General features: G+C 45.5%; 103 protein-coding genes (2 of these 103 cut by a window edge). 54 read left to right on the top strand and 49 right to left on the bottom strand.

Annotation, left to right across the window (positions count from 1 at the left end; all coding sequences use genetic code 11):
• The 3 genes from ahpC to IEY18_RS08770 all read right to left on the bottom strand — a co-directional run.
• Positions 1-532, bottom strand: partial view of an alkyl hydroperoxide reductase subunit C gene (ahpC, locus tag IEY18_RS08780; RefSeq protein ID WP_188919850.1) — the 5' portion only. It extends 38 nt beyond the left edge of the window; 532 of the gene's 570 nt are visible here — the first part of the coding sequence; it begins with the start codon at positions 530-532; the stop codon falls past the left edge of the window.
• 393 nt (positions 533-925) lie between these two features.
• Positions 926-2950: a TonB-dependent receptor gene (locus tag IEY18_RS08775; protein ID WP_188919848.1), complete on the bottom strand. Its 2025-nt coding sequence runs from the start codon at positions 2948-2950 to the stop codon at positions 926-928.
• A 153-nt stretch (positions 2951-3103) separates the two neighbouring features.
• Positions 3104-3709: a response regulator transcription factor gene (locus IEY18_RS08770; RefSeq protein WP_188919846.1), complete on the bottom strand. Its 606-nt coding sequence runs from the start codon at positions 3707-3709 to the stop codon at positions 3104-3106.
• Positions 3710-3898: 189 nt separating this feature from the next.
• Here IEY18_RS08770 and IEY18_RS08765 point away from each other — a divergent pair, with 189 nt between their 5' ends.
• A complete protein-coding gene (locus IEY18_RS08765; RefSeq protein WP_229779793.1) occupies positions 3899-5848 on the top strand; it encodes a sensor histidine kinase in 1950 nt (649 codons plus the stop codon).
• Positions 5849-5891: 43 nt separating this feature from the next.
• Here IEY18_RS08765 and IEY18_RS08760 read toward each other — a convergent pair whose 3' ends face one another.
• From IEY18_RS08760 to IEY18_RS08745, 4 genes are all read right to left on the bottom strand, one after another.
• Entirely contained in the window at positions 5892-7031 is a 1140-nt protein-coding gene (locus IEY18_RS08760) for a molybdate transporter family protein (protein ID WP_188919844.1), read from the bottom strand.
• A gap of 328 nt (positions 7032-7359) precedes the next feature.
• Entirely contained in the window at positions 7360-8748 is a 1389-nt protein-coding gene (locus IEY18_RS08755; RefSeq protein ID WP_188919842.1) for a tetrathionate reductase family octaheme c-type cytochrome, read from the bottom strand.
• A gap of 45 nt (positions 8749-8793) precedes the next feature.
• Entirely contained in the window at positions 8794-10506 is a 1713-nt protein-coding gene (locus IEY18_RS08750; protein ID WP_188919839.1) for a DUF3373 domain-containing protein, read from the bottom strand.
• A 144-nt stretch (positions 10507-10650) separates the two neighbouring features.
• A complete protein-coding gene (locus IEY18_RS08745) occupies positions 10651-10977 on the bottom strand; it encodes a c-type cytochrome (protein ID WP_188919837.1) in 327 nt (108 codons plus the stop codon).
• 590 nt (positions 10978-11567) lie between these two features.
• Here IEY18_RS08745 and IEY18_RS08740 point away from each other — a divergent pair.
• The 11 genes from IEY18_RS08740 to IEY18_RS08690 all read left to right on the top strand — a co-directional run bounded on the left by IEY18_RS08740 (position 11568) and on the right by IEY18_RS08690 (position 21913).
• Complete coding sequence (locus tag IEY18_RS08740) at positions 11568-11852, top strand: DUF134 domain-containing protein (RefSeq protein ID WP_188919835.1); 285 nt, start codon at positions 11568-11570, stop codon at positions 11850-11852.
• A gap of 36 nt (positions 11853-11888) precedes the next feature.
• Positions 11889-12362 carry a ferric iron uptake transcriptional regulator gene (gene fur, locus IEY18_RS08735; protein WP_188919833.1) on the top strand — a complete coding sequence of 158 codons (474 nt, stop codon included), beginning with the start codon at positions 11889-11891 and terminating at the stop codon, positions 12360-12362.
• Positions 12363-12432: 70 nt separating this feature from the next.
• Positions 12433-14142, top strand: a complete 1710-nt coding sequence (locus tag IEY18_RS08730) for an FAD-dependent oxidoreductase (RefSeq protein ID WP_188919831.1) — start codon at positions 12433-12435, stop codon at positions 14140-14142.
• Positions 14143-14155: 13 nt separating this feature from the next.
• Positions 14156-14608 (top strand): PaaI family thioesterase, encoded by a 453-nt coding sequence (locus IEY18_RS08725; protein WP_229779792.1) that lies wholly within the window; start codon positions 14156-14158, stop codon positions 14606-14608.
• A gap of 302 nt (positions 14609-14910) precedes the next feature.
• On the top strand, positions 14911-15471 hold the full coding sequence (locus IEY18_RS08720) for a hypothetical protein (protein WP_188919828.1): 561 nt from the start codon (positions 14911-14913) through the stop codon (positions 15469-15471).
• Positions 15472-15606: 135 nt separating this feature from the next.
• Positions 15607-16017: a hypothetical protein gene (locus IEY18_RS08715; RefSeq protein ID WP_188919826.1), complete on the top strand. Its 411-nt coding sequence runs from the start codon at positions 15607-15609 to the stop codon at positions 16015-16017.
• Positions 16018-16118: 101 nt separating this feature from the next.
• The gene (locus IEY18_RS08710) at positions 16119-16433 is read left to right on the top strand and encodes a YciI family protein (protein ID WP_188919825.1); all 315 of its coding nucleotides are present in this window, start codon (positions 16119-16121) and stop codon (positions 16431-16433) included.
• Between the two features lie 312 nt (positions 16434-16745).
• Positions 16746-19028: a thiosulfate reductase PhsA gene (gene phsA / locus IEY18_RS08705; protein WP_188919823.1), complete on the top strand. Its 2283-nt coding sequence runs from the start codon at positions 16746-16748 to the stop codon at positions 19026-19028.
• A 12-nt stretch (positions 19029-19040) separates the two neighbouring features.
• On the top strand, positions 19041-19613 hold the full coding sequence (locus tag IEY18_RS08700) for a 4Fe-4S dicluster domain-containing protein (protein ID WP_188919821.1): 573 nt from the start codon (positions 19041-19043) through the stop codon (positions 19611-19613).
• Positions 19610-20557, top strand: a complete 948-nt coding sequence (nrfD, locus tag IEY18_RS08695) for an NrfD/PsrC family molybdoenzyme membrane anchor subunit (protein ID WP_188919820.1) — start codon at positions 19610-19612, stop codon at positions 20555-20557. The genes IEY18_RS08700 and nrfD overlap by 4 nt, the downstream gene beginning before the upstream one ends.
• Positions 20558-20719: 162 nt before the next feature.
• Entirely contained in the window at positions 20720-21913 is a 1194-nt protein-coding gene (locus IEY18_RS08690; RefSeq protein ID WP_188920042.1) for a conjugal transfer protein TraF, read from the top strand.
• A 20-nt stretch (positions 21914-21933) separates the two neighbouring features.
• Here the strand turns inward: IEY18_RS08690 and IEY18_RS08685 are convergent, their stop codons facing one another.
• Both IEY18_RS08685 and metJ read right to left on the bottom strand, forming a co-directional pair.
• Positions 21934-22665: a sulfite exporter TauE/SafE family protein gene (locus IEY18_RS08685; RefSeq protein ID WP_188920040.1), complete on the bottom strand. Its 732-nt coding sequence runs from the start codon at positions 22663-22665 to the stop codon at positions 21934-21936.
• 97 nt (positions 22666-22762) lie between these two features.
• On the bottom strand, positions 22763-23077 hold the full coding sequence (metJ, locus tag IEY18_RS08680; RefSeq protein ID WP_188919818.1) for a met regulon transcriptional regulator MetJ: 315 nt from the start codon (positions 23075-23077) through the stop codon (positions 22763-22765).
• Positions 23078-23548: 471 nt separating this feature from the next.
• Here metJ and metB point away from each other — a divergent pair, with 471 nt between their 5' ends.
• The 7 genes from metB to IEY18_RS08645 all read left to right on the top strand — a co-directional run bounded on the left by metB (position 23549) and on the right by IEY18_RS08645 (position 31951).
• Positions 23549-24709, top strand: a complete 1161-nt coding sequence (gene metB, locus IEY18_RS08675; protein ID WP_188919816.1) for a cystathionine gamma-synthase — start codon at positions 23549-23551, stop codon at positions 24707-24709.
• 91 nt (positions 24710-24800) lie between these two features.
• Positions 24801-27194, top strand: a complete 2394-nt coding sequence (locus IEY18_RS08670; RefSeq protein WP_188919815.1) for a bifunctional aspartate kinase/homoserine dehydrogenase II — start codon at positions 24801-24803, stop codon at positions 27192-27194.
• A gap of 225 nt (positions 27195-27419) precedes the next feature.
• Positions 27420-28313: a methylenetetrahydrofolate reductase gene (gene metF / locus IEY18_RS08665; RefSeq protein WP_188919813.1), complete on the top strand. Its 894-nt coding sequence runs from the start codon at positions 27420-27422 to the stop codon at positions 28311-28313.
• A 273-nt stretch (positions 28314-28586) separates the two neighbouring features.
• The gene (locus tag IEY18_RS08660) at positions 28587-29906 is read left to right on the top strand and encodes a sensor domain-containing diguanylate cyclase (RefSeq protein WP_188919811.1); all 1320 of its coding nucleotides are present in this window, start codon (positions 28587-28589) and stop codon (positions 29904-29906) included.
• 8 nt (positions 29907-29914) lie between these two features.
• On the top strand, positions 29915-30148 hold the full coding sequence (locus IEY18_RS17510; RefSeq protein WP_188919809.1) for a cysteine-rich CWC family protein: 234 nt from the start codon (positions 29915-29917) through the stop codon (positions 30146-30148).
• A gap of 100 nt (positions 30149-30248) precedes the next feature.
• Positions 30249-30923, top strand: coding sequence for an LOG family protein (locus IEY18_RS08650; protein ID WP_188919807.1), 675 nt, complete (start codon positions 30249-30251; stop codon positions 30921-30923).
• A 161-nt stretch (positions 30924-31084) separates the two neighbouring features.
• The gene (locus IEY18_RS08645; RefSeq protein ID WP_188919805.1) at positions 31085-31951 is read left to right on the top strand and encodes an RluA family pseudouridine synthase; all 867 of its coding nucleotides are present in this window, start codon (positions 31085-31087) and stop codon (positions 31949-31951) included.
• Between the two features lie 88 nt (positions 31952-32039).
• Here IEY18_RS08645 and IEY18_RS08640 read toward each other — a convergent pair whose 3' ends face one another.
• The 4 genes from IEY18_RS08640 to uvrA form a co-directional block, all read right to left on the bottom strand.
• Positions 32040-33827, bottom strand: coding sequence for a DEAD/DEAH box helicase (locus IEY18_RS08640; RefSeq protein WP_188919804.1), 1788 nt, complete (start codon positions 33825-33827; stop codon positions 32040-32042).
• 234 nt (positions 33828-34061) lie between these two features.
• Entirely contained in the window at positions 34062-35003 is a 942-nt protein-coding gene (locus IEY18_RS08635; protein WP_229779790.1) for a M28 family peptidase, read from the bottom strand.
• A 106-nt stretch (positions 35004-35109) separates the two neighbouring features.
• Positions 35110-35340 carry a hypothetical protein gene (locus IEY18_RS08630; RefSeq protein ID WP_194468928.1) on the bottom strand — a complete coding sequence of 77 codons (231 nt, stop codon included), beginning with the start codon at positions 35338-35340 and terminating at the stop codon, positions 35110-35112.
• Positions 35341-35471: 131 nt separating this feature from the next.
• Entirely contained in the window at positions 35472-38300 is a 2829-nt protein-coding gene (gene uvrA, locus IEY18_RS08625) for an excinuclease ABC subunit UvrA (protein WP_188919800.1), read from the bottom strand.
• A 249-nt stretch (positions 38301-38549) separates the two neighbouring features.
• On the opposite strand from uvrA, the gene IEY18_RS08620 reads away from it, so the two are divergent.
• The 6 genes from IEY18_RS08620 (at position 38550) to IEY18_RS08590 (ending at position 45889) form a co-directional block, all read left to right on the top strand.
• The gene (locus IEY18_RS08620; protein WP_188919799.1) at positions 38550-39917 is read left to right on the top strand and encodes an MFS transporter; all 1368 of its coding nucleotides are present in this window, start codon (positions 38550-38552) and stop codon (positions 39915-39917) included.
• A 77-nt stretch (positions 39918-39994) separates the two neighbouring features.
• Entirely contained in the window at positions 39995-40675 is a 681-nt protein-coding gene (locus tag IEY18_RS08615; RefSeq protein ID WP_188919797.1) for a single-stranded DNA-binding protein, read from the top strand.
• Between the two features lie 452 nt (positions 40676-41127).
• Complete coding sequence (locus tag IEY18_RS08610; protein ID WP_188919795.1) at positions 41128-41580, top strand: hypothetical protein; 453 nt, start codon at positions 41128-41130, stop codon at positions 41578-41580.
• A gap of 423 nt (positions 41581-42003) precedes the next feature.
• The gene (locus IEY18_RS08600; protein WP_188919791.1) at positions 42004-43860 is read left to right on the top strand and encodes a multiheme c-type cytochrome; all 1857 of its coding nucleotides are present in this window, start codon (positions 42004-42006) and stop codon (positions 43858-43860) included.
• 207 nt (positions 43861-44067) lie between these two features.
• The gene (locus IEY18_RS08595) at positions 44068-45081 is read left to right on the top strand and encodes an NAD(P)H-quinone oxidoreductase (RefSeq protein ID WP_188919790.1); all 1014 of its coding nucleotides are present in this window, start codon (positions 44068-44070) and stop codon (positions 45079-45081) included.
• A 397-nt stretch (positions 45082-45478) separates the two neighbouring features.
• Positions 45479-45889, top strand: a complete 411-nt coding sequence (locus IEY18_RS08590; protein WP_188919788.1) for a hypothetical protein — start codon at positions 45479-45481, stop codon at positions 45887-45889.
• A 118-nt stretch (positions 45890-46007) separates the two neighbouring features.
• Here IEY18_RS08590 and IEY18_RS08585 read toward each other — a convergent pair whose 3' ends face one another.
• From IEY18_RS08585 to cutA, 4 genes are all read right to left on the bottom strand, one after another.
• Positions 46008-47039 carry an aldose epimerase family protein gene (locus IEY18_RS08585; RefSeq protein WP_188919786.1) on the bottom strand — a complete coding sequence of 344 codons (1032 nt, stop codon included), beginning with the start codon at positions 47037-47039 and terminating at the stop codon, positions 46008-46010.
• Between the two features lie 26 nt (positions 47040-47065).
• Entirely contained in the window at positions 47066-48232 is a 1167-nt protein-coding gene (galK, locus tag IEY18_RS08580) for a galactokinase (protein ID WP_188919784.1), read from the bottom strand.
• 480 nt (positions 48233-48712) lie between these two features.
• Positions 48713-50536: a protein-disulfide reductase DsbD gene (locus IEY18_RS08575; RefSeq protein ID WP_188919782.1), complete on the bottom strand. Its 1824-nt coding sequence runs from the start codon at positions 50534-50536 to the stop codon at positions 48713-48715.
• Positions 50533-50856: a divalent-cation tolerance protein CutA gene (cutA, locus tag IEY18_RS08570; protein WP_188919780.1), complete on the bottom strand. Its 324-nt coding sequence runs from the start codon at positions 50854-50856 to the stop codon at positions 50533-50535. Before cutA ends, IEY18_RS08575 begins: the two co-directional genes overlap by 4 nt.
• 226 nt (positions 50857-51082) lie before the next feature.
• Between cutA and IEY18_RS08565 the strand changes: the two genes are divergently transcribed.
• Positions 51083-51754, top strand: a complete 672-nt coding sequence (locus tag IEY18_RS08565; RefSeq protein WP_188919779.1) for an FxsA family protein — start codon at positions 51083-51085, stop codon at positions 51752-51754.
• 348 nt (positions 51755-52102) lie between these two features.
• On the opposite strand, the gene IEY18_RS08560 is transcribed toward IEY18_RS08565, so the two are convergent.
• Positions 52103-53470, bottom strand: coding sequence for an MATE family efflux transporter (locus IEY18_RS08560; RefSeq protein WP_188919777.1), 1368 nt, complete (start codon positions 53468-53470; stop codon positions 52103-52105).
• Positions 53471-53727: 257 nt separating this feature from the next.
• Here IEY18_RS08560 and IEY18_RS08555 point away from each other — a divergent pair, with 257 nt between their 5' ends.
• From IEY18_RS08555 to IEY18_RS08545, 3 genes are all read left to right on the top strand, one after another.
• The gene (locus IEY18_RS08555) at positions 53728-54018 is read left to right on the top strand and encodes a co-chaperone GroES (protein ID WP_188919774.1); all 291 of its coding nucleotides are present in this window, start codon (positions 53728-53730) and stop codon (positions 54016-54018) included.
• 58 nt (positions 54019-54076) lie between these two features.
• Complete coding sequence (gene groL / locus IEY18_RS08550) at positions 54077-55723, top strand: chaperonin GroEL (RefSeq protein WP_188919772.1); 1647 nt, start codon at positions 54077-54079, stop codon at positions 55721-55723.
• A 356-nt stretch (positions 55724-56079) separates the two neighbouring features.
• Entirely contained in the window at positions 56080-56964 is an 885-nt protein-coding gene (locus IEY18_RS08545) for a hypothetical protein (RefSeq protein ID WP_188919770.1), read from the top strand.
• Between the two features lie 326 nt (positions 56965-57290).
• Here IEY18_RS08545 and IEY18_RS08540 read toward each other — a convergent pair whose 3' ends face one another.
• The 4 genes from IEY18_RS08540 to IEY18_RS08525 all read right to left on the bottom strand — a co-directional run bounded on the left by IEY18_RS08540 (position 57291) and on the right by IEY18_RS08525 (position 62919).
• Positions 57291-57614: a hypothetical protein gene (locus IEY18_RS08540; RefSeq protein WP_188919768.1), complete on the bottom strand. Its 324-nt coding sequence runs from the start codon at positions 57612-57614 to the stop codon at positions 57291-57293.
• A gap of 310 nt (positions 57615-57924) precedes the next feature.
• Positions 57925-59109 (bottom strand): acetyltransferase domain-containing protein, encoded by a 1185-nt coding sequence (locus IEY18_RS08535; RefSeq protein ID WP_188919766.1) that lies wholly within the window; start codon positions 59107-59109, stop codon positions 57925-57927.
• 280 nt (positions 59110-59389) lie between these two features.
• Positions 59390-60589 carry an acetyltransferase domain-containing protein gene (locus IEY18_RS08530; protein ID WP_229779789.1) on the bottom strand — a complete coding sequence of 400 codons (1200 nt, stop codon included), beginning with the start codon at positions 60587-60589 and terminating at the stop codon, positions 59390-59392.
• A 194-nt stretch (positions 60590-60783) separates the two neighbouring features.
• Complete coding sequence (locus IEY18_RS08525; protein WP_188919764.1) at positions 60784-62919, bottom strand: TonB-dependent siderophore receptor; 2136 nt, start codon at positions 62917-62919, stop codon at positions 60784-60786.
• Between the two features lie 499 nt (positions 62920-63418).
• On the opposite strand from IEY18_RS08525, the gene IEY18_RS08520 reads away from it, so the two are divergent.
• The 3 genes from IEY18_RS08520 (at position 63419) to IEY18_RS08510 (ending at position 67510) form a co-directional block, all read left to right on the top strand.
• Positions 63419-63889 carry a Fur family transcriptional regulator gene (locus IEY18_RS08520; protein WP_188919762.1) on the top strand — a complete coding sequence of 157 codons (471 nt, stop codon included), beginning with the start codon at positions 63419-63421 and terminating at the stop codon, positions 63887-63889.
• 358 nt (positions 63890-64247) lie between these two features.
• The gene (locus IEY18_RS08515) at positions 64248-66323 is read left to right on the top strand and encodes a TonB-dependent receptor (protein ID WP_188919760.1); all 2076 of its coding nucleotides are present in this window, start codon (positions 64248-64250) and stop codon (positions 66321-66323) included.
• A 92-nt stretch (positions 66324-66415) separates the two neighbouring features.
• Positions 66416-67510, top strand: a complete 1095-nt coding sequence (locus tag IEY18_RS08510; RefSeq protein ID WP_188919758.1) for a PepSY-associated TM helix domain-containing protein — start codon at positions 66416-66418, stop codon at positions 67508-67510.
• Between the two features lie 139 nt (positions 67511-67649).
• Here IEY18_RS08510 and IEY18_RS08505 read toward each other — a convergent pair whose 3' ends face one another.
• Positions 67650-67901, bottom strand: coding sequence for a DUF2999 family protein (locus tag IEY18_RS08505; RefSeq protein WP_188919756.1), 252 nt, complete (start codon positions 67899-67901; stop codon positions 67650-67652).
• Positions 67902-68114: 213 nt separating this feature from the next.
• Between IEY18_RS08505 and IEY18_RS08500 the strand changes: the two genes are divergently transcribed.
• Complete coding sequence (locus IEY18_RS08500; protein ID WP_229779788.1) at positions 68115-68573, top strand: hypothetical protein; 459 nt, start codon at positions 68115-68117, stop codon at positions 68571-68573.
• 368 nt (positions 68574-68941) lie between these two features.
• Here IEY18_RS08500 and IEY18_RS08495 read toward each other — a convergent pair whose 3' ends face one another.
• The 3 genes from IEY18_RS08495 to IEY18_RS08485 are packed head-to-tail and all read right to left on the bottom strand — an operon-like array spanning position 68942 to position 71506.
• Complete coding sequence (locus IEY18_RS08495; RefSeq protein ID WP_188919754.1) at positions 68942-69634, bottom strand: response regulator; 693 nt, start codon at positions 69632-69634, stop codon at positions 68942-68944.
• The gene (locus IEY18_RS08490; RefSeq protein WP_188919751.1) at positions 69631-71031 is read right to left on the bottom strand and encodes an ATP-binding protein; all 1401 of its coding nucleotides are present in this window, start codon (positions 71029-71031) and stop codon (positions 69631-69633) included. The genes IEY18_RS08495 and IEY18_RS08490 overlap by 4 nt, the downstream gene beginning before the upstream one ends.
• A 19-nt stretch (positions 71032-71050) precedes the next feature.
• Positions 71051-71506 carry a hypothetical protein gene (locus IEY18_RS08485; RefSeq protein ID WP_188919748.1) on the bottom strand — a complete coding sequence of 152 codons (456 nt, stop codon included), beginning with the start codon at positions 71504-71506 and terminating at the stop codon, positions 71051-71053.
• 264 nt (positions 71507-71770) lie between these two features.
• Between IEY18_RS08485 and IEY18_RS08480 the strand changes: the two genes are divergently transcribed.
• From IEY18_RS08480 to IEY18_RS08470, 3 genes are all read left to right on the top strand, one after another.
• Positions 71771-73015, top strand: coding sequence for an NADH:flavin oxidoreductase/NADH oxidase family protein (locus IEY18_RS08480; protein ID WP_188919747.1), 1245 nt, complete (start codon positions 71771-71773; stop codon positions 73013-73015).
• A gap of 210 nt (positions 73016-73225) precedes the next feature.
• The gene (locus IEY18_RS08475) at positions 73226-75256 is read left to right on the top strand and encodes a S9 family peptidase (protein WP_188919745.1); all 2031 of its coding nucleotides are present in this window, start codon (positions 73226-73228) and stop codon (positions 75254-75256) included.
• A gap of 163 nt (positions 75257-75419) precedes the next feature.
• Entirely contained in the window at positions 75420-76202 is a 783-nt protein-coding gene (locus IEY18_RS08470; RefSeq protein WP_229779787.1) for an arginine N-succinyltransferase, read from the top strand.
• Positions 76203-76445: 243 nt separating this feature from the next.
• Here the strand turns inward: IEY18_RS08470 and IEY18_RS08465 are convergent, their stop codons facing one another.
• Positions 76446-76739, bottom strand: coding sequence for a hypothetical protein (locus IEY18_RS08465; RefSeq protein ID WP_188919743.1), 294 nt, complete (start codon positions 76737-76739; stop codon positions 76446-76448).
• Between the two features lie 345 nt (positions 76740-77084).
• Between IEY18_RS08465 and IEY18_RS08460 the strand changes: the two genes are divergently transcribed.
• Positions 77085-78170, top strand: coding sequence for an HD domain-containing phosphohydrolase (locus IEY18_RS08460; protein ID WP_188919741.1), 1086 nt, complete (start codon positions 77085-77087; stop codon positions 78168-78170).
• Between the two features lie 133 nt (positions 78171-78303).
• Here the strand turns inward: IEY18_RS08460 and IEY18_RS08455 are convergent, their stop codons facing one another.
• The 3 genes from IEY18_RS08455 to IEY18_RS08445 all read right to left on the bottom strand — a co-directional run bounded on the left by IEY18_RS08455 (position 78304) and on the right by IEY18_RS08445 (position 82387).
• The gene (locus tag IEY18_RS08455; protein ID WP_188919740.1) at positions 78304-80172 is read right to left on the bottom strand and encodes a choice-of-anchor I family protein; all 1869 of its coding nucleotides are present in this window, start codon (positions 80170-80172) and stop codon (positions 78304-78306) included.
• A gap of 205 nt (positions 80173-80377) precedes the next feature.
• The gene (locus IEY18_RS08450; protein WP_188919738.1) at positions 80378-81373 is read right to left on the bottom strand and encodes a DUF3187 family protein; all 996 of its coding nucleotides are present in this window, start codon (positions 81371-81373) and stop codon (positions 80378-80380) included.
• 120 nt (positions 81374-81493) lie between these two features.
• Positions 81494-82387 carry an SdiA-regulated domain-containing protein gene (locus IEY18_RS08445; RefSeq protein ID WP_188919736.1) on the bottom strand — a complete coding sequence of 298 codons (894 nt, stop codon included), beginning with the start codon at positions 82385-82387 and terminating at the stop codon, positions 81494-81496.
• A gap of 494 nt (positions 82388-82881) precedes the next feature.
• Between IEY18_RS08445 and IEY18_RS08440 the strand changes: the two genes are divergently transcribed.
• The gene (locus IEY18_RS08440) at positions 82882-83283 is read left to right on the top strand and encodes a YajG family lipoprotein (RefSeq protein ID WP_188919735.1); all 402 of its coding nucleotides are present in this window, start codon (positions 82882-82884) and stop codon (positions 83281-83283) included.
• A gap of 190 nt (positions 83284-83473) precedes the next feature.
• Positions 83474-84013: a lipocalin family protein gene (locus tag IEY18_RS08435; RefSeq protein ID WP_188919733.1), complete on the top strand. Its 540-nt coding sequence runs from the start codon at positions 83474-83476 to the stop codon at positions 84011-84013.
• 89 nt (positions 84014-84102) lie between these two features.
• Here IEY18_RS08435 and IEY18_RS08430 read toward each other — a convergent pair whose 3' ends face one another.
• Both IEY18_RS08430 and priA read right to left on the bottom strand, forming a co-directional pair.
• Positions 84103-84270 carry a CCGSCS motif protein gene (locus tag IEY18_RS08430; protein WP_188919732.1) on the bottom strand — a complete coding sequence of 56 codons (168 nt, stop codon included), beginning with the start codon at positions 84268-84270 and terminating at the stop codon, positions 84103-84105.
• A gap of 166 nt (positions 84271-84436) precedes the next feature.
• On the bottom strand, positions 84437-86662 hold the full coding sequence (priA, locus tag IEY18_RS08425; protein WP_188919730.1) for a primosomal protein N': 2226 nt from the start codon (positions 86660-86662) through the stop codon (positions 84437-84439).
• A gap of 121 nt (positions 86663-86783) precedes the next feature.
• On the opposite strand from priA, the gene IEY18_RS08420 reads away from it, so the two are divergent.
• From IEY18_RS08420 to IEY18_RS08410, 3 genes are all read left to right on the top strand, one after another.
• Positions 86784-87551: a FimV/HubP family polar landmark protein gene (locus IEY18_RS08420; RefSeq protein ID WP_188919728.1), complete on the top strand. Its 768-nt coding sequence runs from the start codon at positions 86784-86786 to the stop codon at positions 87549-87551.
• 133 nt (positions 87552-87684) lie between these two features.
• Positions 87685-87897, top strand: coding sequence for a 50S ribosomal protein L31 (rpmE, locus tag IEY18_RS08415; RefSeq protein WP_188919726.1), 213 nt, complete (start codon positions 87685-87687; stop codon positions 87895-87897).
• A 253-nt stretch (positions 87898-88150) separates the two neighbouring features.
• Entirely contained in the window at positions 88151-88573 is a 423-nt protein-coding gene (locus IEY18_RS08410) for a hypothetical protein (protein WP_188919722.1), read from the top strand.
• Between the two features lie 282 nt (positions 88574-88855).
• Here IEY18_RS08410 and IEY18_RS08405 read toward each other — a convergent pair whose 3' ends face one another.
• From IEY18_RS08405 to argS, 5 genes are all read right to left on the bottom strand, one after another.
• Entirely contained in the window at positions 88856-89260 is a 405-nt protein-coding gene (locus IEY18_RS08405) for a gamma-butyrobetaine hydroxylase family protein (RefSeq protein ID WP_188919720.1), read from the bottom strand.
• A gap of 73 nt (positions 89261-89333) precedes the next feature.
• Complete coding sequence (gene hslU / locus IEY18_RS08400; RefSeq protein WP_188919718.1) at positions 89334-90659, bottom strand: ATP-dependent protease ATPase subunit HslU; 1326 nt, start codon at positions 90657-90659, stop codon at positions 89334-89336.
• A gap of 23 nt (positions 90660-90682) precedes the next feature.
• Positions 90683-91207: an ATP-dependent protease subunit HslV gene (gene hslV / locus IEY18_RS08395; protein WP_188919716.1), complete on the bottom strand. Its 525-nt coding sequence runs from the start codon at positions 91205-91207 to the stop codon at positions 90683-90685.
• Positions 91208-91391: 184 nt separating this feature from the next.
• Complete coding sequence (locus IEY18_RS08390; RefSeq protein ID WP_188919714.1) at positions 91392-91988, bottom strand: SPOR domain-containing protein; 597 nt, start codon at positions 91986-91988, stop codon at positions 91392-91394.
• A 15-nt stretch (positions 91989-92003) separates the two neighbouring features.
• Entirely contained in the window at positions 92004-93749 is a 1746-nt protein-coding gene (gene argS, locus IEY18_RS08385) for an arginine--tRNA ligase (RefSeq protein WP_188919712.1), read from the bottom strand.
• Between the two features lie 351 nt (positions 93750-94100).
• Between argS and IEY18_RS08380 the strand changes: the two genes are divergently transcribed.
• From IEY18_RS08380 to mnmC2, 6 genes are all read left to right on the top strand, one after another.
• Positions 94101-95552 carry an MBL fold metallo-hydrolase RNA specificity domain-containing protein gene (locus IEY18_RS08380; protein WP_188919710.1) on the top strand — a complete coding sequence of 484 codons (1452 nt, stop codon included), beginning with the start codon at positions 94101-94103 and terminating at the stop codon, positions 95550-95552.
• A 343-nt stretch (positions 95553-95895) separates the two neighbouring features.
• Positions 95896-96177, top strand: a complete 282-nt coding sequence (ppnP, locus tag IEY18_RS08375) for a pyrimidine/purine nucleoside phosphorylase (RefSeq protein ID WP_188919708.1) — start codon at positions 95896-95898, stop codon at positions 96175-96177.
• Positions 96178-96714: 537 nt separating this feature from the next.
• Positions 96715-97926 carry an NnrS family protein gene (locus IEY18_RS08370; RefSeq protein WP_188919706.1) on the top strand — a complete coding sequence of 404 codons (1212 nt, stop codon included), beginning with the start codon at positions 96715-96717 and terminating at the stop codon, positions 97924-97926.
• A gap of 158 nt (positions 97927-98084) precedes the next feature.
• Complete coding sequence (locus tag IEY18_RS08365) at positions 98085-99476, top strand: ammonia-forming cytochrome c nitrite reductase subunit c552 (RefSeq protein WP_188919704.1); 1392 nt, start codon at positions 98085-98087, stop codon at positions 99474-99476.
• 338 nt (positions 99477-99814) lie between these two features.
• On the top strand, positions 99815-101341 hold the full coding sequence (locus IEY18_RS08360; RefSeq protein ID WP_188919702.1) for an FG-GAP repeat domain-containing protein: 1527 nt from the start codon (positions 99815-99817) through the stop codon (positions 101339-101341).
• A 190-nt stretch (positions 101342-101531) separates the two neighbouring features.
• The gene (mnmC2, locus tag IEY18_RS08355; RefSeq protein WP_188919701.1) at positions 101532-102308 is read left to right on the top strand and encodes a tRNA (5-methylaminomethyl-2-thiouridine)(34)-methyltransferase MnmC2; all 777 of its coding nucleotides are present in this window, start codon (positions 101532-101534) and stop codon (positions 102306-102308) included.
• A gap of 72 nt (positions 102309-102380) precedes the next feature.
• Here mnmC2 and mgtE read toward each other — a convergent pair whose 3' ends face one another.
• The 12 genes from mgtE to IEY18_RS08295 form a co-directional block, all read right to left on the bottom strand.
• Entirely contained in the window at positions 102381-103745 is a 1365-nt protein-coding gene (mgtE, locus tag IEY18_RS08350) for a magnesium transporter (protein WP_188919699.1), read from the bottom strand.
• A gap of 250 nt (positions 103746-103995) precedes the next feature.
• Positions 103996-104271: an HPr family phosphocarrier protein gene (locus IEY18_RS08345; protein ID WP_188919697.1), complete on the bottom strand. Its 276-nt coding sequence runs from the start codon at positions 104269-104271 to the stop codon at positions 103996-103998.
• On the bottom strand, positions 104258-105112 hold the full coding sequence (gene rapZ / locus IEY18_RS08340; protein ID WP_188919696.1) for an RNase adapter RapZ: 855 nt from the start codon (positions 105110-105112) through the stop codon (positions 104258-104260). Before rapZ ends, IEY18_RS08345 begins: the two co-directional genes overlap by 14 nt.
• On the bottom strand, positions 105109-105552 hold the full coding sequence (gene ptsN, locus IEY18_RS08335) for a PTS IIA-like nitrogen regulatory protein PtsN (RefSeq protein WP_188919694.1): 444 nt from the start codon (positions 105550-105552) through the stop codon (positions 105109-105111). Before ptsN ends, rapZ begins: the two co-directional genes overlap by 4 nt.
• A gap of 2 nt (positions 105553-105554) precedes the next feature.
• Positions 105555-105842: a ribosome hibernation promoting factor gene (hpf, locus tag IEY18_RS08330; protein ID WP_188919692.1), complete on the bottom strand. Its 288-nt coding sequence runs from the start codon at positions 105840-105842 to the stop codon at positions 105555-105557.
• Between the two features lie 29 nt (positions 105843-105871).
• Positions 105872-107398, bottom strand: coding sequence for an RNA polymerase factor sigma-54 (locus tag IEY18_RS08325; RefSeq protein ID WP_188919690.1), 1527 nt, complete (start codon positions 107396-107398; stop codon positions 105872-105874).
• Between the two features lie 126 nt (positions 107399-107524).
• Positions 107525-108256, bottom strand: coding sequence for an LPS export ABC transporter ATP-binding protein (lptB, locus tag IEY18_RS08320; RefSeq protein WP_188919688.1), 732 nt, complete (start codon positions 108254-108256; stop codon positions 107525-107527).
• Complete coding sequence (lptA, locus tag IEY18_RS08315) at positions 108253-108840, bottom strand: lipopolysaccharide transport periplasmic protein LptA (RefSeq protein ID WP_188919686.1); 588 nt, start codon at positions 108838-108840, stop codon at positions 108253-108255. Before lptA ends, lptB begins: the two co-directional genes overlap by 4 nt.
• On the bottom strand, positions 108827-109387 hold the full coding sequence (gene lptC / locus IEY18_RS08310) for an LPS export ABC transporter periplasmic protein LptC (RefSeq protein ID WP_188919684.1): 561 nt from the start codon (positions 109385-109387) through the stop codon (positions 108827-108829). Before lptC ends, lptA begins: the two co-directional genes overlap by 14 nt.
• A complete protein-coding gene (gene kdsC, locus IEY18_RS08305; RefSeq protein ID WP_188919682.1) occupies positions 109384-109935 on the bottom strand; it encodes a 3-deoxy-manno-octulosonate-8-phosphatase KdsC in 552 nt (183 codons plus the stop codon). Before kdsC ends, lptC begins: the two co-directional genes overlap by 4 nt.
• A gap of 3 nt (positions 109936-109938) precedes the next feature.
• A complete protein-coding gene (locus tag IEY18_RS08300; RefSeq protein WP_188919680.1) occupies positions 109939-110916 on the bottom strand; it encodes a KpsF/GutQ family sugar-phosphate isomerase in 978 nt (325 codons plus the stop codon).
• Between the two features lie 53 nt (positions 110917-110969).
• Entirely contained in the window at positions 110970-111932 is a 963-nt protein-coding gene (locus IEY18_RS08295) for a calcium/sodium antiporter (protein ID WP_188919678.1), read from the bottom strand.
• A gap of 199 nt (positions 111933-112131) precedes the next feature.
• On the opposite strand from IEY18_RS08295, the gene IEY18_RS08290 reads away from it, so the two are divergent.
• From IEY18_RS08290 to IEY18_RS08265, 6 genes are all read left to right on the top strand, one after another.
• Positions 112132-112944, top strand: coding sequence for an ATP-binding cassette domain-containing protein (locus IEY18_RS08290; protein WP_188919676.1), 813 nt, complete (start codon positions 112132-112134; stop codon positions 112942-112944).
• Positions 112931-113716, top strand: a complete 786-nt coding sequence (gene mlaE / locus IEY18_RS08285) for a lipid asymmetry maintenance ABC transporter permease subunit MlaE (protein ID WP_188919675.1) — start codon at positions 112931-112933, stop codon at positions 113714-113716. Before IEY18_RS08290 ends, mlaE begins: the two co-directional genes overlap by 14 nt.
• Before the next feature lie 45 nt (positions 113717-113761).
• Positions 113762-114232 carry an outer membrane lipid asymmetry maintenance protein MlaD gene (gene mlaD / locus IEY18_RS08280; protein WP_188919673.1) on the top strand — a complete coding sequence of 157 codons (471 nt, stop codon included), beginning with the start codon at positions 113762-113764 and terminating at the stop codon, positions 114230-114232.
• Positions 114233-114295: 63 nt separating this feature from the next.
• Complete coding sequence (locus tag IEY18_RS08275; RefSeq protein WP_229779801.1) at positions 114296-114928, top strand: MlaC/ttg2D family ABC transporter substrate-binding protein; 633 nt, start codon at positions 114296-114298, stop codon at positions 114926-114928.
• Positions 114928-115224, top strand: a complete 297-nt coding sequence (locus IEY18_RS08270) for an STAS domain-containing protein (RefSeq protein ID WP_188919671.1) — start codon at positions 114928-114930, stop codon at positions 115222-115224. Before IEY18_RS08275 ends, IEY18_RS08270 begins: the two co-directional genes overlap by 1 nt.
• A gap of 23 nt (positions 115225-115247) precedes the next feature.
• A protein-coding gene (locus IEY18_RS08265; protein ID WP_188919669.1) for a BolA family protein crosses the window boundary here: on the top strand, positions 115248-115343 show its 5' portion. The gene runs 180 nt beyond the window's last position; only the first 96 of its 276 coding nucleotides appear in the window; it begins with the start codon at positions 115248-115250; its stop codon lies off the right edge, out of view.

Below are 115343 nucleotides of genomic sequence, written 5' to 3'. Positions count from 1 at the left end.
TTTCTTCACCTGGTTGCCATGCCGCTGGGCAAACCTCACCATCGTGTTCTGCAACATACTGTGCAGCTTGAATTTTACGGACGAGCTCTGATGCACTTCGTCCAATGCCTAGGTCATGGACCTCAGCTACTTTGATTTGCCCCTCTGGATTAATGACAAAGGTTCCACGCAAGGCTAAGCCGTCTTCTTCAATCATGACCCCAAAGTTACGAGAAATCACGCCGGTTGGGTCACCCACCATCGGGAATTGAAGTTTGCGAATCGTGTCAGAACTATCATGCCAAGCTTTGTGGGTAAAGTGAGTGTCGGTTGAAACCGAGTAGACTTCGACGCCCATTGCTTGCAGCTTCTCATAATGGTCAGCCATATCACCAAGCTCTGTTGGGCAAACAAAGGTGAAATCAGCAGGGTAGAAGAAAACGACAGACCATTTGCCGAGTAAATCTTGCTCTGAAACGGAGACGAAATCTCCTTTGTGGTATGCCGTTGCTGAAAATGGTTTGATTTCGGTATTGATGATGGACTGAGTCATAATGTGCTCCAATTAAAATGTCATGAGATTTAAAAATTTTCGCTTCAGCGCATGCTTGTGCGTTGTTGATGTGAAGATAATAGAGCAGGTTGTGATTTTGATATAGCGGATAAAAGCTATCATGCTAATCGGATTTTTAGAGGGTGATGCTGAGGCTTGTCGTGAACGCGTTGTGACAGCATTTAGATCGTGGAGCAGTGACGTATGGATATCCACCTCAGTGGCATGTTGCTATCAAAAAATATTGGATAGATTTAACGTGTACCTAAAAAAATCCCGAGATAGAAAGGCTATCTCGGGAGTGGTTAAGCTGTAGTTTTAACCTAAGCGCTATTTTCGCAGTGTCACGAAACTTGTTTGCATCGAACGTATATGTATCAATGCTTCCTTGATTTAAAAGCGATATTCACCACTCAGCCATGCTGAAAGGCCTAAGCCTGACATACGCTCTCCCGGTGCTAAATCAGACATCATGACGCGGTTGTAGGCGCCCATATGGTCTTGGTATTCACGATCAAGGAGGTTGTCGATGCCGGCTTTAATTTGCCAATTTTGGGTGTCGTAGCCCGCAGAGACATGAATCAAGCCATAGCCTGCCGTTGCTTGTTCGCGTGAGGCTTGTGAAACCTTGTTCTGCCCCTTGACTGCAACTCCTTCTAGGCGTGCAAACCAAGCATTGTTTTGATAGTTAACACCCATCACTATATTGGGTGGTGCAATGCGATATAGATGATCATCAACATCAGTGCGCTCGCCAGTGGTGTACGAGGCGAGCATATCAAGATGCCACTGCTGACTGATGAGATAACTGGCTTGAATGTCCATGCCAAACAGGCGTGCATCGGTATTTTCAAACATCAATGGGAATGGGTCACCCATCATCGTTGCGGCCATGATGACAGCGGGATCTGTGGCCTGCACGCCTTGGACATAGTCGTCAATTTGATGAAAGAAGACGCGGGGCGTTAACGTGAGTTGGTTGGCTTGGTAGTTTAAGCCCAGTTCAAGTTGATAAGCCGTTTCCAAGTCAAGATCCATCTTGCCAACATAAGTGCGTCCATCGGCCATGCCGCCAGTGGATTGCATGGGAACCCAAAGATAACGTTGTTGATAGCTTGCGGCGGCTTGTTTACGCGCAAAACCAATGACAGTACTGAGCTGTGGGCTCACTTGGTATTGACCATTGATGACGAAATCGAAGCCAGTTTGGGCTTGACTCCGGTCAGCGTTGTTAAAGCGCTCCATTAGCATACGAATTGCAGCAGAGTTCGCCGCCATGGCATGACTCACTTCGTCGGCGTCGGTTCGATAGTGTTTGAGCCGTGCGCCGATTTGCCAATGCCATTGGTCGATGTCCTGTTGCCACTCGACAAATGCACTGTAACTTTCATCTGTAACATTGTTGAAGTTATCGACTTTGAACATGGGCTTGGTGAAGTCAGTAATGACGGAGTTATGGTCATCAAGTTGGAATTCCGCGCCGATGAACCAAGCATCTTTTTCAAAGTCAATGCCGCCGCTCAGAGCTGTACTATCAGCGGTGTTATATCGATGTGGCTTTAGATCGGGCTTAAAGCGTAAGCTGTAGTTATCCATGCCGTGGCGGGCATCGCTATAAGCAAGATTCCAATCCATGAGCCAGCTGGACAAGTCGTGTTGACCTTCGAGCTTAATACGATCGGTGCGGATATAGTTAATATCCATAGGCAGTGCAGGGGTTCCCGCATCCAACGTTTCTAAATGCTGGTAGTTGAGGGCGATGGACTCGTCACCCGTTTCGTCAAGCGCAAAGCGGTACTGACCGCCGGCAACAAATTTATCATAATCGCCGGGTGAGATTTCTCGGCCATCGCCAGTTTCTGGATTATCTGTCCCTTGCATTAAATCGACATATACAAGCAATGCATGATCTTGATTGGCAAGATTCGCCTTGCCGCCAATATAGCTGCGTTGACCATTGTCTTGGTATTGTCCACGCACGAGGCCGCTATCTTCTTGAAAGCGAGCTTGTGACTCGATTACGCGAATACTTCCTCCAATGGTGTCCGTTCCGCTTGATACCGGCGCTATGCCGCGGCTCATGTCGACAGACTCGGTTAAGATTAAGCTGGCATAGCTTAAAGGTGTATCCATGGCATTCGGGCCCGCGCCTGAAACCGATAGGCCGTTGACTTTGGTGCTGACGCGATCACCATATAAGCCGCGGTATTGAGCAATGCCTGTAAGTGGACCATTGCTGTTAACGGCTGCACCGGGAAGTGTTTTTAGGAGTTGACTGATATCAATTGCACTGGGGGCAGCGTCTAAATTGGTCGAGGCATTTTTTGCTTCAAGGTGGCCTTTTACCTCAATGACTTCCATTGCGTCGTCTTGAGCTAGAGTTGGGGTCGAAAGGCTAAGGCCAAGCATTGGGAGCATGGCGCAATTCACGAGGGAGCGTTTAGAAGGCATGGATTTATTAGTGATTTGTTGTTGATGACAAAATTGTCTCAACAACCTTGGAAACCACCAACGGCTATTGGGCAAACTGCGACAAGTCGTCGCAGATATTTTTCGGCATGTGGCGCGTGTCTACGAAGATTCGATATGAGCCAGTTTGGTGTACTTTGCTAGCTCCGCGAGGTTATGTACACCGAGCTTTTTCATCATTCTTGCGCGATGGACTTCTACGGTGCGCAATGACACAAATAAAGCTTGGGAGATTTGCTTGTTGGTGAGCCCTTGAATCGCCTGTTCCATAACATCTTGTTCGCGTGGCGTGAGGGTTTCGAATCGTTGCTGCAAGATCATTTGCTCAAAGGTATTCCTGCTATACGCGTGCGCTTTTTTAATCGCATCCGCTAAGGCCTGTCCGGCAACAGGTTTTTGAAAAAAGTCACAGGCACCTTTGCGAAATGCACTCACTGCCATGGGTAAATCCCCATGGCCTGTTAGGAAAATGATGCCCAGAGGACTGTCGCACTCAAGCAGTTTTTGCTGAATTTCTTGACCGGTAATTTCTGGCATGCGGCTGTCTAAAATAACGCAACCGGGTTCAGAGATATTCACTTGCGTTAAGAAATCTTGTCCTTGCTGAAACGTTTGTGCTGTATAGCCATATTGAGTGAGAAGGAAACTCAATGAATCTAAAATAGCGGCATCGTCGTCAACAAGGTACAGCGGTAAGCTGTCAGGCATGACATGACTCTCTCTTCATTTGGTCGCTCCGTCAGTAAGGTTTAGATTAACTGTCTCTCTTTTATAACCCCACCCTAGGGGTTAAAGATTGTTAGATTGATCACGGAGTGACACTTCATGAAGCTGGGCTTAGATCTTTACGCTTTGATTCACAGTATTCTAAAAAAAAACGGCATAGGTTAAGGAGATATGTTCGCGGTTAAGGTTGGTGATTTGTCTCAATTCAAGTTGATTATTTTGTGTTGGATTATGGTGATGAGCTTCAGTGCAACAAGCGTTGCCAATGTGCATGAGGCGCGTCCGCTTGCTGGTGACTTGGTAACTCCAACCGAAGGGGGGGCTTTAGCCAAAGATCAAGATATTCGAGTATTGAAGGTCGGTGTGCTGGCAAACCATGGCGTACAAGCGGGCATTTTAAGGTGGCAACCCATGATGGATTACCTTACCGAAAATGTGCCGAATCGCCGTTTTGAAGTTGTGCCACTTGATTTCGATGAAATGAGTCGTCAATTACTCGCCAATGAAATTCAATTTATTGTGACCAATCCTGGCCAGTACCTCAATCTGAGCAATACGTTTCCTTTGTCATGGCTGGCGACCATGAAGAGCCGCAAGCATTTAGGGACTACGTTTGCTATCGGTTCGACCATCATTGTGCCGGCATCTAGCTCAATCCAAACCCTTGCCGATCTCGAGGGCGTGAGTATTGTTGCCAGTGATCCGCAAGCCCTGGGTGGATATCAGGCGGTGCGTGGCTTGTTGTTAAAATCAGGATATGTACCTGAACAGTTTTTTGAAAATGTTCGCTTCCTTGGATTCCCGCTTGAACCCATTGTTTACCAAGTTCGAGATGGTACCGCAGATGCTGCAATTACACCGTTTTGTACGCTTGAAGAAATGGTGGAAGAAGGTTTAGTGCAAAGAAAAGATTTCCGAGTGATCCACGAAGTGACACCAGAAGGCTATGATTGCGCAGTCAGTACAGCCTTATATCCAAATTGGTCTTTTGCTGCTGCAGAGTCAGTTTCTCCTGAAACGAGGACGGATACCACGCTCGCCTTATTTGATTTGCAAGCGGACCACCCAGCAGCTATCACGGCTCGTACTTTGGGTTGGACAGCACCAATTAGTCAGTTAAAAGTCATTAAGCTATTTCAAGATTTACATATTCAAACCACAAAGATCCCGGCTCATAAAGCGGTCTGGCAGTGGATGGTTAAGAATAAGGAATGGGGCGCAGGTCTGCTTGGCTTGTTCGTCTTAGCCACGCTTTATCATTTATGGCTGGAGTATAAATTTAGGCAAAAGAGTGAGTTTTTGTTAGCGACAGAGCGTGAATTGCAAGATAAGGCGCTACAGGTGGAAAAACTACAAAGCGCAGCCATTTTAGGTGAGATTGGCGCGGGCTTGGCCCACGAGTTAAACCAGCCCATTGCTGCGATTAACCAGTATAGCGAGGGGGCGATGATGCAAATTCGCTCCCCTGAACGTGGTGCTCATTTATCTGGGGAGGGCGCGGATACCGAAGCACTTTATGAGGTACTGCAAAAAATCAATAGTCAGTCGATGCGCGCAGGTGCCGTGGTACACAGGATCCGTGGTTTATTAAAGCGTCGTCGTGCCAGTGTCGAGGCGCTCGATTTACAAGCGGTGATCCAAGAGTCGATCGTGTTGCTTGAGCATGAATTCAAACGGGCTGATGTTACGGCAACCGTCAGTATTCAAGGACAAGCATTTCGAGTGTTTGCCGACGAAGTTGGGCTTAGTCAGCTAATGGTGAATCTATTTAAAAATAGCCTTGATGCGCTGCAAGATATTCGTCAGCAACGGCCAGGAAAAATTCAAGTCCAAGTATGGTATGAGAGCGATAAGCTCCACATTCTAGTCGTGGATAATGGGTCGGGCTTAAAAGAAGAGGCAAAGGCTTTGGTGACTTCGTTTCGTTCGACGAAAGAGCAAGGGTTAGGGTTAGGGCTGGCAATTTGTAAAGATGTGGTCACTCAACACCATGGTACGTTTACGATTGAAAACTGCAGTCAAAGTCAGCATGACAAATTGCCTTGGCCGCAAGGTTGCGTCGTCACGGTGACACTGCCGCGAGACTACGCGCCAAACCGTCAACCTGCCAAAGTGAGTTAGGCCGAGATTACATGGGCTTGAAACTTGATGAGGTGCGGCAATTTTATCGATTGATGAAGTGTTTATGAAGTGTTTCAATAGCGACGCCAATAATCAACCCTGCCGCCGTGTTGATGAACAAACACCCCAGAGTGGTGATAATAATAACAAAGGTACAAAACGGCTTACCGTCAAATAAGCGCTTTGAGTATGCAAGCTGTAACCCCGCAATGGACAACAAACTGCCCAAAATAGCGACGGGAATGAGTCCTAAAAAGCTGGCCATTTGCTGATCCCAAAAGAGGGCGACCAACAGACAGCTGCCGCCAAAGATTATAGGCGTCCAGAGTCGTCTTGCACCGAAGTGATACTGTACGGCTAAGCCTCCGGCACCATGGCACATAGCTGCAGCTCCAAAGGGAGCTAGGAGTAAATTGCTAAATCCGGAACTTAGTGCAAAATGCTTGGGCGTCATACGCGCCGCATCCTCAGGAAACTTCTCTTTTGCAATCGCTGAGGTCGCAATCACTGCATTCGTCAATGTCAGCGCTAATTGTGGCAGAACTAATAGCAAAGCGGCATCGTGCCAGTCGTTTAGGGTCGGCCAGGTCAGCTGCCAAGGGGGGAGTTGTGTTTCAGTCAAAATGGCACTTCCCCCCATTTGCGCTTGCCAAATCACGCCCAAAACAATGATGAATGGCATCGCCAAATAGCGCAGTGGAAAGAATCGGCTGATGAACAGGACGATAAAAGCGCCATAACCCATCCAGGCTTGGTCAAGCATCATGTCGTGACCCATCAAGAGTAATTGCAAGCCTATGGCTAGCTGGATCCCGACGCTTACGGCTTGAGAAAGTTGTTTGGCCAGCCAATTCAAAGCGCCAGAGTAGGCCAGTACAATCAGGATCAGCCCCATAAGCATACCGCTAGCTTGTAGAAGCTGTGGGCTGAGTCCTTGCGCAATCACTAATGCGGAAATGACTTTCATCGGCTGAACGGGGATAGGACGTCGGTAAAGCAGGCCACTGGCGATAGCAAATACACCAAATCCACTAAATATTGCCTGTGGGGAAAATTGATTGAGTGCAATCATGCCAAGGACGAGAGGCAAGAAGGTGCCTAAGTCAGCGAATGCACCGCTGCACTCCCCCATAAACTGGTTGAGTTGTTGCTGTTTGCTGGGTAGCTCGGTACTAATTGCCATGCTTCTCACTAATGATGGGAGACGTCCTTTGAGGTTGCGCCACACTGCTATGTGCAATTTAGCAAATTAAGTGCCAATAATTTATTGATTTTCTTTCATAAAGAGTATGAAAAAGCACCTAGAATGGCAATGAGACGGACAATATGACGCGTTATGCGAGATATACTGGGTCTATGTGTCACAACGGTTTGATTGAGTGCCAAGTGAAAATATTCGATGTACAGCGGATAGTGAAAAGTAGCCAACGGGGTTTACCTTTATCGGGGCATATGTTCCCCGTTGGCTAAAGGATGCCTGAGATGGTGCAAAGGCATCAGTGAGGAAAGGGTTATTGGGTTTGGTGACGTTTGCCTTTTACTTTCATCGGGTCGCCATCATAACCAAGAGCTGACCAGTCCATGCGCTCTCCTTTACCATGGCAATCATTGCATTTTAGCGCCGCTTCTTTTGGAGAGACCATATGGTTAATGCGCCACCACATTTCGGTGGGGGCAAATCCATACTCGCCGCTGTATTTAAGCCCTTTGTCAATCATGGTTTGGTTTGCTTCCATGCCAAGTTTTGCTGCTAGATCCCAGTCAAACGTCTTCCAATAGCCACCTTCACCAAACGTTTTTGCTGTGATGATGATATTCTGCTTTTTGTCGAAAATTTGCTTACCCGTATGTACTTTGAATGGATAAATCTTGGCTTGCTTGTCATCAATGCTTCCCAATGGATAACTTAACTTGGTGACTTGATTCGGGTCCATTTTATCGCCTGCCATATAGGCATCGGCTTTACCGTTATACCAAGCATATGTTGGCTGCACCATTTTGCCCCAAACAAAGCTGCCTTTTTTCTTCTGGAAGGTTTTCTTACCGTACTCGTCACGTGTTTCTGGGCGATCGTCGCCTGCGGTTGACCAGTCCCAACTTAGCTTTGTCGGCTCATGTTTTGAGAAAAACGGAATATGGCAAGTTTGGCAGGCAACAGATGCTGAATGACTATTGAGTCGCGCTTTTTCATGTGGGGCTTTGTCATGGCAATTTTCACAACCAATATGGTCGATCCCGCCAGGAGACACACCCATCGCATTACCTGTGATTTGATGGTCTTGCGTGGTATGGCAATCCTGACACTGGAAGTCGTTGCCATCGGTATCCATGTGCACATCGGTTGCACGATCTGGGTATGACATTGAAGAATCAAGATCACCGTGTTTGACTGCGTCACCGCCGCCGCCATAGAAATGGCAAGTACCACAGTTGTCGCGTACCGGTGTGCCGACGTTTTTGGCGACTCGTTCTAGGTTAACTTTGGCGAGCGCTTCTCCTGCACCAACAGGGTCTTTCACATAGGTGCCTGTTGTGTCATGGCAAATGAGACAATCCACTTTTGTCATATCTGTGAAATCAAAGCTATTGTCTTTCCAGCCGTATCCAGCATGACAGCTTGTGCAACGGGGTTCATTGCCTGAAATAGATGTGCAGAAGTTATTTATACTGTTCTTTTTGCCACGTTTGACGGTGCGTCCGGGGAGCTCTTGTTCAAGACTCCAAGTCCAGTGGGAAGATTTCATAAAATCTTTGGCATGATCTTCATGACATTCGACGCATTGGGTTGTGACTTCCGTGCCTTTGCTAAATGGTCCTTCAACATAGTCCTGATGTGGGTTTTCAGCATGAGCTGACCATGCCATCCCCATGAGTATGAAGGCGATGAGTATGTTTTTCATTGTGCTGCTCCTGCCCCTAACCTTGGTTAGGGGCCGTCAGATGGTTTAGAAGTTCACAGTTAAAGAAGCATTGATGTCATAAGCGGTATCGACCACAGGTAGCATAGAGAATGCGGTACCTGCTTTTACGTCATCAATTTTTTGAGGTGCGCCAACTGGGGTGCCACTACCGGTATATTCGTAGTCGTAGTATATGCCTGACAATTTGATGAACATTTTCGGGTTGATATCGAAAATGTAATACGCTTCAGCAACATGTCCACGTGTGGCAAGTTTGCTACCGATAGGGTCGTCTTGAGCTTGGGTAAATGGCGTCCAGTATTCAGAACCATAGTTATATTCAAGACCGAATTTGCCGTAGGGTGCAGGCATTTGTATGCCAACATAGGCGCCGTAGCCATCTTGTGTACCCGCATCTTCAGCTGCACTAGGCATCATGATGATTTCGGTGCCATCGGCATTCAGCTGTGCATTGAATACTGCGTCAGTATTCATTCCACCAAACATGCCTGCATTTCCATTTGAGTCTGTACGTGTCCAGCCTGCATTGACGAACCACTTCACATCATTTTCTTCTTCTCTAGAGAAGCCGATACCGCCGAGCATCATGTCGCCGATTACGCCACTGGGTTGTACTCGAGTGACAAAATTGAAGTTGTCGAATTTCTGCAAATCTTGGTACATATTCGGTGCGAAAATACCCGCGAGCTGATTGGGGAATGCCATGGTTCCTTTAAAACCGTCATTCACATCTAAGGCAGCGAATAAAGTAAATTGCAGGAAGTTGGTACCATCATTGATGTAGTCGATATTAAAGCCACCAAGATGCGTATCTTTGGTGATGATGTCGCCATACAATTCGCCGTTGCCCCATTGGGATTCAAAACCTTGGCCGTAGCAGAAGCGGGCAACCTGTCCTTCAATACCGGTAATGTCTTCTAATCGATAACCTATGGTGGCGCCATCAAAGTTGAAGTTTACGAGGTGGCCAGAAGGTGTTCCGCCTCGCATTTCATTTTCACGGAACTGGGTTCCCGGACCATAGGTTGATGGTCGGCGGCCGATCGAAAGATAGAAGTTTGAATCGTTGATGTTTTTCCAATCAAAATAGGCGCGATCTACACGGAGCCAATCGCCACTTGGGTTTCCGCCATTGGTGCCATCCATTGTGAATGAGCGCCATGAGTCGAAAACTTGCACACCCGTTGAGTCACCCCAGTTTTTGAACATACTGAGACGACCAGCAAAGCTGACGTTGTCCCAAACTTTTGCTTTCAAATTCAGACGGAGGCGAGTGGTGTAGTAGATATCATTATCAATGTCGTAGGTTTTGCGTGGTGAAAGTACATATGGCATGACCCCTTGAAGCATGCCACTTTGAAAGGCCGTGGCTAAATCAGGATTTGCCGACATCATTTGTCCTAATGGAGAATTTGGATCCATAGGATCACCAAAAGCGCCGCTCATCGCCTTCGCACCAAAGTCGTTGAAATCAACTTTAATGGCAGGGTTCCAAGTCACATCTCGGTAGTGGAGCGAATGTGCCTTTGTACGGAAGTTTCCGGTAATCTCTACGCGGTCGACCGAAGTGTGGCGTTCGTTCTTGTCGACTCTGCTATTGAGGTAGTCTAATTCTTCCGTTATTTCACTAAGCTGTTCTTTGAGCTCTGCAATTTTTTGGGCGTCGGTATCATCAGCTAGTGCTGAACCGGAAATGGCAAGTGCATTTGCGACGAGGATAGAGATTAAAGTACGCATAAATGTCTTCCTTATTATCAACAGTAGAGTGGCCTTAAATGACTAAACTCTTGCTGTTTCGCAGGGGCAGAAGCATTGAATGATGGTGTCAGTTGTGACTGCTTCGGCCCTAAAATGAATGTTAAAATCGATATTCTTCCCAGCTTAACCACAGGTTTGCGGCTGGTCAGAATCTGCCGCGTGGTCGTACAGAAACTGTTGAATATCTTTGAGTTTTTGTTCAGATATATTGTCAAAAACATCAGGTTTAACTTTGTGTTTATTGCGAATAAAGAAGCGATCCCATTGCCCCATAGTCTTGCTCATTGGGGTAAGCTCTCCGGCTGCTTGCCCTTTGCTATGGCAGCTTTTGCAGAGCTTTTTGTAGAAATGTTTCCCTTTTTTGGGGTTGCCACCGTCGGCTGCATAAGTCGGTGCACCTATGGCCAATACCAATGCGATCCCCATACCTACTTTGGCTAATGTTTTCATCGTTAATGTCCTCACCTTTTTCCGCTTTGTAGTCAAATGTCGTCACAACTCAGTCACTGGTGTGATGCATTTGTTATTGTTGTAATTAACATTAGCAAAATTCGATGGATGTAAATTTGACCGAGATCACTTTCATTAAATTTATCTAATTGATAAAAAAATCATTGAATTAAATCTAATGAAAGGGGCAGTATGAATAGATGTTAATAAAAATCTTCGGAATACAGTTATTTACATAAGAAAATTTTCATATAGTTAAAATAGCAGATTTGATATGCCCTGAATTTGGTGTCGTTCGACTTCACACTTTTGATTTTTAGATATCACTAAGGAGGTAGTGTTCGGCCTGCTGATGTAGTTCTCCGTGTATATCGTTGTCTTTCAAAAATTGGGATAGAACCCAAAGATTAACTTTTAGTAATGTTTGTCTTTCTCATGTCTGTTGTTGATGGAGTGCGTTAATAAATAGTTATTGATGAAGTGCTTAGCTTGCGCGGTTTGGCAAATTCAGGTTGAATGGATACAAATCTAAACTTGCATATGCCATTTAAATCAAATATACATGGCATATGCTACAAATGAGGTGTTTTATGGGCCGGCCTAAGATCCCAAGAACCATTTGTGGTAAGCCTGCAAATAGCTGTTTTAAGCCCAATGGTATTCCAATGCATCGACTTGAGAATGTGCCATTGGCTGACGATGAATTTGAGGCGTTACGTTTAGTCGACTTACAGGGAATGCAGCAGCAGCAAGCCGCCGTAGAAATGGGAGTGTCGCGACAGACTCTGGCCAATTTAGTGAAAGCAGCGCGTTTTAAGGTTGTTGACTGTCTTGTAAATGGTAAAGCATTAATGATGCAACCCGACTCAGACTAAATCGACTTGTAGTGCCGGTATTGAATAGGAACCAAGATGAATACGCGGCGAATCAAACGAGCAGGGTTAAAAGTCACCAATCAACGGGTGACGTTACTAGAATTCCTTCGGAAACCGGAGAATCAACATCTCTGTGCAGAGCAAGTGTACTTGGGGTTACGTCAACAAGGTGAAGACTTGGGGATCAATACCGTGTATCGAGTGCTGAACCACTTTCTGCAAGTTGGAATTATTGTGCGTCATTACTTTGAGACTGACAAAGCGGTTTACGAACTTAATCGCGAGAAGCAACATGATCATTTAGTGTGTCTAGCGTGTGGGAAAGTGATGGAGTTCCATGATGAGATTATTGAGCAACGCCAAAAAATGGTGGCGCATCACCTGGGGATGGACTTTGAACGCCATAACTTGATTCTGTATGGCTATTGCGCTGATGGCTGCCAAGCAAACCCGCAACAAGTTTCGCAAGACATACAAGCTGCAAAATCTGGACAGATTTGTAAGCCCTAAGCTTATTGTGGGCTTGAAACGGATGAATGAGTGATTGCGTTTGAGTATTACAAATTACTAGGAGTGAGTTATGAGTAAAATCGTGATAGTTGGTGGTGTTGCTGGTGGTGCCTCGGCAGCAGCGCGAGCGAGACGAGTCTCTGAAACTGCCGAGATCATTATGTTTGAACGTGGTGAATTTATCTCGTTTGCCAATTGTGGTTTGCCTTACCACATCGGGGGAGAAATTGAGTCTCGCGATGCATTGTTGCTGCAAACCCCTGAAAGTTTTGATGCCCGCTTTAAAGTGGATGTTCGGATACAGCAAGAGGTCGTTGCCGTTGATCGCCATGCCAAAGTCGTTACCGTGCGCCATTCTCAAAGTGGAGAAACCTATCAAGAGTCTTACGATAAGCTGCTACTCAGCCCAGGTGCGGCTCCGATTGTGCCACCAATATCTGGGATGGATAACCACCATGTTTATAGTTTGCGCAATATTCCGGATATGGACAAAATCCTTTCAACCTTAGCTTTACATGAGCCTAGACACGCCACGGTTGTAGGGGGAGGGTTTATTGGGCTGGAAATGGTTGAGGCACTGCGACATCGAGGGGTTCACGTGACCTTGCTTGAACTCGCCGATCAAGTCATGACGCCTGTTGATCACGAAATGGCCAATATGGTGCACCAAAAGCTGGTGGACAATGGTGTTGATCTTCGCCTGAGCACTGGGCTTATCGCAATAAATGAAATTAATATTGCTCCACTTGAGCCTGAAGCAACAGATAGTTACGACAAGCCGATCGCACATCACAACACTTTGAATTTAACGTTAAGTAATGGCACCGAGCTCAATACGGGGCTTGTCATTATGGCGATTGGCGTTAAGCCTGAAACAACACTTGCCGTTGACGCTGGACTCGCGCTTGGACAGCTTGGTGGCATACAGGTGAACGCTGCAATGCAAACCTCAGACCCTGACATTTTCGCCGTGGGCGATGCCGTTGAAACACCGGAGTTTGTTTCCGGTGAATCCAGTTTAATTCCGCTTGCCGGTCCAGCTAATCGTCAGGGGCGAATCGCTGCTGACAATATGCTCGGTGGAGATCGGGTGTATCGCCGAACTCAGGGCACTGCGATTTGCAAAATTTTTGATATGGCCATTGCGAGTACCGGTCTCAATGAAAAGCGTCTGAAGCGTGACCAAGTGGCCTATGAAAAGGTGTACGTTCATACGGCGAGTCATGCAAGTTACTATCCTGGTGCTCATCCGGTGAGTTTAAAACTTTTATTTTCGCCTGATGATGGCAAAATTCTAGGGGCGCAGGCCGCAGGTCTTGATGGTATTGATAAACGTATTGATGTTATCGCTGTCGCGCAACGTGCAGGCTTAACCGTTCAGGATTTGGAAGACTTAGAATTGACCTATGCCCCACCGTTTGGTTCGGCTCGGGACGTGGTAAACCAAGCCGGTATGGTCGCGAGTAATGTGCTAAGTGGTGATGAGAAAATTTGTCATACAGAAGATCTGTTCTCCTCTGCTTCTGACCGTATGGTATTGGACGTTCGTAATCCTGGAGAGCTTGAAAAGTCGGGTGCGATACCAAATGCGGTGAACATTCCATTGCATCAACTACGTGCGCGTCTTGCTGAATTACCCAGAGATAAGCAAATCATGATTGCGTGCCAAGTGGGGTTACGCGGTCATGTCGCTTATCGAATTTTGGTGCAGCATGGTTTTGAGGCTCGCAATTTAACGGGCGGCTTTAAAACATTCCAGCTGATGAATGCGAGCTTTTAAAAGACCCATGGCTGTGCGTGATCATCATGAGTATCTCACCCAGAAGCAAAGTCATTGCAATTGTGTCGTTTGCAGCGATAAAGCAAATAACCCTGCGTCGTTACAGTGCAAATTCTTTGCTGATGGGGAAGGTCAAGTTGTCGGCTACTATAAAGTTGCTGAACAGGTGCAAGGCTACAATCAATTACTTCATGGTGGGGTCGCAAGCACGCTTGTTGATGCAGCGATGACCCATTGTCTATTCATGCAAGGGATACAGGCGCTCACAGCGGAATTGAATGTGCGTTTTGTGGCACCAATCGCCGTTGGTGATGCAATCAAAATCAGTGCTCGCTTGGTTGAGCAGCGATGGGGACTGTATCAGCTTGAAGCCAGCCTTTGTGTTGATGGCAAAGCGTGTGTAACAGCAACAGCCAAGTTTTTACAACCTAAAGCGGGCGTCATTGGCGTACAACCTAGTCTGTGAATCAAAATCAACTTGCACGATGAGCACCAACTCCCTCCAAGATGGACACTAAAGTCAGGCAAATAAAGCAAATTAAACCCATTGGATCTTGTTGGATAATTTGAAAAACGACGAACATAAAGCAGAGCAAGATGCTGATGATATATTTGTTTAAATTATTCAGTTTCATTTCTCCCGCATCTCATTGTCTTGACTTCAATAGTTTTCGATATAGATCCTAGATTAACATGGGGACTTTGGTATTATCTGTCGTACTTTTGTATGTTACCCATGACGCTGTGCGCAACAGTATAAGGTTTGTTTTGAAGCGTTTTGTCTTTTGTTTGATGGGTTTTCTCTGTTTGCCGGTGAAGGCGGAGCTTTGCAGTGAAGCTTACTTCACGATGGCCCGTGAAAATACCTGGCGTGTGAATGAAGTACTCGATGGCACAGGGAGTCATGTTGAGCATTTGGCTGCTGAGATCAAAGGTAAAATCTTTGTCTTAAATACTCGAAACGCGGAGCAATGGGCGAAAGAGTTGAAAAATGAAGTGGGTGCGATGCGCTTTGGTTTCTGGGGAATTGAAAGTGCAATGCCAGATATTAAAAAGCAACTTGCTGACATCGATGCAAGAATTGCTCAGTTTGTGGAAGAGCGACACATTGGTGCCGATCTTTGGCGGCCAGCAGTAAAGCGCTGCTTGGAAGTTAAAAACTATGAGCAGTTAGAAATTGCCGAGAAGTTTTTGCAGAAAGAAAACGATTATGAATTCGATATTCTCGTTTTTAGTGAGCCAGTGCTAAACGGTATTCGCAAAGATATTCAGCATGCAACTGAGGTCATTCAGTCTGTTCGTCAACTGGTGCCGAAAGAGACAAATTAATGCTCAATGGGGGCCATTCATCATGAATGATAACGTGGCTGCCCAATGGTAAAAATAAAATAGTTAGGTAAAACATGACAGATGTTTGGTGAATACACCAATTTATAACTCTGGACAATATCAGGGAAGACGTGAATGAAAAAACTCATTTTTGTGCTGCTTTTAGGGCTTGGATACTACTATTACGATACGCAGCTGGTACTTGGTCATGACAAGGTTTATCACGTTGCGAATAATCCAATGACTACCTACGACTATATTGAGTTATGGCAGCAACAAGCGGTTGATTTATGTAAAGAGAAAGCAGGTGATTACCACATCGAAGCTGCGAATTGCTCGGTTTATATTAGCCAGAAGTTCCCCGCTTGCCATATCGAGTTACCCGTCGACTTGCCGCCCATGATCGATAGTCTTGCATTGGGAGAGCAAGTGATAGGTGATTATTATCGCTGTATTTCGCCTCAACCTCATTGCCAAGGACAAGAGATTACCAGTGATGCCGCCTATGAACGGTATTGCGTTGCTCGCAACAGTGTCCGTTTATAACTGCGTGCGGAACGTGTTGGTATTGAAGGTTTAATCTTGAATCTCATTTCCTGTGCTACGCTTTATGTACCGTGGCAAGAAGAAAGTACAGGGAGTGTTATATGCCTCAGTTCATGATTAGCTACCTTGGTGGCCAGCAACCTGCATCATCAGAAGAAAGCCAACAAAGATATCTCGAGTATAAACAGTGGTTATCATCACTTGGTGATACTGCCGTCAGCCCTGCTAACCCCCTTAAGTCCACGACAACAATCCATGCCGATGGTAGCGTCGTCAATTCGAGCGCTACCTCTATGTCTGGCTTTACCATCATTGAAGTTGACTCTATGAATGCGGCACTCGTCGTTGCCAGAGCTTGCCCTTTCTTGCAAATCGGCGGGTCACTGGAGGTTTCTGAGCTTATCCCGATGTCGTAAATTCCCATCATTCCTTAACCTATCTCTGGGCGCTCACATATGCAAATTTGCGTAATTTGCGTAATGAGCGCCTCATTTTTTGTATATCCATGATTTAATTCACGCTTTATTCAGGTGTAAAGATTAAAAAATATTCATAGATCACACTCCCCTTGTCCATGTGGTTTACCACAATACCCCCAATTCTGCTGTGGATTAATACTCAACCCAAGCTTTGATTTTTAACAGGCCGCATCAATGGCCGAGTGAAAAGTCATTTAAAAATATCCAATGGGTGGAACCGTTTCCGGTGCGGAAATGATGGAGGTAGATATGATAGAGCTTGATCGACGAAGCTTTTTGAAAGGTGCAGGAGCAGGGGGCGCAACCTGTGCGCTCGCAAGTATTCTGCCAGGGTCTCTGGCAGCTTTAGAGAAAGAACCGTTAAAGGCATTAGGCGAGGAAGTCGCAAGTATTTGCGAAATGTGTTCAACGCGCTGCCCGATAAAGGCACGTGTTATAAATGGAAAAAATGTATATATCAGTGGCAATAAGGAAGCTAAATCATTTGGTGGCAAAGTGTGCGCACGCGGTGGGGCGGGACACGATTTGCTATACGATCCGCAACGGATCGTGAAACCATTGAAACGAGTTGGCAAGCGTGGTGACGGTCAGTGGGCAGAAGTCTCTTGGCAAGAAGCCTACGAACTGATGGCAGATAAACTCAATACAATTAAAAAAGAGTTTGGTGCTGAAACGGTTGCATTCTCATCCAAAAAAGGATCTTTATCAGGGCATTTTTTCCACTTTGCAAAGGCTTTCGGCTCGCCTAATACCTTTACCCATGGCTCGCTTTGTCCAGGTGCTTATGTCATGGCTTCAAAGGCAATGTTTGGTACTAAGCTCAAGCGCGATTTAAGTAACGCTAAGTATATTATTAACTTCGGTCATAACCTGTATGAAGGGATCAATATGTCCGAAACGCGTAACTTGATGAAAGCGCAAGCTGACAGAGGCGCTAAGTTGGTGGTCTTTGAACCGAGATTTTCAATTGTGGCTGACAAAGCCGACGAATGGCATCCAATTCGACCAGGAACAGACGTTGCGATTGCTTTGGCGATTTGTCACGTGCTGATCAGTGATGATTTACATGATAAAGCGTTTATTGATCAATATGTGGAAGGGTTTGATGAGTTTGCTAAAGAAGTGCAGCACTATACGCCTGAATGGGCTGAACCCATTACCGATATTAAAGCAACGGATATTCGCCGTATAGCTCGGGAAATTGCAGCCGAAGCACCCCATGCACTGGTTGATTATGGTCATCGAGCGACCTTCACCACTGAAGAGTTTGAAATGCGTCGAGCAATTTTTGCCATCAATGTACTTTTAGGAAACATTGAGCGCAAAGGTGGATTGTATTTAGGCAAAAAGGCTAAAACTTACAACAAGTTTGCGGGTGAAAAAGTTGCACCAACATTGGCAAAGCTGACCGTTGAAGGTATGCCGAAGCCAAGTGCTAAACGCATTGACCAAAGCGACAAGCAATACACAATGACGTGGAAGAATGGCGGGATTTATCAGAGCGTATTGGAAGCCGCGCTGAATGATAAACCCTACGGCCTAAAAGCATGGGTTATGGCACGCACCAACCCAATGCAAACCATGAATGACCGTGCGAAAGTGCTCGCAGCCATGAAAAAAATGGAATTCATTGTGGTATGCGATGTTTACATCAGCGAAACCGCGGCATATGCGGATCTGATTCTACCGGAATCAACTTACCTCGAGCGGGATGAAGATGTAGCGGACAAGTCGGGCAAAAATCCAGCTTATTACGTTCGCCAGCGTGTCGTAGAAACTATCGGTGATACCAAACCATCATGGCAGATATTTAAAGAAGCGGCAGATGCAATGGGCATTGGCAATTTGTTCCCGTGGCAGGATATGGAAACGCGCCAGTTTGCGCAATTAAACGGTGATGCGCAGGAGCTTAAGCGTCTGAAAGAAAAGGGCTACCTTAGCTACGGTAAGCCTTTGTTGCTAAGAGAGCCCAGCCTAGTGCAAGCATTTGTTGAGCAATACCCTCAGGCGAAAGCCACCGATGCAGATGGAACCTATAGCAGTCAGCTTAAATTTAAAACCCCAAGTGGCAAAATCGAACTGAGTTCGACTCAGGTTGAATCATTCGCGCCTGGGCGGGGGGTGATCCGTTATCGTCCTGTTGAGTTGAAGCAAGCAGATGAACTCTATTTCATTCAAGGTAAAGTCGCAGTGCATACCAATGGTGCCACGCATAATGTGCCAATGCTTGCCAACCTGATGTCTGATAATGGCTTATGGATCCATCCGGTGACCGCCGGAAAGCTAGGCATTCAAACTGGAGATCGCATTCGGGTCACGAGCTCAGTCGGCAGTGAAGAAGGGAGTGCGCTGGTTACGCCGGGTATACGTCAAGACACCGTGTTTGCCTATATGGGCTTTGGCTCGAAAACAAAAGAGCTGGTGCGAGCAACCGGTAAGGGAATTCATTGTGGGAACTTGCTCCCTGATAGAACTGCGCCCGTCGTCGGAATGAATTTACATACCACTGGCGTCAAGCTGGCCAAGGTTTAAAGGGGAGCCATTATGAAAAAACGTTATGTGATGATACACGACGAAAACAGATGTATCGGTTGTCAGGCATGCAACGTGGCTTGCCGAAGTGAAAATAGTGTTCCAGAAGGCGTGACTCGCTTACAGGTTCGAGTCGAAGGTCCTTTTGGTGAGGCGCCCGACTTACACTTCAAGTATCACCGTGTGTCATGCCAACAATGTGAAAATGCACCCTGTGTCACCGTGTGTCCTACAGGTGCCGCCTATTTTGATGACAATGGCATTGTCACCATTAACAAAGACAAATGTGTTGGCTGTATGTATTGCGTCGCCGCCTGTCCTTATAAAGTTCGATTTATGAACCCTGAAACCAAGGCCGCAGATAAGTGTAATTTCTGTAAAGACACGCGCCTTGCCCGTGGTGAAGATCCTGCTTGCGTTAGTGTTTGCCCAACGGATGCACTGACCTTTGGCGATGCCAATGACGTAAATAGCGAGGTTAGCAAGTTATTGAACACCAAGATTAGCTATCAGGATAAATCCCACCTTGGCACTCAGCCAAGAATCTATCGGATCCCGACTAAGCGTGGAGGTATACAGTCATGAACAATATTTGGGGAGATATGACTCAATATGAGCCAGTCACATGGCACTGGGTAATAGCGGTTTATTTGTTTTTAGCCGGGTTATCGGCTGGTAGTTTGCTGATTGGTATCGGGCTGCGCTGGGCAAAGTCGGAAATTAACTCTGCCCAAGAGGTCGCGACCCTAAAAGCAGCGGCGGTGATCGGCCCTGTTGCGATCTGTTTGGGGTTGGCTTGTTTGATTTTTGACTTAACCAAGCCATTTGATTTTTGGCTCATTTTAGTCAATTACAACTTTGAATCCGTGATGGCTATTGGGGTGCTTGCGCTCTTGCTTTACACGCCACTTGCTTTTGCATATGCCATGATCGTATTGCGAGACGATTTGCCGAAATGGGGGATGGCTTTCTTATCACCCATAGCAATGGCGTTATTGCCGATGCGAAAACTGATAGAGGGGTTGCTCTTTGTGTTGGCAATCGGTGTTGGTGCCTACACTGGGTTCCTGATTTCAGCGATGAATGCCTATCCAATGTTGAATACTGCTGTTTTGCCTGCACTGTTCCTTGTGTCAGGACTCTCCGCGGGTGCTGCTGCAAACTCAGTCCTTGCGCTCTTGATGTTCAATAGTGATGTGCATGACTTTGAACTTGGGCGGATGCATCGACTTGAAGTGCCTGTCATGGCGGTAGAAATCCTCTTTTTGCTGATGCTATTTAGTGCGCTTTACTTTAAAGGTGGCGCAGCCGCAGCCGCACTGGCCTCATTGAGCACGGGTCTGTGGGCGAATGTATTCTGGATTGGGGTTGTCGGTATCGGTTTTGGTGTACCGCTTCTATTTATGCTACTCCCTGCGGCCACACGACATAGTAAGGGGGCAATGCTTACTGTTGCCTGTGCGAGCTTAACTGGTGTCTTAGCGTTACGACATTTTATTGTGTATGCCGGTCAGTCTTATATCAGCTAGGCGGCTAACATACTGATAAATAATTACCTTGGTGGTTTCGGGTTTAATACTTTGGTATTAAACCCGTTTTTTTGTGCTATTTATTCATTTTTGATCAAGGAAAACTCTACGTACGTAAACTATCTTTAATGGGCTAGCGAATAAGAATCAGGGAGAGGGATGATGAAACTCAGCCAATTGGCGATCTGCATGGCTTTGTTGCCAAGCTCTGCTGTATTAGCAGGACAGCAATATTACGAGGCACGTAGTGATGCCATGGGTGGTGCCTCTGTCGCTTCATCTAACCGAGAAGGTGCAGCGATGGCAAATCCAGCCTTGCTTGCATTGCACGCAAATCAAACCGATGACTATGCACTGTTGTTGCCGAGCTTTGGGTTAGATGGTGCTGATAAAGATGAGATGGTAGATAAGTTTGATTCTCTGCAGGATTCTTATGATGCATTAGAAAGTGCGATTGACGCCAGTGATGTTTCTGGCATTGATCAGTCCCGACTCGCATTGATAGACGATTTGCAAGCGTTACAAGGTAATTCCGCGTATATGAGTGCAGGCCTTGGGTTTGCCATTGCGATTCCGACGCAAAGAATACCTATGGCGATATACTACAACAGCTATATCGATGCAGTTGGTGTTGCAGATATTGAGCAATCGGATATTGATACTCTCACTGCGTTAGATCCACTTAATCCGCCGGATATTGAAGATTTAAACTCTGCAGGCGTAGTGGCGGCTGGAGCCACCTCTGATTTTGGCGTTGCATTGAGCATGCCGTTATCAATTGTAAATATGCCTGTGACCGTTGGTATTACCCCCAAATTGCAGCGCATTGATACTTATTTTTATGCTGTTAGTGCCAATAGTTTTGAAGCATCTGATTTTAACGATGATAAGTATCGAACAGAGGAAACAACATTCAATCTCGACATCGGTTTGGCGATGCAGCCAATGGAAGGGATGGTCATTGGCTTGTCGGGTAAAAACCTAATTAGTAAAGATGTCGACACGCTCGCGATTGATGACCGTCGAGTAAGCTATAAAGTTGAGCCCATCATTACGGCGGGTATTGCATATGATTGGTCTGATTTCACGGTCACCACGGATCTTGATCTAGTGGACTATCAACGATTTGACGGACTCGATGGCACGCAGTATTGGCGTTTGGGCGGAGAGATGAGAGCGACAGATTGGATGTCGTTGCGGTTAGGGTATCGTCATGATCTAGAAGATAGTACGGCGGATATATATTCTGTGGGTACAGGCTTTAAGGTCGGACAAGCATTTCGTTTTGATTTTACTGGCATGTTTGGCAGCGACAATGCCGTTGGCGGTGTCATTCAAACTTCGTATCACTTCTAATGGTGGTGTTGAACGATGCGCTAGATTAAAGCCTGTATCGATTTTATTGCGAGCAATAAAGCACTCGCGCTACATAAAACCAAGGTTGCGACCTTGGTTTTTTGTTTATCAATTTTATGTACCCATGCGCCGCTGAGTTTATGAGTCAATAGAACGACTGGCAATAGACCTAAACCTAACCATAAGTCTTGCCAGCCAAACAATCCAACACTTGCCAAAATAACAAGCGTCATTGTAGAGCTACAAACAAAAAATGCTGACAGTGAAGCGCGAAATTGAGCGGCATTTTTGTCGGCGAGTAAAATAGCCATTGGTGGCCCACCAATCGCGGCAATACTACCAAACACACCCGATAAGGTGCCTGCAATAAATAAGTTTTTCCGATTGATACGTAAGGATATTCGAGACAAGCTGACGCACACTGCTGCGGCGACAATTGCAGCAATGATAAGACCGAGAATGGGTTGAGGAGCCAGTAAGAGTAAAAAGGCGCCGATGTATCCACCGGGAATGCGGCCGAGGAGAGCATACTGAAGGCCATTAAATTCTAGATTGCTACGCTCTCGAAGAAGAGTGAGCAAGGCGGTTGAGAATCCAACAATAATGATTGGACCGGGGACATAGCGCGGGTCTACCAGATACAACAAGGGGCAGGCCACAACGGCAAGGCCAAATCCAATCAAGCTTTGTACCAAGGCACCAAAAAATACAATGATAAATGCCAACACTAGGCTAACGGGTTCGATAGAAATACCTCATCGGTTGAACATCATTTCTATGGGGGTAAAACAAAATAAGGACCGCCAAGCGATCCTTATTTTGTTTTAAAATAGCGTCGTGCTGAAAGCACTAGTCTAAATCTTCCCATTCAATACCCATCTCATCCATTAAGCGTTTTGCCTCTGCAGGGATGCTATCTGGGCCTTCCTTGGTCAGGTCGCCATCATTCGGTAATGGTTGACCTGTATAAGCGTGCAAGAACGCTTCACATAGGAGTTCACTATTGGTTGCATGGCGCAGGTTATTGACCTGACGTCGAGTCCTTTCATCGGTTAGCACTTTCAGCACTTTTAAAGGAATGGACACCGTAATTTTCTTTACTTGCTCATTCTTTTTGCCGTGTTCAGCGTAAGGGCTAATGTAATCGCCATTCCATTCAGTCATTGACTCACCTGTAAAATCAAGAATTCGGTGCCGATTTTATACCCTTACAAAAAACAGTCAATTCATCTATACAGATTTCTGTATGTCTAGACGTATTTATGCCCATTTTTTTCATTCAAGTTGAATTTTAGTCACTTTCGAATAGATTTCAGTTGTGACATCGATAAGTAAAAAACGACAGGTGTTATCTTGCTAGAACGGAGTTGTACACTGAGGTAGCGACTATTTTTTTGCACTTCTAAACTGAAGTGCAGTTGTGCATTATCTATTTGACCATTGCAACTTGAAAAATTTGCAGGGGGTCATCTGCAATATAATGCCATAGGGCTATCCAATAAAGGTAAGTATAGTCACCGTGAGAAATCCTAATTTTAGATGGCTAAACGTCTTTATGTCTGTTGACCTTAAGTAAAAGCTTAGGTACATTTAGACGTCTGGACATCTAATTTGTCCTGCAGTGAGGAGTAATTTATGAAATCGGGTCGAGTCGCAACAGTTGCTGTGCGCCAAGGTATTGAGTCTGATACCCAATATGGGGCTGTAGTGCCGCCAATTTATCTTTCAACAAACTATGCGTTTGCCGATCACACCACTGCCGGCGAGTACGATTATAGCCGCTCGGGAAATCCGACCCGCTCAATTCTTGGAGATGCCATTGCTGAACTAGAACAGGGGAGCACAGGCGTAGTGACTTGCACCGGTATGGCCGCAATTACCTTGGTTACCAGTTTGCTGAGCCCAGAAGATCTTTTGGTCGTGCCCCATGATTGTTACGGTGGTAGCTATCGCTTATTTACCAACTTAGCCAAAAAAGGCCAGTTTAAATTGCTGGTGGTCGACCAAACCGATCCCGACGCATTAAAACAAGCTTTTGCTCAAAGCCCGCGGATGGTTTGGGTGGAAACACCGTCTAACCCACTATTACGGGTCGTTGATTTAAAAGCTGTCTCAGCTCAATGCAAAGCGGTTGGTGCACTGCTTGTTGCTGACAATACCTTTTTGTCTCCTGTATTGCAGCAGCCATTAACCCTGGGTGCAGATATCGTGATGCATTCAACGACCAAATATATCAACGGCCATAGTGATGTTGTTGGGGGGGCTGTGGTTGCTAAAGATGCAGAACTAGGTGAGCAGTTGGAATGGTGGGCCAACACATTGGGTCTGACCGGCGGCGCCTTTGATAGTTATTTAGCACTGCGTGGTATGCGTACCTTGAGTGTGCGTATGCGTGAGCATCAAGCCAATGCACAAAAAATTGTGGCGTTACTGGAAGCCAGTGAGCAAGTTGAAAAAGTCTATTATCCTGGGCTAGAAAGCCATCCAGGGCATCAAATTGCTGCAACGCAGCAGCTTGGGTTTGGTGCGATGCTAAGCTTTGAATTGAAAGGGGAGCAGCCACAATTATTGGCATTTCTCGGTGCTTTAAAGTACTTCTCGCTCGCCGAAAGCTTGGGTGGTGTTGAAAGTCTCGTTGCCGTGCCTGCTACGATGACCCATAGGGCGATGGAGCCGGAAGCCAGAGCAGAAGCAGGAATTAAAGAGACGCTATTGAGGCTTTCTGTGGGGATTGAAGACGCCGCAGATCTACTGGCTGATATCGAGGCTGGCTTAGCAGCGGCGAGAGTTGCTTAATTGTAACACTGGCTAAATATTTTAGGCGGTCGTATTTATTGCTACCGTCGCACGTTTATAAAGCAGTTGAGTCTGCGATTGGGGAAGCGCAATGGCATCTAGTCATTTACATAAATTTGGTGGTTCAAGCTTGGCAGATGCCGACTGTTATCGCCGTGTTGCCCACATTCTATTAACCCACGGTCATAGTGATGACTTGATTGTTGTGTCTGCCGCAGGGAAGACAACGAACCATTTATACAAGTTACTTGCGTTCAAGGCATCTGGTGACTTGTGGTTAGAGTCACTGCAAGACTTGATTAGCTTCCAACAAAACTTGATTGAACAACTATTGTCGAATCAAGACGCCCGCGAATTAAGAGAGCGGTTATCGACCGATAAAGCACAGCTCACCAGTCTACTCTCTCTCACTGAAATGAATGTCTATCAGCGCAATCAAGTGGTGAGCTTTGGTGAACGGTGGTCTGCGCGTTTAATGGCGGCATTGCTATCAGAGTCTGGTGTCGCAGCGACTCATTTAGATGCGGCAAGTGTCTTAGTGGCTGATGAAGGTGTAGTGCCACAGATTCGTGTTGAAGAATCAAAGCGAAAGCTGTCTGATAAAATTGTTGCGCTTCCAGATCAGCGTATTGTGATTACCGGTTTTATTTGTGCTAATGAGCAAGGTGATACATTACTACTTGGTCGCAATGGTTCAGATTACAGTGCCACCTTAATCGCCAGTCTTGCCGATATTAGCCGCGTCACGATATGGACGGATGTTGAGGGGGTGTTCAATGCCGACCCCAATAAGACGAATGATGCCAAACTACTGAGTAGCCTTTCACTATCTGAAGCGGACCGCTTGGCAAACTTAGGCTCTCCGGTACTTCATAGTCGAACGCTGCAACCACTATTTGATACCCAAGTGAGCCTTGCCGTTCGCTCTAGTTATGCTTCGCATACCGACTTCACCTTGATAACGCCAACGAGTGACAGTGCAAGTGCACCCGTTGTGACGAATTTGGATACGGTATCACTATTTCGGGTAAAACTAGCAGGAGACCTCGAGGGTTTTCTATCTGCGCTGAACCTTGCTGCAATTAGCCCGCTCGCGTTTTGGTCGCAAGCAAGTCAGCGAGTTGAGTTGGCATTTACGCCTGAGTTACAACCTCAGGTCGAGCAGTTCTTAAGGGACAATCAAGCCTTGTTTGATGTGAGTCTGCTGGAAATTGTGACGGATATGGGGCTAGTGGCGCTGGTGAGTTCGGATGCAAAGCTATATCACCGCAGTTTTGCTCGACTGCTGAGCCGGGATGCAAAAGCTCTCTATAGTGATGCCTTGAGTTTGGTGACATTAGTACCGAAAACCCAAGTGAATTTACTGACCCAAAAAGTGCATCGTCGCTGTGCCGGTCCGAGAAAGCGTATAGGGTTATTGTTGTTAGGTTTGGGCAACATTGGCGAAGCATGGATCCAATTATTTAAACGTTCTCAAGCGGCACTTAATCAGGAACTCGAAGCCAGTGTTGAACTGGTTGGCTTGATTAGCTCTCAACGTGCATGGTTAAGCTCGCAACAAGTGAATCTCGGGACTTGGCAAGATGAATTTGAAGCCAATGCTAAACCTTGGGAGTACGTCGATTTATTTGAAGAGCTGCAGCATCTTGGTTGTGATGAATATGTCGCACTCGATATAAGTGCTAGTGGGAGTTTAAGTTTGCAGTATCCCGCATTCTTTGAGCGTGGCATTCATATTGTCAGTGCTAATAAACTGGCTGGCAGTGGCCCATTGGTTTTTTATAAACAATTGAAACAGCAGCTTGGGAATCGTCGTTTATTCTGGCGATACAATGCGAGCTGTGGTGCTGGTCTGCCGGTGCAACATGCGCTCAATGATTTACATAATAGTGGTGATCGAGTTGAAGCTGTTGGCGGGATTTTTTCTGGAACGCTTTGTTGGTTGTTTGAACATTTTGATGGCAGTAAACCATTTTCAGAATTGGTTCTGGAAGCGAAAGCATTAGGGATAACCGAGCCCGATCCTCGTGATGATCTGTCCGGGCGTGATATGCAACGTAAGCTATTGATCCTCGCCCGAGAAATCGGCTTAGATATCGAGCTTGATGACATCACTTTAAATTCATTGGTTCCTGATGAACTTGCTCAATTATCGTTAGACGATTTTATTGCTCAAATCTCGGAATTAGATGGGTTGATGCAACAACAATTTGTTGCAGCCCAAGAGCAAGATAAGGTACTTCGCTATGTGGCCAGTCTAGATCATCACCAAGGCAAGTTAGATGCGAAAGTCGGACTTGAATGGGTGGATGCTAGTCATCCCTATGCCAATCTGACCCCTGGAGATAATGTGTTTGTAATCCGCAGCGCCTTTTATCAAGGTAATCCGCTGATCATTCGTGGTCCTGGTGCTGGACGTGAGGTGACTGCGGCAGCGGTACAATCGGATCTCGCTCAGATTTGTCGAGATTTAATTCAAGAGTAAGCATTCTTATTGTTGTGAAAATGGAGTTATTGGTAAAAGGGATGCAAAGCATCCCTTTTTTGTTGCATGAGTTCTGTGAAGAACAGACTAAAATTATCGATAGCATGAATAAAAATAGTGTAGATCTGACTAAATAGGCTTGACTTGAAATGGTGCTGCTCTAATATATGGATGTATAGACGTCTAAATGTCTAGTCTCTGAAATAAGCAGTCGAGGAATAAATAATGGCTTTTCATCATGCGCAACACTCAAACTCACTAAATCAAAGCTTAGCTGAGCTCAATGGTGATATAAATGTGTCATTTGAATTCTTTCCGCCTGCATCGCCAGAGATGGAAAAAATCCTATGGAATTCAATTCAGCGCCTTGAGCCTCTCAACCCTAAATTTGTATCTGTAACCTACGGCGCAAACTCTGGTGTGCGTGATCGTACCCATGGCGTGATTGAGCGTATTCAGCAGCAAACAGACCTTGTTGCTGCACCGCATTTGACCCTTGTTGATGCCAGTGACGATGAGTTGATTGATCTGGCTAAACATTACTGGAATTCTGGAATTAAGGATATTGTTGCGCTCCGTGGAGACTTACCTGAAGGCAGCCCCAAACCGACGCGATTTGCGGAAGATTTAGTTCGATTACTGAAATCGGTTGCTGATTTTGATATTTCGGTTGCGGCTTATCCTGAAGTGCACCCTGATGCGAGCAATGCACAGGCAGATTTAGTGAACTTAAAACGTAAAATTGATGCGGGTGCGAATCGTGCCATTACCCAGTTCTTCTTTGATGTCGAATCTTATTTGCGTTTTAGAGATCGCTGTGTTGCTGCTGGCATCGACGTTGAGATTGTTCCGGGTATTTTACCGGTAACTAACTTCAAGCAGTTAAAACGCTTTGCTGGCATGACGAATGTTTCTATTCCTAACTGGTTGCATAGCCAATTTGAAGGGCTTGATGACGACCCGTCAACTCGACAACTCGTTGGTGCTAATGTCGCGATTGATATGGTGAAAGTGCTTTCACGAGAAGGTGTCAAAGACTTCCATTTTTACACGTTAAACCGTGCGGAACTTACCTATGCGATTTGCCATACTTTAGGGGTGAGACCTACAGCAAAATAATGGCAAGCGTGAGACAAAAAAGCACCGAAATCGGTGCTTTTTTTGTCTATGAAAACAATTCTATCAACCGTGAGTGGCCCTCACGCCATTCTCGGCTAATTTGGACTAAACTCAATATAGAGCCAATTTTTAAGCCACTGATTTGTATTCTTTTGGCGGCGTATCCACGCCAAGAATAAATTGTGCAAAGGAATCTAAACACATCGTTTGCGGTGACAGGGAGTCAACACAATAAATTGAACAAAAATTCTCAGTGTTTGAGGTGTAAAATTAATGAGCGATTTGCCACAACAAATAGAAGTATCTTCAGATAATACGCCCCATGATGTAATCGATACTTGTTTATTGCAGGACTTGCCCGACGCAATATTTCTGATTGACCCTGAAACCTCAAATATTCTGTATGTAAACCGCAATGGATACGAGTCATTAGGGATGGAAAAACATGAGGTTTTGCATCACTCGGTAACGACATTGCAAGCCGATGTGATGAATCAGCCCCAATGGCAAGAAATTGCGCAAGTGATTAAGCAATCGGAAGAGCCTTTTTTATTTGTTGGACGCCATAAGCGCAAAGATGGCACAGTGTTTCCAGTCGAAGTTCGTACCAGCAACTTGTACCGTGGCGAGCAGCATTTGTTTTTATCCGTGGCACGTGATATTTCCCGCCGCGTCATTCTAGACGAGCAACTCGAAGGCCATAAACATAGCTTATGGTATGCACTCAATGAGGCGACCGATGGTATTTGGGAGTGGAATATTCAGTCCAATAGTCTCTTTATTAGTCCCAAACTAAAACAGATGCTTGGCTATGGGCCTGAAGAAGAGCCTGTGAGTGTAGATTTTTGGGTGAACGCCATTCACCCTGATGATGCGGAGCGGGTCATGACTAACTTGAATGAACACCTTGCTGGCAAACTCGATCGATATGAAGCGATTTATCGTTTGAAAAATAGAGCAAATCACTATATCTGGGTTCATGACCGCGGCAAGTTAAGCGAAGAAGATGAGCAAGGCAATCCTTTAATTGCGGTGGGAATGGTGCAAAATGTTACCGAGCAAATTAAATTGCAAGAGCGTTTAGAAAGCCAAGCCGCACGTGATGAACTGACCGGTGTCTTCAATCGGCGGATTTGCCGGGAAACCCTAGAGCAACAAGTGATGACTTCACGGATTACTGGTGATGATTTTGCTATTTTATTAATCGATATCGATCACTTTAAGGAAGTGAACGATGAGTATGGTCATGAGGTGGGTGACAAGGTCTTGCAAGCGTTTGTAAGCAATGCGCAAAAATATTTGCGAACCGAAGACGTATTATTCCGTTGGGGAGGAGAAGAATTTTTAGCGCTCTTACCCAAAATTAATGCCGAAAGTGCATATATTGTCGCGAGCAAGTTACGCCATAATATTGAAATTGAAAACGTGCAGCTAGAGAATGGTGAATTAATTAATTTGACCGTGAGCATTGGTGTGGCAGGCTATCCACTCCATGGTGATAGTCAAAAACGCCTCTTTCAAAATGCAGACTTGGCAATGTATCGTGCAAAGGCTAATGGCCGAAATCGAGTTGAAATATTCAAAGAGTCATAAACATTGCGATGAGCCCTGAACCTAATACATCTAGTCATATTGCAGAAAGCTGCCCCATGTGTGGGCAGTTCAACCAGTGCCAGCGTTTCGCAGATGGCGATACATTCTCCTGTTGGTGCATCGATGCAGATATTCCTCCCAAATCACAAGCGCCTGATATTGCGAATGAGTCCGCTTGCATATGTCAAAGCTGTATTGAGCACCTCGCAAAGTTGGCTCGATTGTCGCCAAAATCGATTTAGTCTAATTTTTGTTCGATCATCAAGGCTGGGCAAGTTATATTCAGTGATCTGGATTTTTATAGTCTAAAATTCTTATATAACAATAAATTGGAATTTGAATATGATCGAAGACTTTAAAGGTGATGAATCTTGGCGGCTATTTCGTATTCTGGCTGAGTTTACCGAGGGCATTGATACACTCTCAGGGCTTGGCTTTGCCGTCTCCATTTTTGGTTCCGCTCGTATTAAGCCTGATTCAGAATATTATCAACAAACGGTAACCTTATCTCGGCGTTTAGCTGAAGAAGGTTTTTCTGTGATTACCGGCGGCGGCCCAGGAATTATGGAAGCAGGTAATAAAGGTGCCAGTCAGCATAAAGGTGCATCCGTTGGCTTAAATATAGAATTGCCGATGGAGCAAAAGCCAAATGAATATCAAAGTATCTCATTAAATTATCGTTACTTTTTTGCTCGTAAGGTGATGTTTGTAAAGCATTCAATGGGCTATGTTTGTATGCCCGGCGGGTTCGGTACCTTCGATGAGTTCTTTGAGTCGTTGACCTTGGTGCAGACTGAGAAGATTTATCCGATGCCGATTGTGCTGTTTGGTAGCCGCTTTTGGGGGGGCTTGATCGAGTGGGTTAAAAGTCAGCCACTTGAGCTAGGGCTAATTTCTGCCTCAGATCTAGATTTGTTGAAAGTGACGGATGATATTGAGGAAGTCATTGAGATTATGAAGAAACATCGCGAGTTTAAGGAAAAAGTTATCGAGGAATCAAAAGCAAACCGCTTTTAATCTCGACTGTGCATCGGGCGGATTGATTGCAGCAATTTGCTCTGAAATCAGGTAATCTGGCAACCTTCATTGGGTTGCCTTTTTTTGCACACACGATTGTGTCTACGTTTGGTTGCGAAGCAGTCCACACCTTATTTCTCCGTTAGAGTGGCAATAAATTCATGGCGAATGACATCATTGAAGCGCATATCATCTTAACCCAAGATGGTGAAGATGCCCTTGGCTTGATGGCGTGTAAAACAGGCTTGTCAAAGCAGCAGTTAAAGCAAACTATGCAAAAGGGGGCCATGTGGTTAACGCGAGGCAAACAAACGCGGCGTTTACGGCGGGTAAAACAAACGATGCGAAAAGGGGACGAGCTGCATCTCTACTACAATCCTGCTGTCTTAGCTAATGTACCTTTAGACGCACAGCTTATTGAAGACCAAGGAAGTTATAGTGTTTGGGCAAAACCATATGGGATGTTATCCCAAGGGTCTAAATGGGGCGATCACACCACGATTAATCGTTATGTCGAACAACATATACAACCGCAACGTCCAGCGTTTATAACACATCGGTTAGATCGAGCCGCAACAGGGTTAATCGTCTTGGCTCACTCGAAAAAGGCCGCAGCTGCCCTATCGTCATTATTCGCAACGAGAGCGTTGAGTAAACATTATGAGGTGATTGTTGAAGGGCAATTTCCGCAAGGACCTATCACGATAGAGACCCCTGTTGACGAAAAGCCGGCGCGCTCAATTGCGGAGCGACTTGCTTACGATCCAGAGCTAGAACGTACCCATGTACGTGTAAAGATTGAAACCGGTCGTAAACATCAAATCCGGATTCATATGGCGAGCTTAGGTTACCCGGTTGTCGGCGATCGTTTACATGGTCATGGCGATGATAATGGCCCTAATTTGCAGCTCACCAGCTGCCATTTGAGTTTTGTATGCCCTTTTTCTAATCAGCCAAAAGAGTTTGAACTTCCTCAACCATTGCGACCTTGCTTGCACATTAATGCTCAGGCGGCATCTTTAAAATAAATACGTTGAACGCTGACAGTCAGACACAAAAAAAGGAGCAAATGCTCCTTTTTTAAAATCAAACTAGCCACATTGGGTTATTTGAACTTTATCCGTTTTCACGGTTACCTTTGCGGTGTGGTTTGCGATCGCCTTGCGGGCGACGATCACCAGAGTTATTGCGACGTGGGCGACGTGCAGGACGGCTGTCCAGATTCGCTTGGTCATTCTCACCGGCTTCACGAATATTAAGTGGCTTGCCACAAACGCGAACTTTCTTCAGGTGGGCTAGTACATCTTTTGGCATGCCAGCAGGCAGGTCAACAGAAGTGATTTGATCAAATAATTGAATTTGTCCAATAAAGCGGCTTTCGATATTTGCTTCGTTAGCGATAGCACCAACAATGTTGCCAACACCGACACCATTGTCACGACCGACTTCGATGACGTAACGGCGCATTTTAAGATCAGGGTTGTCTTTCAATGCATCGGCTTTACCGATACTTGTAGGCGTACCCCGGCGGCGACGCTCACCACGTTCTTGATTTCGATTATCGCGGTTGTCACGTTGACGCTCATGCATCGTTGGAAGCTGTAATGGACGCTCTTGCTGAACCTGATGTAATAGCGCAGCGGCTAACAGGTCACTATCAACTTCAAGTTGTTGGCAAAGCTGTGCAACAGCGTTCTTCATGAAGTCCAAATCACCATTAATAATGGCTTCAACTTGTTCACCGAGGCGAGATAGTCGGCGTTCAGAAACAGACTCTGGGCTTGGAATGCTCATTGGTGCAATGCGGCTGTTTGTTGCACGCTCGATGGTGCGCAGCATACGCATTTCTCGGTGGGTTACAAACAGAATAGCCATACCGGTACGGCCTGCACGGCCTGTACGGCCAATACGGTGAACATAAGCTTCACTATCGTATGGGATATCGTAGTTTACAACGTGACCAATACGCTCAACGTCAAGTCCACGTGCTGCAACATCGGTAGCAATAAGAATGTCTAGCTTGCCAGCTTTTAGCTGCTCAACCGCTCGTTCACGTGATTGCTGGTTCATATCGCCATGCAAAGGTGAAGAGGCATAACCACGTGCTTCGAGTTTTTCTGCTAACTCAACACAAGAGTTTCGTGTACGAACGAAGATAATAATGCCTTCAGTGTTCTCAACTTCAAGAACGCGAACCAATGCTTCCAGTTTGTTGTGCTGTGAAACTTGTACAAAGCGCTGTTCGATAGACTCAACCGTGGTGTGGCTAGCTGCAATCGAAATGTGCTTAGGATCATTCAAGTGCTTGTTCGCGACTCGGCGGATCTGTTCTGGCATTGTTGCTGAGAATAGTGCGAGTTGACGCTCTTTTGGCGTGTGATCTAAGATCCACTCAATATCGTCAATAAAGCCCATTTTCAACATTTCATCAGCTTCATCCAGCACCATAGATTTCAATGTGCTCAACTTCAGAGTGCCACGACGCATATGGTCCATGACGCGGCCAGGTGTACCGACAATGATTTGTGGGCCACGGCGCAATGCGTTAAGTTGCTGGTGCATGCTTTGGCCGCCATAGATTGGCAGTACATGCAAACCACGCATAAATTTAGCATAGCTGTTGAATGCTTCAGCAACCTGAACTGCAAGTTCGCGGGTTGGCGCTAGCACTAGGATTTGAGGTACATTTTTGCTTGGATCAATGCTGTTTAGCAATGGCAGTGCAAACGCACCGGTTTTACCGGTACCGGTTTGTGCTTGGCCTAGAATGTCGCCGCCTTGCATAAGAGGCTCGATACTCGCTGACTGGATTGGCGTTGGTTTTTCATAACCAAGCTCGTCAAGAGAACGCAACAAAGGCTCGGCAAGACCGAGTTCGCGGAAAGTTTTTTCACTGGATGACATGGGTTGTAGCCTTGTGGACGCGCTTAACTTAGCGCTTAAAGTTTCACAGACAGAAAATCAACCCCGTGTCGATTTCCCGCACCGAAAAAATGTGTAAACATAAATTTAACTAGCCGACCATTATAGCAGCCAATCAGAGCCTTGGCTACGCTTGTCACCGAAAATTAGCCTCGAAAACGGTTTTTTAACGCCAAAATACAGCAAAAAGCAGGCCAACTCATAAAAAAGTGTGTGTTAATTCAACAGCAAATGATCAGGTAAAGACAAAACTTTGAAGCTAGCCTCGGTCACTCCTGCGAGGAAGTATATATCTAAGGTCGCTAAAGTATCACTCGTTTGGTGGTAATGATTGTGTGCAGGAACCCCAAAATAAAGCCATGGAATCCCCGCCAAATGGAAAGCGTAATGATCAGAAGCTTGAAGCCAATTGGTACGAATTGCACTGGTACCGACTGGATTGGGTTGTCCATTACGAATGCATAAACCGTTGCCGTTGCTGATCTGAGTTTTTATCAAATCAAATTGGCTAAAGTTTCGCGCACCTTCAACATACAGGCGATAACGTCTGCCAGGATTGCCAATCATATCGAGATTAAGCACTAACTGGATCTGGTTCTTGATAGGGATACTGAGCTGCTTGACTAAAGCTTTGCTACCAAAAAGTCCGAGCTCTTCCGCATCGATGGCCACAAAAAGTAAGTTTACCTTTGACCGGGATTGCTGGGATTGATGGTGAAAGCGTTGTGCTAGTTGCAACATTGCGGCGACGCCAGAAGCGTTATCGTCGGCACCGGGATAATAGCGTGAACCCTTTTGGCCGAGGTGATCATAATGTGCGATCACAAGGCGCCAAGGTGCGTTGGCTTCTTGGGCAGGAATGTATCCTATGATATTCGTACCATTGCGACTTCGGAATTGATATTCAAATTCAAAAGCGTGGCGATATTGTCCTTGCCAAGGGAGCAGACCCGCTTGTTGAAAGCGGTCGACGAGGTAGTTTTGGCTGAGAATTGAGCCTTGAGTCCCACTTTTTCTCCCTGCAAATGCAGCTGAGGTGAGTACTTCAATATCTTTTGCTATTGAAGTGGGCTGCGCCCACTCTAGACTTAATTGGTCACGACAATTGGGAGAGGTTGAGCTGCATGCCGAAAGCAAACATAAACAAACGAGGCCCAAGAATATGGCCCGTAGGTGAAATTGACGATAATAAGCGCAGCGAACCAAAGTTTAGCCTGACAAAAACGAATGATAAGGTTAAACATAACAGCTTTCAGACCTATGGCTAGAGGCGGCATTCACTTGGACTTGAAATTGGCTGATAGGATAGCTCTTTTGAAATCAGTCGAGTATTCGATTTTACTATGAGTATTTCGCCTGATGTCGCGCCCTGAATATCTAGGCGAACGACATGGCCATCAATCAGTGCAAGTGCTTCCGTTGTGGATTTGTGTTCTAAAACCCGAGCATGGTGGCATTGTTGCTCACCCCAGGCTGGATCAATAGCTGCAACCATGAGCAAGGACATGCACAATAAAAGGCTGAATATAAGCAATATATTGTTTTTGGTTTGCATCGTTAAAGCCCGCACTTTCCTGTTGCCGCGATTTTGTTTAAATCGCGACGTTGTCTTCCGTGGATAGTCATTTATTTCTCAAGTAAGGGCTTTAAGAAGCGCGCTGTGTGGGATACTGGATCGTGGATGATTTGTTCTGGGCTACCTGTCACTTGGATTTTACCGCCCCCTGAGCCACCTTCTGGCCCTAAATCGATAATCCAGTCTGCAGTTTTAATCACATCTAGGTTATGTTCAATGACCACAACTGTGTTGCCATGTGATTTCAGACGATGCAAAACATCGAGCAGGAGTTGAATATCCGCAAAGTGCAAGCCAGTTGTTGGCTCATCTAAGATATAAAGTGTTTTACCGGTATCGCGTTTAGATAGCTCTTTGGCAAGTTTCACGCGCTGAGCCTCCCCGCCTGAAAGGGTTGTTGCGCTTTGCCCTAATCGGATATAAGACAAGCCGACATCCATGAGGGTTTGCAACTTGCGAGCGATTGCCGGCACTGCATCAAAGAAGCTACGGGCATCTTCAACGGTCATTTGCAGTACTTCGTGAATATTCTTCCCTTTATAGCGTACTTCGAGAGTTTCTCGGTTGTAGCGTTGTGCTTTACAGCTGTCGCATGGCACGTACACATCAGGTAAAAAGTGCATTTCAACTTTAATTAAACCGTCACCTTGGCAAGCTTCACAGCGTCCGCCTTTGACATTGAACGAGAAGCGACCAGGTAAGTAACCCCGGGTTCGTGCTTCTTGGGTGCCAGAAAATAGTTCGCGGATTGGTGTGAATATGCCGGTATAAGTCGCTGGGTTCGAGCGTGGAGTTCTACCGATGGGGCTCTGGTCTATGTCGACAACTTTGTCGCAATGGTCCATGCCCTTGATAGCACGATAGGGTGATGGTTCATCAACGGTGGCGCCGTTCAATTCACGATGTGCGATTTTGTAAAAGGTATCATTGATTAAGGTTGACTTGCCTGAGCCTGAAACGCCAGTGACACAGGTAAACAGTCCAACAGGCACAGTTAAATCAACATTTTGCAAATTGTTTCCCGATGCACCAAAAAGCTCAATCACTTTCTTGGGATCAAATACCGCGCGTTCTCCCGCAATATGAATCGATTTTTTGCCTGAAATATACTGGCCGGTTACAGACTCATCACACTGTTTAATATCGTCTAAAGTGCCATCGACAATGACCTGGCCACCATGCACACCGGCGCCAGGGCCAATATCGATGATGTGGTCCGCCATGCGCATGGCATCCTCATCGTGCTCAACGACGATAACGGTATTGCCGAGATCGCGCAGATGAATCAAAGTATTCAGTAATCGCTCATTGTCCCGCTGGTGTAAGCCAATCGATGGCTCATCCAATACATACATAACACCGACCAAGCCGGCACCAATTTGGCTGGCTAAACGGATGCGTTGGGCTTCACCGCCAGAGAGTGTTTCTGCAGAGCGTGACAAGCTTAAGTAGTTGAGGCCGACGTTAACTAAGAAGCCCAAACGGTCGCGAACCTCTTTGAGAATTTTCTCGGCGATTTGAGCTTTTTGGCCTTCAAATTCCAATTTCACAAAGTAATCCATGGCTTCGCCAATAGACCAAGTGGTGAGTTGAGGCAAATTTAGGTCTTGGATGAAAACATTGCGCGCTTCTTCACGCAGGCGTGAGCCACCACAACTTTGGCAGGGCTGGGTATTAATGAATTTAGCCAACTCTTCACGAACTGAGTTTGACTCAGTTTCACGGTAGCGGCGATCCATATTATTTAAAATACCTTCAAATGGATGGTTGCGTACGACGACGTCACCACGGTCATTGACATATTTAAAGGCAATGTTTTGTTTACCTGAGCCATATAGAACCTTTTTTACGACTTCTTTGGTGAGCTCGCCAAACGGTGTTTCGACATCAAATTTGTAGTGTTCAGATAGGGACGTGAGCATTTGGAAGTAGTAAAAGTTGCGCCTGTCCCAGCCTCGAATTGCGCCGCCTGCCAGTGACAATTCATTGTTAACGATGACACGTTCAGGATCAAAAAACTGTTGTACACCAAGCCCGTCACAGGTTTGGCAGGCGCCGGCAGGATTATTAAATGAAAATATTCTTGGCTCAAGCTCTGCCATGGAATAGCCGCAGTGCGGGCAGGCAAAATTCGCAGAAAAAATGATCTGCCCTGCATCTTTATCTTCCATACTCGCGATAGCTGCTATGCCGCCAGACAACTCTAATGCGGTTTCGAAAGACTCGGCTAAGCGTTGCTTAAGATCCGCTCTGACTTTAAAGCGGTCGACAACCACTTCAATGGTATGTTTCACATGAAGGTCAAGCTCTGGCGGATCGGAGAGATCGCAGACCTCACCGTCTATTCGGGCGCGAATATAACCTTGGGCAGATAAGCTATCGAGTAGCTTCACATGTTCACCCTTTCGCCCTTTGACGACCGGCGCCAACAACATTTGTTTACTGCCTTCAGGCAGTTCTAACACTCGGTCGACCATTTGGCTGACAGTTTGTGCGGCTAAAGGTTGTTGATGGGTCGGGCAACGAGGTTCACCAACGCGAGCAAACAACAAGCGGAGGTAATCATAAATTTCGGTAATCGTACCGACTGTAGAACGTGGGTTATGTGATGTTGACTTTTGCTCAATAGAAATGGCCGGGCTTAACCCCTCAATGTGGTCGACATCGGGTTTTTCCATCAGGCTCAGAAACTGGCGCGCATAGGCAGAAAGCGACTCAACGTAACGACGTTGGCCTTCCGCATATAGCGTATCAAAAGCTAACGAAGATTTACCTGAGCCAGAAAGGCCTGTTACAACGATGAGTTTATCTCTGGGAATGGTCAGGTTGATATTTTTTAGATTGTGGGTGCGAGCACCGCGAACTTCAATCTTATCCATCTATCACTCTAGCTTCACGTTCTACAAAAAAAGGCCGATCAGTATCGCATAAAAAGCAAGCGCTCCCTAAGGAAAATCTTGATTTTGTTCAGTGCTATGTTAGGAACAGAGGTCGGTTGCTGGATAAAGCAGCAATTTTAGCAATGACTAAACATGTATATGATATAGGTCTTTTGTGATCTGTGTATGGGTTTCACTCATTCAGTATGGTAATATTCGCCTCTTAAATTTCTCAGGTAGGGCAAAAGAATGGCCAGTAACGGTCTTTCCAAGACAGAACAAAAAGTCGCTTATTCCTTAGCAAGTGTGTTTGGACTGCGCATGATGGGTTTGTTTATGATTATGCCCGTCTTTGCACTATACGGGCAGCATCTTGAAGGTTTCTCACCTCTGTGGGTGGGAATTGCTATTGGTGCCTATGGATTGACTCAAGCTTTACTACAAATCCCGATGGGGATTTTATCTGACAAATATGGCCGTAAACCAATCATTATGATTGGGCTATTTATTTTCGCTTTGGGTAGCTTAGTCGCTGGTTATGCCGACAGTATTTATGGTGTCGTCGCGGGTCGTGCTTTGCAAGGTATGGGGGCCATTGCGGCGGCTGTATTGGCTTTAGCCGCTGACTTGACCCGTGACGAACAGCGAACCAAAGTTATGGCCATTATTGGAATGTGTATTGGCTTCTCATTTGCACTGTCGCTACTGGTTGGCCCAATTGCAGCGCAAAACTTTGGCTTATCTGGATTGTTTTTTATTACTGCAGGTCTAGCAGTTTTTGGGATGTTTATCGTGAAAGCTTTGGTGCCCAATCCTATCGGTCATGCCCCCAAAGGCGATACCGTGGCGATACCAGCCAAGCTAAAGCGAATGCTGATGGACCCTCAGTTATTCCGTTTGGATGCGGGTATATTTATTTTACATCTCGTTCTGACTGCGGTGTTTGTTGCATTGCCTTTAGATCTGGTTGATGCAGGGCTGGTGAAAGAAAAGCACTGGGTTTTATACTTCCCTGCCTTTATAGCGGCTTTCATTTTGATGGTGCCGCTGATTATTGTTGGCGTGAAAAAGAAAAACACCAAAGCCACCTTTCAAATCGCGTTGATTATTATGATGGTAGCGTTGGCTGCAATGGCACTGTTTGCCCAAAGCCTAACGGTACTTTGTATTGCCGTTGTGTTGTTTTTTACTGGATTTAACTATCTTGAAGCATCCCTTCCAAGCTTGATTGCGAAATTTTGTCCAATAGGTGACAAAGGCTCCGCCATGGGGGTGTACTCAACGAGTCAGTTTTTAGGTGCTTTTTGTGGTGGTTTGCTCGGTGGCGGCGCATATCAACTTGTGGGTGCTACAGGAGTGTTTGCGGTTGCATTTCTACTGATGTTGGCGTGGTTTGGCTTAACTTTTGGGATGGAAAACCCTGTGTTGCTTAAAAGCTACACCCTAGATGCAGAGCTATCCGATAAAGAGAATGCTAAGCAAGTGGCAAGCCAGCTTTCAGAGCTAGAAGGAGTGGTTGAGGCCATTGTGGTACTTGAAGAGAGCGTCGCATATTTGAAAGTCGATGAGCATTTCGATTTGAGTCAGGCCAGAGCTGTGTTAGGCTCTGTCAATTGACTTAAAAATACGTTTGTCGCATGTCGATAAAACGTCACATTTGAATTTATCATTTTAGTATTTCGCAGGAGTTTTCGATGGCCAGTCGTGGTGTCAATAAGGTAATTTTGGTCGGCAATCTAGGTAAAGATCCCGAAGTTCGTTATATGCCTAATGGTAATGCTGTTGCAAACTTTACCGTGGCGACCAGTGAGTCATGGAAAGACCAACAAGGCCAAACTCAGGAACGCACAGAGTGGCATAATATTGTCATGTACCGTCGCCTTGCTGAAATTGCCGGAGAGTACCTAAAGAAAGGCTCAAAGGTTTATCTAGAGGGCAAGCTACAAACCAGCAAGTGGCAAGATCAGCAAACCGGCCAGGATCGTTACAAAACTGAGATTAATGCGAGCGAGATGCAAATGCTCGATAGCCGTGGTCAAGGTCAAGGCCAGCAAGGCGGATATAACAATGCGCCAGCGCAAAATCAGTATGCTGCACCACAGCAGCAAGGTTATGGTGCGCCAGCTCAACCTGCGCCACAACAGCAAGCTTATCAAGCTAAGCCACAAGCACCGCAGCAACCTGCTTATCAACCTAAACCACAAGCAGCACCGCAGCAGGCCCCAGCACAACCTGCCGCAGCCCCAGCACAGGGTGGTTATGCTCCTAAGCCACAGGCTGCACCAGCAGCGCCTCAACAGCGTCCTGCACCACAGCCTCAGCAGAACTTCACACCAGATTTGGATGATGGCTGGGATGACGATATTCCATTCTAATTCACAGTTATTATAGTTATGTAAGATTAACTAGTATAAGTTACCTCAACCCAGTCATTTGACTGGGTTTTTCTTTTTCTGACACTTTGGACCGGTCAAAAATGCTCTATAACAAATCAGCGTAGAAAATGTGCAGATAAAGAAGTGATTTTGAGCAAGGTATTTCGCAAAAGAGTGATTACATTGAGAGCATTCGAGTTAGACCTTATTCTGAAAAAATTGCACAAGTAAAATACCTTTTGAGCCCTGCTAGTCGCTCTATACATCGACCTTTTAGACCATCGAGTTTCGTTGAGGATTAATGAATAGAAATGGGGGAGTCGAGTTAGGAGAACGAGCGTTTTTTAACCTCTTTTGTGAGCGATATACAATTCTTTGCTTAAAAACCTTGGCAACAGAAAATGGCTCATACATAATAACCGTATTGATAATCGTTATCATTACGGTGTGAGATGTCTGAGAAAAAGCAAATCAAGAAACAAATGAAACAGTTAAAAAAATTGCAGAAAAAATCTGCAAAAACGGCTGCGAGTTTGAAAAAGCTACAGAAAAAAACTCAGAAAATGCTGAATCACCTTGAACTATCGAATCAGAAAATTGAAAGCCTCGGCGGGCAAGTTGTTCGGATCCCACAATTTTTGCAAAGTACTTCTGCTTCTATGGCAAGTGTCGATAGCCATGGGGGCACATCAAATGGGCCAGTAAATCGTCATGTCGTAGATATTAACGCGCCTGCAGATGTATCTGACCTTCCACTTTCGAAAGCTCAGTTTAGTCGCGAGCAATGGCAAACAACGACGACCGCACAATGGGCCAGAACCCCTTATAAATCCAACCCATGCAAAAAGTGTCCAGCGCGTGCAGGTGGTTTGTGTAAGTGTGCGATTGCCAAAATAAAAATGTAACTTATGTCGTGTTAATTTTAACGCTTTCTTTGGGATGAACTCGGAATCAACCCGATTGTTTTCTGAGCCCACTGCGGATACACCTTCACCCCGTTCCCTCACAAAACTTATGAACTAATTGACTGGTAGATAGAAAGTTAGGGCTGCGCATCTTTGCAGCCCTGAGCTTAGGGTTAACTATTGAGGTGCCATACAAGTGAAGCTGGCGGCTTCCTCAACACTGCCGGTTCCTTTGTAAGTCGTGACTTGGGGGAAAGGGCAAAGGGGTCTTGTTCGGGTCGATGACCAGGTTTCAGGTGACTCCATATTTTCTGCACGACGTGATCTGGATCGCAAACTCATATGCCCAACTATTAATACCTATTTAGAGGTAGCACACTGGATAAGACCATTTAAAAAGTGTGGTTTTACAGGGAGCTTGTAATGAAAAAATTTATACAGCTAGGTTGTGTACCCGTACTATTTTTGCTCGGTTTAAGTTCAGCAGTCGCTGAATGGGATGAGAATAAAGGTTGCATGAGTTGTCATGAAGGCATTGAACGCTTCGCTGACATTGAAGAAATGCAAGATTTAACCTGCGTCGATTGCCACAATGGTGATGGCAATGCGACAACAATAGAAAAAGGCCATCAACAACTTTGGGCCAATCCGACAGATTTACGAATTATTGATGAAACTTGTGGCACTTGTCATGCCGATGAAGTCGAAAATGCCAAAACATCAATCCATGCCACAATGGCTGGAATCATTTCTGGTACCCGTTACAACTTTGGCGCGCAATCACGCGATTCAATCCATGCCACCTATGATGTAAAAGCTTTGAAAACCGGCCGTGAAGGTACGGTTGATATGCTGACACAGCTCCCCAGTTATGACCCCAAAAAGCCAGAGTCAGCGACGAACTCTCCGGGAGATGATTACCTCCGCAATCAATGTTTACGCTGCCATATTTGGAGTGACGGCCACCAACGAGACGGAGATTACCGTGCTTCAGGATGTGCTGCATGTCATGTGGAATACAGCAATGCCGCGACCTATGAGGGCGGGGATAAAGCCATTGATAAAAACCAAAAAGATCGTCCAAGACTGCATAAGATGACCAAGAAAATTACGGTCGATCAATGCCAGCATTGTCACAACCGAGGTGGCCGAACGGGTGTCAGCTACATGGGTATGATTGAGTCTGATGGTTACGGCACTCCTTATACCGCAGATGGCAGCAAGCAAGGTAAGCTTCATGGCAAGCATTACAATTTTGTGCAAGCCGATCTGCATTATGAAGCGGGTATGAGCTGCATTGATTGTCATACCTCGGCAGAAATGCACGGTGATGGATATCTTTACACTAAAAAAGAGCATGCAGTTGAGGTCCGTTGTGAAACTTGTCATGGCACAACAACGACAGATGCAACCTTGAAAACCGCCCGTGATAATGTGATGACCCACCTGAAACGTGAAGGCGCAAAGGTAACCTTAACGACCAAGAATGATGGCAAAGCTTTGGACGTGCCACAGCTCAACAGCAAAGCACTTTCTGAAGAAGGTCGTGTTGCCATGGTGAAGATTGCAACACATATGGAGAATATGGAGTGTTACACCTGTCATGCGCCGTGGGCTCCCCAATGCTATGGTTGCCACGCGAAACAAGATATAAGCAAACCCAATGGTGACTGGCTACAAGGTGCAAATGATGATGTGAGCCAATTGGGTAAAAAAGCGAATTTGCAGAAGAAAGCATTTAGCTGGAATGAATCAAGATCGTATGTGCGCTGGGAAAACCCGTCATTAGGGATTAACCATCGCGGCAAAGTGTCTGTCTACGTGCCCGGCTGCCAAGTTTTCTTGACCCAAGTAGATGGCAATAAGCCCATCGTCGCCAATAAAACATATACCACAGTGGATGGCACAAGCGGAATTTCCCATAACCCAATTCAGCCGCATACAACCAGTAAAAATGCACGCAGTTGCGCGGAATGCCATACCAATCCGAAGGTGCTTGGTCTCGGTGGCGGTATTTATGATATTCAACGTAACTTCGCCGCTGGAAAGGCGCCAATTGATTTTGAGCTGGAGCGATTTGTGGATGAAACTGGTAAACAGTTACAGTCAACATCTCATAAAGGGGCTCGCCCGTTTAATCAAGCAGAGCTGGAACGAATCAGCCGAGTTGGTACCTGTTTAGCTTGTCATGGTAGCGATGAAATCACGGATAAAGGCCAAGCGCCCGATGATGCGACACACAACAAGGTGCTCAGAAAAATGGTGAAGAAAAACCAATAATGTGGATCTGAGCACATGTGATTTTAGCAACTAAAGTCATCGCGCTTGCCTTTTGGCGCGGTGGCTTTTTCTTTTCTAGAGCATCAGCATAATGAGGTAAAAATCTCAGTTTGCTTTAGGCTAAAAATTGAATGAATCACCTTCACTCAATGATACGCTGTCGACAGTGTTTGAAGCGTTTAGGTAGACCAAGGGAGAAAACGTAACATGGATTATCAATGTGTTCAGTTTCAACAGCCTGGCGACGTCGATGTTTTACAAATTGGATCTGTCCCACGCAAGTGTCCAACAGATCAGCAAGTTTTAATTCAAGTTGCATATGCAGGAGTCAATGGCCCTGATATCGCTCAGCGGCGCGGATTATATCCTGCTCCAAAAGGTGCTTCTTCAATTCTTGGGCTTGAGGTTTCAGGTACGGTTGTCGCAGTCGGTGATAAAGTTTCTCTATGGCAGGTCGGTCAGCAAGTCTGTGCGTTGGTGCCTGGTGGTGGCTACGCAGAATATGTGCTGACTCATGCTGAACACTGCTTACCCATTCCACAGGGGTTAACATTACAACAAGCTGCGTGTCTCCCGGAGACTTTTTTTACGGTCTGGGGCAACCTATTTATGCGTGCCAAACTCGTTGCCGATGAGACGGTGCTGATCCATGGTGGGTCTGGCGGCATCGGGAGTAGTGCGATTGTGTTGGCGAAAGCTCTTGGAGCGAAGGTGATTGTAACTGCGCGCGGAGATGATAAGTGTGCACACTGCGAGCGGCTGGGTGCCGATCATGTCATCAATAGTGAACAAGCCTGCTTTGTTGATGCAGTCATGTTGGCCACACAAGGCAATGGCGTTGATGTGGTTCTTGATATGGTGGGTGGTGATTACATTAATCGGAATTTGAAGTGTTTATCGGTTGAAGGTCGCATGATGTCGATTGCAATGCAGCAAGCCCCAAAGGCTAATGTGGATATATTCCGGTTAATGGCGAAACGGATTAGCTGGAGTGGATCGACCTTGCGACCGCAGAGTGATGACGCGAAGGCTGAAATTGCACAAAGTTTACAGCGGAGTGTTTGGCCACTATTTGCAAAGAATAGCCAATTGACGCCTGTGATTTTTGCTGAGTTTTCGCTTGCTGATTGCGCACAAGCGCACCAGATTTTGGAAGCCGGATCCCATTGTGGCAAAGTCGTCCTAAAAGTTGGGATGGAACATCCTGCAGTTGACAGTTAATACGCTTATTTATGGGCGTTTGACGGAAACTTCGCCTTGGAGAAAAAGATTAAATTTAGGTTCTGCTTTATATCTGGTTGAATATTCAACATGCGTGTAAGCCCTGCTGTGCCTAGTTATCCAGCTAAAACACTGTTTTTTATTTTTGACCAAAAATCAATGTTAAAAACTTGAACAGATGCAAATATAGGCTACAGTCCTTAGTAATCGTGATGTACGTTGGAATCGTTGAAAATTCTTCAGCTTTTCGTTAAAAATTCACGATTATTGCTATTGATTATTGGAAATTTTCTGTAAAAATAGCGCTAATAATGACTTAGATTATTCATCAAAATGAAACGTTTAATCGTCTATGCTTTGATGGATTGTATGTGTTAATTAAAGGGCATTGGCATATATGTATAACACGGCAAAAAAACAAGTTTGGTATGGTGAGCTACGCACATCTCGGGGCAATACAGTTGTTATTTATGACAAACAATTTCCCGATGCGACGCCGGGGCGAGTGTATTTTTACAATACACAACGGGATTCGATTATTGAGTATGCCGAAGATATCGTTCAAGCCAACTTACACGACTTAAACAGCAGTGAAACCAAGGCTGCTGAAGAAGAATTTGGTGCCGCGTGGGAAGCCTGTCGAGCGGAGTTTATGTCGCAGCACCAAGCATGGGTTGATGCCAACCAAGCGAAAGCTACGCCAGCAAAGAAAACAAAGCCTGAACCAGAGCCGGTGATTGAGCCAGAGCCTGAATCAGAATCTCTAGAAGATGACTATGATGATTGGTCAAATGAGATTGATGATTAAATAGAATTCAATCATTAAAAACAGCGCATCAGCGCTGTTTTTTTTGGGTAAATTTCTGATTGTTATCGCGGTCGGGTGCTGTCGGTCATGTGCGGTTTATTCATATGGCAGTTAATCATTACGCGTCCGTATCAAATTGATAGCGACTAATATGATGATAAACCTCGCCCGGTGCTAACCACGGACTGCCCGGTAAATGGGGCTGATTCGGCGCATCAGGTAGTTGCTGCGGTTCTAGACATATGCCTTGATGTTGCTGCAGTGGTTTTTTCGACTTACCTTGTACACCTTGTAGGAAGTTGGCGCTGTATAAATGCACACCGGGTTGGTTGGTATACAAGGTCATAGAGCGACCGCTATTGGCGCTGCTGAGTCGCCCAACTCTTTGTACACTGGTGTCCGCATCATCGACGAGATAACACAGGTCAAAACCTTGAGTCGGTTGCAATGCCTGATCAGGAAGCAGCTTTTTAAAAGCCTGCGGTGTTTTCAAATCAAATACCGTATCCTGACAGGGTTTTATATCGGTGGGGATCAAAGTGTCATTGACGGTGAGATACTGACTCGCATCAAGCTGTAAGGCATGATCTGCACAATCTATACTGCCATCTAAATTGAAGTAACTATGCTGGGTTAGACTGACCGGACAGGCTTGATCAACAGATGCCATGACCTCAACGTATAAGTTGTTTCCCGCAAGGCGATAATCCAATTGAATGTTACAGGTACCGGGGAATCCCATGTCACCATCTGGGCTCACTAAGCTCAGGCGTACACCGTCTGACAGGGTACCTAAATGCCAACGTTTTCGATGAAATCCCTCACTGCCACCATTTAAGCAATGACCCATTTGGTTGATATCTAACTGATGCTCTTGGCCTTGAGAATGGAAGCGACCATTGGCGATACGATTACTATAGCGCCCAATCATGGCTCCAAGGTAGGCCTCTTGGTTGAGGTAATCTTGGGCGTTGTCACAACCGAGTACGATATTGGAGCGTTCACCGTTGCGATCTGGTGCCCAGACCGAGCGTAAAATAGCGCCTAAGCTCAAGACTTCAAAAGCTAATACACCGTTGTCGACACGAATGCGGTCAATGGGGCCACCGCGTGGATCTTCCCATGATTCAAGTACACTAAAACGGACCATGTTCAATTTCCCTGCTCAGTCCGGCGTTAGCTCGCCGGTTGATTAATTCTTTTTGCGCCATTGCTTGCGGAGCATAAATAGATTTTAGCTTCGAGCCCGGTTTGCTGTGGATATTGTTGCTCCACCGCACTAACAACGGCATCACTTAACTCATGACTCGTGAGCACGACAACACTTCCGCCTAAACCGCGGCCTGTCATGCGCACGCCGCCTTGATTGCCTACCACCTGTTGAACAATTTTAACGAGGGTATCAATCTGAGGCGCGCTCATATCAAAGTCGTCTTTCATCGAGGCATGAGACTCTGCCATGAGCTGGCTTAGTCGAGGCATATTATTTTGTTCTAGTGCACGAGCGGCACTTTGGGTGCGTTGGTTTTCAGTGATAACGTGACGGGCGCGGCGATAGAGCACGGGCTCCATAATGTCTTTTGCATCATTGAGTTGTTGTAGGCGCAGATGGCGCAACGCATCGAGACCAAAAAAATCTGCCGCTTGTTGGCATTGCTGCTGACGAAGGTCGATTTCATCATCAAGTCCGCGACGTTGTACGCTTGAGTCGATAATGATTAGGCTTAAATCGTCGCCAATATGCACCGCTTCATCGTCAAGGTCGAGGCAGTCGATGAGCAAGGCGGAGTCTTGCTCGCCTAGCGCGCTGACCATTTGATCCATCATGCCACATAAACGTCCCATAAATTGGGTTTCGCCCCGTTGGGCGAGCTGTGCAATAGCAAGTGATGAGAACTGCAATTGATTCAGGTCATTCATAGCAGTGCCAAAGGCGATTTCTAAAGCTGCCGAAGACGAGAGTCCGGCTTCAAGCGGTACATCACTGACGATGGCGATATCCATACCTTGGGACTCAACCCCTGCCATTGCGACTGCATGTGTGAAGCCTTTTAGATAATTTGCCCAAGTGTCTTGCGGATCCATGCAACCTTCTTCGCCGAAACACCACTCCTTGATGTCATCGGGGTAGGCTTCCGATGTGGCTCTAAAAATATTGTCGTCACGGCGACGTGCCGCAATAACGGTATGAAAATTAATGGCGCAAGCTAAAACAAACCCATCATTGTAATCGGTGTGTTCACCAATTAAATTCACTCGGCCTGGTGCTAGATATAAGTTATCTGCTTTGGTGCCAAATGTTTGGACAAAGAGTTTGGTAGCGCGCTGCGTAGGATTCGGCATGAGCGACATTTTCCAAGTTTAATGACCCAATCACCGACCGCGTTCTATTATTTTTATATTTGTCTACCGAGTACTGGGCTGACCAAGCCGAGTCGGGGTGACGGTTCACGTTATGGCTGCTGACCGGCAAAGTGGGTTGCGAGAGCACTTTGCGTTTGGCGGCATGACGCTAGCAGTTTAGGTGTTTGGTGGAGTTTCATAGTTGCCACTATCACAGCGGTATTAAATGTTTTATATCACGACTTTTGCCAAAGTGTAACCAAGTTTTACATTCAGCGACAAAATCACGATTAGATGAGTATTTTTCGTGGTTGCCCAAGGTTTTTAAGCCAAAAATTCGGAATCGGTAGCATTCGTTTTTTCATCGCTCTGGGTTTTGCTGATAAAAAAGGCCGCTGATTCAATCAACAGCCTTTTTGTGTATTCTTTGCGACAGGTAAATTATATCTGCGATACTTCGTCCATGCTTGCCTTGTCGCTTTAGTTCACCAATAAGTCTAGATGCTCCGCAAACGCTTTTGGCGCCATAAAACCCGTGACTCTCAGTTGATCATTGATCTCACCATTGGCATCGAACATCAGTAGGGTCGGTAAACCCAGAACATCATAGGTTTCTAAAAGCTCAATATCAATGTCATCATTGGCGGTCACATCGGCTTGGAGTAACACCATCTGGTTCATGCGCTTGAGGACTTCAGCATCTTTAAAGGTGATTTCTTCAAATTCTTTACAGGCGACACACCAGTCAGCGTAGAGGTCAAGCATCACGGTTTTGCCCTGTGCTTTGGCTTTCTCTAGCTCAGCCTCTAAGTCAGAGACAGACTTAATGCGAGTAAACCCATGAGACTCTTGACCTTGAGCAACGGTTGCAGAGTGTTGGCTATATCCCAGCTCGTTCATCAGCGATTGCAACCCGTAAGAGAAGCTCGCAAGCAACATTAGCAGGAGTAGTACAGAACGGGCGGTTTGTTTCCAGTTAAATTGTGTGAGCTTATTTTGGTGCATCAAATAACCGACAAACACGATGCCCCACACAGCCCATAACAGATCCGATACCAAGCCTGTCCATATCCGGCCCAACATCAAAATCGATACCGCAATCAGGAGGAAACCGAAAATGGTTTTGATAATGTCCATCCAAGCACCAGCGCGAGGAAGGAGTTTACCACCAGAAGTGCCGATGATTAGCAGTGGTACACCCATACCCATCGACAATACATAGAGGGCTAAGAAACCCAGCATTAAGTCACCGGTTTGTGCCACATAAATGAGAGCGCCAGAGAGGGGAGCTGTTGTACAAGGGGAAGCTACGAGACCTGAAATGACACCCATGACAAACACGCCGACAAGGTTGCCGCCTTTCTGGTTATTTGAGGTGGTGTTGAGCTTTTCTTGTAGGCTTGCCGGTAGAGTAATATTGTACAAACCGAACATGGATAAACTAAGTACAAAAAACAATATTGCCAGCACAATCAAGACGGCTGGGTGTTGCAACGCCGCTTGATATTTTAAGCCAGCAGACGCCACGATAAGCCCTAAAATTGAATAGGTGATCGCCATCCCTTGCACATAAGCCATCGATAAGGTGAAGGCTTTCGCTGTTGATAGTTTTTGCCCTTGGCCAACAATAATGCCCGATAGAATTGGATACATCGGAAATACGCAAGGCGTCAGTGCTAGACCGATCCCGAGCCCGAAGAAGATGACCAATGTCCAAATGACGCTATCGCCAGAAAGTGCCTGGGTTAAGCTATCTTGCTGTGTGATGGCTTCACCAGCTTTGACCGCGGTTGACTCAGCAGCTGGGGTTGCTGCAGTAACCTCGGATTGCACAATGGTGCCATCATTTGCTGCCACAGGCTCAAGCACGACGCTGCGCTTCGTGGGTGGGAAACATAGCTTTCCTTCGGCACATCCCATAAAGGTGACATCAAATGTCCCCTCTTGATTGGCACTTTTCAGCGCGACGGGGATTTCTACATAGCTGGTATAGACTTCTTGTTCACCAAAATACTCATCATGGTGCATCTTGCCTCGTGGGAGAGAGATCTCACCGAGCTCTGCGCCATTCGCGCCAAATTTGAGCTTTTCACGATACATATAATAACCATCAGCAATCACCCAGCTGACTTTCAGTTGATTCCCTTGTTGTTGAAAATCAATCACAAAGGCTTCATCTACTGGCATTAGCTCAGGACCGTCATCCAAAAAGCTAAACTTACTGCTACTGAAAACGCCTTCACTGTAGGCGAGTGGGGAAAGTAGCATAAGGCTTGTAACAAGCAGGATAATTAGTTTTTTCATGGTTGAGTCGTATCTTTTATCCAATCAAAATAGGCGGGAAGCCCATAAGTTAATGGCACTGCAACAATTTGAGGCACCTCGTAAGGATGCAAATTCTGCAATTCTTGTTGTAATTGTTGGTAGTGCTTAGCCTGACACTTGATATGCAGTGGATATTCGGTTTCTTGGCAAACTTGCTCCTGCCAGTGATAAACCGAGGTCACTGGGCTCACGATTTGAACACAGGCTGCCAGCTTGGCTTGCACGAGTGCGCTTGCAATCCGCTGAGCGCAGTCATGATCTGGGCATGTTGTGATGACCATTAAGTACTCAGGCTGCATCTCAAAATATCCTTTTACGCTGTATTACACAGCAAATTTGAGCAAATAGTTTGATGTTTGCATCAAATCACTAAACTATTGCTGCAATTGCCAGAATCTAGCCACGTACTTTACGTTTTTTGGCTTAAGTTTTCATTAAGACATTGGGTAAATCAGTTACCAACTTGAAAATAGACCCGATAGACCCAATTTAGGTTTCATACCCGAAGAAAAAACCGAGGTGAGCATGTTTTACGTTTTGTTTTTGTTGTTTGTTCTAATCCCTGTTGTGGAGTTGTCCGTCATTATTGAAGTGGGCAATGCACTGGGAAGTTGGACAACTGCAGGCCTCATTATTTTCACTGCCGTGGTTGGGGTTTCTTTAGTACGCAGCCAAGGTCTTGCGACCTTAATGCAAGTGCAACAGAAACTTGCCAAAGGTGAAGCGCCAGGACAGCAAATCGTTGAAGGTATGATGCTCGCCGTTGCGGGTTTAATGCTGTTAATTCCTGGTTTTGTAACAGACTTTATTGGTCTTTTATTACTCACGCCGTTTACACGTGCGCCGATGGCAGCTGTTATCTATAAGCGTATGCAAGTCAGAGCCGCGAACAATCCAAACTTCCATGGGGGAGGCTTTACTCAAGGTGGTTTTGGCCAAGGGCAAAACCCTTTTGATTCAGATGCTTTTCGCCAAAGCCCATTTGGTCAACAGGATGATGGCAATACCTTTGATGGGGACTTTGAGCGTAAGACGGACCCAGATGATAAGCGTCCAGAGTCGCATCAACTCGTTCAGGATGATGAGGCAAATGTCTTTGACGGTGAAGTCGATACCACGCCTAAGAACGATATCGAGCCAGAGCCAGTGGCTGATATTGAACCATCCAAAAATGACTCAGGTTCAACACCAAAATAGTGATGAGGTATTTTCCCGAATCCTCATAAGATAGCTGCGTTAATTAATCTTGTTTCATGTGCCACAGGGTTGCCCCCAGAATGCCGAATAACAGTTGAATGTCATTCGGCATTTTTGTGTGTGATTCAGATTTGCCAGTCAGATTTGTTACTCAATTTGTTATTCAGGTTTGTTAACCGGGCAAAGCGTTTTGTTTACTCAGTGCCTGACAAATCATTTCCGGGAGGTAAGGCCGAGTTTAAAGATGTGAATTCCGTTGATTCTTTGGCGGGCTGTTGATAGCCATTTTCTAGATGATTAGATTTGAGTTCGCAATGACTTTGTAACGAAAGGCCATGAACCCACGGGTTATAGTTTGTTGTCCGTAGAGGGGGCTAACTCAGTCGTTGGTTCGGTAATTTGTTTCGCTAAGATGTAGCAAAAGAGCCCCATAACTGCATTCGTCACGGGCAGTGCCATCAAGACACCTTTTACACCCGCGTAGTAAGCGCCCGCTAACGCAAGCGGCAGCATCACAACAAATAAACGGCAAATATTGAGAACCAATGAACTCATCGGTCGATGATAAGCATTGAGTGATGTAGCCACGAGAATGACAACGCCAAGTGGGCCGTAAGCTGCTGGCAATGCCACCACGTAAAAATAGAGCCACTCTAAAACCCGAGGATCTTGGCTAAATAGCTCCGCGATGGGCTGTGCCAACAACATCAGTGGGAAATATAATAAGGTTTGAAACACCAAGACAAACTTGAGGGAGAGCATGAGTGCTTGATGGGCCCGCTGTTTTTGGCCTGCACCTAAATTTTGCGCGATGAACGGCACTAAACTTGAAGACAGCGACATCACCACAATCAGCAGCACAGATTCTAGACGCACACCTGCACCAAATGCAGCCACCGAGGTCACATCAATTCGAGCGAGCAAAGCCATAATCAAAGCATTTGCGATAGGGTTGAGTAGATTCATTAAAGCGGCCGGTTTCGCGATATGGGCTAATTGCTGCCAGTTGGCCTGAAACCGCTCACGCTCAAAATCTACAAACTCGACCAAGTGACGTTTGATAATTAATAAATACCCTGACAAAGAAGCGGCAATAATCCAAGACAGAACTGATGCAATGGCTGCGCCTTGGATTTCTAAACGGGGAAAAGGGCCGATACCAAAAATAAGCAGCGGGTCCAGAATTAAATTGATGAGAGCAGCTAAAGCCATAATTGCAGCTGGTGAGCGAGTATCACCAGTTGCACGCAACCCTTGGTTCCCAACCATAAGCAATGTGAGTATCGGAGCGCCTAAATACCATAGATGCATATAGTCTTTAATTAGCGGAATATGGACAGGCTCGGCGCCTAATAAACCAAATAAGGGGGTTAAAAAGATGCTACCCAGCACCGAGACACTAAAGGTGATGAAAAAGGTGGCAAGTAGTGCGTCATGCAAAAACACTTTGGCTTTCGAGGTGTCGCCACTTCCAATGAGCCGTCCAAGGTTTGTGGATACGCCAGAACCGATGCCGATGGCAACGCAAGAAACCACTAAGGTAATCGGAAATGTAAAGCTGATGGCCGCGAGGGCGTCGGTACCGAGTTGGCTGATAAAATAAGTATCAATCAAGCTAAACCCAAGAACCGTAAGAATACCGATCAGGTTTGGTAAGCTCATATTAAGCAGTACACGACTAATTGGCGCAGTGAGCAGCCCGTGTCTGTCATTCATGATACATCATACCTAGAAATTATTACCTAAACCCGCGAACTTACCGATGGGCAAATTCTATCAGGTATGACGCAAAATAAGTGCGCGGCATCAAAAAAAACCACATTTTTTTTGTTCCCACACTTGGAACTGTCACCCATCACCCCCATATAGCCAACATCAGGTGATAAAGCCCAAGAGAGAAAGCTCTCGGGACACCATTAAACTCAAAAACATTCCACATTGAGTGGGCCAGAAATCATTAGGAGAATCCATCGATGAATATTCGTCCATTACATGACCGCGTCATTGTTAAGCGTTCTGAAGTTGAATCAAAATCTGCTGGTGGCATCGTGCTGACTGGCAGTGCTGCTGAGCAATCTACCCGTGGTGAAGTACTTGCCGTAGGCAATGGCCGTATTCTCGAAAACGGTGATGTGAAGCCACTTGACGTTAAAGTTGGCGACACAGTGATCTTTAACGAAGGTTACGGTGTTAAAAAGGAAAAAATCGACGGCGAAGAAGTATTGATCCTATCTGAAGCCGATCTACTTGCGATTGTTGAATAAACCTCGCTTACCTAAGAATCGATTATCCAGCTGATTAAAGAATAAAGGAAACGAAAACATGGCAGCTAAAGAAGTTGTATTTGGAAATGACGCCCGCGTAAAAATGCTTGAAGGCGTAAACGTACTCGCAAACGCAGTCAAAGTAACTTTAGGCCCAAAAGGTCGTAACGTTGTTTTAGATAAAAGCTTTGGTGCACCACTGATCACCAAAGACGGTGTATCCGTTGCAAAAGAGATTGAGCTTGAAGACAAGTTCGAAAACATGGGCGCACAAATGGTGAAAGAAGTTGCTTCTAAAGCCAATGATGCTGCTGGTGACGGTACGACAACGGCAACAGTGCTAGCACAATCGATTGTGACTGAAGGCCTGAAAGCAGTTGCTGCTGGCATGAACCCAATGGACTTAAAACGCGGCATCGATAAAGCTGTTCAAGCTGCTGTTGCTGAGCTTAAAGTACTTTCTCAAGAGTGTGCTGATTCAAAAGCAATCGCACAAGTTGGTACTATCTCTGCAAACTCTGACGAGTCTATTGGCGACATCATTGCAACAGCAATGGAAAAAGTTGGCAAAGAAGGCGTGATTACCGTTGAAGAAGGTCAAGCGCTAGAAAATGAGCTAGACGTTGTAGAAGGTATGCAGTTTGACCGTGGATACCTATCGCCATACTTCATCAACAAAGCTGAAACCGGTAGTGTTGAGCTAGAAAGCCCATACATCCTGCTTGTTGACAAAAAAGTTTCTAACATCCGTGAGCTACTGCCAATTCTTGAAGGCCTAGCGAAAACCGGTAAGCCTCTACTGATTGTTGCTGAAGATGTTGAAGGCGAAGCGCTGGCAACATTAGTTGTGAACAACATGCGTGGCATCGTCAAAGTTGCTGCAGTGAAAGCACCAGGTTTTGGTGATCGTCGTAAAGCAATGCTACAAGATATTGCTATCCTAACTGGCGGTACAGTGATTGCTGAAGAGATTGGTCTAGAGCTTGAAAAAGCGACTCTAGAAGATCTGGGTACTGCAAAGCGCGTTGTCATCACTAAAGATGATACCACCATCATTGATGGTACTGGTGAGCAAGCACAAATTTCAGCTCGCGTGAGCCAAATCAAGCAACAAGTTGAAGAGTCAACGTCTGATTACGACAAAGAAAAACTGCAAGAGCGCATGGCAAAACTTGCTGGTGGTGTTGCAGTGATTAAAGTTGGTGCGGCAACAGAAGTTGAAATGAAAGAGAAGAAAGCACGCGTTGAAGATGCGCTACATGCAACTCGCGCAGCGGTTGAAGAAGGCGTTGTCGCTGGTGGTGGTGTTGCACTCGTACGCGCAGCAAGCAAAATTGCTGACGTCGAAGTGATCAACGAAGACCAAAAGCACGGCGTAGTGATCGCATTACGCGCAATGGAAGCGCCACTTCGTCAAATCTCTACCAACGCTGGTGAAGAAGCCTCAGTTGTTGCCAACAATGTTAAAAATGGCAGCGGTAACTATGGCTACAATGCGGGCAATGACACTTACGGTGACATGCTAGAGATGGGCATCCTAGACCCAACGAAAGTAACGCGTAGTGCGCTACAGTTTGCTGCGTCAGTTGCAGGCCTGATGATCACCACCGAAGCAATGGTTGGTGAAGTTGCGCAAGATGCGCCAGCCGGTGCCCCTGATATGGGTGGTATGGGTGGAATGGGCGGAATGGGCGGCATGATGTAATCTAATTGGTTAAAATGGGTTATCGCTGCGTTACTTTGCAGCTCGTGTAGAAAAACGCTACACGTCGCTGCAAAAAGCCTTGCTCTAAGCCCATTTTTCCTGCATTAGATGCTCTGTTGTTTATAGCTCATCGCTAAAACTAAATTTTATAAAAGCCCCGCTACTTGAATGGTATCGGGGCTTTTCAATTTCAGTGCTAAATCAGGTTCAGGTTTGTTATTGTGACTTTGAATTACGCTGAAATATCAGATAAAGGAAATCGTTGTAAGTGACTAATTTTTAAGGGTGGACGTAGGGCATAAACTGGATTATGTTGGTTTCCATTCAGATTGGGCGTTTAAAGTTGGGGAATGGAAGTGAATAACAAGTTATTCGTCGTGATGGTTATTTTTATTGGTGGATGTGCATCCACGCCGTATGCGGTGATCGATGGCTCGTTAAGTAAAGCATCTGATCCTAATAACCATGATGTAAGCATTGTATCGATTGATGGAAAAATGGAATTTAATAAAAAGAGTAAAAAAAATGTCAAACCAGGATTTCATTACATCAATCTTTTGACGACAAAGAAACTCAAGCGGAAGAGTTCTTCACTCAAAATGTTTCCTGTTGAGGCGAAGGAATGTACTAAATATGTAGTCACAGCCCAACATAAGAATAACTTGTCAGATGAATGGGAAGTTCGCGTTCTCAGGGAGGTACCAATACCTTCATGTACTCCTAGTCAGACCAAAAAAGAGCCTGTGCCTATTTCTGAACACCTGAAATCTGCAGCAGAGTTATCGTGTTTTGAAGCAGATTCGCTGTTAAGCTCGTATAGTCCTGCAGACCTTTATCCTGCAGTTAAGCAGTGTATTTCTGAAGGTAAAGCGGAACAGGCTATCTACACCTATACGCTTGCTAGTGCGTATGGTGCATTTGATGTGAGTAGAGTTGTAGATAAGACCGCTCACGATGCAATTAATGCTATTCAAAAACACTCTACATGGGCTTTAACCGCGCTAGAGCAAGATAAGTTTCAAAATAAGCTTCGCAGCTTTATTACAACGCCGGAATCGATGAACCGGTTATGTGCCGTGGTTGAGGCGATAGGTAAACCCAGCTACTACCCTAGTTATATGGTAGAACATGGTGTTAAGAAATTGCCTGCTACTAGCCCAGATGGTTTAGTGCAAAAATTCAATGGTGATCTCGCATGGAGTACAGTTATGGCTAAGCACCTAAACTGCACAGCACTGTAATAGCTATTAAAGCGCTTCAGCTTAGCTAGCTGGTTTAAAATTTGATTAGTGCTCCAGATTAGACACCTTAAGCACCAGTTCCCCGGCGAAACTTTCTGAGAAGCGAAGTTTTTCCAACGGGGAAGGGATTGAGCCAGCAGGTTAAATTGGTGTGGTTTGTGAAAGTTTACTCTGACCCCATTTATTGAAGTTTGTTTTAGGCTTGTCCCGTCTCGGTGTAGTCTGTTTCTGAATGGGCTTTGGCATCACGTATACGCCATCTTTTTTGACAAAGAAGCTGTTCTATTAAAAACTGGACTGCCCCGAGTCTTATGGACAAATTTCACCTATCGAATTAGCTGGCAGAGTGCGTTTATTTTGGCCATTCGAGCTCGGCTTTGGCATGCAATAATGGCTTGTTTTTGTGCTTTTTTGGTGGATTGGGCTTGATATGAGTAACCATAGGCTTCTCTGCCATCTTCGGTTTGCACTAGTGCAAATGCTTTTTTACCTTTGAGCTGGTTAAAGTTTTTAAGACCTTCATAAGTCGATAAGCTGTAACTGTCGACATCGCAAATTTTAGCTTGTGGGTTTTGTTCACAGTAATTGGGTGTTGAGTTACAACCTGCCAATAAAAAAATGCTGGCAATACTCAGATATATTCTTGTCATTTTCGTTCCTTGATCGTCGTGATGTGCTCAAGCTGTAGAGATAAGTAGACGCTTGCCTCAATCCCTTTGCTGAATTCTTTTTCTTGTTCTGAGCTTACCGTAATTGATGTATGGTGTTGCGGCTTTTTTTGCGCCATTTCCAAATTTGAGACATCGAGAGAAACTTCAACGTCCCGCTCTTTGAATGGGGTACAGTTGCGGTGTTTTCAGTCATAAGTTCATTCTAAGCTCGCTTGCGAATCGGTGACTTCGCACTATTCAGTCGACTTCGTGTCACCCTCGTTGTCGTTTGTTTATCAAGTAGAACGCTTTAGAAGTACTTTAGCCACGGGATGCCGCTGGTTCGTTTAAAGCGGGCAAAGCGCACGGTGGGGAAGTAGAGCGCAAGTGCGAGTACCAAGGCAATTGCCCAAACTTGCCAAAGGGAGTCGAGTCCCCAATAGCTCCCCTGCGTGGCACCGTATATAGCAAACAGTACTTTATAGCCAATCAATAGAATGTAGAGATGGACAATATAGAAAAACAGCGGCGCGGAACCAAAGCTTTCGATGAATTGGCTCACGCGGTTGTTAACCGTGTCTAAACCCGCGAGCACAAGGGTGGCGATGCCCAGTGTGAACAGCAAGAAATTTAGCGAAGGCGGGTACTTGGTGTAATTTAAGAATGAGCGTGCGCTTTCAATAAAGCTGTCGCCAACCTGCCAAGGCAAAGTCTCACCATAGAGGTTCAACCCTCTGAGCAGGGCGAGTAGAAGCAAACAACTGACCCCAATTAATATCAGATTTTTTTGCCGAGAGGCAGAAGTCACTGTGTGCTGGTACAAAGGGCCGACAAAATAACCCAGCATGATGACGCCCATCCAAGGCAAAGCGGGGTATGACGCTTTTACTTTAAAGGCTTCGCTTGCATAGAGGTAGCCTCTGTCATGCAAAATCGTCCACAGGAAATAGCCCGACTCGCCCGTTGAAAACTGAACCGGCTCCAAAGCGTTATGACCCAACACGATTGCCAATCCGCTTGTACCAATCAGCCAATAAGGGGCTTTGACCATGAGTGATAATACAATCATGCTAAGTCCTATCGCCCACATGACTTGCAGATAGAGGGCATCATAGGCACCAAACCAAGAGAAGTTAATGAGGGTGACTTCAATACCGATAATAAACAACCCGCGTTTAAGTAAATACGCGCTGGCCGAGCGTGGTGCTCCTTGTGCAGGGTGTGCATATAACCAGGCCGATAGACCAGTTAAAAAGACGAAAACCGGCGCACAAAAATGGGTGGCAATTCGGGTAAAGAAAAGTGCAACGCTGGTTTCATCCAAAGTCATGGGATCACTTATCGGATGATGGTAATAAAGTCGCTCTCGGACGTGATCGACCAGCATTAAAAGCATCACCAGCCCACGAAGGATATCAATAGAGGCGATGCGCTTGTTTTGTCTCTGCAGAGCCGTTGTTGTCGCGCCTTGAAGAGCAGTGATGTGTGAAGACATGATGTACTTTCCGAGTGTGTGATGTTGAAATTTAGGTTGCGTGATGCCAAGGTCAATCTGACCGAATGTTCAGTATGGCGAGTGCAGCGTCAGCGTCTCTAGCTGCCCCATCTTGTAAGGCTGTGGCCGAATGAACGAGAAGTGTTTATTCAGCTGCCATGATGTTAAAAGCACAAGGTTGACGGTCTTAGCCTGAGGTAGAGTCTGGCCGCTAAGGTGTATGGCATCATGTTTTTTCATCGTTAGTTTTCCCGACTGATACTGGTGCGAACTGCTGCTTTTAAAAATACTTAACCCATCGAATGGATGTGCGCTGTCGGTAGTTGGCAAATGTTTTGGTCGGCCAATACAGCAGCATTGCCAGTAGTGCTGCGGCAGCCCAGATCTGCCATACATGGTCAAAACCAAAATAAGTACCTTGATGCCAGCCTGTATCTTTCACTTTATTCTCACCAAATAGGAACGCTAAGATTTTGTAGCTAAACAGCAATACATAGAGATGGACAACATAGAAAAACATCGGAGCAGAACCAAAATTTTCAACGATCTGGCTGCAACGATTATTGACCCTCTCCATCGCTGCCAAAATCAGGGTCGCGATGCCTAAGTTCAGCAGTATAAAATTCGCCGAGGGTGGGTACTTAGAAAAGTTGATCATCGATTTAAGTGTTTCTAACCCATTGGCTCCAACGACCCAAGGTTCAACTTCACCATAAAGATTGAATCCGCGTAATATTGTAAGTAGTGCCAATGCCAGTAAACCACAGGTGACTAAAACTTTTTGACGCTGAAAGGCGGATACGCTCTGCGCATAAAGGGGACCCAACACATAGCCGAGGCAGATCACCCCAAACCAAGCCGTGACTGGAAATCCACCTGCTCGTACTTTTACTAAACCTTCGGCAACCAAATAGCCGCCATCATGAAGGATCGTCCAAAGGGTGTAGCCCACTTCATCCGGTGCAAAACTGATGGGATCGAGTAGGCGGTTACCAAAGATGAGGGCAATGCCGATAGCGCCAATGAACCAGTGATTGAGCCTACATAGCAGCCCAAGCAAGATCATGCATAAGCCAATAGTCCAGATGATTTGTAAATAGAGCACATGGTAAGTGCCAAACCATGAAAGATTGACCAGCGCGATTTCTATAAAAATAAGAAACAGGCCTCTTTTTATGAGAAACGGTGCTGCGTCGCGAGAGGGTTTGTTGTGAGGGTTTGCGTATAACCAAGCCGAGAGGCCGGTCAGAAACACAAATGTTGGCGCACAAAGATGAGCTGTCATGCGGGTGAAAAACAATGCTGTACTGGTGTCGGCGAGACTCATGGGGTCGCTAATCTGATTGTGATAAAAAAAGCGCTCTCGAACATGATCGACCAACATCAGCAGCATCACCAATCCGCGCAGAATATCGATTGAGTGAATACGATGTTTGCTTGGCGCAGGGGTTGGCACGAAATCCATTTGTTTATCCGGCATAACTTATTTCTTCAGTGTGGCGCTACATTTTTTTAGCGCTTTCGGTTTTAAACTCTCGGAACATAGTGACGAGAATGTCACTCAATCCCAGAGTGAAAGCCAGCCAATATGAATCAAGGTCTATTGGCTGGCTTCGACAATTCAGGGAGACATTTAACCAGACAAGCGAGCGAATGAATCTCCTTTGCCTCAGGTTAAAAAGAGTACTTAATACTCGCATTGAATGACCGCGGCGCTCCGGGCATTGTCCATTCATCCATGTATGAGTTTGCGTAATACTCTTCATCAAGCAAGTTGTTGATATTTAAGTTGAGTCCCAAACTATCCGTCAGCTCAATGTTGGCAAATAGGTTAACCAAGGTATAGCTAGGTAGCTCATAGTCTTGTTCGAGGAAGTCACCTAGTTGGGTGCCGACATACTGAACAATAAACCCACCACTACCCTCAAAGCCGCCAAATTCGGCATATTGGCGTAGCATCAAGCTGCCGCTATGCTCTGGGACATTACCGAGTCGCGCACCTTCTTCAATGACATACCAGTCCCACAATTTAATTTCTTTGGCATTTTGCGCATCGACATAGGCATACGCCATTGAGATCAAGGTGTCAGGGGTCAGCTCATAAGACATATCAAGCTCAAATCCTTGGCTTGTGGCTTCTCCGATTGCTTCGGTTGTGCCGTCGCCATTTGGACTACTTGCGAGTATGTTCTTCTTTTCAGTTGAAAAGACTGCCGCAGTACCATGGAACCCAGTGTCTGATGCATTCCACTTGAGTCCAATTTCCCAAGATTGGCTTTCTTCTGGGTCGTGTCCATTTCCTTGGCTATTGACACCCGTATTCGGGCGCGCGCCTTTTGAATAACTGGTATATAGACGCGCTTCATCTGCGAGTTCGTAAACGAGCCCAAAGCGTGGATTAAAATATGATTTGGACACACTGTAATTTGAGTCAGGGTTACGGCGGTTTGTTAACGTCTGCTCAAAGTGGTCAAAGCGTATGCCGAACATTGCTTTCCAACGGTCAGACAGATCAAGCTGATCCTGAATGTAAACACCTTGGCCGCTTTGCTCTTCGAGATCATCGGTGTTGCCATACATTGTTGGCAGTACATCGCGGTATTCTGGGTTATCGAAGTCGATTGCGTAATATGCTGAGCTACTTTCGTCGCTCCCTTCCGGTGCTTGATTATGACGATAACGTAGAATCAGCCGATCGAGTTCGTAGTCATATGCATCACCGCCAATCAATAGGTTATGCTGCAATCCCAACAATTCTGTGGAGCCGCTAAATTCAAAGCGTCCAGACAAATCCTTGGCATCAAAATCCCGATATCGGCGTTGGCGAACAATATGATTCTCATCGGCGTTATACCATCGAGATTCAGTTGCGTTGCCCTCAAACGAAGATGTTCGGTAGCTTAGCCCCGCGTTGAGTACCCAGTCCCCCGAGAGATCATGTTGCAACTGAATTTGATGACCCATGGCATTGATTTCTACAGGGCCATCTGCTGGCTCGCCATAAAAATTTGAGTTTGAAAACGGCTTGCCGTCTACAACCACAACCCCTCGATCCATATTGGCTTCTTGCTTTAAGTATTCAAGTTCATAGCTCAATACGGTGTCTTCACTGAGTTGATATAGGAAAGACGGTGTTATAGCGGTCTTCTTTTTGGTGACAGTATCGCGGTAGCTCTCTCCATCCTCATAAGCACCGTTGATTCTAAAAGCAAGATCCTCAGTGAGGGCGTTGGTGTAATCACCTTCGGTTCGATAGGTATCAAAACTACCCGCGGTGAATTTAAGATAACCTTCTTGTTCAAATTGTGGTTTCTTAGTGGTGATATTGACGGTACCACCAGGTTCGCCGCGACCATAAAGCGCGGAACTTGGGCCTTTTAAAACTTCAACCATTTCGACATTAGACATATCTCGAGTGCCGCTAAAGCCACGTCCTGCGCTAAACCCATTAATCAGGTACGCAGAAGGTAGGTTTTCATCTCCGGCGAAACCACGAATCGCGAACATATCCCAGAGCCCGCCAAAGTCGTTTTGGCGGGTCACCCCACTGACTAACCCGAGGGAGGTTTGTAGATCTGTGATGCCAGCAACTTCCAAGGTTTCATGGGAAATGGTTGCAATGGATTGCGGGAGATCTGTGGTTTGCACGTTGCCACGGTAGGCTTGGCGCATCTGACGAACCTCAATCACTTCTAGCTCTTCCTCAACGACGGGTTCATTTTCTGTCGCCATCGCAGGCAATAATGCGGATGAGATAGAGAGTGATAACAGCATCGCGCCGCGGGCGGGGATATGTGTACTGCGTTTCATGCTTTCTGTGCCTCGTAAGGTAAGAATTCAATAAGAGATAATCAATAATTAATTTATGTTACAACATAACATTCGTGGTTGGAATGAAATATTCAAAAACTTTATCTTTGCTGCATGCACAAAGACGTTGTCACACGATTAAACTGGCTACGAATTTAAACGCTAATGAGAATTATTATCAAGTAGTTTTTCTCGATGATGATGAAAAAGTGTCGCCACGTCACATTTTGATGACGACGAAAATACTGATGCGAAATCCAAACTTGCAGGGAATGGCCGAATCGCAGCTGCTGATCATAAAGGACTTCATTCCGAGGTGTTGGACGATAACCATGACCCTTCACCTCCTGTATTGAAGGGTCGAACCGTCGTGTATTGATGATGGGAATTTGAGATGCGTGATACGGGGCAACTATTCTGATTACCAATTCAAGCTTGCAGTGGGAATCATGTTAAAGTAACTCGGTTATTGAACATCTACGAGAGGCAAGTATCAGGCATGAAGGTTGAAAAACTGCTAGAGCAAGCGCAACAAAAATGTCAGCAAGCTGGTGTACGCTTTACGGATAAGCGAAGCCAAGTTTTGAAGACTTTGCTTATTGCTAAGCAGCCCCTTTCAGCCTATGAATTGCTGGATTTATATAACAAGCAGGCAGAGCAAAGTATGCAGGCGATGTCGGCTTATCGAATCTTGGATCTTTTTGTTGAGCTAAACCTGATCCATAAGCTGACCTCGTCCAATAAGTACATCGCTTGTGCACATTTAGCTTGCCAACATGCCCATCATGATCAGTATTTTGTGGTTTGTAATCATTGCGGTGAAACCCGAGAAGTGGATATTCCTCAACCACTTTTAGCGCAGTTAGAAAAATCAGTTGCTGATGCTGGCTTCTACCTTCAACGGACTCAGTTCGAATTGGACTGTCTATGTAATGGATGTCGAGCGGCACTCGAAACGCCTTCCGAGTAAGCAAAGTTATGGGTGTTTCTCTAGTTCGTTGCCCCTTGATGAGCAAGAGATACAATTTGTCGCGCTAAGCTTTTCAAGCAGGCAGTCCCCAAGATCGTAGAGCTGCTGCGAGTCATCGCTCACGCTCACAATTCCTATTATTTTTCATTGGCCTACACTGTCAATTCAAAAGTCTACCTCCGAGAAAATCCCTGCTGCCTGACAAACACTATGGCTTCATTGTGCCCAAGTTTTGATGACTGTTTTCGCTTAGATTCACATTTCGAAAGAGATCAAATGATAATCATTTGCATTCTCATTTGATCTCTGTACAATTCCGGCCGTTCTTCTTGGATTCATCAACATGCGCGGAAATGTCATGAAAAAAAACTACTTAGCAGTGGCCGTCTTAGCAGCCTTAACATCCACAAGCCAGCAAGCCATGGCTCAGACTCAGGATATTGAACGAATTGAAGTTGTGGGCAGTTATTTTAACGGGTATCAAGTTGACAACGCGTCAGGAGCGACGCGAACAGACACGTCTTTACTCGAAACCGCGCAAGCTGTGACTGTTATTCCTGAGCTCATTATGGATGAACAGCTGGCAACGACGTTGGGGAGTGTGCTTGCGAATGATGCGAGTTTATCGCCGGGTTCGAAGCAACGAAATCGAGAAGTGTTTTACTCTCGAGGGTTCGCTTTAAGCTCGTCTACAGGCTATTTGCGAGATGGTCACCAACACTGGTCACATTATCAGCAGCCCATTGAAACCCTGTCGAGTGTTGAGGTGATTAAAGGGCCTTCAAGTATTTTATACGGTCAATCGGCTCCTGGTGGGTTGGTGAATATGGTGACGAAAAAACCGACCGAAAGACGTCTATTTGACTTGAGTGCTGATACTGATCAAAACGGCTCTACGCGCTTTATGCTCGATGCCGGTGGCGCGCTCACTGAAGACTTGAGTTATCGCGGTATATTGGTGAAACAGGACGTGGTTTATGACCGTGAATACCACAATGGCGAGCAGCGCGAACGAGATCGTTTCTTGGGTTCAATTGCACTGGCGTATCAAGTGTCTGAGAATTTGTCTGTGGATGTTTATTATGATCAAACGGATGATAAAGCAGGTTTAGATACCGGCGCTTGGCTCGATAGCGACGGGGATTTGATTGGCGATGAAAAGACGATTTATGATTTTTCATGGGCGTTTACCGATATTCGAGTCAATAATATCGGCGGTAACGCGACCTATCATTTTAATCCGCAATGGACGGTAAAACTCGGCTACAACCAACAAAATTTTGAGCGGCAACGGTTTGAGTCTGCCCCCCGAAAACCAGCTGATTATGCAGAAGGCGATAGCTATACCTCACAATATTATGACCGCTATGACGACTGGCAATTTAAAACGGCTTATGTCGATTTTACAGGAGAGTTTGCTACAGGTGATATTGAACATCAGGTACTCATTGGGATGAATAGCCTGGATTATTATTATGAGCAAAGACGAACGACGCCTGTTGCAGTGGACTACACGCCGGGCCAACCTGAACCGCTCAAGCCAGACATTAGCTACAAAAGTGACGATAGCCTCTACATCAGTGAGTATGATTACTATGGCTTCTATTTTCAGGATTTAGTCACGATAAATGACGAGTGGCAACTTGTCTTTGGTGGCCGTTTTGATCAGCAAAACCGAGAAGGTGCAGACAGTGAGTCTTTTGTGCCTAAGTTGGGTGCTCTGTATCATCCGAATGAAGATGCAACTATCTATCTAAGCTATTCGGAAGGGTTTGAGCCTGCTTCAAGCGAAACGCTGAATGATGAAAACGATGCGAACCATGGAATGGCGCTTGATGCGGTGACATCGGAACAAATTGAATTGGGTGCGAAGTGGCAAGTGTCGGACCGCCTGATGGTTGAAACCGCCATTTTTGATATCAAAAAGTCAGGCGCCCTCGTTACGGAAAGCTTAGACGGTGGTTCGGGTGCCGATACAATCACCACTCAATCGGGTTTACAAAGACACAAAGGGATTGAGCTTTCGGCCCAAGGTGCGGTGAATGACCGATTGTTCTTAATGGCATCGAGTATGTATCTAGATGCCGAATATGAAAAAGATGACACTTACCAAGGCATGACGCCTGTCGATGCCCCTGAATGGTCAGCGTCGATTTGGTCTCGCTATGAAGTCACTGAGAAGCTGGCGCTCAATGCTGGACTTTTCTATCAAGGCGAAAGATATGCCGATAGTGAAAATACCGTAACCAAGGATGCCTATACTCGGGTTGATTTTGGCGCAACCTATCAAGCTGAGATCTCAGGTATACCCGTAGATTATCGTTTTAATATTGAGAACTTACTGGATACCGATTATCTCGCTGGTGGTGGTGTAAATAACGTCACTGTGGGAGGCGGCCGTATGGCTCGCTTCGAAGTAAGAGCCTCGTTTTAATCAATGACAACTGTCGAGAATTTACTCTTCTCTCAATAAAAAACCTTTAAATAGAGCCCGCGCGCAGTTGCGCTGGCTCTCGGTTGATATTTATGAATATTCGGAAAACTCTGTTTTGGGTGCACTTAATCTTTGGCTGTGGTGCTGCTCTATTTATCTTCTTAATGTCATTGACGGGTGTTGTGCTCACCTATGAACGACAGATCATTAATGCCGCCGCGCAATCGGATTATCCTTTGCCACCAGAGGTCAACGCACAACGTTTATCATTAGATGAGTTAGCGATAATTGCTCTGGATTATCCTACCAAAAAAGCACCTAAAGTCGTGCTCACTCAGGGACAGAATGCCCCAGTAATGATAAAAGATGGTCGTAAAACAATTGCCCATTTGAATCCATTTTCCGGTGCGGAAATTGCTCCGCCAGCAGCCGGGGTGAAAAGCTTCTTTGCCAAGGTTCGAGCTTTTCATCGCTGGCTTACACTGGATGGTAAATTTAGCCAAACTGGGCGCTGGATAAATGGTGTTGCGAACGTCATGTTCATTTTATTGATCATCTCTGGCATCTATCTGTGGCTGCCGAAGCGACTAAACCTTAGAGCATTTAGAAAACGGTTAACTTTAACGACGAAACACCCTTCGGTTCAATCGCGTAACGACCAATGGCACCATGTTTTTGGTTTTTATATGGCGCCCATTTTGCTGGTACTGGCTGTTACTGCGATCTTTTTTTCATTTAAGTGGCCTGGGCAAGCACTTGAGCAATATGTTTCAAAAGACATGATCGCATTGCCTAAACCGATGGACACCGCTGCAAGGGTATTGCCTTTGGCAAGCCAGCTAAAACGGGTGGAACAGCAATTCCCTCAATGGCGAACCCTTAGCCTACCGATTAGTGCAGTGGCGAAGGATATGCAGGTGTTTGAGGTGGATAATGGGAATGGTGGGGAACCGCAAAAGCGTGTGTCTGTTGTGGTGAACACGGTGAATGGTGAGCTGATGCTGCAAAGGTTCGAGCAGCAATCAAATTATCGTAAAGCGCGAGGATATATACGCTTTTTACATACGGGAGAAGCCTTCGGTATTATTGGTCAGACGCTCGCAGGCCTTGCTTCATTATTTGCATGCTTGCTTGTTTATACCGGTGTGATGTTGTCATGGCGGCGATGGCAAAACAGCCGTCGTTAGTGGAACATGATTCGGGGGTGTGTGGAGGAGAACGGATTTAGCTGCTTTTCACCATATGGGCGTCTCATTTGAATTTGACTTAGGCTAACCTGTCTTTGGTTGGCCTAAGTCAACAACCTCAATTTAGTCCAGCGATTACCTACTTTTGAAGCTTTTCTTTTGCGGCTTCCACTTTTGAGAAGTCGAGTCCTAGTTCAAGCACTGCCTCTTTAATTAAGGCGGGATTTTGCATGATCATTGCCATTAACGGCTGTAGCTTCTCTGGTGGAATGCCGAGTTGACCTATGGTTGCCATGGCTGCGAGCGGATTCTCTGTTAGGGTTTGAAATAATGATTTAATCTTGTCGTCACTAATATTTTGTTCTTTTAACAGGGCAATAATTGGGTTCATTGCTGTGCCTTATGTACGGTTAAATTGTTTAAGGCAGGTATTTTATCACAGCAAAGCCCACTTTGGTTTGGTTGAGAAGGACTTGTGAACTTGACGAAAGTCGCAACATAAAACGATGCGACTTCCATGCTGGAGGGTTGTAATATAGGTTCAAAATGGCAGTTTTCGTATGGGTGCGCTGAGACGGGTGCAAAGCAGAGGAGAGAGCCACTGATGAATGAAATGATTCCACAGCAACAAGATAATGCTCATTTTCTCTGCTGGCAATGTAGCCGACCACTTGAAAATGTGATTTTGCCGTTATCTCGTCGTGAAGAATGCGCATCCTGCCGCGCTGATCAACACGTGTGCAAAATGTGTGTCTTCTTTCAAGATTCAGGGCGTGGAGACTGTCGTGAAGACCGTGCCGATTGGGTTTCTGACCGCGAACGAGCCAATTTTTGTGATTATTTTAAGCCAGTTATGACTGACATACCGAGTTCACCTCAATCCGGTGATTTTCCTTCGAATTCTGTGCGAAGCGCCCAAGAGCAAGCGGCGGCCGAATTTGCTGCACTATTTGGGGAGGAAGAGACTCGTACAGCAACAACGGATAGTGACAAACAAGAGAAAACCCCAAAAAGCGCCGCTGAAATTGCAGAACAACAATTGCGGGATATGTTGGGAGACTAGCCTTGCTTTGAAAGGAGAGTAATTCACATCAGGAGTCTATGACTTAAAAGTGAGATTTCGTTCAAATACAATAGTTTTGGTGTTTTTTTATCGAAATATTACTGGAATTTTATAGTGACCAAAGCTGTGCTATGAACATTCTTGGAATTAAAAAGCGTAGCTGAATGCAAGGATGCCGACTTTATCTGTTATCTCTCCCGCTCCTAAATACTGAAAATCTATCTTAAAGCCTGTTCAGCGTTGGCTTGTTGAGGGTTTTGATGGCGTGTTTTTCCGTCACTGATCTGGATTTACTATTGGCGTTGCAAGCCATTACCGCATGAAACCCTTTCGTAAGCAGATGCGAGAGTTTGACGAGCTTCTTTGAGTTAATCGATTTTGTATCCCATGCCATAGATAGAATGAATACGTTCTCGTTGCGGGTCATTCATCGCAATTTTTTTTCTTAGATTTTTTATATGACTATCGATGGTGCGATCACTAACAATTCGGTCATCCTGATAACTGGCTTGCATGAGCTGTTCACGACTGAATACTCGCCCTGGTTGGCTTAACAACTCCTTTAACATCCTAAATTCTACCGGGGTCAGCTCTACACCTTGACCATTCACTGAACATTGAAAACTTTCTGGTTCGAGTTGTATGCCAGCATATTCAATTGTTTGTGCAGATGGTTTGTGGTTTTTTAAACGATTGACCCGCCTCAAAATAGTTTTGACTCTTGCGACTACTTCTTTCGGTAAAAATGGTTTGCAGACATAGTCATCTGCGCCAGAGTTAAGCCCCATTAATCTGTCTATTTCATCGACTCTTGCGGTGAGCATGAGGATGGGGACTTCTGAAAACAGCCTTACTTCTTGGCAGATAGTTAAACCGTCTTTACCCGGTAGCATCAGGTCAAGAATGACGAAATCTGGTTGTGTCTCTTGAATGATACCCACTGCATTTGTGCCTTCAGGTACAATTTCAGCTTCAAAACCATCCAGTTTCAAGTAGTCGACGATGAGTTGGGCGATTTTCGGTTCATCTTCAATGACAAGGATACGAGTTGCATTCATCATTTAGTCTCTTGGTATCGTGGCAAGAATATATCGAAACGCATGCCGCCGAGCAAAGAAGGACTCGCTGCGATACGGCCTTGATGGGCTTCTATGATCTTCTGGCAGATGGCTAAGCCTAAACCAGCACCAGCATTTCGCCGGTTTCGTGATGTTTCTTGGCGGTAGAGTGGCTCAAAGAGTCGCTGACAATCTGCAGCATTGACACTTGGCGCTGAGTCTTCAATGCAGAGAATAATTTGGTCATCAGTATTTGTTTGGCTAATTTTGATTGTGCCAGGAGCGTCCGTATACGCTTGAGCGTTTAATAGTAGGTTATGAAATAGTTGTGTTAGGCGTTGCGCATCTGCGTTTACCCAAGCGGGTTGAATATTTTCCAGTACGATATGCAAACCTTTGCGCTCTGCACTGACTCGAGCTTTATCAATGCAGTTGATGAGACACTCGTCGAGAAGCAAAGGATAAAACTGATACCGCAGCGCTCCGATATCGGCTAAAGAGAGTTGGTAGAGGTCATCGATAAGATGACTGATTCTCTCGACTTCTTGTTCTAATGAATGAATTTGTGTCATTCCGAGGGGGCGCAGACCGTCTTGAATTGCGTGGATTTCGCCAATTAAGACCGTGACAGGGGTTCTCAGTTCATGGGAGATATCTGCGATCCAACGTTGGCGAGCACTTTGGTTTTCTTCGAGTTGATGGGTCAGGCGATCTAAATCTTTCATTAATCGCCCCAGCTCGTCGTTTCGAGGCTCATCAAGCCTGACGTGATAATCGCCGTTCGATATTTGAGAGACATGCAGTAGCATGCGCCTGATTGGAGCGAGCAAAACTTGGGTCAATCGTATAGACACAAGCAATGCTAACCCCATTGCGACACAAGCGATAATCGCACTTGTTATCCATTGTTGTTTTGAGAATGCTGTGGCTTGTGGTGACGAAAAATGACGTTTTGACGCGGTAATCAGTTCGGCGATGGTTTGTTGTTTAACGCGAATAGGCACTCGAATCCAATCTGACTCTTTTGCTTGAGGCAGTTGTCCGGCGAGCAATGATTGCTGAGTGTTGACCAATGCCGTCTCAGGACGCTGGTGGGAGCGAGGGGGGCGCAGCTTGTCATTTGGCGGCGGACGGTGCCTCGGCGGTGGAGGCCGGAGTGAATCATCTAAATACTGATTTAGTTCTTGAGAAGAGATGGCAGACCAAGCCTCTCCACGTTGCTGGTACAACGAAGAAAGTCGTTCGGCGATGCGGGTTAATCGCTGTTGCTCAAGGGCATTGGTGTAGTCGAGAAATCCTTGCTCAAAGCTCCAGCGGGCAAGAGAAAGCGTTGCCAGTAACACCACGAAAGTTAGACCAATAAAGGCCAACAGTAATTTCTTCGCTAGACTGACCTTCAAAGGTGATCCCTCTTGTTAACTAGGCTAGGGTATTGATGAGGCCGTTTTCTGGTGCAGCTTCATCTAAGATCTCCTTAATTGCCTGCAGTTGTGACTCTCGATCTTGCTCAGACAGACTATCACTATAATATTCATTGATCAGATTATTTAGTGTTTCTAGCATGTCTTCTGAAATATCAAGCGTGCCCGTATCCATTTGAAGTGGTTGAGGTGGGGGCGGATTTCCTGCTTTATCGCCTATCGCTTTGGCATCGAACTCATAGGTGGACATCAACTCTGCTAGCTCTCGTCCCGGCTGTATTCCAGCATCGGCAAATGTTTCGGTAATACTTAAGGCTTCTTCTTGGGTGAGATTTTCTGGATCAAATCCTTTGAGTGTTTCTTCGATTAAACTTTTTTGCTCATTCGACAGCGCTTGGGGCTGGCGTTGGCTGAAGTTCAAGGGTGAACCTTGGCTGGCTTGAATTGATGTCATGGCTTACCTCAACAGTACAATACAGGGCGACTTTTCTAAAATCAGTGATTAGAAAGCATATCGTATCGTTTCAATGTGCAGAAAAAGTGCAGAAACCAAGTATTCATTGCGCAATGAGTGGTTATGCGGGGAGCTATCGCTGTTGTTACTGTGTGACTTTTGATTAAAATATTTGCGATAGTGTGATCTTTGTCGAACATTTCTTTATGCTAGCAGAGTAATTACTTTAGAACTTACTCTTTAGCCTTTGGAGCTCGAGCCTCAATGACCTCAATGCAAACCCCTGAGTTAACCCTGAACAGCCCTTTGACACTTGGTAATGGTCAAGTCATTAAGAACCGCCTTTTCAAATCGGCCATGAGCGAACAGTTAGGGACACGTGAGCATAGCCCAAAACCCGGACTCGCGACCTTGTATGGCCGCTGGGCACACGGGGGCATTGGACTTTCCATGACTGGCAATATTATGGTCGATCGCACCGCATTAGGAGAGCCTAAAAATGTGGTGCTCGATGAAGCATCAGATTTATCATTATTTGCCGATTGGGCAAAAGCAGGGCAGCAAAATGGTTGTCAAATCTGGACTCAATTGAATCACCCGGGTAAGCAGATCCCCAACTTTATTTGTGATCAACCCGTCGCCCCATCCGCCATTTCACTGCAAGGTGGTTTAGAAAAGGGCTTTAATACGCCGCGAGCTCTGACTGAAACAGAGATTTTTACCATTATTGGAAAGTTTGCCCTCAGTGCGAAGCTGGCTAAAGAGGCAGGCTTTAATGGTGTCCAAATTCATGGTGCTCATGGTTATCTCGTTAGCCAGTTCTTATCAACACGCCATAATCAACGCGATGACCAATGGGGAGGTTCACTGGAGAACCGCATGCGGTTTGTACTTGAAGTTTATCGTGCTATCCGTGAACAAGTGGGAGATGATTTTCCCGTGGGTATCAAACTGAATTCTGCTGATTTTATGAAAGGCAGCTTCAGTGAAGAGGATTCGATGCAGGTGGTACAAGCGCTGAGTCAGGCAGGTATTGATTTGATCGAAATTTCTGGGGGTACCTATGAAAGCCCATCCATGATGGGGCATAAAGTCAAAGCCTCGACCTTAAAGCGCGAAGCTTACTTTTTAGATTACATTGAGAAGGTGAGAGGCCTTGTTGATACGCCACTTGTTTTAACCGGCGGTTTTCGCTCTGCTGCGGGGATGCAAGAGGCGCTGAATACTGGAGCGACCGATATGATTGGCTTGGCAAGAACCACCGCGGTAGATCCTGACTTCCCGAATAAACTTTTACAAAGCAATTCTCACAAACAAGAGCTTAAACATCTGACGACCGGGGTAAAAGCGATAGATGCCATGGCGATGCTGAATATTACTTGGTATGAACAGCAACTTGCGCGAATGGCTCAAGGAAAAGCGCCGAAGCCAAATTTAAGTGAGTGGCGAACCTTCTTCCATGTGATGCTCTCTGCCGGTATCTACTCATTTCGAAAGCGACGTGCATAAATGACCGAGTGAACGAGGGCAAACGAGTCGTTTTGTCCTTTTTCTATCACTAATTTGTAAACAGCTGCTTCAGCTCGTCATTTATCTTACCCATTGCTTCCGTTTGCTCGTTATACTGTGGCGCAACGCGTTTTGTGGCTTGCGTATGCAGTTGTGGGCAAAACGAAGATAAGAACAAATCAACCAACTTGGTATGAAGGAGAGACTCTCGTGAGAAAAGTAGGGATTCTATTGCTTTGCTTACTGATGCCTTTCGCGTCAGCTATTGCAGGGCAAGATAAGCCACTATCAGCGGAAGTATTGTGGCAACTTAGCCGTATCGGTAACCCCATTATTTCACCTAATGGTGAATATATTGTTGCACCTGTCACTCAGTACGATGTACCTGAAGACAAAGGCGCAACACAGTTGTATTTATTCGCGAAAGACGGTTCAGGCCAACGTGCCATTACTGCGAAAGGATTACGGGCAAGTGAGCCAGTATTCTCACCTGATAGCAAAACGCTCGCGTTTGTAAGTAAGCGAGACAAAGATGAGGCGGGTCAGGTTTATCTGCTGCCGATGGATGGTCCCGGCGAAGCACAACGCCTCACGGATGTGCCCGGTGGTGTGTATGGGATTAAGTGGGTCGGAGAGCACCTTTACTTTATCAGCCGTATTTTCCCTGGCAAAAACTGGGAAGAGATGGGCGAGCAGCTAAAAGCGGATAAAGACGATAAGGTCTCTGCACACCAATGGAATGCTTTACCATTTTCTAGCTTTGACCATTGGATTGATGAAGACAGAGAAGCCCATGTTTTTCGTATCCCGGTAAAGGGGGGTGATATTGAAGCGATTACTCAACCCCTCAAAAAGCAGCTTTCACGTTCTTCGCAAAGCGCGGGAAGCTATGATATTGATCCCAAAGAGCGCTGGATAGCATTTAACTCGAACGGTTGGGACAATCAAGTTGATGCTAAAGTTGATATTTTCCTTGCCAAAATTGGCAATGGCAAAGTTAAAAATATCACGCCAAAGAATAACGCTCCGGATCGTGGACCTAAGTTTAGTCCTGATGGCAAAACATTGGCATTCACCCGTCAGTTAATCCACGGTTTTTATGGTGATACCTCTCGTCTTGTGTTGTTTGATTTGAAGCAACAAAAAGAACGTGTGATGACCAAAGACTGGGATCGCTCTGTGTCTCGTTATAGCTGGACTCCGGATAGCAAAGGCTTTTATGCATCCATTGCAGATGCTGCGACGAATCGTATCTACCACATCAATGCTAAAAATGGTAAAGCGAAGCCAGTCACCAAGCAGACTGATTTTGGCAAGCCAGTGATTGCTAACGATGGAACTTTGGTTGCTGCGAATCAAAGCTTTTTGCATCCTGCTCGTATCGTGACGATTAATCCGCGTACCGGTAAAACTAAACGTCTTGATCGCTTCAATGACGATGTGCTTGCTGATGTTGAATTAGGCACTTATGAGTCTGTGACTTATAAAGGCTACAATGGTGACGACATTCAAATGTGGGTTCACTACCCTCCTGGGTTTGATAAAAGCAAAAAATACCCATTGATGATGTTGATCCACGGCGGCCCTCATGGCGCGATTTCCGATAGTTTCCACTATCGCTGGAATGCACAAACTTTCTCTTCATGGGGATATGTAACCGCTTGGCCGAACTTCCACGGCTCAGGCAGCTTTGGGCAGAAGTTTACAGACAGTATTAACCCTGACTGGAAAAATAAGTCTCTTGAAGATATCTACAAAGCGACAGAGTGGTTCAAGCAGAAAGATTGGATTGACAGTGAGCGTTTGGTTGCCGGTGGCGGTAGCTATGGTGGATACTTAAGTTCCATTATTCTTGGCCAGAAAGATAACCCATTTAATGCGTTATTTATTCATGCAGCTGTTTATAACATGTACTCGCAAATGGCCGCGGATTTTGCTGTCCATAGCACTCGCTTTGGCAACTATTGGGAAAAGCCTGAAATCTATCAGTCGATTTCTCCTCACTATGGTGCAAAGAACTTTGAAAAGCCGGCATTGGTTATTCATGGTCAACTAGATTATCGAGTGCCAGTGGGCCAAGGTTTCGAGCTATTCCGTACTTTGCAAACCAAGGGGATTGAATCGCGCATGATTTATTTCCCAGATGAAAACCATTGGATTTTGAAACCAAACAATTCCATCTACTGGTACAACGAAGTGAAAAAGTGGAATGCTCGTTTTGCTGAGCCTGGTGGGCGTTAAGCCTGAAGGATTTGAGTAATAAAACCACATTCAAAGGGCCGTATCGGCCCTTTGTTATTTCTGAACCTTTGCTGTCTCGATTTAACAAAATCAACAATTTGATTTCAATCTATTCAGAGGCGCAGTAACCTTGAGAGTAGATTAAAGGTTTTTGGAGTTTGAAATGCAGTTTGTTGGTTCAACCTCACGACGAAAAATAACACGACTCGAAGCGAAAGCGCACGGTACCAATCAGGTGCGCTCTAAACAACGCGGCTTTTCCGGTGGCCAGCTATTTCTGATTATTTTAGCAACTATTGCCATTACCATCGGCATCACCTTCTTTGTGATCCGCACCTATATCTTTCCTGCGCCCATGACCCCAGTAACGCTGAGCGCCAGTGAAGAGCAAAAGCTGGATGACAAACTGAACCAACTGGGTTGGCAAGGTCAAAGTCAGCCAAAAGCACGTCAGGTGGATACACGTTCGCCTCAACGAGGGGGCGCTCAAGGAGCGTCAGGGCAAAAAGATCTGGGTGAATTAACACCGCAACCCTATCGAGAGTTTGATGCTGACCGACAAGTGACGTTTAGCGAAAAAGAAGTCAATTCGATGATTGCACGTAGTCCAGACTTTGCAAAGCGCGCGGCAATTGATTTTTCTAATGATCTCGCCAGTGCCACCGTATTGATCACGGTTCCTCGAGATTTCCCGATTATGGCTGGTGAAACGCTGAGGGTGAATGCAGGATTAGACATTCACCTCGATCATAATCGCCGTCCTGTGGTTGCTCTCGTTGGAGTTAGCTTAATGGGCGTCCCGATCCCGAATGCTTGGCTAGGAAATATGAAAAATGTCAATTTGGTCAGCGAGTTTGGAGATCGTGGTTTCTGGAATACATTTGCTGATGGTGTTGAAGATATTCAAATACGAGATGGTGAATTGTCCATTAAGTTACGTCAATAAATGCAGTGCAAATCATTTTCGCCTCGCAAGTGAGGCGGTTCCAGCCGTCATTTTCCAGTGATTGACCATTGCAATTCTTCTTTAATTGCGGTTGTTCGTGCTGATTTAGAACGTTGAGTTGTTGGTGCAATCACTCGGCAAACAAAGCTTGAAAGTGGCGAGCCCTCTTGCAAAAATTTACGATGTTTAATCGGGCTCATTCTGTTTGTTGCAGTGGCGATGTGGCTTGCTATTTTTAATGAGTCAATCACCTTCAGACGACCACCAAGAGAAGGCTAACGCTGTTTCCTCGGTTTGCGCCTGTGGTTTTTTGGGTACAGCGACCAATTGCTCTTCGAGGAGCACACAAGTTGACTCTAAAGTGTCTCCTTTGGGGGATTCAAAGGAGACTTGATCGCCTTCATTCTTATTTTCGCAGGCGTCAATAGCCTCTTGTGGCGGCTTATCTTCTTTCGATGGGCGTGCTTGTACGATCGTCGCAGTTAATGAACTAAACAGTAAAATAGAAATTAAGGTCGAAAAATTTTTGCTGGACATTGGATTCCCTCTCACGGCTTCGTCAATTTTATAAGGTTTAAAGCCAAAGTAACCAGCAATTAAGGATAGAGCGTGTAGATTCTAAGGAGAAGGTGCAGAGTTTGAGTCGACGAAGGCCAAGACCGCACATATTTAAATACAAAGAGGCTGTAAAGTAGAGCGATATTCATTGGCCGATATAGTTTGAATAGTCAGCATCAGGGTAAGGGGGAATTTGCTTCCGGTTCAAATAGTGGCACTGAAACCGCTTTTAATTTCGTTTTATGTTCAAGTCTGACTTAAAATAATGAGGAGTGTTGAGTGCGTGCGGTTATTCCCCTTTGAATTTTAAAAAGTAGGGTTGTGATGCTAATTAATTTAAGCCAGAAAGAAGGTTATTATCGAGTTTTTGTGGGGGCTGGGCTAATCGCCGTGGGCACCCATGTGTTTTGGTTCATGTTGATCCCCATGGGGTTGATGCTGGTTCAGACTGGCTTGACTCATAAATGCCCATTAACGCAATTTTTTCATCGAACAACAGGCTCTGCGTTAGCGCATCGATATGCAGCATTTTTGCCTCGCAATAATCCGCAGCCAGTGTTTATCTTTACAGCTGACTCTAAGCTTGTTTTTGCAAATCAAGTCGCCAAGGAGGTGCTGCCCGCTGTCCAGCAATTTACGGATCTGATGTCAGACAATATTGTTGAGCTAATTACGCAGCAGTCCATGAGACAGCGCCAACTCTCGCTGGAATCAGGTCGCGTTTATTCGTTGGTGGCCCGCGGCTCTCAGCAAATTAATGGTGTGGCGGTTTACGCAACCGATATTACCGAAATTGTTGAACTGAACTTGGAGATTATCGACACACAAAAAGAAGTCGTTTATGCAATGGGCGAAATTGGTGAAACGCGCTCAAAAGAAACGGGCGACCATGTGCGTCGTGTGGCGGAATATTCCGAACGACTGGCTTTGCTTGCAGGAATAGAGAAAGAAGAAGCTGAGCTGATTAAGCTCGCGTCTCCGATGCACGATATCGGCAAGGTGGGGATCCCAGACGCCATATTGAAGAAACCGGGCAAATTGACCGACGAAGAGTTTGAAGAGATGAAGCTACATGCTGAAATAGGATATAACCTGTTGAAACACTCGTCTCGACCCATTTTAAAAACGGCTGCGATTATTGCCCATCAACATCATGAGAAATGGAACGGTCGCGGCTATCCACAGCAATTGGCAGGCGAATCGATCCATATTTATGGCAGGATTACAGCGATTGCTGATGTTTTTGATGCGCTCGGAAGTGCAAGGGTTTATAAGGATGCGTGGCCACTGGATAAAATCATGGCGCTTTTTGCTGAGCAACGAGGAGTTCATTTTGATCCTCAACTAGTTGATCTATTTACAAATCATTTAGATGACTTTTTAGCAATTCGTGAGAAATACCCCAACTAGCGGTAAGGTCGCATTTGCTAAACCACCACAGAAGAGAACCCGATAGAATAAAAGCCTGCTGAATCAGCAGGCTTTCCCATTATATGTTGATGCAGTATGTGTTTAGACTGCATCTTGCACGTCAGAATACAGCTTACTGCAATTGGATTTGGTAAACGCTGGTGCTGCCACTAACCTCATTGCTTACAATCAATAAGGGTAAACCAGTTGGGCTGTCGGTTGCTGCTACAAAACGCATCCCTTCAGGGCCTAAGTCACCAGCCAATTCCGGTTGACCATCGAGCGTATCGCCATCAATCTCAAACTCTATATCGAAGTTACGATTGACAATATAATCGACAAAGCTTACATCAAATGGGTTGGTGATATCGTAAATCATAAAACCGGATGTCCTTTCTAGGCCAATAAAGGCGTACATTTTGTCGGCTATTTTCCCTAATGCTAACGCTTCCGGCTCAGGGCCTTTGTCATCGCTACGCGCATCGCCTTTGCTTTCTTCATTGTGGTTATTGAAATTGTCGCCAAGTATTGCCGCGGTGATGCGTTCGAAATCACTACCGCTGTCGTAAACTTGTTGGCCATCTTGGCTCCAAATAGAGAATGAGCGTGCGCCGTAGGACACCACTTTATCCATATCGCCATCCATATCCGTATCCCCCATGCTGGTTGTCACTTTGAGGCGACCGAGCTGGGTTTTATCTTGTGCTGCGGCATACTGTGGATGGTTGGGGTCTAGGGTAAGATCGTCTGCTCTTTCTTCTTCAGAGAAGCCAGTATAGTCTCGAGCATCGCCTTCATTCGCTGTGACAATAAAATTCGATTCATTCCATGCGTAGCTGGCGATGGTATCGGGCTGGTACATGCCATAAACACCTTCATAAGCCATGATGTTAATTGCATCATCCTTATCGCTCGCATCAATAGCATTGTTTGCCAGACCGTAGTCTTTGAGGCCGAGTGCGATAACGCTTTCGATGCGGCTTTCCATTAAATCGATCACTGCAATGGCATTGTTTTCTTGCAAGCTGACATAGGCATATTGGTCATTTGCTGACACGCTTATATATTCAGGCTCTAAGTCTTGCGCCACGCTTGCGCCAGGGCCATTTAACTTGATCATGGCCGAGATTTCGTCAGCACGATTTCCACCGACGTTGAAGTCACTAAAGCCAATGTGAGTGGCGGCATCTGCTGGGACACTCTCATGAATTTGAATGAGAGAGATGCTGCCCTCAGGATCAACTAGATAGTCATCCGTTGGCTCCCCTTCGTTGGCAACGAGCACCTGCGTTCCAGCATGATTAAATGTTAGCGCATCGGGTAATGCACCGACAGAAACTGCCTTTAAATAGCTAGGCGCATTGGTGAGCGACAATTGATAAAAAGCAACGATGCCAGCCCCTTGTTTGCTGTTGCCAGCTTCATCTTGTCGTTCAATTGCAATTGCCATTAAATCACCATGTATGGCTACACTATTTGCGCTACCTAGTCCGGTAAGTCCTGTATCTGCAGCGATATCAAGACTCCACGACTTCGTCAGATTATTGAGTGTGTATCCCGTGCTGGTCGTTGCTGGTGTGTCGGCCAAGCCCGCGAGTGAAATGCCATCAATCGTGCCACTTTGGGCATTGACGACGTAGCTGTGGTTACTTGCCCGATGGTAAGCCACGATTTCTGCCGCGCTCGCACCGAATATTCCGGATTCGTAGCGACCAATCAAACTGGCATTGAGTTTTCCTTGCGATGCCTGACACACGTATTGTGTTTGTGTCGTATCGACTTCGTCTGCATCTAACAGGCCATTGAGGTTGCGGTCCAGCCCGGTTTCTATCTGCTTGCCACCAAACGTGCAGTTCACATCACCCGCAGCGAGTGGTGTGAGAGACACGAGCGCGTTAAAGCCATTGATACCATCTGTGCCGTTTTGCCCATCATCACCATCGCACCCGCTTAGGCTGGCTAAACTGATGGCGAAAGCCAAGGGAAGAAGTTTGTTATTCATGTGTCAGTCCTGTGGTCACTTTTAACAAAATTGACAAAAAGCTACGGGTCTAGGATGACAGTTTGGCGACAGACACATGATGAAATGATGACAGCCCTACCAAACGGCGTATCATTGCGGCACCGTTTGATGTTGTGTTCATTGCAAACAATAGCGCTGGAGCCGTTGTTATCGGCTCGAAGCATAGTGTGGGGTTTAGCCGAATTTATAAACGGTGGCGGTATGCAAAGGTAAATGCAATATCGGCACTGTTGTCCGCATTGATGACATTCTCAATCATCGCGATTTCAAAAGCACCTTGCTTGTAATGATAACGATAGCCTAAAGTAAATTCGTAAACACTTTCTTTCAGATCTTCTAAGTCTCGAGCAATTCCTTCGTAAATTTGCATTTCAGCAAGAAAGCTATGTTTGTCGTCATAACGATACTGGTAGCCAGCACCTAGGCTGTAGGTCCACTCTTTAAAGCGGAAGTTTTCGATGTCTGTGCTGTCTCGATGACTCAAACTTGCAAGGGTATAAAGGTAGTGCTGATGGTCAAAATTGACACTGTAATTTAGTTGCGCAGATTGTTCGAATGAATGATCTGCAAAAGGCCCATGACCGACATAGTTATAAAAGAGTGTCGCGCCCAGAGAAAGCGCGTGATGCGCTCCGAGGCTATCGGGTGCTGATTGGTATAAATTCTGCTCAAAATAAAGTTCCCAAACATTGTTTAGGGTTTCGTTGGCAAAGTCGGTTATTGGCGCATCGATATAGTTGGGGGCATCAATGACAAATCGATGCTTGTCGACATCTTCGCGCCCATTCTGTCCTAAACCAATGGCATCATGAAAAGCAATGGAGAGTGAATCAAGATGATTGTTTGCAGCAAATCTATATAGATAAGTGAGCTCAATTTTTGTGCCTGATTCAAAAGCATATTGCCCACCAAATTGCAGATCATTTTGATAGTAATCCATGGTGTAATCATCGTTAATCGCCCAAATGCTGGCCATGGATGCGGAAGCATAAACTTCGTGGTTCACACTTTGAAAGGCATTACGAATTTTGGTGGACACACTGCTGGACTGAAGTGGCGCTTGAGCACGAATAAGTAGGGGACCAAAATCAGATGAACTTGCATCCGGCTTGGCAACCACAGCTGCAGAAGCAGAATATGTGAAGAGGAAAACTAGCGATAATTGGCTTGTAAATTTCATCACGCTACCTTGTCATGCAATGTCGATTTAAGATAGAAATTCCATGTTATGTCATACGATTACAAATGTCATGGTTCCTGTTTTTACAGGGTAAGGTTTGGCGAGATTCGCCTCTTTTGTTTAGTCTTTCTGGTAGCGATAAAATAGGTTGGGTTCACTGACGATATATAGCAGGCCATCTTGGTCGAGTGTTATGCCTTCGGCTTGTGGGATGTCTTGCTTTAAACCAAAAAATCCCTTTTCAAGATCCAAATAACTAAGTTTGCTGCCATCGAGTGCGACTTCTGTGACTAACATCGATTCATCACTTAAAAATAGTAGTGTTTGGTTATTTGAATTGAAGTGCAATCCTGAAAAATCGTCCATAAAGTTGTTCATGCGATTCATCTGCTTTTCGGGACCGATACTGAGAGGTCCTTGACCGTTGAGCCAGTTGGATATCTTGATGACTTCCATTGGGAAACGCTCATTCACGATATAGAAGCCATCCTTTTCGGCGTGGTAGGCGATGCCTTCATAACCAAAATTTTCAAAGGCATCAATGTTTAATGAAAACTGTTTGGCATTATGTTGCTTGTAAATATCGGTGGTATCGTCGTTAATTTCGATCACAAAAATTGAGCCTTGCTCCTCATCCACAATGGCGAAAAGATTATCTTTTAAGAAAGTAATGCCCTCTGTATCTCTAAATTTGTGGAGCTTGATCTTGCGAAGGAGTTTGCCTTCTTTGTTGAGTTCATAAATGTAGCGAGGACTATTTGAAATCCCGTATAGCAAATTTGTTGTTGAACTATAGGTAATGCCGGAAAGGTTTTTCTCAATGCCTTGAATCGGTAGTGCATCGATTTCGATATCATATTCGTCGAGCTGAATACTCTGGTTAAACCCTTGATACTGATTCGTGTATTTGGTGAATTGATTAAACAGGTGATCGTCGAAATCAAATAGGCTCGCAAGCCCGTATAAACAGGCACAAATGGCGATTGCTTTTATCAACGATGGTTTCAGTTTCACTCACATTTTCCTATGTTTTGGTTGAGCCTATTTCGCAAGCGTTGCCATCGCGACTTCAATGGTGGTGCCTTGTTTTCAAATTGCACCCATCAGACTGGCTTCTTTTAAAGAAGTTCAAAGGGATCTTGAATGATTTTGTATTGATGACTGATTTAGCATCGAGGTAGCGTACAAAATTCTATCAGGTGACAAATGTGATTTAACATTTTGGTAACATGACGGTTTGTTTATTGTGCGTGCATTGTTCTTATAAATAGACTGAATTGTGACCGCCTTTACAGTGGTCTCTGGTCGTGCTTTGAACCATCCTGCAAAAATGATTTTCACCCCAAAACAAAACACTGAATTTGAGATGTAAAAAAGATTATTAACAAATGGTTGTGATAATCTTGCTGAAAAATTGAGCCAAACTTATGGGTTTCAACAGAGCACGTTGAGCCTATGGGTCTAGCTGCTTACTCCGGTAAAAAGACAATCAAACAGGAATGACAAATATGAAAAAGGGCGCGTTATTATTGTCGTTTATGGCAAGTTTAGTATTGGCAGGTTGCAGTGATTCGAGTGATATCGAAGAAAATTCTTCTGTGCAACGCAAGCCACTTAGTGTAGAAACTTCTCCTCAATACCTTGCAGTTATCAAATGTGTTGATGATCAGCTTTATAAAGGCGCTGAAGATATTGATGAAGATGTGCGTAAAGACATCTTGAATGACGCATTAGCACTGTTTGAACTTCCTAAATATAGCGCTTATAAGATTGATAAAATTGATCGTAGCAAACTTGATATGGCGACTTACATGAAGAGCTATTCTGACTGCCTTCTGTCTGAAGAGTTTGCTGGTAAGCTGAACAAGATTGCTAAGAAAAACGACTACGAGTTTCCTGAAGAAGATTAATTCTTTCGTTTAAGCTCGCGCACTTTACCCAGATGTCATTTGGCGTCTGGGTGTTTTGATGCTTTTATCGCGCAGATGAATTTTAGGGAGTACCTTTCGGGTACTCCCTTTTTTAATGGCTGATCTTGATTGGAGCTGGGGCCGTAGTGATCATTGAGTTGTCGATGAAAAGTCTAAGGATAAAGAGCTAATGAAACGTCTCTGGATGCTGTGTGTTTGTGTGTGGCTTACGGCTTGTGTTGGCGTGCCTGATGGTGTGAAACCTGTGAACAATTTTGAACTCGAGCGCTATCTGGGGACTTGGTACGAAGTTGCTCGACTCGATCATTCATTTGAGCGGGGTTTGACTAATGTGAGTGCAACGTATCGCATGCGTAGTGATGGTGGTGTCGCCGTATTGAATCGCGGTTATGATGCCGTGGATAAACGTTGGAAAGAAGCCGATGGCAAAGCTTATTTTGTTGAGTCACCTGATTCGGGCTATTTGAAGGTTTCATTTTTTGGCCCATTTTACGGGGCTTATGTCGTATTTGAGCTTGAGGCGGCAGCGTATCAATATGCCTTTGTCTCAGGGCCTGATCATGAATATTTATGGTTGCTTTCGCGTACACCTCAAGTCTCAGAGCAAGTGAAGCAAGCTTTTCTTGATGCATCAGCCACAGCAGGTTTTGATACCGATGCTCTGATTTGGGTTAACCAAAAATCAGTGAGCGAAGTTGCAAAGCCATGATATCTGCCCGTCAGTTCAACCCACTTATTCAGGACACATATGGTCGGTGCAAGTGGGTCGACTCAGTCTGAGGATAGCAGAGCTGAAGCTTACTTTTGGCAAGAGCCACAGCAAACATCTTCACCATTGTGTTTTGGCTGATTCCCGTTGTCCGCCGGCTTATTTGAGACAGGTTTCATCGTCGCTTGCTTGAGTGCAGCAGGCTTGGTGTCAACGTCTTGGTCTTTTTTGAACATTTTTGTAAAAGATAAAGCCATGGTAGAACCCCTGTATTTCGAAATATAACATGCTGTCTGAATGCATGTTATATGCCGCACGAACAAGCGTCAACATGAGCTTGTTTAAATTGCGACCTTGTCCAAAGTCGCTGTTGGCGGCTCAATATCAAGGTTGAATAGGCATGAGCGTGTTGGTGAGCAAAGGTTACAGCAAGTCTTGCGGGTCTCTATCTAAGCTCCAGCGGCACCGTTTGGCCTCAGGCAAGCTTTCAATTGTGGGCAGTGCCCGTTCTACTTCTTGTTGTAACCCCTGTCGGCTCTTGGCTTGGATCAATAACTGCCTGCGAAACTTGCCTGCTTTACGATCCAGTGGTGCAGGCATTGGCCCAATGATCTCAAGTGACTCTGAGGGCTGAAATTGCTTGGCAAACTGCGTGAGAAAGGCATCGGCATCGGATGCAAGATGTGCTTCTGCGCGCACCAATAGCATGTGCCATGCCGGTGGCAGCAGAGCCTGTTGACGTTCTTTCAGTTGCTGACGAGCAAATTCTCCGTACCCCTGATGCAGCAGGTCTCGCAAAACTGGGTTTTCATTCTGACAGGTTTGCAGTAGCACGGTACCCGGTTTACTTGCGCGACCAGAACGCCCAGCAACTTGCGTGTAGAGCTGGCCAAACCGTTCTGGTGCCCTGAAATCCGCACTAAATAGTGCACCATCGACGTCAAGTAGGCCCACTAAGGTGACATCTGGAAAGTGATGGCCTTTAGCCAGCATTTGTGTGCCTACAAGAATTTTATACTCTCCGCGATGAATCGCACCTAAGTGCGACTCAAGAGCACCTTTGCGGCGAGTGCTATCGCGATCGATTCTGATCACCGGATGATTGGGAAACTCCTTGCTAATTGCTGTTTCGAGCTGTTCGGTACCAACACCTTGCCCCATTAACATCGTACTTCCGCATTGATGACATTGCTTGGGGATAGCGTATTGATTGCTGCAATGATGACAACGGATTTCCCCTAACGACTGATGAACTGTGAAAAAAGCATCACAGCGATCGCATTCATGTAAGTGCCCACACTCTTGGCAGAGCAGTGCAGGGGAGAACCCACGACGGTTGAGAAACAGTAAAACTTGATTGCCCGCTTCAAGGTGCAAGCGCATTTCATTGATCAACGCATGGGACATTCCTGTCTTTAGCGGCTGATTACGGATATCGATGATTCCTTGGCGGACTTTCTGTGCTGCACCAGCGCGCTCCCCCAAATGTAAATGTTGATATCGACCGCTCAGCGCATTTTGTAAAGTTTCCAATGAGGGCGTTGCAGAGCCCAGAATGACCTGAATGGACTCCAAATGGCCACGCATCACAGCTAAATCACGTGCGTGATATCCAATGCCTTCTTGTTGCTTAAAGCTAGTATCGTGTTCTTCATCAAGAATGATTAACCCTGGATACTTCATCGGTGTGAAAAGTGCCGAGCGTGTACCAATAATAATCGCTGCTTCACCGCTGTTTGCCTGTCGCCAAGCATCGAGCCGCTGATTATCGGTAAGCCCAGAATGTAAAACTGCGACTTGAACTTTAAAGCGCCGTTTAAATCGGTTAATTGTTTGAGGGGTTAAACCGATTTCTGGTACTAGAATCAGTGCTTGCTTGCCCGCTTTGAGCACTTGTTCCAAAACGGCCAGATAGACTTCTGTTTTGCCGGAGCCTGTAATACCTTCCAGTAAAGTACATTGGTAACCTAAATTTTGATTGAGCGTCGCGACTGCGACCGCTTGTTCTTTATTGAGTTTGAGCGGCTGCTCACCCATGGCTAAGTTGTCGCGCCACTGCATATCGGCGACATGAGGTTCATCGTGCTCTTCGACCCAGCCTTTTTCTAGTAGAGCTTTCAGTCCCACTTTACTGAGCTCTAAGGTGGTGAATTCCACAGGAGTGAGCCGTCCAGATTGCAATTGTTCAAACACACGTTTTTGTGCTGGTGCGCGTTTTAATGTGTCGATATTTACTTGCTTGCCACTTGTCGATAGCTGGTAATAGTTTAGGTGATCCGCAGTTGTGTGAAGTCCTTTACGTAAGCCTGCTGGTAGTGCTTGGGTAAACATTTGCCCAAGGCTACAAAAATAGTATCGCGCAGCCCATTGTGTTAATCGATAGAGGCTTTCTGGTAAAACAGGTTTTAGATCAATAATTTCCGATATAGATTTGATCTGTTTTTCCGGCAGGTCACAATGCTGAGTGAATTCAACAATAATACCTATGAGCTGTTGACGACCAAATTGAACTTTGACTCGGCAGCCAATCGAAGGCAGTTGTTCGCATGTTTTGGGTAGGCGGTAGGTAAAGTTTTGTCGAAGTGGCACGGGCAGGGCGATCACAACATACGGTGCTTTGTGAATGTCTAGATCGGAAACTGCAGCCATGGACAGATTAAACTCATGTAGGAAATTGGCAGTCAGTTTAGCCAGCCAATGAAATCAAGGCTAGCCTTATTGTATAAACTAGAGACATAGTAAGCATACGATGATAAAAATGAAGTGGTTGATGACGATATTCTGCGTGATGCTGAGTGGCTCGCTCCTTGCTCAAGTCACTCATATCAGTGTAAACAAAATGGTGCCGCAATTGGGCGGCGCTCCAAGCTTGCGTGTCAACATTATCGCAGCGCCCGAAACATTGGCTAATTTAGAGTTTGAAATTCGTCAATCGCATACGCAAGAGCAACTGCTGGTTCAACCTCTGAATCAATTTTTGCTGCAGTTAAGCGGCAAACAAGCCATTAAGGATGCGCAGGCACGGTTAATCGTCCGCCATCAACAAGATGGGCAATGGCGGGTTATCCATGAATCTAAAGTGCTGAGTTCTGACTTTGGAGCGACAAGCCAATCTGATGTGACACAATCAAAAGTTGGCGAACAAAACTCTGTCATCACCGCCGTGCCAGCTGTTACTCAAGAATCTGCGCCTTCTCAGCACAGCAATGAGGCTAAATCACCAACTGCCGCTCCTCTCAAAGCAGCGCAAATATCTCTGCCTCGTTCGCCTCAATCCACGGCGCGTGCTCAAGGTAAGTGTCGGCTTAACTTTGATGGTAAAGAAACCCTTTGGCGTTTAGGCGTCCGTTATGCAAAGAGCTGGGGCATGAGCCCTTATGGTGCCATTATGGCAATTTTTGAAGCGAACCCTCATGCGTTTACCAACGGCAATATTAATGGGTTAAAGGCAGGCGTTCGTTTGATTTGTCCATCCATGCAGCTGCGGAAAAAATTCGCCCAAGGTCAGCAGGCTAGAGCAATATTTGAAGCGCTGTAAAAACAGCTGAAATACTTGTTTTGCTGTTGTGATTCCTGTATGATTTCGCGCCTTAAACACTATGTAATTAATATCATGTGGTGCCTGACTACGGGTTGGGAGAGCGACATGGCCTTAAACTGAGGTAATCCTTATGAAACCAGGTATCCACCCTGATTACGCTGAAATCACTGCAACTTGTACTTGTGGTAACACAATTAAAGTGAACTCTACTGCTGGTAAAGATCTTCACTTAGACGTCTGTGGTGCATGTCACCCATTCTACACTGGTACACAAAAAGTTGTGGACACTGGTGGTCGTATCGACAAGTTCAACAAGCGTTTCGGTGCACTTGGCAAGAAGTAATTGTCACTGCAATGAATTCGAAAAAGGCGCCTCTATGGCGCCTTTTTTCTATCTAAAACGTGGCCATAGCGATAATCGGTGACTGGCTAGTTTTAGCCAATTTTTTCTGTTCATACTAAAAATAGCTTATACGCTTGGCTGAAACCTGTGCGGAGAATATCTGTGCGCATAGAGAGACTTTATGATCCAAAATAATTCCAGTGTTGACAATGCATAGTAGAATTTTAGTGGTCACAGTATTCTAGAGAAAACCATGGATAATTTGAAAATTGTATTGCTCTGTCTTGTTGCTTTCGTTATTGGAGGCTGCGAGTCGAGACCCAAGATGTCGTATCAAGAGAAAATGCGCGCTTTAGAGCGTATGACTGGGCAAAGTCAGCAAGAAATTGAAGCTTCTATTGCTTCAGGAGAGCGTAAGAAAAAACTTCAAAGACAACAGCGACAAGAACGACAACTGGCGCAACAACAAGCGCAAGAAGCTGAGCGTAAGCGTATGCAGGCTGAGGTTGAGTATCGCGTGTTGCAGGCTCGTGAAGCAACTATAGTGTTACCAGACGCGTCAGTTCAGAAACCGATTGATAAGGATCAATCTAAAGGCGGTTGCACCAATCAAGCCGCGCTGGATGAAGCGATCAAAAATGGCACATTATCCAAGCAAGCGGTTTGTGGTGAATAGATAAAAGTGCTTGCAGCTGTCGTCTTACTCGCACGCGATGACCTGTGATTTGGTAAAGCATGAGTAACAGGGTCAGGAAGTATGTGTTAAATCGAAAATATGAATGACACAGACAGAATTGCTCAACGACACGCCTGCCGTCTGCGCATTGTCCTCCATCATTAAGTCATCATGATGCTTTGCCCCGAGAGGGTGTCAGTGACCCATCTTGCTTCAAGGGTGAGATAAATAAAAAGCCAGCATTTTGCTGGCTTTTATACTTCTCAAGGGAACGCGAATACCTTATTTATTGTGGTACTGCACGGCCATATCAATTAAAGGCTCTCTGCTGGCTTTTTCCGCACGAAGGCGGGCGAGGTAATCTTCCCATAATGTCGCTTGATTTGCGGCGAGATTATGCAGTATCGGCCATGAAAACAGACCCGTATCGTGACCATCGTCAAACACGATTTTAACTGCGTAATTGCCTACTTGTTCAATTGAACTAATGTTGACATTTTTTTTGTGGGTTACCAGTACTGGGTTACCGTGACCATGAACTTCTGCAGACGGTGAGTAAACTCGCAGCATTTCACAGCTAATGGGGTAACTGTTGCCATCGGAAAATGTCACCTCGAGAATGCGGCTCTTTTTCTTGAGCTTGAGGCCTGTAACACTCGGGCTTGCGCCGGTTTGATTGCTAGACATAGATGCATTCCATAGTTGAACGATAAAAATTAAATGGGTTAACGCTGTTAACCCATTGCCATATTGCGACAGCTTATAGAATGAAGCGGCTTAAATCTTCATCCTGTACGAGGTTGTCAAGATGGCTGGATACGTAAGCTTCGTCGACAATCAGCTTGGTACCAGCTTTATCTGAGGCATCGTAGGAGAGCTCTTCCATTAATCGCTCCATGACGGTGTGTAAACGGCGGGCACCAATGTTTTCTGTGCGCTCATTTACTTGCCATGCCGCTTGGGCAATTGCGTCAATGCCTGATTCAACGAATTCGACTTCAACCCCTTCAGTGCCAAGTAATGCAGAGTATTGCTCGGTCAGTGATGCATGGGGCTCGGTTAAGATGCGCTTAAAATCTTCGGCTGAAAGAGCGTCTAATTCGACACGAATTGGCAGGCGACCCTGTAGTTCGGGAATAAGATCTGATGGCTTCGACATCTGAAATGCGCCGGATGCAATAAACAAAATATGGTCGGTTTTAACCATTCCGTGTTTGGTGCTGATGGTAGAGCCTTCGACCAAAGGCAATAAGTCACGCTGTACCCCTTCGCGGGAAACATCCGGTCCAGAGGTGTCACCACGCTTACAGATTTTGTCGATTTCATCTAAAAACACAATGCCGTGTTGCTCGACCAAATCAATGGCTTGTTCTTTCAAGTCTTCTTGATTAACCAGTTTGGCAGCTTCTTCCTCGACCATTTGCTTGAGCGCATCTTTGATTTTCATCTTCTTGCGCTTGCTGTCACCTGGACCCATGTTTTGGAATAAGTTTTGAAGCTGAGATGTCATCTCTTCCATGCCCGGTGGTGACATGATTTCAATACCGACTTGCGGCGCTGCGACGTCGATTTCAATTTCTTTGTCGTCCAGTTGGCCTTCTCTTAGCTTTTTACGGAAGATTTGGCGTGTGCCTGAGTTGTCGGTGGTGTCTTTATCCCACTCGTCTTTTGGCTTTGGCAAGAGTGCATCCAATACCCGTTCTTCAGCCGCTTCTTCGGCTTGATGACGGCACTTCTTCATTTGTGCTTCGCGGGTGAGCTTGATTGCTGTGTCTGTGAGGTCGCGAATAATCTGTTCGACTTCTTTACCCACATAGCCAACTTCAGTGAACTTGGTGGCTTCTACTTTAATAAAAGGTGCTTTTGCCAGTTTAGCCAAGCGACGCGCAATTTCAGTTTTACCGACACCAGTAGGGCCAATCATGAGAATGTTTTTAGGGGTGACTTCTTGTCGAAAATCAGCATCGAGTTGCATTCTGCGCCAGCGATTTCTTAAAGCAATCGCAACTGAACGTTTGGCTTTTTGCTGGCCAATAATGTGGCTGTCCAGTTCGTGGACAATCTCACGGGGTGTCATTTCAGACATAATTTTTCCTCAACGCCGAAAACTTAATAGTTTAGTTCTTCGATGGTTTTGAATTGGTTGGTGAATACACAGATATCGCCTGCAATTGTAAGTGATTTCTCGGCAATTTCCCGTGCACCTAAATCTGTATTCTCTAGGAGTGCAGTGGCCGCTGATTGTGCAAAGTTACCACCCGAGCCAATGGCAATTAAGTCATTCTCAGGTTGCACGACGTCACCGTTACCCGTGATGATCAATGAGGTTTCGGTATCAGCGACTGCAAGCAGGGCTTCAAGCTTGCGTAACATTTTGTCGCTACGCCAGTCCTTTGCCATTTCTACCGCTGCGCGCAGTAAGTGGCCTTGATGCATTTCTAACTTAGCTTCGAACCTTTCAAATAGCGTGAAAGCGTCTGCGGTGCCGCCTGCAAACCCTGCTAGAACTTTATTGTGATATAGACGGCGAACTTTTTTCGCATTGCCTTTCATCACGGTGTTACCAAGGGAGACTTGGCCATCACCAGCGATGACGACCTGATTATTGCGGCGAACAGATACGATTGTGGTCACGTGAGTTCCTCTTTTCAAACTAACGATTCAGATCGCTAGTGGGTTGTTAGGATCAAATATGGGGACAGGAGCAAGAATATCAAGCCGTGAAGGGCAAATGGACGAAATAACGCGATCCTGCGCTAATAAAAAAGCAGCCTAGGGCTGCTTTTTGAGAGATAAATATCATTTCATCGGCGCTAATTTAGCCTTCCCAGTACCAAATCTTACAGTCGTTCAAGCCAACTTTTTGCAATACATGGCGATGGCGCTCGGCTATGCGTTTGCGATCATAAGGTCCCATAACCACTCTATACCAGGTGCCCTTACTGCCGATGCTTTTGCGAACCTGAGCTTCTAACCCTTGGAATGCGATCACTGCCTTCATTTCATTTGCTTGAGATTCTGTTCTAAATGACCCGCACTGCATCAGATAAGGTCGCTTTGGCTTGTTATCGGTTTGCGGCAGTTCGACTTCAACCTTTTTGTTCTTTAGCTCTTCAAGGTAAGTCCATTCCTCTTTTGGTTTCGGAGGTAAATCACCTTGAGGCTTTGGTTTTGTTGCGGCTTTGGTTTCGACTTGCGACGCTTTTGTTTCCGTTGAGCCTGTCTCTGCTTGGTCACTGGTTGAGCTATCTTTTATATTCCACAAAAAGTAGCCAAACCCTGCAATTGCAACAAGAACGACGATCAGCAAGAGCACAATGGGTAAGCGACGTGCAGGCGGCGCAGCTTTACGTGCCCCGCGCTTTTGCGGCGCACGTTTTTTGGGTTTACGATTTGCGTAATCTCGATTGGTCATGGTTTAGTCTCGATTTTACATGCGCTCTAGTGTTTCAATACCGAGCAAGTTCAAGCCTTGTTTGAGTGTTTTTGCGGTTAGCTTTGCCAGCATTAAGCGACTGAGTTTTTGTGCTTCAGTATCTGCTGCGAGGACTGGGCAAGCTTCATAAAAGCTTGAGAACGCACCGGCAAGTTCAAATAGATAGCCACACATTGCGTGCGGAGTGCCCTTATCGACCACGCGGTTCAGTACTTCGCTAAATTGTGCCAGCTTGTTGCCGAGATCTTTTTCTTTTTCATGCTCAAGTACAATTTTTCCTTGGCTCAAATCGATACTTTCAGCACGTTTAAAGATGCCCGCCACGCGCGTATAAGCATAGAGCAAGTAGGGCGCAGTGTTTCCTTCAAAACTTAGCATTTGTTCAAAGCTGAAGATGTAGTCACTGGCTCGGTTTTTCGAAAGATCTGCATATTTGACCGAGCTAATCCCTACTACGCGGGCAATTTCTTGCAGGGTGGCTTCATCCATGTCAGGGTTTTTGCTACGAACAAGCTCTAGTGCACGCGTATTGGCTTCATCAAGTAGGTCGACCAGTTTCACAACGCCGCCACTACGGGTTTTAAACGGGCGACCATCTTCTCCGTTCATGGTGCCAAAACCCGTATGTTCGAGTGTCATTTCTGGGCGTACAAATCCGGCTTTTCTGGCCAGACTAAAGACTTGCTGGAAATGCAGTGCTTGGCGCAAATCAACGAAGTAGAGTGCGCGGTCAGCCTTTAAAACATTCGAGCGATAACGCATCGCGGCTAAATCCGTTGTTGCGTAAAGATAGCCACCATCAGCTTTCTTAATAATGACAGGAAGCGGTTCGCCTTCTTTTGTTTTGAATTCATCTTGGAAGACAACTTGCGCACCATCGCTGGTGGCCAATAGACCTTGCGCATCTAAATCGGCAACGACTTGGTCGAGATCATCGTTATAGGCGCTTTCACCATATACATCGTCAGGAGTTAGGCTGACACCGAGGCGCTGATAGACATCGTTACAGTGGCTTAGGGATACGGCTTTAAACTCATGCCATAGTTTCATGCAGTATTCATCACCGGATTGTAACTCAACAACAAGTTGGCGCGCGCGGGTGGCGAAGTCTGCTGATTCGTCAAAGCGAACTTTTGCAGCACGATAGAAATTTTCTAAATCAGAAAGCTGCATTGATGCTTGCTCGTCACCTTGGGCGCGTAGCTCTTCCATATAGGCCAGCAGCATACCGAATTGTGTGCCCCAATCGCCGACATGGTTCTGACGAATGACTTTATGGCCAAGGAATTCAAGAGAGCGCACCACACTATCGCCAATAATACTTGAACGTAGGTGACCAACGTGCATTTCTTTGGCTAGATTCGGTGAAGAGTAGTCTACAACGACGGTTTGTTGCGTGGGGCGTGTCGCTCCTAATAATTCGTCTTCAAGCGCGTGTTGCAATTGGTTTGCGAGCGCGTTCTCATCAATAAAAAAGTTGATAAACCCAGGGCCAGCGATATCGACTTTTGCGACGTGGGAAGATGCCGGTAAGTTGTCGATAATAAGCTGAGCAATATCGCGCGGCTTCATGCGTGCAGCTTTGGTAAGCATCATGGCAAGGTTTGTTGCAAAGTCACCATGGCTTTTGTCTTTTGTGCGATCCACTTGAATGCGAGCTGCAAAATCAGCAGGTACAACGCCTTGGTCTTTTAGGCTTGCTAGGGTTTGTTCGAGTAAATCTTGAATATGTGATTTCATAGCTTGGTATCGGCACTGACATAGTTAAAAGGAACAACCGACTATTTTAGCCGTTTGTGAGGATGCATTGCTATCAATCGCGTTATTTTTTTCGCGATTAATAGCGAAATTGATGCTTATTTAAAGCCTGAGCCCCGCGGCATGGACCTAAATCATTTTGACAGGCGTGTGTAGTTGCAATCAAAGGTGGATGATGTCGACTAATTTGCGAAAGTTTGATGTAGATCGCGATGGAATTTTATAGAGCGCTTAATCTTAATCGTAAAGGCATGGGTTATATGTGGCTTGGCTGCTTTATAGAAGCACTGAGTAGGATTCAATTGCAGAAGTGAGTGTACAGGGAGCGTGTTTATGCAGATGACATTGCAAGTGTTGGGTGCTGCGAAGGAAGTGACTGGATCATGCCATTTATTGACGGTTGCAGACGCTCAGGTATTACTTGATTGTGGCTTAATCCAGGGCGGTAAGGCGGATGAACTGCGCAATCATCAGCCATTTCCATTTTCTCCGCAAGCGATAACAGCCGTTGTATTGAGTCATGCCCATATTGATCATTCTGGTCGGCTTCCTTATTTGGTGAAGTCTGGCTTTAACGGGCCTATTTATACCCAGCGGGCGACGGCAGAGTTATGTAAAATTATGCTCAGAGATGCGGCGATGCTGCAGGAGCGAGATGCAGAACGCGCCAATAAAAAACGCGTGAAGAAAGGTTTGTCACTCGTAGAGCCATTGTTCACACAACAGGACGTCGACCAAGTCTTGGCTTTGTTTGTCGTGTTGGATTATGGCGACAGCATCGAAATTGCACCCTACATTCAGATTTGTTTGCGAGATGCAGGGCATATTTTAGGATCGGCCATCGTTGAGATGAGCTTAGGCGATAGTCAATGTCGTAAAAAAGTTGTTTTTAGTGGTGATTTAGGCCGTGCAGGCATGCCAATTTTGGATGACCCCTATCGGGTTCAATCTGCGGATCTGGTTTTGATGGAAAGCACCTATGGCAATCGACTGCATCGGAGTTGGGAGCAGACTCTATTTGAGTTGAAATCGATTTTTGCGCGTACGATTCGAGAAGGTCGCGGCAATATTCTGATCCCAGCGTTTTCCGTGGGAAGAGCACAAGAGCTACTTTACTTGTTTCATCTTTATGCAAAAGAGTGGGACTTGTCTCGGTGGCGGATCTGTTTAGATAGTCCTATGGCCATTAAGGCGACTCAGATTTATGTCAATAATTATGGGTTAATGGACGAAGATTTTAAGCGGTTTACTCGGCTGTCTCCCGGTGAGCATCCTTTACTCTCCAATGTAGAGTTTATCGACAGCACAGCTGCGTCCATGGAACTCAATGAAATCAATAAAGGGCTTATTATTATTGCTGGCAGTGGCATGTGTAATGGTGGTCGAATTCGTTGTCACCTTGCCCACAATCTTTGGCGAGCAGAAGCTGATATTATTATTTGCGGTTTCCAGGCACTGGGTACACCAGGGCGGCTCTTGGTCGATGGTGCGGAGACGCTAACGATTCATGGTCAATCTGTGGCAACCAAAGCCAAAGTACATACTGTGGGTGGGCTGTCTGCCCATGCAGATCAAGCGGAGTTATTGAGTTGGTATCGAGAGTTTGAAAGTAAGCCGCCATTAATACTGGTTCATGGCGAAGCAGAGGCGCAGCAAACTTTACTGCGGGCACTAAACGCGCAAAAAGACAAAGCACCACAGCATGCGGTGATTGCTGAGTCTGGTGACTGTTTAGATTTGAGCTGTTTGCCTCAAATGGTGTGGTTGCCTAGTCCTCAATGTTGATTGGTGGGAGAGGTCTAACTTGTATACCTGAATGTACATAAATTTTGCCTGTAAAGACGCAATCGCCGTTGCGCTGGGCTCAACAATCAGGCGGTTTGTTTTGGAATCGCTTTTTCTATGAACGATGAATATTGATTGTGAGTTAAAATAACTTTTTGCTACGGGCTAGCCATGAAAATGGGGCTAAAAATGATAAAAAACCATAAAAACATCTAAATAATTGGTTATTGTGCAATTGTATCTTTAACTAAATTCACCTTGAGGTTGTCATGCTTTTAATTACAACAATGGCTGATATCTTCGCTGCTTGAAAATATCAATTTTGATCATAATTGGAGCGAGCATGTTAAAGGTTAACGAGTATTTTGATGGTCAGGTGAAATCGATTGGGTTTCAAAGTGAGAGTAAACCTGCTTCGGTCGGGGTAATGGAGCCTGGTGAGTATGAGTTTGCTACGGCTGCTGCAGAAGTTATGGTGGTGGTATCTGGTGTGTTGACGGTCATTTTACCGGGTGAATCAAATTGGACAAGCTATAAGGCGGGAGAGCAATTCCATGTGGGCGCAGATCAAGTGTTCCAAGTTAAAATTGCCCAGCAAAGTGCTTATCTTTGTCTTTATGGTTAAATCGAATTTATCAAGAAATAAGGCCAAATTTGCTTTTAGCCTTACTTCTTGAATTCTGAGTCTTTTTTAGCTTTTATCCTATCTCTTAGTTTTGCTGCATTTCCTCTTGGCGCTTGTTGTGCCTTGGCCTCAACTGTACCCACTGTCGGTTAACTTGGGCTGAGGTTCGCGCCAATTCTCGCTGTCAGTCACTTTGCTCAACGCCCTTCCTGGCTGGGAAGCAGGGCTTATCGTTTGCAAACCGGCTGGTTGATTGGCCCTATTGCTTTGCAGTTTGATTTACTGGTTCTGCCGATGATTGATTGGATTAGATTTCTATCAAAGTGAAATAGCACTACATGTTCGGATGTTTAACGCTATCCTATGAAATAGACTTGATAAATGAATGTACCGCCACATCACTGGATTGAGAATTTCGCGGTAGATCACAGCTTTAAGTTTTAATCTGTTTCTCTATAGCGCTCGAGACCTTTTAGTTATAGCATCAAAGAGATAAAACATGCATAATATTGGCATGTTTAAAATCGGAGCTTAACCATGCTAAATATCGATGACCCAGCTCAAGTCCAAAAAACGCCGGCAATCTTACGTCTTGGCTTTAGACCCTTTTTTTTAGGCGGAGCGACCGTTGCTGCTTTGTTTATCCCTTTGTGGTTGTTGACGTGGTTCTATCCCCAATATAGCTCCTTCGATAATCAGTTTTGGACCCAAGTCGTGCCTTTATGGTGGCATCCCCATGAAATGCTTTTTGGCTTTGGCTTGGCGATTGTTTGTGGTTTCTTGCTGACAGCAGTACAAACTTGGACGAATCAACCGAGTTTAAGTGGTTGGCCTCTGGCTGCGACTTTTGCGTGTTGGCTGATGGCGAGGCTATTTTTGCTGATGCCCGGAAATATTCCGTTATGGGTTCCTGCGCTATTTGACAGCCTATTTTTGGGCTTGGCAGCATTGCGCTTATGGCAGTGTATTTTTAAAGTTCGCCAATGGAACAACATCGGTTTTCCACTGATGATTATGATGGCGTTAGTGATTAACTTACTGAGCTATTATGCTCTATATCAACGAGATTTTAGCTTAAGCCATCATATCTGGCAGGGCATGCTTTGGTGGTTAGGCTTAGTGATTACCATCGTTGGTGGTCGCGTGATTCCGTTTTTTACTGCAATGAAGTTAAAGCATACCAAGCCTGCACCGATTGTTTGGCTTGATCGCACGATTATTGCGTTGATGCTGTTGCTGATTGCGCATGGCATTGGGCAGTTCTTACCCATGATGATTGAACAGGCGGTGCTTTTTGTGACGGCTAGTTTGCATTTGGTTCGCTGGCTGCGTTGGTTGCCGCAACGTACATTGAAAGAACCTATGCTCTGGTCATTACAACTGCCATACTTGTTTTTGCCCTTGACGCTCTTTGGGCTGGCTTGGTTTGTTGATAACGCATTTGCCTACCGTAGTCTATTACACTTATTTGCCATCGGTTGTATGGCTGGGCTGTGTCTTTCAATGATCTCTCGAGTGTCTTTAGGGCACACCAGTCGCAATATTTATCAAGGACCAAAGATGACCATTGCCTTTGTCAGTATTGCTTTGTCTGCCGTTGTAAGAGCGATTTTACCTATCATTGCGCCTCAATATATTGGGGAGTTTTTCTGGATTGCTGGTGGACTTTGGTTTGTCGCATTTGCGATGTTTGTTTGGCACTATGCGCCGATTTTATCGAAACCTCGGGTGGATGGTCGTCCGGGTTAATCGCTGTGGTAATGATTGAAGTTGTATAGGGCGTTGCCCTAAAGCGCGACGATGAGTATGAAGTGCTGTCATCTGGTGTGGCAGATTGAGTAAACTATGCAGATCATAGATAGTACGCCTTATGTCGCACTATCACGTCTATCCTGTTGGAAGTGTTTATGACGATTTCGAATAAAAATAGTAAGAATAATTTGTGGGCTCAATTGAGTGGGACTTTGGCATTTGCGATTGCGTTTACAGCGCCTGCATACAGCGCGGATGCTACTGATACCGCATTTGAAAAGAAGCACCCTGAGCAGTATCAATCTTGGTTAGCAACATCAGAGCAAGTTGAGCGAGAAGACATGCTCGCAAACTATCCTGCGGCAGTGATTCTATGGGCGGGCTCTTCATTCGCAAAAGAATACAATAGCCCTCGAGGTCATCATTTCGCGGTTGCCGATGCAAGTCATTCGCTGCGGACTGGCGTACTTCCGGCTGATGGTAAAAAAGGGTTGTCTGCGAGTTGTTGGACGTGTAAAACGCCCGATGCTCCGCGATTGATGAAAGAGCTGGGAGTTGAAGGGTACTCGGCGAAGAACTTTGCTGAACTAGGCACTGAAATAAACAGCGTCGTGTACTGTACAGATTGTCATGAAAAAGGGAGTGCGAAACTCGCATTACCGAGACCTCATGCACAAGATGCAATGGCGAAAGTTCATCTTCCTTTTGAAAAGCAAGATATCAACATGCAGGGGTCGCAGGTATGTGGTCAATGTCATGTGACTTATTACTTCCAACCAGAGCGCAGCAATAAGGTTAATATTCCTTGGATATTTGGAAATGACGCTGACAAAATTGAAAAGTATTACGATACTCGTCGGTTCTATGAGTGGTTACACCCAATATCAAGAACGCCAATTCTCAAAGCTCGCCATCCAGAGTTTGAGCATTGGAGCCGCAGCGTGCATGCTGAGCGTGGTGTAAGTTGTATTAGTTGCCATATGCCTGAAAGTGAGAACAAGGATGGGAAAAGCTATACCAATCATCAGGTTGGCAAAGCGATGGATAATTATGCACAAGTTTGCCAATCTTGCCATGGCAATAAGCAAGCGTTGTTAACCAAGCTTGAAGACGGCAAACATCAAATAGAAAGCCGTGCCCGTAAGGTCGAAGGCTTACTGGTCAAAGCTCATTATGAAGCCGGTGCTGCGTGGGATGCTGGTGCAAATTGGGCGGTGTTAAATGATGCCATTATGGCGATTCGACATGCGCAATGGCGTTGGGATTTTGCAATGGCGTCCCATGGTTTGTATGCCCATAATCCGAAGGAAGGGATTCAGTTGCTTGACACTGCGATTGAGCAAGTGACCTATGCTCGGAAGGCTTTGGCTGAAATTTTGAGCATGTATAAAGTGGAGAGCGTTGCGTATCCTGATTATTCAACCAAGCAGGCTGCTCATAAAGCCGTGGGTATTTCTCTTGAAAAGCTGACGGCAGAGAAAAAGGCATTTATTGAAGCTGAGCTTGATAAGCACTGGCCTAAAGTGTCTCGTCATGGTTACGAATAACCGAGCTGTGCAGGCATCATTGTGAAACTCTGAATGGACGATTTAGAGTGAATTGATTCGGAATATTTAAGATTGAAAAGCCCGCTGCAAAGCGGGCTTTTTTTGTTTTTTTAAATGTAAGCCAATGTATTTTTTGGGCATGTCCTGCGAGAAAGCAGGCTAGAATGAAAGTGTTTTTCGAAGGTCTACGAATAAAAGTCAAAAGTATTTCGCTTTGCCAAGAACTTTAGACTGGTTAACGAGTCGATAACAATAATGAATAGATGCCGAGTCCATGTATTGACGGGGCGGCAAGTAATTGCACCATATTTGAATCGTGTGCATTAGGGAGAAATTGAATGGATCGCTTTAGTACCAGTATATGTCTGACAGTAGCGCTCTACAGTGGACTGGCAAGTTTTGCGGTAACCGCACAATCTAGTCATGTTCCTGGCTTCACGCCCCAGCTGTTGAAAGCTCCATTTCGACTAACTCATCAAGTGATACCTGCCGATATATTGCCCGATGATGGTAAAGAGTTGGTGTTGCTTGGGGTGAACGATAGTAAACAACGCATGTTAGCCATTTACAAATTCGACACGAAATCGGCCCAATATAGTTTGGCATATCAGCATGAAATACCGTCAAAGTATCATAGCTTTGATCTGTCTTCAGAGTATCTGGGTCAGCGACAAACCTTGTATTTTCAATCCAGTGGGCAGGTGAGTCGATATCAACCGACACATCAGCAAAAGGTATTTGAGAAAGTCGCAGATATTGATTCCATGCTGCTGGCTCGTTATCCAGATTTCATTCGTGAAGATGACTTTGTCAAAGATATCAATGGCGATCAGCAAGACGATATCCTCGTGAGTGATTTCAGGCAGTCGCATCTATTACTTGCAGATGGAGCAGGACGGTTTAGTAAATTATCCTTGCCAATCCCCGCCCAAGTTCAAATTGAGTCAAATGGTGCTTCTTATACCCAAACCGCAACATATTTTGCAGATATGAACATGGACAATCGCCAAGACATTGTGACTATAGGTGAAGGTGAGCTACAGGTGTTCTATCAAACGCCGCAGCAGAAGTTTAAGACGATCCCTGAGTTTATTCCGGTGCGACAGGCAATCAGTAGTATGGATTGGTGGAAAAAGCGTGATGCGTATGGAGAGCAGCTCGATCAAAGCGATTTGACCTATCGTAAAGTGGAGGCGCTCAAGGATATCAATAACGATGGCGTGACCGACCTTATTCTGCGCTATACCAAAAGTTCTGGGGTTTTTGACCGAATCAATGATTATGAAATCTTTCTGGGTCAAGCTAAGCAAGATCAGCTAAGTTTTGCGAATGAGCCATCCAGTGTTGTCCGTGCCGATGGTACCTTAACCGGGTTGAAGTTCATTGATATCGATGATGATGCACGTGATGAAGTGTTAGTGGCAGGATTTGATATTGGTTTATCGCAAATCATTGGCGCCTTGTTAGCCGGCAGCATCGACCAAGACGTATATCTGTTTAAGATGGATGAAGCAGGGCATTTTGCAAGCCAGTCTAATATCAGCAAAGAAGTGGAGCTTAGCTTTAGTTTAACCTCGGGCCAAACAGGTAACCCTGTGGTCGAACTCGCCGATATCAATGGTGACGGCCGCAAGGATTTGCTGTTGTCTGACGGTTTAGATTCTCTCAAAATTTATTTTGGTCGAGATCATAAAAGTTTATTTAAAAGCCGGGCGTTAACATTGCCTTTTCAGTTGCCTCAAGATGGTGGCAATTTGATTTGTGATGATATTAATGGCGATGGTAAAGAGGATGTGTTGATTAAATATGGCCGCCAAGATGCCAAGGAAAGGCAACGTCAGTTTCGAGTGTATTTATCTAGTTAATTCGTTGCCGGTATGGTTAAAACCTTGCGGGTGATACACCTGTGAGTTTGAGGCGTCGGGCATGTTAGATGAACGATATTTCTGACTTTGCACCAGTCCCCCAAGCTTGCAAGGGGGAACCCTAGCAGATGCAAGGTTCTGCGATTATAATGCCCTGCTTTAGAGAATACTGGCTAGGTACAAGCGAACAATGGACGAGATTCAACTGCAGCTTACCGCTGATGGTTCACACACCCTAATGAACACTCGGCTTGATGAAAGCTACCATGCGCATAATGGTGCATTGAGTGAAGCTATGCATGTGTATGTAGAGGCGGGTTTTGATGCCGTTGCTAAGCTATTATGTCATCCCGTTCGCGATGACGGCGAATATCGTTCCGATTGCCTCTCTATAGAGCTCGGTCGACCTATAAACATTTTGGAGTTTGGGTTCGGTTCTGGGTTAAATGCCATTCTAACCCTTGAACGTGCTGTAGAAACTAAGCGTGCGGTGCGCTATATCGGGTTGGAAGCGCAGCCTTTGCCTCAAAAAATTACTTCGCAATTAAATTATCAACAGTTTTTAGATCCAGAAATTGAGGGGCTTCTCGCCAAATTACACTCGAGTCCTTGGGAGCATTGGACTCAAATCACGCCTCGGTTTGATGTGCTAAAAATAGCATCAAGACTTGAAGATGTTGTTGTATCGTCTAACGCGAATTACGGTCAGTTCTCCACGAAAGAAATGCCAATTGATTCAATAGATCTGATTTATTTTGATGCATTTGCTCCCAATCGGCAGCCGGAGGTTTGGTCAGTCGCAAATTACCAGAAGTGCTTTGATTTATTGCGAGCTGGGGGATTGCTGGTGACCTACTGTGCGAATGGTCAATTTAAGCGAGATTTGAAAACCATCGGATATCAAGTTGAGGTGTACCCTGGCGCTTTGGGTCGTCGGGAGATGACTCGAGCTTGGAAGCCGAGTTAGTTTTTGTAAAACATCGATGAATGAAGTGAGTCGCGGTAAATATCAAGGCGTCACAACAGACAACTGATGGTCTCAGTTGAGTAAAAATAGTGTCGCAAGCCCTAAGAAGGCAAATAAACCGATAACATCGGTGACGGTTGTAAGTACCATACCGCCGGCCAAGGCTGGGTCAATATTTAGCTTTTTCAGTATCAACGGAATACTCGCGCCCGCTAAGCCTGCGACCGTCATGTTGATTAACATTGCACCCCCAATTAGGGCGCCGAGTGCCATATCGCCTTTCCAGAGCCATATCGCACCAAATACGAGCACCGACCACAATAAACCATTGAGAAAGCCAATGGCGAGTTCTTTACCGATCAGCCAGCGTGAGTTACTTTGCCCAATATGACCCAATGCAATCCCTCGAATAACCAAGGCTAAAGTTTGGTTACCTGCGACACCACCCATACTGGGTACAATGGTCATAAGAATCGCAATCGTTGCAAACTGTTCAAGCGTTCCTTCAAACATATTGCTGACAGAGGCTGCAAGCAATGCAGCAAATAGGTTAATGGTGAGCCAAAGCGAACGCCGGAAGGTACTTTTTAAAACTGGGCCAAAAGTATCTTCATCATCATCCATCCCGGCCATACCCATCATTGAGTGCTCGGCATCTTCACGAATAACGTCGACAATGTCATCAATTGTCACCCTGCCGAGCAATTTACCATCGTCAGCAATAATCGGTGCGGATAACCAATCATGACGTTCAAACAACTGCGCCACTTCAGTATCTGACATGCCCACTGGAATTCCTTCGAGATCGGGATCCATGACATCTCGCACAGATGTGTCAGGATTGCAGGTCAGTAGGTGGGTAATTTTTATTCCGCCAAGAAGCTGATCTCGCTTATCAACGACATAAAGGGTATCGGTTGCATCTGGCAGCTCACCGCGGATGCGTAGATAACGTAGAATGACGTCAATATTGACATCCGGTCGCAAGGTGACGGTATCTGTGTTCATAATACTGCCAGCCGTGTCTTCTGGGTATGACAAGGCTTTTTCAACGCGAGCACGATCCTGACTACTCATTGAGTGCAGAACTTGATTGTAGAGCGTGTCTGGCAGGCTTCTTAAAATATAGGCAAGATCATCGGTATCCATACCGGTTGCCGCTCGGGCAACTCGTTCGGGAGCCATTTGGCTAATTAACTGATCTTTTAGATCTTCACCAAGCTCATCGAGAATATCACCGGTGTGCTCTTGATCGATGAGTTGCCATAAAACCTCACGGGTTTTTGGCGGTGAAGACTCTAGAATAAAGGCGATATCTGAGGCTGCCATATTATGCAACATATCGCGAACATGGACGAACATACCGCTACCAAGCGCTTCATTTAGGCGGCTTAGACGTTGTGCAGTGAGTTCATTGTCCAGGACTTCGATTGGCATATATATCCCCAGAAAAATGTAACGGGTTAAGCTTTAGAGGCGTTGGGCGCCATTATACCGATAATCTTAGAAACTTCAGCAGCTAACCTCATATTTAGATTGCTGCTCGGATCATTTTTAAGCGTTGATTATTTAGCATCGTTTCTTGCTGTGGAGGTACAATGTCGGTTTGCGACTTTATTCATGGATTTGAATGCAATCGCATTGAATAGCATAGTCGAGAGGGCGTCAGAGGTAAATGGTGGTGAGGCTAGCTTTCTTCGTCAAACCTGGCATGAATGAGATTGCAAACGGCCTCAAGCGCAATTTCTGCATCTGCACCAGTTGCTTCTACGAGAATAGATTTCCCCATCCCACTTTCGAGCATGAGTAGGCCTAAAACACTTGCAGCCGAGGCTTTTTTTTCCCCTTGATTTAGGGTGACTTCGGCATCAAACTCGCTGGCTAAAACAGCAAGCTTAGTTGCCGCTCTCGCATGAAGCCCTAATTTATTGCAAATGGTGATTTCACGTTTAAGTGTTGGCATTTGTGAGCTCACGGTGACGGGCTTGGACGTTGTGTTTCGTCGATGCGAGTCGAATAGCGAGTTGCTCAGCGATATAAACCGAACGATGTTGACCACCGGTACAGCCGATTGCAATGGTGAGATAGCTGCGATTATTCCGTTCAAGGTGAGGAAGCCAAGTTTCAAGCAGGTTTTCAATTTGTAGAATAAATTTAGTAACCATGGGCTGGCTGCTTAAAAAAATCTGCACCGGCTCATCTAAACCTGTGAGAGGTCGAAGCTCTTGCTCCCAATGTGGGTTTGGTAAAAACCTCACATCAAACATAAAGTCTGCTTCTGTTGGCATGCCATGCTTGAAACCAAAAGATTCAAAATTAATCACTAAGTCTTTTTCGACTCGGCCTAATAACTTTTCCCGAACCGTATCGCTTAAATCATAAATGTTCATATTTGAACTATCTATGTAATGGTCAACCATTTCTGATACTGGTTTAAGCATTTCACCTTCAGCTTTGATGGCGTCTTGCAGGGAGGATTCACTTTTGGAGAGTGGGTGTAAACGGCGGGTTTCGCTATAACGTTTGAGTAAGACCTTGTCATTTGAATTCAAGAAGAAGCTGGTGATTTCAATATCATCTGATAATTTAGATAACTCACGTTTAAGAACCTTTCCTTGTTCAATGATATTGCGAGCATCGACGCTGATTGCAACCAGATCATTATTGCCTTTGAGCTGCTTGAGCAGTTCGCCAATCATGGTTAGGGGCAAATTATCAACGCAATAGTAATCTAAATCTTCCAAGACACGCAGTGCGACGGACTTCCCTGAGCCTGAGCGCCCGGATACGATAACCAGTTTCATCCATTAATTACCTGATAAAGTTCTTCATCATCGATACAACGACGGAGTTTCTTAAGGGTTTGTTTATCGTTTAACTTTTCTGCCATACAAGAAAGTGTGCTGAGATGCTCTTGGCATTGATCTGCCGGACAAAGTAGTGCAAATAACACGTCAATCGGCTTTTTATCGATTGCGTCAAAATCGATAGGCGTATTGCACTTGATGAAAACGGCAATAGGCTCGTCAATGTTCGAGAGGCGGCCATGGGGAATGGCAATCCCGTTGCCAATACCTGTGCTCCCCATTTTTTCTCGAGCCAATAGACTTTCAAATACTTCTTGGGCAGAAAGGTGGCTATATTGAGCTGCGACAACATCGCTAATGAGCTCAAGCACCTTTTTTTTGCTGCCCGGAGCCGCACAAGTGGTGCACTCCGGTCGCAGAATGGTTGTGATTTCCATTATTAATGTTTCGTCAGTTTCTCTTTATGGCGAATAACCTGGCGATCAAGCTTATCAATCAATGAGTCAATTGCTGCATACATATCTGCATTTTCAGCAATGGCAAAAACTTCGGTACCTTTAAGGTGTAACCTCGCTTCTGCTTTTTGTTGTTTTTTCTCAACATTGAGTACAACGTGCACATTATTGATCTGATCGAAATGGCGTTCAAGTTTAGAAAATTTGGAATTTACATATTCTCGCAGAGACTCTGTGATCTCAATGTGATGACCTGTCAGGTTGATTTGCATAGAAATATTCCTCCAATGTTCTATTGTTTTTACAAACTCTTACGTTGATTTGAGGGGGGAATTAACATAGCCTCCCGATATTTGGCAATCGTTCGCCTAGCAACGTTTATTCCCTGTTCTGCCAGAAGTTGCGCCATTTTGCTGTCACTTAAAGGCTTCTTCTGGTTTTCCGCAGCGACGAGTTTCTTAATAAAGGCTCTGATCGCTGTTGACGAGCATTCACCACCATCTTCTGTACCTACATGGCTAGAGAAGAAGTATTTCAATTCAAAAATACCCCGTGGTGTATGCATGTATTTTTGCGTGGTAACTCGTGAAATAGTTGATTCATGCATTTCAACCGCTTCGGCAATATTATTTAAAACCATTGGCTTCATAGCTTCTTCACCAAATTCAAAGAAGCCTTGCTGGAAGTCAACAATACAGGTCGCGACTTTCAGTAGCGTATCATTTCGGCTTTCTAAGCTTTTAATAAACCATTTGGCTTCTTGCAGATGGCCACGGATAAATTGGCTGTCTGACTGGCTTTTGGTGCTGCGAGCCATTGCGGCATAATGCTGGTTGATATTGATTTTTGGCATGTTGTCTGGATTAAGTTCAACGACCCAGCGGCCACTTTTCTTCATCACAGATACATCAGGAATCACGTACTCATCTTCACCCGGAGTTATCAGTGCTCCAGGACGAGGGTTGAGTGTTTGGATTAATAATATCGCATCTCTTAATTCAGCTTCTTTAAGCTTTGTTTTCCGCATGAGCTGGCGAAAATCTCGTCCAGCAATCAGGTCAAGGTGATCTTTAATTAAAATGCGCGCATTATCGATGTGTGGTGTATCCGCTGAAAATTGTTGAAGCTGAATGAGTAAGCATTCACTTAAATCGCGGGCTGCAACACCAATGGGGTCAAAATGTTGTACGCGTTTTAGTACGGCTTCGACTTCATCTAATTCGACCTCTTCATCGCCCATTGCTTCTAAAATATCTTCTGTGCTTTGAGTGAGGTAGCCGCGCTCATCGATTGCTTCGATGATTGCTGTTGCAATGGCTAAATCGGTATCACTAAATGGTGTAAGGTTTTTTTGCCATTCTAGATGTTCATACAAGCCTTCACTGGTTTCACCTTGGAAGGGCATATCGTCCCCGCCGATTGCTGGTGCTGCACTTGTTGTTGGCGCCGCGCTGAGCACTTCATCCCAAGTGGTATCCATTGGAAGCTCATCGGGCATTGAATCTTTATTGAGGGCTTCAGAGGTTTCTAGGGATGAAAGGTCAGTGTCAATGTCATCGGGAACGGCTGTAACTTCAGATGGGTCTGTTTGTTCTATCTTTGCGGTATAATCAGCTTCATCATGGAGTTCATCTTTTTTATTTTCAGCTGCTTCTACTTCACTATCAAATTGATCGTCTTCCAACTCTAGCAAAGGATTCGAGTCCAGTGCTTGCTGGATCTCTTGCTGAAGTTCAAGTGACGAGAGTTGCAACAAGCGGATCGCCTGTTGTAATTGAGGCGTCATAGTGAGTTGTTGGCCCAGCTTTAGCTGGAGTGACGCTTTCATCGTGCCGCTAATCCCTACTCTTTAATTTTAAAAAGAAAAATCTACTAAGCTAACCCGTTGGTTGAGTATACACTTTGCCTGAGGCCTTGCTAATGCTCAACGTGCGTTTTGCTTGAATTATATTAACTATAGCTTGAATTGTTCACCTAAGTACACCGCGCGAACCTCTTGGTTGTCTAAGATCTCAGCAGGCGTACCTTCGGCAATCAAGTTTCCGTGGCTAACAATGTAAGCATGCTCACACACATCGAGTGTTTCACGGACATTGTGGTCGGTGATCAATACGCCCAGGCCACGGTTCTTCAGTTGTTCAATAATCTTTTTAATATCAATAACCGAAATTGGGTCTACGCCCGCAAAGGGTTCATCTAACAAAATGAATTTCGGGTTTGCTGCGAGCGCTCGGGCTATTTCTACTCGGCGTCGTTCACCACCAGACAAAGACATACCAAGGCTGTCACGAATGTGAGTGATATGAAACTCTTCCAGTAGGTGTTCCATCTCCGCTTCACGGTCATTGTTAGATAATGACTTTCGGGTTTGCAAAACAGCCATGATATTGTCGCGAACGCTAAGCTTTCTAAAGATGCTCGCTTCTTGCGGTAGATAGCCAATCCCCTTGCGTGCCCGCAAATGCATTGGATCTGCAGTCAGTTCATCTTCATCGATGAAAATTCTGCCTTTGTCACTTTTCACTAAGCCAACGACCATGTAGAACGTGGTCGTTTTTCCCGCACCATTAGGACCGAGCAGGCCGACAATTTGCCCTGTTTTGACGCTCAAACTGACGTCTTTGACTACGTTGCGGTTTTTATAGCTCTTCGCTAAATTTTCTGCAATTAGCTGATTCTGGCTCATTTGCTCTCCGGCTCTTTTGGCATCGGCGCAGTGTCAGGTTCGTTGTTTTTTGGCTGCTCAGTTTGAGGAACACCCTCTGTCGGCAGTTCTTCATAGTTTTGGGGTTTAATGATAGTTATGACGCGGTCATCCCCTTGACCGGAGCTTTCCGCTATAAGCTGCTGGCGAGCAATGTCGTAACGTATCTGGCTTGCGGAGACTTTACTCCCTGCTTGATCCAACGTGGCGTCGCCTTTGAGCGTCATGGTGCGCTTGTCTATCTCGTAACGAATTTCATTGGCACTCGCTGTTGCGATACGGCCATCATCCATTTCTTGGGAGTAGGTCGCAGGTGTTCCAGTCGCTACAATCACACTATTGTTGGACTTCTTCTCGGTAAAAGCGCGCAGTTCATCAGCATTAATTTTGATGCTGCCTTGGGTCACTTCTACTGGTCCGTAGTAGATCACTTGGTTATTTTTGATATCACCATTTTGTTTTACAGCTTGGACTTTGACCTGCTGTTTTAAGTCACCTTGCTTGGCAATGGCACCGACGCTTACAGTGCATAGAATTGCCGCAATCATTAATTTAGTTCGTTTCATATATTCCTACTACCTGACTCAATAAGTGCACCTCTTGTGCATTCAGATCAGCATAAAGGCCTGTTCCTTGGACATTAAAGCCATTCCCTTTGATGGTAATCTTATCATCAGAGGTCATAATCATTGTATTAAGGTCGAGCTCAAGTACCGTGGTCGAAAGTGACTGGATCGGTTCGTGTGGTGCTATGGCATCAATAATAACATTCGTTTCAAGAACAACCTTACCTGTGTTTTTATTTAAATTGCCGGTTTCGGCACTTAAGCGCCATTGGGTTTTGCCTTCATCTGGGTATACAAGGTACACCGGATTGGTGAAGAAAGTTAAATTGCTACTGTCGAAGTGTTCCATATGAGTCGCGGTCACGCGTGTGTGAACTTCGCCTTTTTCATCGAATTCAACACTGCGGAGGTCATCCACAACAAAATCAGGCCGCACACCGCTTTCAATCGTGCTGCTTTCTTGCTGGCTTCTTTTAACTTGAACTTGCCAATACAAAACTATGGCCGCGCTAAAGAGCGCGATGATGGCAAGTGTGATTCGATTCATACGCTCATTCCACGTGCGTCTTTAAACTTGTCTTGACTGAGAAGTAACAAATCGCTGAGCTCTCTTAATGCCCCTTTTCCGCCTGCAATATAAGTGACGAGATCTGCGTGTTGTTTCACATATGGATGACCATCTTGAACACATACGGAAAGACCGACTTGCTCCATCACAGCGAGATCAACCATATCATCACCGATATAGGCGACTTGCTCTGGTGTGACTTGATATAGGGATAGCAATTCTCGGTATGGAACCAATTTGTTATCAATACCTTGGTAGATATGTTGAATGCCGAGGGCTTGCATTCGGTTACTAACAATAGCGGAATTACGACCGGTAATAACGGCAACTTGAATGCCAGCATTAATGAGAGATTTGACCCCATACCCATCTCGGGTATGAAAAGCCTTCAATTCTTCTCCTTGGTTCCCCATATACACTTGGCCATCAGAAAAAACACCATCGACATCGCATATGAGCAATTTAATTTGAGCGGCTTTTTCCCATGACTCAGCGGCTACAGGGCCATATAATCCTTGTTTTTCCATGGCTTAAATCACTCCGGCTTTGACCATGTCAAGCATGTTCAAAGCTCCGATGGGTTGGTGGGCAGCGTCAACAACGATAAGGCCGTTAATGTTCTTTTCTTCCATGATTTTCAGTGCTTCGGCAGCCAAAATATTTTCAGTGATCGTAATGCAATTCGGCGTCATCACTTCAGCTATTTTTGTGGCGCGCAGGTTGATTTGCGCATCAATGACTCGGCGAAGATCACCATCGGTAAAAATGCCGGCTAATCGGTGATGTTCATCAACAATCGCCGTCATGCCTAAGCCTTTTTTAGAGATTTCGTAAAGGGCGTCGGTGATGCAAATGTCATGGTCAACTATGGGTAAACCGTTCCCTTTGTGCATCACATCGCTGACTTTTAGCAGGAGTTTTCGTCCTAAGCTACCGCCGGGATGTGACAGTGCAAAATCATCTTTTGTAAAGCCTTTTGCTTGTAGTAAAGCGACAGCGAGCGCATCACCCATCACTAGTGTTGCAGTTGTACTTGACGTCGGTGCTAGGCCTAATGGACAAGCTTCTTCTGGTACTTGAATACATAAATGTAATTGCGATACTTTCGCCATCGTAGAATTGGGTTTGCCCGTGACAGCTATGACCGGCAGCCCCATGCGTTTGATGACAGGCATCAGGGTGAGTATTTCGCTAGACTCTCCTGAGTTGGAAATGGCGAGAACGATATCGTTTTCCGATAGCACACCCAAGTCACCATGGCTCGCTTCACCTGGGTGAACGAAAAATGCAGGTGTGCCTGTACTCGCCAACGTGGCTGAGATTTTGTTGCCAATGTGGCCAGACTTGCCCATTCCCATGACAATGACTTTACCTTTACAAGCCAATATCAATTGGCAAGCGTCTGCGAACTCTTTGGAGTCAACGTATTGATAAAGATTGTCGAGGGCATCTCTCTCAATATCAATGACATTGCGTCCCCATTGGCGTAGCTGGGTTTGTTCTACCATTTTAGTCTCTCTTGTATGCTGTAGCCTTTATTGTTCCAACGGCTCGCTTCTATTTAGTGAGCGAGGAATAAAACGATTTGGTACACAATAAAGGTGATCAATAATAGGGCACCATGGACGCGATTAAGTTCGCGTTTCTTTCCACTTAATAATACCAAAACTGCAAGCGCAGCGCTGGTCGCTAAAACCATATAAAAGTCTCGACCACTGGCTGCGGCATCAATGGCACCAGGTGCGAGTAATCCAGGTATTGCTAAAACTGCGAGAATATTAAACAAATTCGAGCCAACAACATTGCCGATGGCGAGATCATCTTCATTCTTCAATATGCCGGCTACTGAGGCGGCTAGCTCAGGTAAGCTAGTCCCGATTGCAATAATTGTGAGCCCGATGACGAGGTCTGATAAACCAAACGATTTAGCAATTCCTACGGCACCTTGAACCATCCAGTCAGCAGATAACGGGAGTAAGATTAAACCTGCAATTAACCAAAAGACAGCTTTAGATGTGGGCACATCTTTGGGTATTTCTTGTTCCATATCCTCAACCATAGGATCTTTTGTTTTATTGCTAAGCGCTTGGCGTATGATGTAGGCCATCGTCACAAAAAATGCGATCGCTAAGGTAATACCATCAGCAAAGCTTAGGATGCCATCATGTAAAAGGTATCCAGCCAAAAGTGTTGCGCCCAACATTAATGGTACTTCGCGCTTCAGCGTTTGCGAGCTTACTGATATATGACCGATTAAAGCGGTAATTCCGAGAATGAGTGCGATATTGGCAATGTTCGAACCCAATACGTTGCCTACAGCGGTATCGGGCATGCCATCCAGTGCTGCCGTGGCCGCAACAAACATTTCTGGTGCTGAACTACCCATCGCGACAATTGTCAGACCAATTAACATTGGCGGCAAGCCTAGGTTACGAGCGAATGCGCCTGCGCCATACACAAACTTGTCCGCGCTCCACACTAAAAGTGCGAGCCCAGCGACCAAAATAGCAATATTGAATAACATTAATTAACAATTGAGTGGAATATTGGCATGCATTTTCGCTGGATTTGAGCAAAATTGAAAGTATCATGAGCAGATAGTCTCGATTTGGTTGTACAGAAGGATGCAATTACGTACAATTTGCGGTTCTTTGACGGTGGCTAGGATGGCTATACTCTCCCTCTTCTCCTCCCTTTTTTCGTAGTAGGTATCAATCACAAACATGACTTCACAACCTTTGCCTTTAGTTGAAATTCGTAATCTTGAGTTTAAGCATGGCTCACGGGTTATTTACGATGATATTTCATTGACAATTCCTCGAGGAAAGGTGACCGCGATTATGGGGCCAAGTGGTATCGGTAAAACGACACTGTTAAAGCTTATTGGTGGTCAATTGACCCCTAGCAAAGGGCAAGTTCTTTTCGATGGGGTTGATGTTCACGGGGCGAGTCGTAGCCAGCTTTTTGAGTTGCGTAAGCGTATGAGCATGTTGTTTCAAAGCGGGGCGCTATTTACGGATATCAATGTTTTTGACAATGTCGCTTTTGCGTTACGCGAGCATTCCGAATTACCGGAGAACATTATTCGAAAAATTGTGTTGATGAAGCTTGAAGCCGTAGGGTTGAGAGGTGCTGCGCAATTGATGCCCAATGAGTTATCTGGTGGTATGCAGCGCCGAGCTGCACTTGCTCGTGCGATCGCGCTTGAACCTGAGATGGTGATGTATGACGAACCATTTGCTGGGCAGGATCCGATTTCAATGGGCGTGCTTGTGAAGTTGATTCGAGATCTTTCAGATTCGTTAAGCTTAACTTCAGTTGTGGTTTCCCATGATGTAGATGAAGTGCTTGGCATTGCTGATTATGTCTATGTTATCGCCGACCGAAAGGTGATCGCAAAAGGCTCGCCAGCTGAGCTACGGCAAGCCAATACACCGCAACTGAAACAATTTATCGGCGGAGAGCCGGATGGACCTGTGCCTTTTCATTATCCGGCACCAGATTATAAAGAGGAATTACTTAATGGCAGTCGCTGATGGCGTTCAACTGCTAGGGCGCAGAACCCTAAAGGCGATTTCGGGCTTGGGACGTGCAGGCCTTATGTTATGGGGGGCGATCGTTCGCCAGCCAAACTTTAAGAAAGGGTTGCCACTGCTGTTGAAGCAGATCTATGTCGTGGGCGTCCAGTCAATGGTCATTATCCTCGTATCGGGTTTATTTATTGGCATGGTACTCGCGCTGCAAGGCTACAATGTTTTAGTTGAATTTGGCACTGAAGAGAGCTTAGGGCCTATGGTGGCTTTGGCGCTCATGAGAGAACTTGGCCCAGTTGTTACCGCGCTGCTATTTGCTGGGCGGGCGGGTTCTGCATTGACGGCAGAGCTAGGCTTAATGAAGAGTAGCGAGCAGCTTTCTAGCTTAGAAATGATGGCTATTGATCCTTTAAAGCAAGTCGTGGCACCACGTTTTTGGGCTGGTGTGATTAGCATGCCTTTGCTGGCATTAATGTTCACAGCGGTTGGAATCTACGGCGGCCACCTTGTCGGTGTAGAGTGGAAGGGGATTGATAGCGGTGCTTTTTGGTCAATTTTACAAGCTTCAGTGGAATGGCGACAAGATATCGTGAATTGCATTATTAAAAGTGGTGTATTCGCTTTTGTGGTGACATGGATTGCGCTCTATCGTGGTTATCATGTCGTGCCCAACCCTGAAGGGATTAGTAAAGCAACCACCCAAACTGTGGTACAAGCCAGTTTGGCTGTTTTGGCATTAGATTTTCTGCTGACCGCAATGATGTTTGCGCGTTAGTCATATGATATTTAGTTTTTGAATGAATTTGAGTGGTAGATAAAGATGTCGACAAGGAAAATAGAATTATTCGTAGGAATGTTCTTACTGGCAGGTATAGCAGCGTTTTTGGTGCTGGTTTTTAAAGTTGCGAATATCGAAGTGCAGTCGGCGGATAGTCGATATCAGTTAACGGCTCGCTTTGACAACGTTGGTGGTTTAAAAGTGCGCTCTCCGGTTAAAGTTGGAGGTGTCGTCGTGGGCCGAGTGATGGATATACACTTAGACCCTGATCGGCAAGAGCCGGTCGTAACCATTAGTATTGATAGAAAGTATAGTTTTCCGGAAACCAGTAGCCTTGCCATTTTAACTTCTGGGTTACTTGGTGAGCAGTTTTTGGGTTTAACACCTGGCTTTGTTGATGATGATATTGCCATGTTAGATGATGGAGACAGAATCGATGACACACGCTCGGCGTTAGTTTTAGAAGATTTGATTGGCCAGTTCTTGTATAGCGTGTCGAATAAAGACGAATAAGGAGAGAAAAGCACGATGAAAATTTTATTAAATTCATTACTCGGTTTGTGCTTGATGGGTGGGATGGCGCAAGTTCAAGCTGAGCCTCAAAATTCTGCAGCAATTCAAGCAGAGCAAGTGAATACCCATAATCCTTATGAGATGGTACAAGTCGTTGCTAAAAAGACTTTTGACCGCTTTAATCGAGACTTTCAAAAGATTGAAGCAGATACCGGTCATTTGAAAGTGATCGTACGTGAAGAGTTAATGCCTTATGTCGATTATAAGTATGCTTCGTATAAAGTCATGGGCAAATATTTACGCGAAACTACCAAGCAGCAAAGACATGATTTTGTCGACGCATTTGAAGGATACCTGATTTCAACGTATGCCCAAGCTTTTACTGAATATACCAATCAAAAAGTGCAGTTTGAGAAGGGCGCAGATTATACCCATGAAAAGATTGTGGAAGTAAAAGTCAGTATTATTGAGGATGGGCGCCCGCCAATTAAGTTGCTGTTTAAAGTTAGACGTCTCAAAGATGATTCTTGGAAAGCGTTTGATATGGTGGCTGAAGGCGTTAGCCTTTTAGCCTCTAAACAGTCTGAAGTGACCTCGCTGATCCGTAAAGAGGGGATTGATTCTGTCATTCAGATGCTCAAGAAAAAAACGGGTGAAAATATAAGTGCGGCTAAAACGGTGGAGAACCGTCTTTGATGGCCAGTTTTAATGAGCACGCAAATCAGTGCAACTTAAGTGGCCGTCTTTCTGCTACTGAAGTGAAAAGTTTGTGGTCACAGCGTACTCAGATTCTGTCTAGTGATATTCAGCAGCTGAATCTATCGCGACTGGAATTTGCAGATAGTGCTGGTGTCGCATTTTTGCTTGAATTATTGGCAATACAACGTACATTAAATCCAAATTTCAAACTCGTTGCGCCAGCAGCGCAGCTTGAAAAGCTTATCGCACTCTATGATCTCGAAAAGTTTTTTGAATCAAAGGGCGACGCCTAAACCTGTATAAAGGCATTATATTTATGGAAAACAATGAATTAGAACAAAAGCTTGAAGATATTAAACAAGCTTTGAATACAGCGATGGCGCTTGAAGAGCTTCAAGTGACTGCCGAAGGT

It is taken from the genome of Shewanella gelidii (assembly GCF_014647855.1).
GTDB classification, from domain to species: Bacteria; Pseudomonadota; Gammaproteobacteria; order Enterobacterales; family Shewanellaceae; genus Shewanella; species Shewanella gelidii.
The sequence above is the reverse complement of the archived record's forward strand: the minus strand, read 5'-3'. Positions and strand labels throughout refer to the sequence as shown.

What these genes read in the sequence shown, in the direction of transcription:
- ptsN (WP_188919694.1), bottom strand. Translation starts at nt 105,552, where the DNA reads ATGGAAATCACAACCATTCTGCGACCGGAGTGCACCACTTGTGCGGCT.
- hpf (WP_188919692.1), bottom strand. Translation starts at nt 105,842, where the DNA reads ATGCAAATCAACCTGACAGGTCATCACATTGAGATCACAGAGTCTCTG.
- mgtE (WP_188919699.1), bottom strand. Translation starts at nt 103,745, where the DNA reads ATGCCAATCGAAGTCCTGGACAATGAACTCACTGCACAACGTCTAAGC.
- IEY18_RS08410 (WP_188919722.1), top strand. Translation starts at nt 88,151, where the DNA reads ATGGATAATTTGAAAATTGTATTGCTCTGTCTTGTTGCTTTCGTTATT.
- IEY18_RS08455 (WP_188919740.1), bottom strand. Translation starts at nt 80,172, where the DNA reads ATGAATAACAAACTTCTTCCCTTGGCTTTCGCCATCAGTTTAGCCAGC.
- phsA (WP_188919823.1), top strand. Translation starts at nt 16,746, where the DNA reads ATGATAGAGCTTGATCGACGAAGCTTTTTGAAAGGTGCAGGAGCAGGG.
- IEY18_RS08770 (WP_188919846.1), bottom strand. Translation starts at nt 3,709, where the DNA reads ATGCCTGACAGCTTACCGCTGTACCTTGTTGACGACGATGCCGCTATT.
- IEY18_RS17510 (WP_188919809.1), top strand. Translation starts at nt 29,915, where the DNA reads ATGAGCCCTGAACCTAATACATCTAGTCATATTGCAGAAAGCTGCCCC.
- IEY18_RS08505 (WP_188919756.1), bottom strand. Translation starts at nt 67,901, where the DNA reads ATGAACCCAATTATTGCCCTGTTAAAAGAACAAAATATTAGTGACGAC.
- IEY18_RS08270 (WP_188919671.1), top strand. Translation starts at nt 114,928, where the DNA reads ATGGCCAGTTTTAATGAGCACGCAAATCAGTGCAACTTAAGTGGCCGT.
- IEY18_RS08670 (WP_188919815.1), top strand. Translation starts at nt 24,801, where the DNA reads ATGGCATCTAGTCATTTACATAAATTTGGTGGTTCAAGCTTGGCAGAT.
- IEY18_RS08460 (WP_188919741.1), top strand. Translation starts at nt 77,085, where the DNA reads ATGCTAATTAATTTAAGCCAGAAAGAAGGTTATTATCGAGTTTTTGTG.
- mnmC2 (WP_188919701.1), top strand. Translation starts at nt 101,532, where the DNA reads ATGGACGAGATTCAACTGCAGCTTACCGCTGATGGTTCACACACCCTA.
- IEY18_RS08760 (WP_188919844.1), bottom strand. Translation starts at nt 7,031, where the DNA reads ATGGCAATTAGTACCGAGCTACCCAGCAAACAGCAACAACTCAACCAG.
- IEY18_RS08390 (WP_188919714.1), bottom strand. Translation starts at nt 91,988, where the DNA reads ATGACCAATCGAGATTACGCAAATCGTAAACCCAAAAAACGTGCGCCG.
- IEY18_RS08465 (WP_188919743.1), bottom strand. Translation starts at nt 76,739, where the DNA reads ATGTCCAGCAAAAATTTTTCGACCTTAATTTCTATTTTACTGTTTAGT.
- IEY18_RS08370 (WP_188919706.1), top strand. Translation starts at nt 96,715, where the DNA reads ATGCTAAATATCGATGACCCAGCTCAAGTCCAAAAAACGCCGGCAATC.
- IEY18_RS08745 (WP_188919837.1), bottom strand. Translation starts at nt 10,977, where the DNA reads ATGAAAACATTAGCCAAAGTAGGTATGGGGATCGCATTGGTATTGGCC.
- IEY18_RS08360 (WP_188919702.1), top strand. Translation starts at nt 99,815, where the DNA reads ATGGATCGCTTTAGTACCAGTATATGTCTGACAGTAGCGCTCTACAGT.
- IEY18_RS08435 (WP_188919733.1), top strand. Translation starts at nt 83,474, where the DNA reads ATGAAACGTCTCTGGATGCTGTGTGTTTGTGTGTGGCTTACGGCTTGT.
- IEY18_RS08430 (WP_188919732.1), bottom strand. Translation starts at nt 84,270, where the DNA reads ATGGCTTTATCTTTTACAAAAATGTTCAAAAAAGACCAAGACGTTGAC.
- IEY18_RS08345 (WP_188919697.1), bottom strand. Translation starts at nt 104,271, where the DNA reads ATGCCAACACTTAAACGTGAAATCACCATTTGCAATAAATTAGGGCTT.
- rpmE (WP_188919726.1), top strand. Translation starts at nt 87,685, where the DNA reads ATGAAACCAGGTATCCACCCTGATTACGCTGAAATCACTGCAACTTGT.
- argS (WP_188919712.1), bottom strand. Translation starts at nt 93,749, where the DNA reads ATGAAATCACATATTCAAGATTTACTCGAACAAACCCTAGCAAGCCTA.
- IEY18_RS08600 (WP_188919791.1), top strand. Translation starts at nt 42,004, where the DNA reads ATGAAAAAATTTATACAGCTAGGTTGTGTACCCGTACTATTTTTGCTC.
- mlaD (WP_188919673.1), top strand. Translation starts at nt 113,762, where the DNA reads ATGTCGACAAGGAAAATAGAATTATTCGTAGGAATGTTCTTACTGGCA.
- ppnP (WP_188919708.1), top strand. Translation starts at nt 95,896, where the DNA reads ATGTTAAAGGTTAACGAGTATTTTGATGGTCAGGTGAAATCGATTGGG.
- IEY18_RS08650 (WP_188919807.1), top strand. Translation starts at nt 30,249, where the DNA reads ATGATCGAAGACTTTAAAGGTGATGAATCTTGGCGGCTATTTCGTATT.
- IEY18_RS08275 (WP_229779801.1), top strand. Translation starts at nt 114,296, where the DNA reads ATGGCGCAAGTTCAAGCTGAGCCTCAAAATTCTGCAGCAATTCAAGCA.
- IEY18_RS08590 (WP_188919788.1), top strand. Translation starts at nt 45,479, where the DNA reads ATGTATAACACGGCAAAAAAACAAGTTTGGTATGGTGAGCTACGCACA.
- IEY18_RS08755 (WP_188919842.1), bottom strand. Translation starts at nt 8,748, where the DNA reads ATGAAAAACATACTCATCGCCTTCATACTCATGGGGATGGCATGGTCA.
- IEY18_RS08775 (WP_188919848.1), bottom strand. Translation starts at nt 2,950, where the DNA reads ATGCTCCCAATGCTTGGCCTTAGCCTTTCGACCCCAACTCTAGCTCAA.
- IEY18_RS08715 (WP_188919826.1), top strand. Translation starts at nt 15,607, where the DNA reads ATGAAAAAACTCATTTTTGTGCTGCTTTTAGGGCTTGGATACTACTAT.
- galK (WP_188919784.1), bottom strand. Translation starts at nt 48,232, where the DNA reads ATGCCGAATCCTACGCAGCGCGCTACCAAACTCTTTGTCCAAACATTT.
- IEY18_RS08510 (WP_188919758.1), top strand. Translation starts at nt 66,416, where the DNA reads ATGAATATTCGGAAAACTCTGTTTTGGGTGCACTTAATCTTTGGCTGT.
- IEY18_RS08365 (WP_188919704.1), top strand. Translation starts at nt 98,085, where the DNA reads ATGACGATTTCGAATAAAAATAGTAAGAATAATTTGTGGGCTCAATTG.
- IEY18_RS08710 (WP_188919825.1), top strand. Translation starts at nt 16,119, where the DNA reads ATGCCTCAGTTCATGATTAGCTACCTTGGTGGCCAGCAACCTGCATCA.
- IEY18_RS08300 (WP_188919680.1), bottom strand. Translation starts at nt 110,916, where the DNA reads ATGGTAGAACAAACCCAGCTACGCCAATGGGGACGCAATGTCATTGAT.
- IEY18_RS08440 (WP_188919735.1), top strand. Translation starts at nt 82,882, where the DNA reads ATGAAAAAGGGCGCGTTATTATTGTCGTTTATGGCAAGTTTAGTATTG.
- IEY18_RS08485 (WP_188919748.1), bottom strand. Translation starts at nt 71,506, where the DNA reads ATGACATCAATTCAAGCCAGCCAAGGTTCACCCTTGAACTTCAGCCAA.
- IEY18_RS08595 (WP_188919790.1), top strand. Translation starts at nt 44,068, where the DNA reads ATGGATTATCAATGTGTTCAGTTTCAACAGCCTGGCGACGTCGATGTT.
- IEY18_RS08630 (WP_194468928.1), bottom strand. Translation starts at nt 35,340, where the DNA reads ATGGTTGCAGCTATTGATCCAGCCTGGGGTGAGCAACAATGCCACCAT.
- IEY18_RS08295 (WP_188919678.1), bottom strand. Translation starts at nt 111,932, where the DNA reads ATGTTATTCAATATTGCTATTTTGGTCGCTGGGCTCGCACTTTTAGTG.
- lptB (WP_188919688.1), bottom strand. Translation starts at nt 108,256, where the DNA reads ATGAGCCAGAATCAGCTAATTGCAGAAAATTTAGCGAAGAGCTATAAA.
- IEY18_RS08700 (WP_188919821.1), top strand. Translation starts at nt 19,041, where the DNA reads ATGAAAAAACGTTATGTGATGATACACGACGAAAACAGATGTATCGGT.
- rapZ (WP_188919696.1), bottom strand. Translation starts at nt 105,112, where the DNA reads ATGAAACTGGTTATCGTATCCGGGCGCTCAGGCTCAGGGAAGTCCGTC.
- IEY18_RS08420 (WP_188919728.1), top strand. Translation starts at nt 86,784, where the DNA reads ATGACGATATTCTGCGTGATGCTGAGTGGCTCGCTCCTTGCTCAAGTC.
- IEY18_RS08765 (WP_229779793.1), top strand. Translation starts at nt 3,899, where the DNA reads ATGTTCGCGGTTAAGGTTGGTGATTTGTCTCAATTCAAGTTGATTATT.
- hslU (WP_188919718.1), bottom strand. Translation starts at nt 90,659, where the DNA reads ATGTCTGAAATGACACCCCGTGAGATTGTCCACGAACTGGACAGCCAC.
- mlaE (WP_188919675.1), top strand. Translation starts at nt 112,931, where the DNA reads ATGGCAGTCGCTGATGGCGTTCAACTGCTAGGGCGCAGAACCCTAAAG.
- IEY18_RS08495 (WP_188919754.1), bottom strand. Translation starts at nt 69,634, where the DNA reads ATGATGAATGCAACTCGTATCCTTGTCATTGAAGATGAACCGAAAATC.
- IEY18_RS08525 (WP_188919764.1), bottom strand. Translation starts at nt 62,919, where the DNA reads ATGAAACGCAGTACACATATCCCCGCCCGCGGCGCGATGCTGTTATCA.
- nrfD (WP_188919820.1), top strand. Translation starts at nt 19,610, where the DNA reads ATGAACAATATTTGGGGAGATATGACTCAATATGAGCCAGTCACATGG.
- fur (WP_188919833.1), top strand. Translation starts at nt 11,889, where the DNA reads ATGAATACGCGGCGAATCAAACGAGCAGGGTTAAAAGTCACCAATCAA.
- IEY18_RS08740 (WP_188919835.1), top strand. Translation starts at nt 11,568, where the DNA reads ATGGGCCGGCCTAAGATCCCAAGAACCATTTGTGGTAAGCCTGCAAAT.
- IEY18_RS08520 (WP_188919762.1), top strand. Translation starts at nt 63,419, where the DNA reads ATGAAGGTTGAAAAACTGCTAGAGCAAGCGCAACAAAAATGTCAGCAA.
- IEY18_RS08480 (WP_188919747.1), top strand. Translation starts at nt 71,771, where the DNA reads ATGACCTCAATGCAAACCCCTGAGTTAACCCTGAACAGCCCTTTGACA.
- IEY18_RS08615 (WP_188919797.1), top strand. Translation starts at nt 39,995, where the DNA reads ATGGCCAGTCGTGGTGTCAATAAGGTAATTTTGGTCGGCAATCTAGGT.
- IEY18_RS08750 (WP_188919839.1), bottom strand. Translation starts at nt 10,506, where the DNA reads ATGCGTACTTTAATCTCTATCCTCGTCGCAAATGCACTTGCCATTTCC.
- lptC (WP_188919684.1), bottom strand. Translation starts at nt 109,387, where the DNA reads ATGAATCGAATCACACTTGCCATCATCGCGCTCTTTAGCGCGGCCATA.
- IEY18_RS08645 (WP_188919805.1), top strand. Translation starts at nt 31,085, where the DNA reads ATGGCGAATGACATCATTGAAGCGCATATCATCTTAACCCAAGATGGT.
- metJ (WP_188919818.1), bottom strand. Translation starts at nt 23,077, where the DNA reads ATGACTGAATGGAATGGCGATTACATTAGCCCTTACGCTGAACACGGC.
- uvrA (WP_188919800.1), bottom strand. Translation starts at nt 38,300, where the DNA reads ATGGATAAGATTGAAGTTCGCGGTGCTCGCACCCACAATCTAAAAAAT.
- IEY18_RS08690 (WP_188920042.1), top strand. Translation starts at nt 20,720, where the DNA reads ATGAAACTCAGCCAATTGGCGATCTGCATGGCTTTGTTGCCAAGCTCT.
- IEY18_RS08515 (WP_188919760.1), top strand. Translation starts at nt 64,248, where the DNA reads ATGAAAAAAAACTACTTAGCAGTGGCCGTCTTAGCAGCCTTAACATCC.
- IEY18_RS08610 (WP_188919795.1), top strand. Translation starts at nt 41,128, where the DNA reads ATGTCTGAGAAAAAGCAAATCAAGAAACAAATGAAACAGTTAAAAAAA.
- IEY18_RS08380 (WP_188919710.1), top strand. Translation starts at nt 94,101, where the DNA reads ATGCAGATGACATTGCAAGTGTTGGGTGCTGCGAAGGAAGTGACTGGA.
- IEY18_RS08555 (WP_188919774.1), top strand. Translation starts at nt 53,728, where the DNA reads ATGAATATTCGTCCATTACATGACCGCGTCATTGTTAAGCGTTCTGAA.
- IEY18_RS08470 (WP_229779787.1), top strand. Translation starts at nt 75,420, where the DNA reads ATGCAGTTTGTTGGTTCAACCTCACGACGAAAAATAACACGACTCGAA.
- IEY18_RS08575 (WP_188919782.1), bottom strand. Translation starts at nt 50,536, where the DNA reads ATGAAAAAACTAATTATCCTGCTTGTTACAAGCCTTATGCTACTTTCC.
- IEY18_RS08290 (WP_188919676.1), top strand. Translation starts at nt 112,132, where the DNA reads ATGACTTCACAACCTTTGCCTTTAGTTGAAATTCGTAATCTTGAGTTT.
- IEY18_RS08730 (WP_188919831.1), top strand. Translation starts at nt 12,433, where the DNA reads ATGAGTAAAATCGTGATAGTTGGTGGTGTTGCTGGTGGTGCCTCGGCA.
- IEY18_RS08530 (WP_229779789.1), bottom strand. Translation starts at nt 60,589, where the DNA reads ATGCCGGATAAACAAATGGATTTCGTGCCAACCCCTGCGCCAAGCAAA.
- IEY18_RS08660 (WP_188919811.1), top strand. Translation starts at nt 28,587, where the DNA reads ATGAGCGATTTGCCACAACAAATAGAAGTATCTTCAGATAATACGCCC.
- kdsC (WP_188919682.1), bottom strand. Translation starts at nt 109,935, where the DNA reads ATGGAAAAACAAGGATTATATGGCCCTGTAGCCGCTGAGTCATGGGAA.
- IEY18_RS08540 (WP_188919768.1), bottom strand. Translation starts at nt 57,614, where the DNA reads ATGACAAGAATATATCTGAGTATTGCCAGCATTTTTTTATTGGCAGGT.
- IEY18_RS08450 (WP_188919738.1), bottom strand. Translation starts at nt 81,373, where the DNA reads ATGAAATTTACAAGCCAATTATCGCTAGTTTTCCTCTTCACATATTCT.
- IEY18_RS08640 (WP_188919804.1), bottom strand. Translation starts at nt 33,827, where the DNA reads ATGTCATCCAGTGAAAAAACTTTCCGCGAACTCGGTCTTGCCGAGCCT.
- IEY18_RS08325 (WP_188919690.1), bottom strand. Translation starts at nt 107,398, where the DNA reads ATGAAAGCGTCACTCCAGCTAAAGCTGGGCCAACAACTCACTATGACG.
- priA (WP_188919730.1), bottom strand. Translation starts at nt 86,662, where the DNA reads ATGGCTGCAGTTTCCGATCTAGACATTCACAAAGCACCGTATGTTGTG.
- metF (WP_188919813.1), top strand. Translation starts at nt 27,420, where the DNA reads ATGGCTTTTCATCATGCGCAACACTCAAACTCACTAAATCAAAGCTTA.
- IEY18_RS08500 (WP_229779788.1), top strand. Translation starts at nt 68,115, where the DNA reads ATGAATGAAATGATTCCACAGCAACAAGATAATGCTCATTTTCTCTGC.
- cutA (WP_188919780.1), bottom strand. Translation starts at nt 50,856, where the DNA reads ATGCAGCCTGAGTACTTAATGGTCATCACAACATGCCCAGATCATGAC.
- metB (WP_188919816.1), top strand. Translation starts at nt 23,549, where the DNA reads ATGAAATCGGGTCGAGTCGCAACAGTTGCTGTGCGCCAAGGTATTGAG.
- IEY18_RS08535 (WP_188919766.1), bottom strand. Translation starts at nt 59,109, where the DNA reads ATGTCTTCACACATCACTGCTCTTCAAGGCGCGACAACAACGGCTCTG.
- lptA (WP_188919686.1), bottom strand. Translation starts at nt 108,840, where the DNA reads ATGAAACGAACTAAATTAATGATTGCGGCAATTCTATGCACTGTAAGC.
- IEY18_RS08560 (WP_188919777.1), bottom strand. Translation starts at nt 53,470, where the DNA reads ATGAATGACAGACACGGGCTGCTCACTGCGCCAATTAGTCGTGTACTG.
- IEY18_RS08620 (WP_188919799.1), top strand. Translation starts at nt 38,550, where the DNA reads ATGGCCAGTAACGGTCTTTCCAAGACAGAACAAAAAGTCGCTTATTCC.
- IEY18_RS08585 (WP_188919786.1), bottom strand. Translation starts at nt 47,039, where the DNA reads ATGGTCCGTTTTAGTGTACTTGAATCATGGGAAGATCCACGCGGTGGC.
- IEY18_RS08405 (WP_188919720.1), bottom strand. Translation starts at nt 89,260, where the DNA reads ATGTCTAGCAATCAAACCGGCGCAAGCCCGAGTGTTACAGGCCTCAAG.
- IEY18_RS08565 (WP_188919779.1), top strand. Translation starts at nt 51,083, where the DNA reads ATGTTTTACGTTTTGTTTTTGTTGTTTGTTCTAATCCCTGTTGTGGAG.
- groL (WP_188919772.1), top strand. Translation starts at nt 54,077, where the DNA reads ATGGCAGCTAAAGAAGTTGTATTTGGAAATGACGCCCGCGTAAAAATG.